Origin of the sequence: Thermoflavifilum thermophilum (assembly GCF_900116565.1) — a bacterium.
GTDB classification, from domain to species: Bacteria; Bacteroidota; Bacteroidia; order Chitinophagales; family Chitinophagaceae; genus Thermoflavifilum; species Thermoflavifilum thermophilum.
This window is the reverse complement of record NZ_FPCJ01000001.1, coordinates 1,918,540-2,033,882: the sequence shown is the minus strand read 5'-3', so window position 1 is coordinate 2,033,882 and position 115,343 is coordinate 1,918,540. Positions and strand designations below refer to the sequence as shown.

At 45.1% G+C, this 115,343-nt stretch carries 107 protein-coding genes, 5 tRNA genes, 2 rRNA genes and 1 pseudogene (2 of these 115 only partly in view); 29 read left to right on the top strand and 86 right to left on the bottom strand.

Annotation, left to right across the window (positions count from 1 at the left end):
- Positions 1–369, top strand: partial view of a YitT family protein gene (locus tag BM367_RS08715; RefSeq protein ID WP_092459857.1) — the end only. It extends 534 nt beyond the left edge of the window; the window shows 369 of its 903 coding nt (coding positions 535–903); its start codon lies beyond the left edge, outside the window; its stop codon occupies positions 367–369.
- A 6-nt stretch (positions 370–375) separates the two neighbouring features.
- Here the strand turns inward: BM367_RS08715 and recN are convergent, their stop codons facing one another.
- The 6 genes from recN to BM367_RS08685 all read right to left on the bottom strand — a co-directional run bounded on the left by recN (position 376) and on the right by BM367_RS08685 (position 7,772).
- Entirely contained in the window at positions 376–2,061 is a 1,686-nt protein-coding gene (gene recN / locus BM367_RS08710) for a DNA repair protein RecN (protein ID WP_092459855.1), read from the bottom strand.
- A 166-nt stretch (positions 2,062–2,227) separates the two neighbouring features.
- Positions 2,228–3,313: an agmatine deiminase family protein gene (locus tag BM367_RS08705; RefSeq protein WP_092459853.1), complete on the bottom strand. Its 1,086-nt coding sequence runs from the start codon at positions 3,311–3,313 to the stop codon at positions 2,228–2,230.
- Positions 3,314–3,341: 28 nt separating this feature from the next.
- Positions 3,342–4,217 carry a carbon-nitrogen hydrolase gene (locus tag BM367_RS08700; RefSeq protein WP_092459851.1) on the bottom strand — a complete coding sequence of 292 codons (876 nt, stop codon included), beginning with the start codon at positions 4,215–4,217 and terminating at the stop codon, positions 3,342–3,344.
- 87 nt (positions 4,218–4,304) lie between these two features.
- Positions 4,305–5,816 carry a tetratricopeptide repeat protein gene (locus BM367_RS08695; RefSeq protein ID WP_092459849.1) on the bottom strand — a complete coding sequence of 504 codons (1,512 nt, stop codon included), beginning with the start codon at positions 5,814–5,816 and terminating at the stop codon, positions 4,305–4,307.
- Between the two features lie 78 nt (positions 5,817–5,894).
- Positions 5,895–6,677 (bottom strand): zinc ribbon domain-containing protein, encoded by a 783-nt coding sequence (locus BM367_RS08690; RefSeq protein ID WP_092459847.1) that lies wholly within the window; start codon positions 6,675–6,677, stop codon positions 5,895–5,897.
- Positions 6,678–7,772: a Nif3-like dinuclear metal center hexameric protein gene (locus BM367_RS08685; protein WP_092459844.1), complete on the bottom strand. Its 1,095-nt coding sequence runs from the start codon at positions 7,770–7,772 to the stop codon at positions 6,678–6,680.
- 54 nt (positions 7,773–7,826) lie between these two features.
- Here BM367_RS08685 and BM367_RS08680 point away from each other — a divergent pair, with 54 nt between their 5' ends.
- Complete coding sequence (locus BM367_RS08680) at positions 7,827–9,332, top strand: carboxypeptidase M32 (RefSeq protein ID WP_092460989.1); 1,506 nt, start codon at positions 7,827–7,829, stop codon at positions 9,330–9,332.
- A 167-nt stretch (positions 9,333–9,499) separates the two neighbouring features.
- Here BM367_RS08680 and araA read toward each other — a convergent pair whose 3' ends face one another.
- From araA to BM367_RS08660, 4 genes are read right to left on the bottom strand one after another with little or no spacing between them, the layout of a single operon-like run.
- Positions 9,500–11,014, bottom strand: a complete 1,515-nt coding sequence (gene araA, locus BM367_RS08675) for an L-arabinose isomerase (RefSeq protein WP_092459842.1) — start codon at positions 11,012–11,014, stop codon at positions 9,500–9,502.
- Positions 11,015–11,048: 34 nt separating this feature from the next.
- On the bottom strand, positions 11,049–12,503 hold the full coding sequence (locus tag BM367_RS08670; RefSeq protein ID WP_222842604.1) for a glycoside hydrolase family 27 protein: 1,455 nt from the start codon (positions 12,501–12,503) through the stop codon (positions 11,049–11,051).
- Complete coding sequence (gene araD / locus BM367_RS08665; protein WP_222842603.1) at positions 12,463–13,194, bottom strand: L-ribulose-5-phosphate 4-epimerase AraD; 732 nt, start codon at positions 13,192–13,194, stop codon at positions 12,463–12,465. The genes BM367_RS08670 and araD overlap by 41 nt, the downstream gene beginning before the upstream one ends.
- A complete protein-coding gene (locus BM367_RS08660; RefSeq protein WP_092459840.1) occupies positions 13,191–14,894 on the bottom strand; it encodes a ribulokinase in 1,704 nt (567 codons plus the stop codon). Before BM367_RS08660 ends, araD begins: the two co-directional genes overlap by 4 nt.
- Before the next feature lie 185 nt (positions 14,895–15,079).
- Here BM367_RS08660 and gatC point away from each other — a divergent pair, with 185 nt between their 5' ends.
- The 3 genes from gatC to BM367_RS08645 are packed head-to-tail and all read left to right on the top strand — an operon-like array spanning position 15,080 to position 16,673.
- Positions 15,080–15,370 carry an Asp-tRNA(Asn)/Glu-tRNA(Gln) amidotransferase subunit GatC gene (gatC, locus tag BM367_RS08655; protein ID WP_092459838.1) on the top strand — a complete coding sequence of 97 codons (291 nt, stop codon included), beginning with the start codon at positions 15,080–15,082 and terminating at the stop codon, positions 15,368–15,370.
- A gap of 10 nt (positions 15,371–15,380) precedes the next feature.
- Positions 15,381–16,088 (top strand): ABC transporter ATP-binding protein, encoded by a 708-nt coding sequence (locus BM367_RS08650; protein ID WP_092459836.1) that lies wholly within the window; start codon positions 15,381–15,383, stop codon positions 16,086–16,088.
- 33 nt (positions 16,089–16,121) lie between these two features.
- Positions 16,122–16,673: a cob(I)yrinic acid a,c-diamide adenosyltransferase gene (locus BM367_RS08645; RefSeq protein ID WP_092459834.1), complete on the top strand. Its 552-nt coding sequence runs from the start codon at positions 16,122–16,124 to the stop codon at positions 16,671–16,673.
- A 3-nt stretch (positions 16,674–16,676) separates the two neighbouring features.
- On the opposite strand, the gene BM367_RS08640 is transcribed toward BM367_RS08645, so the two are convergent.
- Complete coding sequence (locus BM367_RS08640; protein WP_317039284.1) at positions 16,677–17,360, bottom strand: ABC transporter ATP-binding protein; 684 nt, start codon at positions 17,358–17,360, stop codon at positions 16,677–16,679.
- 89 nt (positions 17,361–17,449) lie between these two features.
- Here BM367_RS08640 and BM367_RS08635 point away from each other — a divergent pair, with 89 nt between their 5' ends.
- Positions 17,450–17,671 carry a DUF2795 domain-containing protein gene (locus BM367_RS08635; RefSeq protein WP_092459832.1) on the top strand — a complete coding sequence of 74 codons (222 nt, stop codon included), beginning with the start codon at positions 17,450–17,452 and terminating at the stop codon, positions 17,669–17,671.
- An 89-nt stretch (positions 17,672–17,760) separates the two neighbouring features.
- Here BM367_RS08635 and BM367_RS08630 read toward each other — a convergent pair whose 3' ends face one another.
- Complete coding sequence (locus BM367_RS08630; protein ID WP_092460985.1) at positions 17,761–18,594, bottom strand: enoyl-ACP reductase FabI; 834 nt, start codon at positions 18,592–18,594, stop codon at positions 17,761–17,763.
- A gap of 186 nt (positions 18,595–18,780) precedes the next feature.
- Between BM367_RS08630 and radC the strand changes: the two genes are divergently transcribed.
- The 3 genes from radC to BM367_RS08615 are packed head-to-tail and all read left to right on the top strand — an operon-like array spanning position 18,781 to position 21,502.
- Positions 18,781–19,479 (top strand): RadC family protein, encoded by a 699-nt coding sequence (gene radC, locus BM367_RS08625; RefSeq protein ID WP_092459830.1) that lies wholly within the window; start codon positions 18,781–18,783, stop codon positions 19,477–19,479.
- A 56-nt stretch (positions 19,480–19,535) separates the two neighbouring features.
- On the top strand, positions 19,536–20,537 hold the full coding sequence (locus tag BM367_RS08620; RefSeq protein ID WP_092459828.1) for a Gfo/Idh/MocA family protein: 1,002 nt from the start codon (positions 19,536–19,538) through the stop codon (positions 20,535–20,537).
- Positions 20,538–20,584: 47 nt separating this feature from the next.
- Positions 20,585–21,502 (top strand): hypothetical protein, encoded by a 918-nt coding sequence (locus tag BM367_RS08615; protein ID WP_092459826.1) that lies wholly within the window; start codon positions 20,585–20,587, stop codon positions 21,500–21,502.
- Positions 21,503–21,539: 37 nt separating this feature from the next.
- Here BM367_RS08615 and BM367_RS08610 read toward each other — a convergent pair whose 3' ends face one another.
- The 3 genes from BM367_RS08610 to BM367_RS08600 all read right to left on the bottom strand — a co-directional run bounded on the left by BM367_RS08610 (position 21,540) and on the right by BM367_RS08600 (position 24,196).
- Positions 21,540–22,259 carry an IspD/TarI family cytidylyltransferase gene (locus tag BM367_RS08610; RefSeq protein WP_245759948.1) on the bottom strand — a complete coding sequence of 240 codons (720 nt, stop codon included), beginning with the start codon at positions 22,257–22,259 and terminating at the stop codon, positions 21,540–21,542.
- Positions 22,260–22,271: 12 nt separating this feature from the next.
- Positions 22,272–23,321, bottom strand: a complete 1,050-nt coding sequence (queA, locus tag BM367_RS08605; RefSeq protein ID WP_092459824.1) for a tRNA preQ1(34) S-adenosylmethionine ribosyltransferase-isomerase QueA — start codon at positions 23,319–23,321, stop codon at positions 22,272–22,274.
- Between the two features lie 98 nt (positions 23,322–23,419).
- Entirely contained in the window at positions 23,420–24,196 is a 777-nt protein-coding gene (locus tag BM367_RS08600) for an AMP nucleosidase (RefSeq protein WP_245759947.1), read from the bottom strand.
- 96 nt (positions 24,197–24,292) lie between these two features.
- Here BM367_RS08600 and BM367_RS08595 point away from each other — a divergent pair, with 96 nt between their 5' ends.
- Both BM367_RS08595 and BM367_RS08590 read left to right on the top strand, forming a co-directional pair.
- The gene (locus BM367_RS08595) at positions 24,293–24,709 is read left to right on the top strand and encodes a type I restriction enzyme HsdR N-terminal domain-containing protein (protein WP_177224168.1); all 417 of its coding nucleotides are present in this window, start codon (positions 24,293–24,295) and stop codon (positions 24,707–24,709) included.
- 102 nt (positions 24,710–24,811) lie between these two features.
- Positions 24,812–25,822 carry a hypothetical protein gene (locus tag BM367_RS08590; RefSeq protein WP_092459820.1) on the top strand — a complete coding sequence of 337 codons (1,011 nt, stop codon included), beginning with the start codon at positions 24,812–24,814 and terminating at the stop codon, positions 25,820–25,822.
- A gap of 69 nt (positions 25,823–25,891) precedes the next feature.
- On the opposite strand, the gene BM367_RS08585 is transcribed toward BM367_RS08590, so the two are convergent.
- From BM367_RS08585 to BM367_RS08570, 4 genes are all read right to left on the bottom strand, one after another.
- Entirely contained in the window at positions 25,892–27,352 is a 1,461-nt protein-coding gene (locus BM367_RS08585; RefSeq protein WP_092459818.1) for a Glu/Leu/Phe/Val family dehydrogenase, read from the bottom strand.
- Positions 27,353–27,401: 49 nt separating this feature from the next.
- Complete coding sequence (locus BM367_RS08580; protein ID WP_092459816.1) at positions 27,402–27,629, bottom strand: CcmD family protein; 228 nt, start codon at positions 27,627–27,629, stop codon at positions 27,402–27,404.
- 2 nt (positions 27,630–27,631) lie between these two features.
- Complete coding sequence (gene ccsA / locus BM367_RS08575; RefSeq protein WP_092459814.1) at positions 27,632–28,294, bottom strand: cytochrome c biogenesis protein CcsA; 663 nt, start codon at positions 28,292–28,294, stop codon at positions 27,632–27,634.
- A 172-nt stretch (positions 28,295–28,466) separates the two neighbouring features.
- Positions 28,467–29,126: a heme exporter protein CcmB gene (locus tag BM367_RS08570; protein ID WP_092459813.1), complete on the bottom strand. Its 660-nt coding sequence runs from the start codon at positions 29,124–29,126 to the stop codon at positions 28,467–28,469.
- A 264-nt stretch (positions 29,127–29,390) separates the two neighbouring features.
- Here BM367_RS08570 and BM367_RS08565 point away from each other — a divergent pair, with 264 nt between their 5' ends.
- Positions 29,391–29,882 carry a GtrA family protein gene (locus BM367_RS08565; protein ID WP_245759946.1) on the top strand — a complete coding sequence of 164 codons (492 nt, stop codon included), beginning with the start codon at positions 29,391–29,393 and terminating at the stop codon, positions 29,880–29,882.
- A gap of 30 nt (positions 29,883–29,912) precedes the next feature.
- Here the strand turns inward: BM367_RS08565 and BM367_RS08560 are convergent, their stop codons facing one another.
- A complete protein-coding gene (locus tag BM367_RS08560) occupies positions 29,913–30,485 on the bottom strand; it encodes a thymidine kinase (protein WP_092459810.1) in 573 nt (190 codons plus the stop codon).
- Between the two features lie 39 nt (positions 30,486–30,524).
- Here BM367_RS08560 and BM367_RS08555 point away from each other — a divergent pair, with 39 nt between their 5' ends.
- On the top strand, positions 30,525–31,154 hold the full coding sequence (locus BM367_RS08555; RefSeq protein ID WP_092459808.1) for a hypothetical protein: 630 nt from the start codon (positions 30,525–30,527) through the stop codon (positions 31,152–31,154).
- On the opposite strand, the gene BM367_RS08550 is transcribed toward BM367_RS08555, so the two are convergent.
- The gene (locus BM367_RS08550; RefSeq protein WP_394333026.1) at positions 31,118–32,308 is read right to left on the bottom strand and encodes a 3-deoxy-D-manno-octulosonic acid transferase; all 1,191 of its coding nucleotides are present in this window, start codon (positions 32,306–32,308) and stop codon (positions 31,118–31,120) included. The two genes, BM367_RS08555 and BM367_RS08550, sit on opposite strands and share 37 nt — an antisense overlap.
- Before the next feature lie 183 nt (positions 32,309–32,491).
- On the opposite strand from BM367_RS08550, the gene BM367_RS08545 reads away from it, so the two are divergent.
- The 5 genes from BM367_RS08545 to rfbC all read left to right on the top strand — a co-directional run bounded on the left by BM367_RS08545 (position 32,492) and on the right by rfbC (position 37,868).
- Complete coding sequence (locus tag BM367_RS08545; RefSeq protein ID WP_245759945.1) at positions 32,492–33,622, top strand: DegT/DnrJ/EryC1/StrS family aminotransferase; 1,131 nt, start codon at positions 32,492–32,494, stop codon at positions 33,620–33,622.
- A 300-nt stretch (positions 33,623–33,922) separates the two neighbouring features.
- Positions 33,923–35,233, top strand: coding sequence for a UDP-glucose dehydrogenase family protein (locus BM367_RS08540; RefSeq protein WP_092459804.1), 1,311 nt, complete (start codon positions 33,923–33,925; stop codon positions 35,231–35,233).
- A 20-nt stretch (positions 35,234–35,253) separates the two neighbouring features.
- On the top strand, positions 35,254–36,219 hold the full coding sequence (locus tag BM367_RS08535; RefSeq protein ID WP_092459802.1) for a UDP-glucuronic acid decarboxylase family protein: 966 nt from the start codon (positions 35,254–35,256) through the stop codon (positions 36,217–36,219).
- A 6-nt stretch (positions 36,220–36,225) separates the two neighbouring features.
- The gene (gene rfbB / locus BM367_RS08530) at positions 36,226–37,296 is read left to right on the top strand and encodes a dTDP-glucose 4,6-dehydratase (RefSeq protein WP_092459800.1); all 1,071 of its coding nucleotides are present in this window, start codon (positions 36,226–36,228) and stop codon (positions 37,294–37,296) included.
- Between the two features lie 17 nt (positions 37,297–37,313).
- On the top strand, positions 37,314–37,868 hold the full coding sequence (rfbC, locus tag BM367_RS08525) for a dTDP-4-dehydrorhamnose 3,5-epimerase (RefSeq protein WP_092459798.1): 555 nt from the start codon (positions 37,314–37,316) through the stop codon (positions 37,866–37,868).
- Between the two features lie 143 nt (positions 37,869–38,011).
- Here the strand turns inward: rfbC and rpoC are convergent, their stop codons facing one another.
- The 17 genes from rpoC to rpsU all read right to left on the bottom strand — a co-directional run bounded on the left by rpoC (position 38,012) and on the right by rpsU (position 53,251).
- Positions 38,012–42,307, bottom strand: a complete 4,296-nt coding sequence (gene rpoC / locus BM367_RS08520; protein WP_092459796.1) for a DNA-directed RNA polymerase subunit beta' — start codon at positions 42,305–42,307, stop codon at positions 38,012–38,014.
- A 32-nt stretch (positions 42,308–42,339) separates the two neighbouring features.
- On the bottom strand, positions 42,340–46,182 hold the full coding sequence (gene rpoB, locus BM367_RS08515; protein WP_092459794.1) for a DNA-directed RNA polymerase subunit beta: 3,843 nt from the start codon (positions 46,180–46,182) through the stop codon (positions 42,340–42,342).
- A gap of 170 nt (positions 46,183–46,352) precedes the next feature.
- The gene (gene rplL, locus BM367_RS08510) at positions 46,353–46,742 is read right to left on the bottom strand and encodes a 50S ribosomal protein L7/L12 (protein ID WP_092459792.1); all 390 of its coding nucleotides are present in this window, start codon (positions 46,740–46,742) and stop codon (positions 46,353–46,355) included.
- A gap of 78 nt (positions 46,743–46,820) precedes the next feature.
- Positions 46,821–47,354 (bottom strand): 50S ribosomal protein L10, encoded by a 534-nt coding sequence (rplJ, locus tag BM367_RS08505; RefSeq protein ID WP_092459791.1) that lies wholly within the window; start codon positions 47,352–47,354, stop codon positions 46,821–46,823.
- 16 nt (positions 47,355–47,370) lie between these two features.
- Positions 47,371–48,060: a 50S ribosomal protein L1 gene (gene rplA, locus BM367_RS08500; protein ID WP_092459789.1), complete on the bottom strand. Its 690-nt coding sequence runs from the start codon at positions 48,058–48,060 to the stop codon at positions 47,371–47,373.
- Between the two features lie 21 nt (positions 48,061–48,081).
- A complete protein-coding gene (gene rplK, locus BM367_RS08495) occupies positions 48,082–48,525 on the bottom strand; it encodes a 50S ribosomal protein L11 (protein WP_092459787.1) in 444 nt (147 codons plus the stop codon).
- A 97-nt stretch (positions 48,526–48,622) separates the two neighbouring features.
- Positions 48,623–49,189 (bottom strand): transcription termination/antitermination protein NusG, encoded by a 567-nt coding sequence (nusG, locus tag BM367_RS08490; RefSeq protein WP_092459785.1) that lies wholly within the window; start codon positions 49,187–49,189, stop codon positions 48,623–48,625.
- Positions 49,189–49,383: a preprotein translocase subunit SecE gene (gene secE, locus BM367_RS08485; protein ID WP_092459783.1), complete on the bottom strand. Its 195-nt coding sequence runs from the start codon at positions 49,381–49,383 to the stop codon at positions 49,189–49,191. Before secE ends, nusG begins: the two co-directional genes overlap by 1 nt.
- 17 nt (positions 49,384–49,400) lie before the next feature.
- Positions 49,401–49,476: transfer RNA gene (locus tag BM367_RS08480), tRNA-Trp, on the bottom strand.
- An 84-nt stretch (positions 49,477–49,560) separates the two neighbouring features.
- A complete protein-coding gene (gene tuf / locus BM367_RS08475; protein ID WP_092459781.1) occupies positions 49,561–50,748 on the bottom strand; it encodes an elongation factor Tu in 1,188 nt (395 codons plus the stop codon).
- A gap of 142 nt (positions 50,749–50,890) precedes the next feature.
- Positions 50,891–50,963 (bottom strand) — tRNA-Thr (locus BM367_RS08470).
- 6 nt (positions 50,964–50,969) lie between these two features.
- Positions 50,970–51,042, bottom strand: a tRNA-Gly gene (locus BM367_RS08465).
- Between the two features lie 67 nt (positions 51,043–51,109).
- Positions 51,110–51,192 (bottom strand) — tRNA-Tyr (locus tag BM367_RS08460).
- Positions 51,193–51,296: 104 nt separating this feature from the next.
- Positions 51,297–51,370 (bottom strand) — tRNA-Thr (locus tag BM367_RS08455).
- A gap of 263 nt (positions 51,371–51,633) precedes the next feature.
- Positions 51,634–51,936: an HPF/RaiA family ribosome-associated protein gene (locus BM367_RS08450; RefSeq protein WP_092459778.1), complete on the bottom strand. Its 303-nt coding sequence runs from the start codon at positions 51,934–51,936 to the stop codon at positions 51,634–51,636.
- A gap of 134 nt (positions 51,937–52,070) precedes the next feature.
- Positions 52,071–52,979, bottom strand: coding sequence for a tyrosine-type recombinase/integrase (locus BM367_RS08445; RefSeq protein ID WP_092459776.1), 909 nt, complete (start codon positions 52,977–52,979; stop codon positions 52,071–52,073).
- Between the two features lie 71 nt (positions 52,980–53,050).
- Positions 53,051–53,251 carry a 30S ribosomal protein S21 gene (gene rpsU, locus BM367_RS08440; RefSeq protein ID WP_092459774.1) on the bottom strand — a complete coding sequence of 67 codons (201 nt, stop codon included), beginning with the start codon at positions 53,249–53,251 and terminating at the stop codon, positions 53,051–53,053.
- Between the two features lie 79 nt (positions 53,252–53,330).
- On the opposite strand from rpsU, the gene BM367_RS08435 reads away from it, so the two are divergent.
- Together BM367_RS08435 and BM367_RS08430 are read left to right on the top strand one after the other, a co-directional pair.
- Positions 53,331–53,936: a riboflavin synthase gene (locus BM367_RS08435; RefSeq protein WP_092459772.1), complete on the top strand. Its 606-nt coding sequence runs from the start codon at positions 53,331–53,333 to the stop codon at positions 53,934–53,936.
- A complete protein-coding gene (locus BM367_RS08430) occupies positions 53,933–54,853 on the top strand; it encodes a glycosyltransferase family 2 protein (protein WP_092459770.1) in 921 nt (306 codons plus the stop codon). The genes BM367_RS08435 and BM367_RS08430 overlap by 4 nt, the downstream gene beginning before the upstream one ends.
- A 12-nt stretch (positions 54,854–54,865) precedes the next feature.
- Here the strand turns inward: BM367_RS08430 and BM367_RS08425 are convergent, their stop codons facing one another.
- Positions 54,866–55,576, bottom strand: a complete 711-nt coding sequence (locus BM367_RS08425) for a class I SAM-dependent methyltransferase (RefSeq protein ID WP_092459768.1) — start codon at positions 55,574–55,576, stop codon at positions 54,866–54,868.
- A 26-nt stretch (positions 55,577–55,602) separates the two neighbouring features.
- Between BM367_RS08425 and BM367_RS08420 the strand changes: the two genes are divergently transcribed.
- Positions 55,603–57,780: a glycosyltransferase family protein gene (locus BM367_RS08420; RefSeq protein WP_092459766.1), complete on the top strand. Its 2,178-nt coding sequence runs from the start codon at positions 55,603–55,605 to the stop codon at positions 57,778–57,780.
- On the opposite strand, the gene porU2 is transcribed toward BM367_RS08420, so the two are convergent.
- Positions 57,769–62,832: a putative type IX secretion system sortase PorU2 gene (gene porU2, locus BM367_RS08415; RefSeq protein ID WP_092459764.1), complete on the bottom strand. Its 5,064-nt coding sequence runs from the start codon at positions 62,830–62,832 to the stop codon at positions 57,769–57,771. The two genes, BM367_RS08420 and porU2, sit on opposite strands and share 12 nt — an antisense overlap.
- 6 nt (positions 62,833–62,838) lie before the next feature.
- The gene (locus BM367_RS08410) at positions 62,839–63,963 is read right to left on the bottom strand and encodes a putative type IX sorting system protein PorV2 (protein ID WP_092459763.1); all 1,125 of its coding nucleotides are present in this window, start codon (positions 63,961–63,963) and stop codon (positions 62,839–62,841) included.
- Positions 63,964–64,153: 190 nt separating this feature from the next.
- Here BM367_RS08410 and tyrS point away from each other — a divergent pair, with 190 nt between their 5' ends.
- Positions 64,154–65,410 carry a tyrosine--tRNA ligase gene (tyrS, locus tag BM367_RS08405; RefSeq protein WP_092460980.1) on the top strand — a complete coding sequence of 419 codons (1,257 nt, stop codon included), beginning with the start codon at positions 64,154–64,156 and terminating at the stop codon, positions 65,408–65,410.
- Here tyrS and truA read toward each other — a convergent pair.
- The 6 genes from truA to BM367_RS08375 form a co-directional block, all read right to left on the bottom strand.
- Complete coding sequence (gene truA / locus BM367_RS08400) at positions 65,403–66,149, bottom strand: tRNA pseudouridine(38-40) synthase TruA (RefSeq protein ID WP_092459761.1); 747 nt, start codon at positions 66,147–66,149, stop codon at positions 65,403–65,405. The genes tyrS and truA overlap by 8 nt on opposite strands.
- Positions 66,150–66,203: 54 nt before the next feature.
- Positions 66,204–67,493, bottom strand: coding sequence for a proline and serine-rich protein 1 family protein (locus BM367_RS08395; RefSeq protein WP_222842601.1), 1,290 nt, complete (start codon positions 67,491–67,493; stop codon positions 66,204–66,206).
- 121 nt (positions 67,494–67,614) lie between these two features.
- Positions 67,615–68,256: a TPM domain-containing protein gene (locus BM367_RS08390; RefSeq protein WP_177224167.1), complete on the bottom strand. Its 642-nt coding sequence runs from the start codon at positions 68,254–68,256 to the stop codon at positions 67,615–67,617.
- Between the two features lie 23 nt (positions 68,257–68,279).
- Entirely contained in the window at positions 68,280–69,068 is a 789-nt protein-coding gene (locus BM367_RS08385; protein ID WP_245759944.1) for a TPM domain-containing protein, read from the bottom strand.
- A gap of 10 nt (positions 69,069–69,078) precedes the next feature.
- On the bottom strand, positions 69,079–69,528 hold the full coding sequence (locus tag BM367_RS08380; RefSeq protein WP_092459756.1) for a TPM domain-containing protein: 450 nt from the start codon (positions 69,526–69,528) through the stop codon (positions 69,079–69,081).
- A 12-nt stretch (positions 69,529–69,540) separates the two neighbouring features.
- Complete coding sequence (locus BM367_RS08375; protein WP_092459754.1) at positions 69,541–70,137, bottom strand: LemA family protein; 597 nt, start codon at positions 70,135–70,137, stop codon at positions 69,541–69,543.
- Between the two features lie 127 nt (positions 70,138–70,264).
- On the opposite strand from BM367_RS08375, the gene BM367_RS08370 reads away from it, so the two are divergent.
- Positions 70,265–72,184, top strand: a complete 1,920-nt coding sequence (locus BM367_RS08370) for an OmpA family protein (RefSeq protein WP_092459752.1) — start codon at positions 70,265–70,267, stop codon at positions 72,182–72,184.
- A gap of 1 nt (position 72,185) precedes the next feature.
- On the opposite strand, the gene BM367_RS08365 is transcribed toward BM367_RS08370, so the two are convergent.
- A complete protein-coding gene (locus BM367_RS08365) occupies positions 72,186–73,010 on the bottom strand; it encodes a 5'-nucleotidase, lipoprotein e(P4) family (RefSeq protein WP_177224166.1) in 825 nt (274 codons plus the stop codon).
- A 151-nt stretch (positions 73,011–73,161) separates the two neighbouring features.
- On the opposite strand from BM367_RS08365, the gene BM367_RS08360 reads away from it, so the two are divergent.
- The gene (locus BM367_RS08360; protein ID WP_092459748.1) at positions 73,162–73,914 is read left to right on the top strand and encodes a polysaccharide deacetylase family protein; all 753 of its coding nucleotides are present in this window, start codon (positions 73,162–73,164) and stop codon (positions 73,912–73,914) included.
- Positions 73,915–73,942: 28 nt separating this feature from the next.
- Here the strand turns inward: BM367_RS08360 and BM367_RS08355 are convergent, their stop codons facing one another.
- Together BM367_RS08355 and BM367_RS12175 are read right to left on the bottom strand one after the other, a co-directional pair.
- Positions 73,943–75,811, bottom strand: a complete 1,869-nt coding sequence (locus BM367_RS08355) for a CocE/NonD family hydrolase (protein WP_177224165.1) — start codon at positions 75,809–75,811, stop codon at positions 73,943–73,945.
- Between the two features lie 77 nt (positions 75,812–75,888).
- On the bottom strand, positions 75,889–76,251 hold the full coding sequence (locus BM367_RS12175; protein ID WP_177224164.1) for a hypothetical protein: 363 nt from the start codon (positions 76,249–76,251) through the stop codon (positions 75,889–75,891).
- 223 nt (positions 76,252–76,474) lie between these two features.
- Between BM367_RS12175 and BM367_RS08350 the strand changes: the two genes are divergently transcribed.
- The gene (locus tag BM367_RS08350) at positions 76,475–76,654 is read left to right on the top strand and encodes a hypothetical protein (protein ID WP_092459744.1); all 180 of its coding nucleotides are present in this window, start codon (positions 76,475–76,477) and stop codon (positions 76,652–76,654) included.
- A gap of 379 nt (positions 76,655–77,033) precedes the next feature.
- Here the strand turns inward: BM367_RS08350 and BM367_RS08345 are convergent, their stop codons facing one another.
- The 14 genes from BM367_RS08345 to BM367_RS08270 all read right to left on the bottom strand — a co-directional run bounded on the left by BM367_RS08345 (position 77,034) and on the right by BM367_RS08270 (position 89,583).
- The gene (locus BM367_RS08345) at positions 77,034–78,557 is read right to left on the bottom strand and encodes an argonaute/piwi family protein (protein ID WP_092459742.1); all 1,524 of its coding nucleotides are present in this window, start codon (positions 78,555–78,557) and stop codon (positions 77,034–77,036) included.
- Positions 78,554–79,906: a toll/interleukin-1 receptor domain-containing protein gene (locus BM367_RS08340; RefSeq protein WP_092459739.1), complete on the bottom strand. Its 1,353-nt coding sequence runs from the start codon at positions 79,904–79,906 to the stop codon at positions 78,554–78,556. Before BM367_RS08340 ends, BM367_RS08345 begins: the two co-directional genes overlap by 4 nt.
- Positions 79,907–81,060: 1,154 nt before the next feature.
- Positions 81,061–81,309 (bottom strand): hypothetical protein, encoded by a 249-nt coding sequence (locus BM367_RS08330; RefSeq protein ID WP_092459737.1) that lies wholly within the window; start codon positions 81,307–81,309, stop codon positions 81,061–81,063.
- A gap of 44 nt (positions 81,310–81,353) precedes the next feature.
- Positions 81,354–82,028: a hypothetical protein gene (locus BM367_RS08325; RefSeq protein ID WP_143103990.1), complete on the bottom strand. Its 675-nt coding sequence runs from the start codon at positions 82,026–82,028 to the stop codon at positions 81,354–81,356.
- Between the two features lie 237 nt (positions 82,029–82,265).
- Positions 82,266–82,700, bottom strand: coding sequence for an SRPBCC family protein (locus BM367_RS08320; protein WP_092459733.1), 435 nt, complete (start codon positions 82,698–82,700; stop codon positions 82,266–82,268).
- 86 nt (positions 82,701–82,786) lie between these two features.
- The gene (locus BM367_RS08315) at positions 82,787–83,155 is read right to left on the bottom strand and encodes an SRPBCC family protein (RefSeq protein WP_092459731.1); all 369 of its coding nucleotides are present in this window, start codon (positions 83,153–83,155) and stop codon (positions 82,787–82,789) included.
- A 378-nt stretch (positions 83,156–83,533) separates the two neighbouring features.
- Positions 83,534–83,914 (bottom strand): VOC family protein, encoded by a 381-nt coding sequence (locus BM367_RS08310; RefSeq protein WP_245759942.1) that lies wholly within the window; start codon positions 83,912–83,914, stop codon positions 83,534–83,536.
- Entirely contained in the window at positions 83,911–84,123 is a 213-nt protein-coding gene (locus tag BM367_RS08305) for an ArsR family transcriptional regulator (protein ID WP_092459729.1), read from the bottom strand. Before BM367_RS08305 ends, BM367_RS08310 begins: the two co-directional genes overlap by 4 nt.
- A gap of 227 nt (positions 84,124–84,350) precedes the next feature.
- A complete protein-coding gene (locus BM367_RS08300; RefSeq protein ID WP_092459727.1) occupies positions 84,351–84,929 on the bottom strand; it encodes a Swt1 family HEPN domain-containing protein in 579 nt (192 codons plus the stop codon).
- Positions 84,926–85,567 (bottom strand): DUF5343 domain-containing protein, encoded by a 642-nt coding sequence (locus BM367_RS08295; protein WP_092459725.1) that lies wholly within the window; start codon positions 85,565–85,567, stop codon positions 84,926–84,928. The genes BM367_RS08300 and BM367_RS08295 overlap by 4 nt, the downstream gene beginning before the upstream one ends.
- Before the next feature lie 188 nt (positions 85,568–85,755).
- Positions 85,756–87,303 carry a hypothetical protein gene (locus BM367_RS08285; RefSeq protein ID WP_092459721.1) on the bottom strand — a complete coding sequence of 516 codons (1,548 nt, stop codon included), beginning with the start codon at positions 87,301–87,303 and terminating at the stop codon, positions 85,756–85,758.
- Positions 87,304–87,546: 243 nt separating this feature from the next.
- Positions 87,547–88,086 carry a VOC family protein gene (locus tag BM367_RS08280; protein WP_092459719.1) on the bottom strand — a complete coding sequence of 180 codons (540 nt, stop codon included), beginning with the start codon at positions 88,084–88,086 and terminating at the stop codon, positions 87,547–87,549.
- 306 nt (positions 88,087–88,392) lie between these two features.
- Positions 88,393–88,869, bottom strand: coding sequence for a Dps family protein (locus BM367_RS08275; RefSeq protein ID WP_092459717.1), 477 nt, complete (start codon positions 88,867–88,869; stop codon positions 88,393–88,395).
- A 219-nt stretch (positions 88,870–89,088) separates the two neighbouring features.
- Entirely contained in the window at positions 89,089–89,583 is a 495-nt protein-coding gene (locus BM367_RS08270; RefSeq protein ID WP_092459715.1) for an anthrone oxygenase family protein, read from the bottom strand.
- 264 nt (positions 89,584–89,847) lie between these two features.
- On the opposite strand from BM367_RS08270, the gene BM367_RS12325 reads away from it, so the two are divergent.
- The 3 genes from BM367_RS12325 to BM367_RS08260 all read left to right on the top strand — a co-directional run bounded on the left by BM367_RS12325 (position 89,848) and on the right by BM367_RS08260 (position 91,304).
- Positions 89,848–90,066, top strand: coding sequence for a phage integrase N-terminal SAM-like domain-containing protein (locus tag BM367_RS12325; RefSeq protein WP_394333024.1), 219 nt, complete (start codon positions 89,848–89,850; stop codon positions 90,064–90,066).
- Positions 89,960–90,655, top strand: coding sequence for a tyrosine-type recombinase/integrase (locus BM367_RS08265; protein ID WP_245759941.1), 696 nt, complete (start codon positions 89,960–89,962; stop codon positions 90,653–90,655). The genes BM367_RS12325 and BM367_RS08265 overlap by 107 nt, the downstream gene beginning before the upstream one ends.
- Positions 90,656–90,974: 319 nt before the next feature.
- Complete coding sequence (locus BM367_RS08260) at positions 90,975–91,304, top strand: winged helix-turn-helix transcriptional regulator (protein ID WP_092459713.1); 330 nt, start codon at positions 90,975–90,977, stop codon at positions 91,302–91,304.
- Between the two features lie 273 nt (positions 91,305–91,577).
- Here BM367_RS08260 and BM367_RS12320 read toward each other — a convergent pair.
- The 20 genes and pseudogenes from BM367_RS12320 to BM367_RS08150 form a co-directional block, all read right to left on the bottom strand.
- Positions 91,578–91,805 (bottom strand): annotated as a pseudogene (locus BM367_RS12320) (methyltransferase family protein); the annotation flags it as partial.
- 744 nt (positions 91,806–92,549) lie between these two features.
- Positions 92,550–94,160, bottom strand: a complete 1,611-nt coding sequence (locus BM367_RS08245) for a type I restriction-modification system subunit M (RefSeq protein ID WP_092459708.1) — start codon at positions 94,158–94,160, stop codon at positions 92,550–92,552.
- A complete protein-coding gene (locus tag BM367_RS08240; protein WP_092459706.1) occupies positions 94,157–95,302 on the bottom strand; it encodes an AAA family ATPase in 1,146 nt (381 codons plus the stop codon). The genes BM367_RS08245 and BM367_RS08240 overlap by 4 nt, the downstream gene beginning before the upstream one ends.
- Positions 95,299–96,576, bottom strand: a complete 1,278-nt coding sequence (locus BM367_RS08235) for a restriction endonuclease subunit S (protein ID WP_092459704.1) — start codon at positions 96,574–96,576, stop codon at positions 95,299–95,301. Before BM367_RS08235 ends, BM367_RS08240 begins: the two co-directional genes overlap by 4 nt.
- 9 nt (positions 96,577–96,585) lie before the next feature.
- Entirely contained in the window at positions 96,586–97,056 is a 471-nt protein-coding gene (locus BM367_RS08230) for a GIY-YIG nuclease family protein (RefSeq protein WP_222842598.1), read from the bottom strand.
- Positions 97,049–100,006 (bottom strand): type I restriction endonuclease subunit R, encoded by a 2,958-nt coding sequence (locus BM367_RS08225; protein WP_092459700.1) that lies wholly within the window; start codon positions 100,004–100,006, stop codon positions 97,049–97,051. The genes BM367_RS08230 and BM367_RS08225 overlap by 8 nt, the downstream gene beginning before the upstream one ends.
- Before the next feature lie 391 nt (positions 100,007–100,397).
- Positions 100,398–100,994 (bottom strand): hypothetical protein, encoded by a 597-nt coding sequence (locus BM367_RS08220; RefSeq protein WP_143103989.1) that lies wholly within the window; start codon positions 100,992–100,994, stop codon positions 100,398–100,400.
- A gap of 333 nt (positions 100,995–101,327) precedes the next feature.
- Positions 101,328–101,759, bottom strand: a complete 432-nt coding sequence (locus tag BM367_RS08215; protein ID WP_092459696.1) for a hypothetical protein — start codon at positions 101,757–101,759, stop codon at positions 101,328–101,330.
- Between the two features lie 29 nt (positions 101,760–101,788).
- Entirely contained in the window at positions 101,789–102,133 is a 345-nt protein-coding gene (locus tag BM367_RS08210; RefSeq protein WP_092459694.1) for a hypothetical protein, read from the bottom strand.
- A gap of 595 nt (positions 102,134–102,728) precedes the next feature.
- The gene (locus tag BM367_RS08205; protein WP_262509437.1) at positions 102,729–103,391 is read right to left on the bottom strand and encodes a pyridoxal phosphate-dependent decarboxylase family protein; all 663 of its coding nucleotides are present in this window, start codon (positions 103,389–103,391) and stop codon (positions 102,729–102,731) included.
- A gap of 186 nt (positions 103,392–103,577) precedes the next feature.
- Positions 103,578–103,898, bottom strand: a complete 321-nt coding sequence (locus BM367_RS08200) for a hypothetical protein (protein WP_092459690.1) — start codon at positions 103,896–103,898, stop codon at positions 103,578–103,580.
- Between the two features lie 131 nt (positions 103,899–104,029).
- Complete coding sequence (locus tag BM367_RS08195; protein WP_092459687.1) at positions 104,030–104,503, bottom strand: hypothetical protein; 474 nt, start codon at positions 104,501–104,503, stop codon at positions 104,030–104,032.
- Between the two features lie 191 nt (positions 104,504–104,694).
- Positions 104,695–105,258 (bottom strand): methyltransferase family protein, encoded by a 564-nt coding sequence (locus tag BM367_RS08190; protein WP_177224163.1) that lies wholly within the window; start codon positions 105,256–105,258, stop codon positions 104,695–104,697.
- A 212-nt stretch (positions 105,259–105,470) separates the two neighbouring features.
- A complete protein-coding gene (gene mnmE, locus BM367_RS08180) occupies positions 105,471–106,841 on the bottom strand; it encodes a tRNA uridine-5-carboxymethylaminomethyl(34) synthesis GTPase MnmE (protein WP_092459681.1) in 1,371 nt (456 codons plus the stop codon).
- 87 nt (positions 106,842–106,928) lie between these two features.
- Positions 106,929–107,774 (bottom strand): energy transducer TonB, encoded by an 846-nt coding sequence (locus BM367_RS08175; protein ID WP_092459679.1) that lies wholly within the window; start codon positions 107,772–107,774, stop codon positions 106,929–106,931.
- 42 nt (positions 107,775–107,816) lie between these two features.
- Positions 107,817–108,398 carry an ExbD/TolR family protein gene (locus BM367_RS08170; protein ID WP_092459677.1) on the bottom strand — a complete coding sequence of 194 codons (582 nt, stop codon included), beginning with the start codon at positions 108,396–108,398 and terminating at the stop codon, positions 107,817–107,819.
- Between the two features lie 42 nt (positions 108,399–108,440).
- Complete coding sequence (locus BM367_RS08165) at positions 108,441–109,112, bottom strand: ExbD/TolR family protein (RefSeq protein ID WP_092459675.1); 672 nt, start codon at positions 109,110–109,112, stop codon at positions 108,441–108,443.
- A gap of 95 nt (positions 109,113–109,207) precedes the next feature.
- On the bottom strand, positions 109,208–110,071 hold the full coding sequence (locus BM367_RS08160) for a MotA/TolQ/ExbB proton channel family protein (RefSeq protein ID WP_092459674.1): 864 nt from the start codon (positions 110,069–110,071) through the stop codon (positions 109,208–109,210).
- 291 nt (positions 110,072–110,362) lie between these two features.
- Complete coding sequence (gene purE / locus BM367_RS08155) at positions 110,363–110,881, bottom strand: 5-(carboxyamino)imidazole ribonucleotide mutase (protein WP_092459672.1); 519 nt, start codon at positions 110,879–110,881, stop codon at positions 110,363–110,365.
- Complete coding sequence (locus BM367_RS08150) at positions 110,878–112,029, bottom strand: 5-(carboxyamino)imidazole ribonucleotide synthase (protein WP_092459670.1); 1,152 nt, start codon at positions 112,027–112,029, stop codon at positions 110,878–110,880. Before BM367_RS08150 ends, purE begins: the two co-directional genes overlap by 4 nt.
- Positions 112,030–112,649: 620 nt before the next feature.
- On the opposite strand from BM367_RS08150, the gene BM367_RS08145 reads away from it, so the two are divergent.
- Positions 112,650–112,892 carry a hypothetical protein gene (locus BM367_RS08145; RefSeq protein ID WP_092459668.1) on the top strand — a complete coding sequence of 81 codons (243 nt, stop codon included), beginning with the start codon at positions 112,650–112,652 and terminating at the stop codon, positions 112,890–112,892.
- A 39-nt stretch (positions 112,893–112,931) separates the two neighbouring features.
- Here the strand turns inward: BM367_RS08145 and rrf are convergent.
- Positions 112,932–113,046 (bottom strand): 5S ribosomal RNA (gene rrf, locus BM367_RS08140).
- Positions 113,047–113,091: 45 nt separating this feature from the next.
- Positions 113,092–115,343, bottom strand: a 23S ribosomal RNA gene (locus BM367_RS08135) (it continues 661 nt past the right edge of the window).

Sequence of the window (115,343 nt, the reverse complement as noted above, 5' to 3'; positions counted from 1 at the left end):
GTCATCAATGTGGAAACAGCGCTGTATGCCATGCTCACCTATCTGAGCGCATCCAAAACTGTAGATTATCTGGTAAATGGCATCGAAGAATATGTGGGTGTCATGATTATTTCAGATCATAGTGAAATTATCCGAAGAGTATTGATTCATAAATTGGGCAAAGGTATCACCATTTACAAAGGCCGAAAGGGCATGACCCGCTCCGGGCAAAGCACGCAGGAACTGGATATTATTTACACCGTTGTTACCCGGTTGGAGGTACAGCGGTTGAACAATGAGATCCTGCAGATTGATGACAAGGCCTTCATTGTGCAGACACCTGTGATTGATACCAAAGGGGGTATGATTCGCCGCAGGCCATTGCATTAGTTTTTCTTAATCCGGCCGGGCAATGAGTTCGCGTGCATTTTCCAATGCTGCTCTGGTGGGATGATCGCCGCTGAGCATGCGGGCAATGGCTTCCACACGGGCTTCTCCTTCCAGCGATTGGACGCGCGTGGTGATTTTATGTTTTACTTTTTCCTTGTACACCATCAGATGGGTATCGGCGCGGCCGGCAATCTGAGGCTGATGTGTGATACAAATGATCTGATGATGCCTGGCCAGCTCGGCCAGCAGCAGCCCTACCTGCCGGGCGGCTTCTCCGGAAATACCCTGATCAATTTCATCAAAAATCAGCGTGGGCAGCTGCATATGGGATGCTACCAGGGATTTGATGCACAACATCAAGCGGCTCAATTCCCCACCCGAAGCCACCTGCCGGATGGATACAAACTGCCCCGTCTGATTAGCATCCCAGAGGAACTGGATATCATCATGCCCCCATTCGCCGAGGGGTGCGGGCTGCACAACCACCTGAAGCCGCGCATTGGGCATACCTACCTGCCTGAGCAGCTGATTGACCTGCTCTGCAAAAGGCCCTGCCGCTGCCTGCCGGTGCCGGGAGAGTTCATCGGCCTGCTGTTGTATGACCACCTGCAGTTGAGCGATCTGATCCTGCAGCTGGCGGATTTGTTCATCGTTCAGGGAAATCCGGCGGACTTTCTCCTCCAGCTCGTGTTGTTTTTGTAACAGACCAGCAGTATCCTGTACCTGATGCTTTTTCAAAAGCTTATAGGCAAGCGAAAGGCGCTCCTGAACCTGCATAAGCCGGTCAGGTTGATCGGTAATCGTATCCATCAGCCGGGCAAGCTCATCGGCAATATCCTGCAACTCAATGTAGGCCGACTGTAACCTATCGGCAACCGGCTGCAAAAGGCGATACTGCGCAGCAGCCGACTCCAGCTGATGCCTGGCCTGATGCAGCTGGGTTATAGCGGAGGGCTGTTCTGCATCATATCCCCCCTGCAACAATTGATAAGCTTGCTCTACAGATTGACGGACGGAGCCAATATGCTCCAGCAACTGCTGTTCTTCTTCCAGTTGCTCAATTTCCAGCTCCTGAAAACGAGCCTCCTGCAGCTCCTGCAATAAAAACTGATCATAATCCAGTTCCCGCAATGCCTGCTGATAGCTTGTCTGCAAACGCTCCAGTTCCTGCTGCTGCTCTACAAGTGTACGATAATGCCGCCGGTAATGCTGAAGTAATTCTTCATGATGGCAAAGCGCATCTATCACTTCGCGCTGAAAACCGCTTTGCAAAAGCTGCAAGGTATCAAACTGCTGATGTAAATCTACCAGATAGCGGGTTAGTTGTTGCAATTGCTGCAGGTTGGCAGGCGTATCATTCACAAAGGCACGGGATTTACCTGATGCTTTTGAAGCCGGCAACAATTCGCGCCGGATGATGACCTGCGTATCCCAATCCCAGTCGAAACTCTCAAAAAGCTGCCGAATATCCGGATCATCCGGTAAAAAAAACACCCCCTCCACTATGCCCTTTTGTGAAGGATCGGCCAGCACACCCGTGTCGGCCCGCTCACCCAGCAACAACGACAAAGCCTCTATGAGAATGGATTTCCCGGCACCGGTTTCACCGGTTATGCAAGTGAAATGCGGTGAAAACTGAACTTCCAGCTCATCAATGATAGCGTAATTTTTCACATATAGCCGCTGCAACATGGGGATGCTGATTGGTAAATACCCATAAATGGATGCACGCTAAAATACAAGAGTCCTGGGAAAATAAGGTAATATGCCGGAGGAACTGAGCCCCAAACCTGAGTTTTTTCCGGATCGGGATATCAGGCAGATGAATACAGGCTGCCCCAACACCCGCCATCAGGGCTCAAGATGTTGATGGCACTTCGGGTTCCTGCTGACTCAGGCAATGAAAGCTGCCCAATCCCCAGATAATATCCACCGAATCAATGCCTACTACTTCCCGATCGGGAAAACATTGCGAGAGAATTTGCAATGCCCGTTCATCGTGTTCGGAATCCCGGAACGTGGGCACGATCACCACTTTATTGCCAATGTAAAAATTGGCATAAGATGCGGGCAGGCGCCTGCCTTCATAGTATATGGGTTGGGGCATGGGCAATTCCACGATATCTATTTGTTTGCCATCCAGCAGGCGCATACTTTTTAGCAATTTCAGGTTTTGCTGCAAGGGCTCATAATTTTCATCCTCACGGTTGGGCTCTACAACGGCCACTACAGTATGGGGATTCACGAATCGCACGATATCGTCAATGTGCCCATCCGTATCATCACCTGCAATTCCATCTTCCAGCCACAACACCTGTTTTACTCCATAATAAGCCTGCAGATAGGCCTCAATTTCCTGTTGCGATAGATGGGGATTCCGATTAGGGTTCAGCAGGCACGCGCGAGTAGTGAGCACTGTACCCTCCCCGTTAAAATCCACGGATCCACCTTCCATGACAATGTTGGGATGATAAACCGGCAATCCCAATGCCTGTGCAATTTTTTCCGGCAACTGATCATCGAGCTCATAAGGTGTATATTTTCCTCCCCATGCATTAAAACGCCAGTCCACAATCACTTTGGGTTGCTTAGCAGCCGGATTGATCAAAAAAGCGGGCCCGCAGTCGCGGCACCAGGCATCGTTGGTGGGGTGACGATAAAATTCAATCTGTTCCATATCGGTCTGCTCCCGCTCCAGGCTGCGTCTCACCATGATTTCCATCACCTCATCATTCACATTTAGGCATACTTTTTCACCTTTTGTGAGCTCTTTGATGAAACGGATAAACTCTGGATAAATGCTTTGGATTTTTCCCGGCCAGGAATCTTCATTGTGCGGCCAGCTCAGCCAGGTAGCCCGATGGGGATGCCATTCAGCCGGGAAATAATAGCCCAATTCAGCAGGTACAGGTTGATCCGGAAATTGCAATTTATCGGATGCCATGATGCAAATAAGGTTTTTCTATGCTTGATCAGGAGGCAGATTGATCAATGAATCGTTTGATAATGGGCTGGTAGGAATCGATGCGGCGATCGCGCAGGAACGGCCAGTGTATGCGATAGTAGCCAACCTGATCCAGGTCCACCGGTTGCACGATGGTTTCTTCTTGATCGTGGGAAGCCTGGTAAAGCAGGCTGCCAAATGGATTGGTAATAAACGAACCTCCCCAGAAGCGCATGCCATTTTCCACGCCCACGCGGTTGATAGCAGCCACAGGCAAGCCATTGGCCACAGCATGTGCTCGCTGTATAATTTGCCAGGCTTCGTATTGTTCGCGGTTGGTAGCTTCATCCTGCGTCAGCGCCCAGCCGATGGCTGTGGGATATACAATCAGATCAGCCCCCATCAAACTCACGATGCGCGCTGCTTCCGGATACCACTGATCCCAGCAGATCAATACCCCCACATTGCCATACTTTGTGTGAAATACGCGATAACCCAGGTCTCCCGGCGTGAAATAAAACTTTTCATAATACCCCGGGTCATCCGGAATATGCATTTTCCGATATTTTCCCAGATAGCGCCCATCGGCATCAATCACCATAGCTGTATTATGAAAGACGCCGGAGGCTCTCTTTTCAAACAGCGAAGCCACCACCACCACCTGCCGTTTCCGGGCAAAAGCCATCAATGCTTCGGTGGTGGGCCCGGGCACAGGCTCGGCCAGCTCAAAATTTCGATAGTCTTCCTCGTCACAGAAATAAAGGGAAGTGAAAAGCTCCTGTGTACAGATGATCTGAGCGCCCTGATCTGCTGCCTGCTCCATGCGTTGCAAGGCTTTCTGCAGATTGGCCGCCGGATCGGCTGTACAGCTCATCTGAATCAGACCCAGGTTGACGATGCGCATCTGTAGCGTTTTTCGTGAAGCTGCAAAGTTAAGACTTCCTCGCCATCCTATCGGCCATCAGCGAAGAAGCCCTGTATGAACAAGCTTTCATTTCCCCTTGATGCGCTCAATGCCGGTTTTGGCCCATTGATCCAATGAATTTTTGTATTCTTTTTCCGGCATCTGCAAACACAGGTTGTAATAATACAACGCTTTTTCAGGCTGGTTGCGTTTTTCGTATATCATGCCCATTTGCCAGGCTGCCCGAGCAGCATAATATTCAGGCAGATTGCGGCCCGCTTCTATCGTGGCTTGATAATAAGGAATGGCTTTGTCATCTTCTCCCATTTCATCGTAAATCCTGGCCATAAAATAAGCATACATGAGCTTATTCAAATAATCGGGCAATGCAGCAGCCGAGATGCTGTTCAGTTCATCCAGTGCCTGCCGGAAATAGCCACCATCGCTAAGCAGGCGTGCCCGAAAAATATGAATATCTACCGGGGTGTTTTTTTTGGCTTCCAGCAAAGCTGTTTTATCGGCATCCACAACAGCAGTTCCTTCCTTCAGGATTCGCTGCCTGCACTGGTTGGCCATACCAGTATTGCCTTTCAGGGTATAGGCCCAGCTCAACCTCAGCAAGGCATCTTTTTTAAAATAATCTGTCTGCGTTCGTTGCAAAAAAGCCTGCAGATAACGGATAGCTGAGTCGGCCTGCAGGCTGTTTAGATAAATGGCCCCCAGTTCAAAATCCAGGGAAGGCATATCCAGATAATCCAACTCCCGGTTGAGGTTTTGCAATATTTCCAGGGCATAGGCACTGCGATGATGATTGAGTGCCAGATTAGCCACCATAAAAGCATACAGCTGGTTGTGCCGGGTATCCAGATTTTTTTCCCGGATGAAACGAAACACAGCATTGGGATTGCGTTCGATATAAAACAACAGGTAGCAATAATACACATAGGCTTCCTGTCCGAACAGCAGCTGATCATCGTCACCCATGGCTATCACCTGCTTCAGCATCTGCATACCCTGTTGAATGCTGCCTTTCATGCCCAGGATATCCGTAATCCAGCGATACCCATCAGGCACTGTACCAATGGCTGTTTTCATGGCTCCCAGAAAAATATCATTCGGATAAAACCTGGGATATCGTTTTTGATTATCGCTCAACATCAGATAGGCCCGCCGAAACTCCCATGCGGCAGATATGCGATCGCCAAATTTTACTTTAATCAAACTCCACTGAAAATGCACAATAGCCTGCGAAAGCAGATAGTAAGGCGAATCCCGGCTGCCCTGAGCCAGCAGAGACAAATACTTGTTTCGATTTGCAAGCTTCTGTTGATAGTCGGCTGATCCACCATCGAAAAACAATTGCATGAAATCAATATAGTTCTGCAGCAACACGGGGATGAGATTCTCCGGATGGGTTTTTTGTTCCAGGTTTATTTGCTGCTGCGCCTCCTGTACGCGCATGGCCATGATAAGCTGATAAGCCATCCGGCAGCGGGCATTAAAATCATACGTGGGGGCGGATGATGCAATCACGGGTAGGCTGCATGCCAACACAAGCACACATAAGAAATTCGATTTCATGAAGATACGCAACCACATGCGGCTGCGAAAATAACGGAAATTCCCATGCCACCGGGCATGAGAGAGGGGCTAAGCTCTTACAAAAAATCTTAAAAATCAGGATTTGACTTTTGCCACTTTTTGTCCGGGCAATTGCACGGATTCGTGCAACTCGGCATCCACGAGGATCCGGCCACAGTTTTCGCAGACAATAATTTTTTTGCGTTGCCGAATTTCAGCCTGGCGCTGCGGGGGAATAGCATTGTAGCAACCACCGCAGGCATCGCGTTCAATAGGCACTACAGCCAAACCATTGCGGTATGTTTTGCGGATTTTTTCATAGGCTGCCAGTAACCGGGGATCCACCTTGCTGCGGGCATCTTCGGCAAGCTTCTGAAACTGGGCTTCTTCTTTTTCCGTTTCTACAATGATTTTTTCCAGTTCAGATTTTTTGATTTTCAGATTGGCTTCTTTGTCCTGAATGGCCTGCCGGGCAAGTTCCAGAATGCGATTCTTTTCCTTTATTTCCTCGTTGGCTTCTTTAATGTGCTTCTCAGCCAGACTGATTTCAAGGGTTTGCATTTCGATTTCCTTCTGGAGGGCATTGAATTCCCGGTCGTTCTTCACATTGTCTTTCTGCTTCTCATATTTTTTGATCAGGGCTTCCGCTTCCTTGATGATATTTTTCTTGTTAGCGATGAATTTCTGGATACCGGCAATCTCATCTTCAATGTGGGTAAGACGTGTTTGCAACCCGGCAATCTCGTCTTCCAGGTCGTTTACTTCCATAGGAAGCTCGCCCCGCAGGGTTCTGATTTCATCTAACTTGGAATCAATCTTCTGTAACGTAAGCAGGGAAACAAGCTTTTCTTCGACGGAATATTCTTTTGCGGTAGCCATTTATGAAAAATAATTTATGGGATTGGTACAGATCTCGGATTTAAGAGGCGCAAAGTTAGGAAATTTTTTTCGGATTAATCTTTCGAGCAAGTCAACCGTAAACTGCTCGCTTTCGTAATGGCCCACATCCATCAGCAAGAGGCGTCCTTCAGCCTGAAAAAATTCATGATACTTGATATCGGCTGTCACAAAAGCCTGTGCTCCGGCTTTGATGGCTTCCGGCAAGAGAAAGATACCCGCCCCTCCGCATACAGCCACCCGTTGAATCATACCGGTATAATGGGTATAACGGATGCAGCCAGTATGCAAAGCTTCTTTCACAAGATGAAGAAAAGCCTCCACTGACACAGGCTCCGGCAACTCCCCTACCATGCCGGGCCCCACTTCGGGATATAGATTGTCGAGCGGATAAATATCATAAGCCACTTCTTCGTAGGGATGATGTTGAAGCAAGGCTTCGGTGACTACTTTTTCAAGATGAGCCGGGAAAATGGTTTCAACCCTTGTTTCCGGCTCCTGATGCTGCTTCCCTATAGTGCCTACGTAAGGATTGGCTCCTTCCCTGGCCCGGAATGTGCCAAAGCCTTCCACATTGTAACTGCACTCATCGTATTTACCGATAACTCCAGCTCCGGCGTGAAACAAAGCTGCCCGCAAAGCTGCTGCATGGGCATGAGGTACGAAGGTGACCAGTTTTTTCAGCTTGCCCCGCATAGGTGCCAGGACCTGCGTGTGAAGCAATCCCAGCCTTTCGGCAATCATGGCATTTACTCCCTGGGCTACCTGATCCAGATTGGTGTGAATTGCATACAATACTACATTTGATTGAATAGCCAGCATAATGGCCCTTTCCGCATCTGTGGCACCGGTAATGCGCTTCAAAGGACGAAACATAATCGGGTGATGGGCTACAATCAAATTGCAATGCTTTTGAATGGCTTCTTTCACCACCGTTTCGGTAATATCGAGCGTGAGTAAGATGCCTTGCAATGGCTGGCCCGGATTGCCAACCTGCAAGCCCGCATTATCGTATGATTCCTGATAGGAAAGCGGGGCTATTTCTTCCAGATACTGAATGATTTCATTTATTTGCATATCGGTAAAGCTGTTGAAACGAAAGCAATTTCCGTGAATAAAATTAAATCGCCCATGCCAAAGTCAGATACCCTTGCCTTATATAAGCGTTTTACAGACCGGATGCGGGCACTGGCTGATGTGAAAAACACCATGGCTCTTTTGCAGTGGGATCAGGAAACCTACATGCCTGCTGGCGGTGCCCGGTTTCGCGGTCAGCAACTGGCTACACTGGCGGAAATGGCCCATGGCATGGAAACCAGCAAAGCCCTTGGCCGACTCCTGGAAAAACTGCTCGACCGCACCGACCTTCCCGAACGGGAAAGAAAAAATGTAGCGCTTACATACGAAAATTATCAGAAAGCCAGCAAATACCCTCCATCCCTGGTAAAAGCCCTTACACTGGCTGCCAACCATTGCTTCATGGCATGGATACAGGCCCGCAGGGAAAACCGGTTTGCCATCTTCGCACCGGAACTGGAAAAGATGATTGCCCTGAAAAAACAGGAAGCCGAAATCCTGGGCTATGTGGCCCAGCCTTATGACGCCCTGCTCGACCAACACGAACGGGGACTCACTACCGAAACTTTAGAGCAAATTTTTCCCGAACTCAAAAAGCATCTCACATTGCTGCTGTCGGAAATCCGCCAAAAACCTCAGCCATCCGATGCTTTTCTGCACACGTTTGCAGATAGACAGCAGCAGTGGGATTTTGGTATTTATCTGCTTCAATCCATCGGCTTTGATTTTCAGAAAGGCAGGCAGGATCTTTCCGAACATCCGTTTACCACCAGCTTTAGTCCACACGATGTACGCGTAACCACCCGGATACACGAAACTGAGCCGGCAACCATGATCTGGAGTTGCATCCATGAGGGCGGACATGCCTTGTACGAACAGGGACTGCCGGCCGACCAGTACGGACTGCCAGCCGGACAAGCAGCTTCTTTGGTGATCCACGAATCCCAGTCCCGCCTCTGGGAAAATTGTATCGGGCGGGGCCTGTCGTTCTGGACTTATCATTACCCGGAATTACAGAAACGCTTTCCTGCTTCATTCCAAAACATAACCCTGGAAGATTTTTACAAGGCCATTAACCTGGTAAAACCCTCCCTGATCCGCACAGAGGCCGACGAACTCACCTACCACCTGCATATCCTCATCCGTTATGAAATTGAAAAGAAACTGATTAATGAAAACCTTTCTGTAAAAGAACTTCCTGAACTCTGGAACGCCTTGTACGCCGAGATGCTGGGTGTAAATGTGCCCGACGATGTGCATGGCATCCTTCAGGATGTGCACTGGAGCCACGGAAGCCTGGGATATTTTCCAACTTATACATTGGGAAGCCTGCTTGCCGCCCAATGGTGGCAACAATTGCTACAGGATATCCCTTATCTGGAAGAGGCTCTTTCCCGCGGTCAGACAGCTATTGTGCTGGATTGGCTGAGAAAAAATATCCATAGCCAGGGAAGCCTGTACACAGCCCAGGAGCTTTGCCAGCAGATTACCGGGAAGCCACTACATGTTGAAGCTTTTGCGAGCTATGCCCGGGATAAGTTTACCCGTTTGTATGCATGAAACCCCTTAAAACACACAGAAATAAAAATCGTTTTTTTAACACTTATTTAATGATTTTCTCAACGCATACAGGCTATCTTTGTGCATACCATTAGCAGATAATGGTTTATGGGTAAAGGGAGTCCCGCTTCCGCATGGAGGCGGGGCTTTTTGTTTGGGGAGATGGATCAGTGTTTCCTGAATATTCCCTGCCAGGCATAATAAAGCTCGCTCATGCGGAGGTCCTGTTCAAATCGGGTTAGGTTGGTCTGACGGTCAATGACCAGGCATTCCATGCCTGCCATGCGCGCAAAATCCCTGAGATGGTCAATCTGCAGGTTCTGGCTGAAACAGGTATGATGGGCTCCGCCAGCCATCAGCCAGGCGGCACAAGCTGTCCGGAAATCAGGATAAGGCTTCCATACCGCCCGTGCCACGGGTAGCCTGGGCAAAGGCTGAGGCGGCTCAATGGCTTCTACTTCATTAACCAGCAAACGGAAATGATTACCCATATCTACCAGAGATGCATTCAATGCCGGGCCTGGAGCCGCATCAAACACCAGCCTGACCGGATCGTCCTTCCCCCCAATGCTCAGCGGATGAATCTCACAAGATGGTTTCCGGTGTGTAATGGATGGGCAAATCTCGAGCATGTGAGCTCCCAGCACCATTTCATTTCCCGGTTCCAGGTGATAGGTATAATCTTCCATAAAACTATTGCCACCAGGCAGTCCGGTTGCCATGACCTTCATGGCACGCACCAGCGCTGCCGTTTTCCAGTCGCCTTCCGCACCGAAGCCGTATCCCTCCTGCATCAGCCGCTGCACAGCTATTCCAGGCAACTGTTTCAATCCATGTAAGTCTTCAAAAGTATCTGTAAATCCCTTGTAGCCTCCCTGTTGCAAAAATTTTCTCAATCCAATCTCAATGCGGGCAGCATCTAATAGCGAAGCCCTGCGCTGGCCGCCTTTTTTCAGATCTGGTTGCAGTTCATACAACGATTCATAAAGCGCACAGAGCTCCTCCGCTTCCTTATCTTTTACAGCAGCAATTTCAGCTATCAGATCCCCTACTCCGTGGGTATTGACCGAAAAACCCAGCCGATACTCTGCTTCGACCTTATCGCCTTCGGTCACGGCCACCTGGCGCATGTTATCCCCGAAACGCACAAACCGGGCACCCTGCCAGTCATGCCAGGCCATTGCTGCCCGGCACCAGTTATCTATCTGTTGCTGGGCTTCTGCCTGCTGCCAGTGCCCCACCACTACCTTGCGCGTTTTCCCCATCCGCGCCAGGATATGACCAAATTCCCGATCGCCATGCGCGCTTTGGTTGAGATTCATGAAATCCATGTCGATCGTGCTCCAGGGAATATCCCGGTTGAATTGTGTGTGAAAATGCAGCAGGGGCTTTTGCAGTGCCTTTAATCCCTGTATCCACATTTTAGCCGGAGAAAAAGTATGCATCCAGCAAATAACTCCCGCACAATCCCGAGCGGCATTCGCTTCCAGGCAAAGCCGCAAGATGTCTTCGGGTGTGGTGGCTACACCCCTGAAGCAAACGGGCAAACAAATGTTTCCTGAAGCGTTAAGCCCGCCTGCCATTTCACGGGCATGTTGTTCCACTTCCTGTATGACCTGTGGCCCGTAAAGATGCTGACTTCCCACAATCAGCCAGACGCTAAGTGATCCTGATTCGTTCATGCCTGAAGAGATTTTAAAATCATATAAATTGGGTTTACGAATGATTTTTATGGGTTTTGCAAAGACTTATCCTGTACAGCATGCACCCATGCGGTGATAGCTGAACAGACAAAGGTTGATGGATGCTCACCTGGCTGGATTCTTTTTTCCACACATCCCGGAGAAAGAAACACGCAGGGCGATGACCGGCCTTAATCCATCCTGCCATCCCAGCCAGGCTGTCTAACCTGAATACCGTGTTTATGGGATGATCGCTAAGATTGAAAAATGCCAGGAACAAGTGTTCGTGGCTAAGGGTATCTGCGGATTGCCAAATGACAAGCGTATCGGATTGCTTCAGCAACTCAGGCTGATAAGGTCCCTGATCTGCTTCAATAGCTTCGGCATTGGTTTCAAGCTGCCAATCCATAGGGCGGTTATCGGGTAAATGACCTCCCACCATCAAGGGCATGCGGGTGATGCACCAAAGCGTCATCATGGTTTGCAATTCATCTTTGCTGAATTTTGCATAGCGCGGAGGGCCTACGGGACCTCTAAGGGAAAGCCGCCCTATGGGAAGCATATCAATATCGGGCCAATGACCGGGCCGGGCATAAGCTACCCAGGCTGCAGCCAGGTCAAAAGCATGGCGCAGCTGATTCCAATTATCCCATAAATCGCCGCTCAGCCGCCACATATTGGCCAGCTGGCTGACCTCTGCAGCCCGGCTCAGAGGCGTTTCGCCGGGAGAAAGACTCAACACAATGGATCGTCCACATTGATCGATGGCCTTACGATAGCCGGCAATCTCAGCTGCATGATAAGGCTGGCTGATATCATCTACCTTAATGAAATCAACACCCCATGAAGCATATAGATCCAGCAAACTGTTCAAATACGCCTGCGCACCGGGCTTTGACATATCCAGCCCATACATCGTATTCAGCCAGCTGCAGGTGTCGTGTATGTTGGCTATCTGGTCAGCCGTAACATCGGGCATACCCTTTACCGGAGTTTTGGCCCAGACGGCCTGCCGCGGAATGCCCCGCATCACATGGATGCCAAACTTCAACCCCAGGCTATGCACATAATCAGCCAACGGTTTGAATCCCTGCCCGCCAGCTGCTGAAGGAAATTTGCGCACATCCGGCAAAAGCCTGCCCCATTCATCCATGGGCAACCAGGGCACATAACTTCCGTCGGGCAGCCGAAATTGCGGAGGTGGACTGGCATTGCTGCCCGGCGGGTGCGGATAAAACCAACAAAAATCAACTACTACATACTGCCATCCATAAGGTTTCAGTGAATCAGCTACCAGGCGGGCGTTTTCCTTTACCTCCTCTTCGGTAACCGTAGCCCCGAAACAATCATAACTGTTCCATCCCATCGGCGGAGTGGACTGGGCCCGAAGCAAATACGGGAATACCATGGAGACGATCAGGGTTCCCAGGCAGGCTATGCCAAGTTTGTTAATCATTTGTATCCTGTCCATAATAAGCCTGGCTGCCATGTTTGCGTTCGTAATGTTTCTCAATCAGGGCCGATTTCAGACGGGGTGGCAGAGCGGATGGATTTACCCGGCAATGGATTTGTTCGGTAAGATAGGCCATGAAAGCCATTTCTTCCAGAATTGCGCTGTGGTAAACTGCTTTTTCCACTGTTGTGCCCCAGGTAAACGGTGCATGGCCACCTACCAGAATCATGGGAATTTGATGATAATCCAGCCCATGTTCCTGAAAATATTGAATAATCTGCATGCCGGTCTGGTATTCATAATTTCCCTGAATCATGTCATCGGCCATGGGTGGTGCACAGGGCACATCCACCGGCAGATGATCCGCATGGGTTGTTCCATAAATGGGTATATCGCGCAAGGCCTGCGCCCAGGCCGTGGCGTAGGTGGAATGGGTATGCACAATGCCGCCGATATCAGGCCAATGGCTGTAAAGCACAGCATGCGTAAGGGTATCGGATGATGGCCGGAGATGACCGCTCACCACCTGACCCTCAAAGTTTACCACCACCATCTTGTCGGGTGAAAGTTTTTCGTACGAAACCCCGCTGGGTTTGATGGCAAACACCCGTTGGGTATGGTCAGCTGCGCTGGCATTGCCAAAGGTAAATTTCACCAGGCCCAGGCCCGGCAGTTGCCGGTTGGCCTCATAGGCTTCTTCTCGAATGCGTTGAAAAGGATCCATCATAAATCTGATGCATGTGTATGGGTGAATGATTCGACAAAATTTCCAAGCTCTTTGAACTGCTGATAACGCTTTTGCAATTTCTGAACCCGCGCAGGCACAGGTTTGTATTCCTGGTCAAAGCCCTGTCCCATGGCTTGCATGGCATGTTCTACCGTGGGATAAATACCGGCTGCTGTTGCGGCAAACATGGCCGCTCCGCTGGCACAGGTATGTTCAGCCCGATGGATGCGTAAAGGCATGTTCAACACGTCGGCCATCAACTGCATGATGTAAGGCGATTTTCTGGCCACCCCGCCCAATCCGATCACACCTTTCACGGGCACGCCCTGAGAAGTAAAGCATTCCACGATGCTTTTGGCACCAAAGCAAGTGGCCTCAGCCCAGGCCCTGAAGACATCCACCGCATCCACACCCAGATCCAGGCCCAGGATAGCCGCTTTCAACTCCTGATCTGCATACGGCGTCCGGCGGCCATTCAGCCAGTCTACAGCCAATGGAACAGCCCGGTCAGGATAGGTTTCTTCCCGGCGACGGGCTTCCTCACTTAAAGTAGCAATCAACCGCCCATGCATGCCTTCCATCAGCGACTGAAGCGCCGGTTGATCACTCCCCCACATAGCAGGAAGCAGATGCCTGACAGGCCACAGCAACACATCCCGCCACCAGGCATAGGTATCCCCGAAAGCCGACTGGCCGGCTTCCATGCCCACCATGCCCGGAACCACAGAACCATTTACCTGACCACATATTCCGCGGATTACCTTTCCCTGCATATCGGACATCGGTGCAACGAGAATATCGCAGGTGGAAGTGCCCATAACCTTGCTCAGAAAATAGGGCTCAATCTGCCCGCCAACTGCACCAATATGGGCATCAAATGCGCCAACAGCTACCACAACGTCATCTTGCAGCCCCAATCTTTCCGCCCATTCTTTACAGAGCCGCCCCGCTGGTTGATCGGCAGTGAGCACATCCCCCGTAATCCGATCGCGAAAACCAGCAAGCAGCGGATCCAGGCCCGCAAAAAATGATTCGGGAGGCAACCCGCCAAAAACCTCTGCCCACAAAGCCTTGTGTCCGGCCGCACATACACTTCGTTTCATAGTCCGCACATCCCGGCCTCCGGTAAGCAAAAACGGCATCCAGTCGCAATGCTCAACCCATGAGCAGATGTGCTGCCTTACCTGTTCGTCTGTCCGCAACGTATGCAGTAACTTGGCCCAAAACCACTCAGAAGAATACACACCCCCCACATACTGCAGATAATCCACCGGCTGACGACGGGCATAGGCATTGATTTCAGCAGCTTCTTTCACGGCCGTATGGTCTTTCCACAATACGAACATCGCATTCGGATTATTTTCCAAACCCGGCAACAAAGCTAACGGCCTACCCTGTGCATCAACCGCCACCGGCGTGGAACCCGTGGTATCAATGGCTATGCCCCTCACCCGATGTTTAGCCTGCTCAGCCCCTACCTGCTGCAGGCATTGTTTCACCACAGCTTCGAGTCCCTCCACATAATCCAGCGGATGTTGCCTGTACTGATGCAAAGCCGGATCACAGAAAAGCTGATCGCGCCAGCGTGGATAATGAAATACAGCCGTGGCTAACTCTTCGCCCGTAGCGGCATCTACCAGCACGCCGCGCACAGAATCAGTGCCGTAATCCAGGCCGATGACCCATTGATCGTTTTTCACCTCTCAGGAATTTAAAACAGAACAAAGATATAAAATGGGTGTAAAGTCAACACTTAATTTTATTTTTCATTTTGATTGCCGGGTTATGCCTGCATAGCCACAGAAATAGGAAATCAACCATTTGTCCTATTTTTACATAAACTTCTGGTTTCAGCCCCGTAGTTTTACATCAACATCAGCAAATTATGGAGATATCCGATGATCTGATCCGGAGGCTTTGTGATCTGGCCAGGTTGAATTATGATGAAGCAGAAGCAGCCTCGCTCAAAAAAGACCTGCAACGGATGATTGCTTTTATTGAAAAACTGAATGAAGTGGACACTACCGGTGTGGAACCCCTGATTTTTCTGACCGATCATCTGCATCCGCTCAGGGAAGATAGCGTTTCCTCAGACTTACCCCGTGAACAGGCACTGGAGCTTGCTCCCGATCGCAATGGATCGTTTTTTCAAGTGCCTCCACTGAAAACAGCCTAAAATACATCACATGGAACCGCTGATTCAACTGGAAAACATCAAAAAGAATTATTACCTCGGGAAAAACGTGCTGCAGGTACTGAAAGGCATTTATCTTTCCGTATATCCCAACGAATATGTGGCGCTGATGGGCCCCTCGGGCTCCGGGAAAAGCACCCTGATGAATATCCTGGGCTGCCTGGATACACCTACGGAAGGGCGTTATTTTCTGAATGGCCAGGATGTGAGCCATATGGATGATGATGAACTGGCAGCCGTGCGAAACAAGCAAATTGGCTTCGTATTTCAGCAGTTTAACCTGCTGCCCCGACTAAATGCCCTGGAAAATGTAGCTATGCCTTTGATTTATAGTGGTGTTCCCAAAAAAGAGCGGGAAGAAAAAGCCAGGGCTATGCTGGAAAAAGTAGGACTGGGTGAACGATGGAACCATCGGCCGAATGAGCTTTCAGGCGGCCAATGCCAACGGGTGGCTATTGCCCGTGCCCTGGTGAATGATCCGGCCATTATCCTGGCCGATGAGCCTACCGGTAATCTCGACTCCAAGACCTCCATCGAAATCATGGATATCTTTGCGCAGATCCATGCCAGCGGCAATACCGTGATATTGGTTACACATGAGGAAGATATTGCCGAACATGCCCACCGCATCATCCGCCTGCGCGATGGCATCATTGAAAGCGACCGACAAAATGAAAAAATCCGCCAGCTGGCAACCTGATGAAAACGTTGTTGGTAATCAAAAATCCAATCCATGGCCTTTCGCATCTATACCCGTACCGGAGACCAGGGGAAAACCTCTTTGCTGGGTGGAACCCGCGTCTGGAAAAGTGATCTTCGAATTGAAGCTTATGGTACCATCGATGAACTGAATGCCTACATCGGCTGGCTGGCCGACGAACAACCTGAAAATATCCGAAATGAATTACGGGAAGTACAGGACCGGCTGTTTCGAATTGGTGCCGTACTGGCCTATGACGGTTCTTCTTCTCTGCGCCTGGATTTACCTGAAGTAAGCGAAGCTGATATTACCACGCTGGAAAAAGCCATTGACCGGATGGAAGCTGATCTGCCACCACTGAAACAGTTTATTTTGCCTGGCGGACATCCTGCTGTTTCTCTTTGCCATGTGGCACGCTGTGTGTGCCGTAGAGCTGAAAGAGCCTGTGTGCGCCTAAGCCAGGAGACCCCGCTTCCCGAACATTTTATTCCCTACCTGAACCGGCTGAGCGACTATCTGTTCGTATTGGCACGTTATACTGCCCAGCAAAAAGGAGTGGCTGAAATTACCTGGCAACCGCACTGAGCTTTATGTCATCAGGTGCTGGTCGTGATGCTGCAGAAGCTGACCATCCTTAATCAACAACTGCCGGTCAGAAAGCCGTGCAAGGGCTTCATTATGGGTAACTATGACAAAAGTTTGGTTAAACTGTTTCTGCAGCTCCTGAAAAAGCTGATGCAATTCCAGTGCATGGGCTGAATCCAGGTTCCCCGTTGGCTCATCAGCAAACACAATATCCGGATGGTTGATCAAAGCCCGGGCAACAGCTACCCGCTGCTGTTCGCCTCCTGAAAGCATAGCTGGCTTGTGATGCAGCCTGTCGCGTAATCCCATTGTTTCCAGCAACATCCGGGCTCTTTCTTCAACAACGGATTTCTTTTCACCGGCAATCCAACCAGGCATACACACATTTTCCAACGCAGTAAACTCGGGAAGCAAGTAATGAAACTGAAACACAAAACCGATATGCCTGTTGCGAAAAGCTGCCAGCGCTGAGGAAGACAACTGAAATACATCCTGCCCGTGAAGCCATACCCGGCCGGACGATGGGCTATCGAGCGTACCCAGGATATGCAACAGCGTACTTTTCCCGGCTCCAGAAGAACCCAGGATGGATACAATCTCCCCCCGTTGCACGGTAAGGCTAATTCCCTTCAACACATGCAGGGAGCCATAGGATTTATGCAAATTTTCTGCTTTCAACATCATCATAAAGAAAAACAAATTTCACCATTGCCGCATCAAACAGAATATGAATTTATATTATACTTTTGCGAAAATTTTTAAAAATACCTTTAACCATGTTCTGGACGCTTGAATTGGCTTCGTATCTGGAAGATGCCCCATGGCCGGCAACCAAAGATGAATTGATTGATTATGCGATCCGTTCGGGGGCACCTATTGAAGTCATCGAAAACCTCCAGGAATTGGAGGACGAGGGCGAAGTATATGAAGGTATTGAGGACATCTGGCCGGATTATCCCTCGCAGGAAGATTTCTTTTTCAATGAGGATGAGTATTGAGTAGCACTGAGCCACGGCTCAGTTGCACAAACAAGCGAACAATAACAAAGAGGCTACCTGTCGGGGTAGCCTCTTGCTTTTTATGCAAATTATTTCTGTTCCTGCAATGCCTGTTTCATCAGCATTTCCATGATGGCATGCGATACGCCTGTAAAGGAAAATCCGCCGTCGTGATACAGGTTTTGCATGGTAACCATCCGCGTAAGATCGGAGAATAAGGTTACACAATAATCGGCGCATTGCCTGGCCGTTGCATTTCCAAGCGGGCTCATCTTTTCAGCATATTCAATAAAACCATCGAAACCCTTCACACCGCTGCCGGCCGTCGTGCGTGTGGGCGATTGCGATACGGTATTGATGCGTACTTTCTTTTTAATTCCATAGTGATAACCAAAACTCCGGGCGATGGATTCCAGCAGGGCCTTGGCATCGGCCATATCATTGTAATCCGGGAATACACGCTGGGCAGCAATATAGGTAAGCGCCACCACCGAGCCCCATTCGTTGATGGCATCCAGCCGGTAAGCAGTTTGCAAAACCCGGTGCAGAGAAATAGCCGAAATGTCGAACCCTTTGTGCATGTAATCATAGTTGGCTTCCGTGTAGGGAATATTTTTCCGCACATTCAGGCTCATGCCCACAGAATGCAGGATAAAATCCACTCCACCCTGGAAATGATCCATTGCCTGTTTGAAAAGGTTTTCCAGATCCTCCATATTGGTAACATCCGCGGGAATAACAGGTGCCTGGCAGATTTCAGATAACCGTTTGATTTCACCCATCCGCAAGGCCACCGGAGCATTGGTCAATACCAGCTGTGCGCCCTCTTCATGACAGCGAAGTGCTACCTGCCATGCAATGGATCGCTCGTCCAAAGCGCCAAATATGATTCCTTTTTTTCCCTGAAGCAATTGATAAGCCATAAACACATGTAGTTTGATGATGAAAGAAATGCGGCATAAAAATAACAAATCCCCATCGTTGGCCAAGAAAGAACCCGCATTTCCCTATCCCGGATGCTGACAATGGAAAATGATAATGCCCATGGATGATGCATATTTTTTTTAAAAAGCCGTATTTTACCCGAACCATCAAATGTTGCGTGATCCATGTCTGCCTCCAGAAAACCCTCAGGCATTAAATCATGGGCAATAGACGATCGCCCGCGTGAAAAGCTGATGCTGAAAGGGCCGGCAGCGCTGAGTGATGCCGAGCTGCTGGCTATTCTGATCCAACATGGGCATAAGGAGAAAACAGCCATTGATCTGGCCAAAGAAGTGCTGGATCAGTCGGGGCGTGACTGGAACCAGCTGGGGCGGCTAACCATAGCTGAGCTGACCCGCATCAAAGGCATCGGTCAGGCCAAAGCCATTGCCATAGCGGCTGCCCTGGAAATAGGACGGCGCCGACAAGCAGCTCAACCGCAGCCACGCCCCATCATCCGCTGCGGACAGGATGCCGCCAATATCCTGCAACCGTTGCTGGCCGACGAACGTGCCGAAGTGTTCTGTATCATGTTGCTCAACCAGGGACATCGGGTGCTTTCCCACGAAATCATCAGCCGGGGAGGCATCAGCGGCACGGTAGTAGATGTCAGGCTCATCATCAAGCGCGCCCTGGAAACTGAAAGCAGCGCATTGATCCTTTGCCATAACCATCCCTCCGGACAACTGCAACCAAGTGAGGCCGACCGCGCCATTACCCGGAAAATCACAGCAGCTGCCCAGATGTTCGACATCCGCGTGCTCGATCATCTCATTGTTTCTGCTGAAGGATATTTCAGCATGGCCGAGCATGGACTTCTATGATTTCATTCAAATCCACGAAACTTGGCTAACTTCGTCGGTTGTTAGAATCTCCGAAGATGGTTAAAATTGGTTTACTGGGTGTCGGAAAACTCGGTAAAATACATCTCACCCAGCTCCTGGCTATTCCACAGGCTGAAGTGGTTGGCTTTTACGATCCGAATGAAAAAGTCGCTGAAGAAGTCAGCCAGCAATTCCAGGTTAAACGATTTCCCGATGTTGAATCGCTTCTGCAGGCCTGCGATGCCGTGGATATTGTGACGCCCACACCCTCGCATTTTCCGCTGGCCGAACAGGCCATCCGCAGCGGCAAACATGTGTTTGTGGAAAAGCCCATGTGTAGCAACCTTTCAGAAGCCGAAGCTTTGGTAAAACTGGTCAGCGAGGCCCATCTCTGTTTTCAGGTGGGCCATGTAGAAAGATTTAATCCGGCTTTTCTGGCCTTGCAGGATTACGTGCTGCAGCCCATGTTCATTGAAGTGCACCGCCTGGCGCAGTTTCAGCCCCGCAACACGGAAACCAGTGTGATCCTGGACCTGATGATCCACGATATCGATATCCTGCTGCATCTCGTGAAATCTGAAGTGCACCGCATATCCGCCAGCGGCGTGGCTGTGCTGAGCGAATCAACCGATATTGCAAACGCCCGTATTGAATTTGAGAATGGATGCGTGGCTAATTTAACCTCCAGCCGCATTTCCATGAAAAAAATGCGCAAAATGCGCCTGTTCCAGAAGGATGCCTACATCGGGATTGACTTTCTGAACAAAAAAACGGAAATCATTCACCTGCTACCTGCAGACGATACCACCCCAGCTATCGATAACCAGGCAGCCATGCTGAGCTTTGATCTGGATACCCCGCAGGGCAAACGCCGGGTAGCCGTACATTATCCCTCGATTCCGGAAGTGAATGCCATCCGCATGGAACTACAACTGTTCTGCGATAGCATCCTGCAGCAAAAACCCGTGGCCGTCAATGCTTTTGAAGCTTTTCAGGCGTTGAAAATCGCCTACCAGATTCTGGACAAGATTCAGAAAAATACACCCATCATGCTGTAAGGATAAAAGCTTACGCGTAAATTCCCGCTTTTCGGTAATTTTCCTTCATGCCAAACCTGCGGCTGCTCGACGCTGCCGAGATCAATCCCCGGTTATGGGATGCTTGCATTTCCCGGGCGTCCAACAGCCGTCCCTATGCTTATTTTCATTACCTGAATGCCATGACCGATCGCTGGAAAGCCCTGGTGATGGACGATTACCGGCTGGTGATGCCTTTACCTTTCAAACAAAAATGGGGCATTCAATACGTGTATCGGCCACCTTTTACCCAGCAGCTGGGCATTTTTGCTGATAACAAGTTCTGCAATGAATCCATCAGGAAAGAATGTTATGAAAAAGCCCTGCAGTTGTTCCCCTACCTGCATTACAGCATTGATGCCGAAAGCCTGATCAGCCTTCCCAGGCTGCAGGCTACCGCCCAGCCTAATTATGTGCTGGACTTATCCCAACCTTACGAAACCATCTGCAGCCAATACCATCCTTCTTTAATTCGTTCACTGAAAAAAGCCCGCCATGCCGGGTTACAGCTACAGGAAGCCAGCCTGGAGCAAGCCATCGGGTGGTACCAGACCTGGTATCGGGGGCGGATTCCCGGATTGAAAAAGAAAGACTACCACCGCATCCTGCATGCCAGCTCACATACAGAGTATTACCAGATCCATGCTCACCAGGTAATGGATCAGAGCGGGAAAGCGCTGGCCATAGCCGTGTGGCTCTGTACATCCAGGCGGAGAATAGCTATCCTGAATGGGTGCAATGACGGGGGCAGAAAACTGAATGCCATGCATTTTTTATTTGATGAAGTCATCCGGCAATATTGCAACAGTGCGTGTGTACTTGATTTTGAAGGGTCTTCCCTTCCCGGTGTTGCCCGGTTTATTCACAGTTTTGGCGCTTCAACGGAAACCTATTTTACCCTACATGCAAACCGATTGCCCCTGCCGTTCAGGTGGATGAAAAAATGAAGCACACCATGAAATAATCCCCGCTGACGGGTAAACTTTATTTGCTCGCGGCAGATGCAGAACGATTGCGGAGTAAAATTTCTGCTATGGCAAAATCCTGCGGATAGGTCAGTTTGATATTGGCAGGCTCACCTTCCACGAGCTGCACGGGATAACCGGCTTTCTCCACAACCGTAGCCTCATCTGTAAAAGATGGATCAAAAGATTGATGAAAAGCTTCCAGCAAAAGGGATGCCCGGAATGTCTGCGGTGTCTGGATGTATTTCACTGCATGGCGATCGAGCGGATAATTGCGGCCCTGTGCATCCACCATCCTGAGGCTTTCCACAGCAGGCACACAGGGAATGGCCGTGCCATGCATAAGAGCGGCTTCATAGCAACGCCGAATCAAGGCAGCAGAAAGCACCGGCCTGGCTGCATCGTGTACAAACACCACAGCATCAGGCTTTTGCACGTGGCTTAAACCATTTTTTACCGAATGAAAACGGGTTTCACCCCCTATAGCAAAAGCAAATGGGTGTTTGGTAAAAATTTCCGGAAAACGCCCGACAAAATCGGGATACACGGCAGGTAAAACCAAAATAAACTGGATATCGGGAAATGCACTTGCAAAGGCCTCTATGCTGTATTGCAGCACAGGCTTACCCCCCAATAGCCTGAACTGCTTGGGCGTTTGAGCTTCGGTATCCGAAACCTGCGCCCGGGTTCCCTGGCCGGCCGCCACAATCAAGGCGTATTTGACCATATCAGATGCCATGACGTGCCCAGATCAAAGAATGAGCATCGCGTCTCCGTAGCTGTAGAAACGATATTTTTCCTTGATGGCCACCTGATAGGCTTCCATAATCAGATCATAACCCGCAAAAGCGCAAACCATAATAATCAGGCTGGTTTTGGGCAAATGAAAATTGGTGACCATGGCATCGGGAATGGAGAAATGATAGGGTGGATGGATGAACAGGTTGGTCCAACCCTCCCCCGGTCGCAGCAAACCCTGTGAAGTGACCGACGATTCCACAGCCCGTACGGAAGTAGTACCCACAGCGCATACCTTGTGGCCGCTAAGTTTGGCTTCATTGACCAGCTTGGCCGCATATTCATCAATGCGGTAATATTCCGCATCCATCTTATGCTTGCTCAGGTCTTCCACTTCAATAGGCTTGAAGGTGCCCAGGCCGGTGTGCAGGGTAATTTCAGCAAAACGGATGCCTTTGATTTCCATCCGCTTGATGAGTTCTTTTGTAAAATGCAAACCCGCAGTTGGAGCCGCCACAGCACCTTCGTACTTGGCATAAACGGTCTGATAACGCTCCTTATCTTCTTCTGTAGGTTTGCGTTTGATGTATTTGGGAAGGGGTGTTTCACCCAGCTTTTCCAGCAGTTGCCTGAATTCTTCATCTGTTCCATCAAACAGAAAGCGAATGGTACGACCGCGGGAGGTGGTGTTGTCAATCACTTCGGCTACCAATTCATCATCTTCCCCGAAATACAACTTGTTGCCCACGCGGATCTTGCGTGCCGGATCCACAACCACGTCCCAGAGCCGATTGGCTTTATTGAGCTCCCGAAGCAGAAAAACTTCGATCTTGGCACCCGTTTTTTCCTTGCGGCCATACAGCCTGGCCGGGAATACCTTGGTATTGTTCACAATGAACACATCCTTATCGTCGAAATATTCAATGATATCTTTGAAAATGCGATGTTCGATTTTGCCGGTATCCCGGTGCACCACCATCAGCCTGGATTCATCACGATTTTTAGCCGGATTTTGTGCAATTAAATTCAGGGGTAAATCGAACTTAAACTGAGAGAGCTTCATCGTAGTAACCAGATTTTAAACGTGCAAAGGTAAAACGATTTCCGCAAGCTTGCTGCAAGGATAATGGAAAGAATTTGTGAAAACACGCCAGGGGAAAATTAAAACCGCAAATGCTTGACAGTGAGCCCCTTGTTGATAAGCTGTTTCAGGGAATCAATCCCGATGCGCACGTGCAATTCGGCAAAATTATCGGTTACCTTTTTATCGCTTTCTGCGGTCTTCACGCCTTCGGGCACCATAGGCTGATCGCTTACCAGCAGCAGGGCTCCGGTGGGAATGTGGTTGTAAAAGCCCACGCTGAAGATGGTGGCCGTTTCCATGTCAATGGCCATGGCCCGGATGCGTTGCAGATATTTTTTGAACTCCGTATCATGTTCCCATACCCGGCGGTTGGTGGTATAGCAGGTACCCGTCCAGTAATCTTTTCCATAATCCCGGATGGTGGTGGATACGGCTTTCTGAAGGGCAAATGCCGGCAGGGCGGGCACTTCGGGCGGAAAATAGTCGGACGAAGTACCTTCGCCCCGGATAGCGGCGATAGGCAATATCAAGTCGCCCACTTTATTTTTTCGCTTCAACCCTCCGCACTTACCCAGAAACAAGACGGCTTTGGGGGCGATAGCACTGAGCAAATCCATCACCGTGGCCGCATTGGCACTGCCCATACCAAAGTTGATCATCGTGATGCCTTCAGCTGTAGCGCAGGGCATGGGCTTGCCCTGTCCTACAATCTTTACTCCGTGCAGATTGGCAAACATCTGCAGGTAATCACTGAAATTGGTGAGCAAAATGTACTTCCCAAAATTCGACAATCGTTCGCCTGTGTAGCGCGGTAGCCAGTCTTTAACGATATCCTCCTTGGTTTTCAGAGCCATACACTTGTTTTCGGATAAAATTAAGATATTTATGCCTGACCAGCCCTATGCATCTGTATGTTTTCCCTGCAGTTCCCAGAGTTTCATTTTCGGATTATGAACCGCGGACAACAACGATATATCTTTGATCGTATTCGCAAGCGCTACGTGGCGCTTACGCCGGAAGAATGGGTCAGGCAACATGTATTGCACTACCTGATTGATGTAGCCGGATATCCTTCCGGACTGATGGCTGTGGAAAAGCGAATTCCCGGCCATTCCCAGTCCAGGCGTGCGGATATTGTAGTGTATGATCCGGATCTGCAACCCTGGATGGTGGTGGAATGCAAAGCTCCGGATGTACCGCTCCAGGAAGATACCCTGATGCAGATTGCCGGATACAATTTTCCGCTCCAAGCCCGCTATCTTTTCATAACCAATGGCCATACCTGCTGGCTTTGCGATGGCCATGCCCACCCTCCCGCATTGCTCAACCAGCTGCCTCCCTGGCCCGGAAGCCAAGCCTCTACCTGACCAACCCCTTTGCAACGTTGGCAGGAAATTTTATATACATCCCGAGAAATATCATATCACAAAAACAAGAATATATATTTTCCTTTCCTAAATCTTTTTCCCATGAGAGGAATCAACATCAACAGCCGGGTAACCGTTCCCGACAACATCTGGAATAAGATATACGGCCGGCTCACCTATTTAACCCCAACGTATGAACGGGTGCCGATTTATCTGGTGGATGAACAGACTATGGACCGCATCAGCCCCCCTAAACGCTGCTTAAACGATGAATGCTTAGCAAGCTCGCTGCGTCGCATTGATGAGCTCCTGGAAGAAAAAAGTGAAAGACTGCAGGAAATGCGTAGAAGCGAAACAGAAACTCCCCGTTGGGTCACAGCTATTGATGAGATATTAAGTGAGTGCTTAACTTCAAAAATGGTGCACTTAGGCGTGTACTTACATGATTCTCAGCCACAACCTGATTTGGCTGCAGAACTGACCAAGCTAATTGAAAATGCTGAATATAAGCATGAATTGCTTTCCCAGCATCCTGATTTTCCAAAAGGGGAGGTTATTTTTATTTGTCCGGAAAGGATTTATGAGCATGACAACCCGGAACTGCTGTTTCAGAAAGTGGTGATTCACGAGCTGGCTCACGCATTTGTGGCGGGTGACAGGCAGACAGATTACCAGAAACTTTACGGCCGGGTGATTGAAGAAAGCCTGGCCAATGCGGTGGCCCTGAGCCATTTTCGAGAAAAAGAAACTCCCCCTCTAAAAGCCTTTATCGCAAAACAACCGCCAGAATACCGGGGATGTTACTATTGGATGTTCTCCGAAAATGAATTCATTGAAAAAGAGTTTGGATCCTCTCCTTATTTGTTTCTACGGGCGTGGAAAGAAGAGCCTGCTACTATTTTATTTCCTTTTTGGCTAATAAATTTATATCCACCACATCGTCTTTTAATTTACCTTCGTTATGTTTATGAATTTTGGCCTTCCCCAAATATTTTCCCTTCCCATACCTCCCTTGAAATCTGGGAAGAGGCAATCGATATATACAGGCAGAAAGATGATTACCGTCCCATTTGCAACTTGATCAGTAAAGCCATTTTGGAATTCGTAGCATGAATGGGACCTTTTCCCCATGGATCAGTTTCTGGACATTGTCTTCTCCTAAGCCAATGGCAGGGCCTAAGCTTATGGGAAAATACCCAATTGGGCATAGGCTTCGCCAATCTTGTTGATGGCGTTCACAAAAGCTGCCGTGCGCATATCGGGAATATCGGGATGCGAATGCCAGATTTCGCGGATTTCCTGCACGGCCTCAATCATGGTTTCTTCCAGGCCGGAGTTGACCAGATCAATTTCATCCGGGCCATGCTCAATGAGGCGGCGATGGGATTCATCTACAGGCTTGCCAGTATTTTTTTCAATTTGTTCCAAAATGAGGTGATTCAAGTTGGCTGTGAATCTTTTTTCAATGCGGCCGTAGCGCACATGCTGCAGATTTTTCAGCCATTCAAAATAGGAAACCGTTACACCACCAGCATTGAGAAACACATCCGGAACTACCAGCACATTTTTTTTGAGCAGGATTTCATCGGCTTCTATGGTCAGCGGGCCATTGGCGGCTTCGCCGATGATTTTGGCCTTGATGCGGGGAGCATTATCGGCATCAATCACATTTTCCAGTGCTGCTGGAATCAGGATATCGCATTCCAGCTCAAGCCCATCGGTATTGCGGCGCAGGGTTTGTGCACCCGGAAAATTCTTAATGGAGCCGGTTTCTTCGCGGAACTTCACCACTTCATCGGGATTCAGACCCTTGGGATTGTAAATGGCCGCATCCCATTCAATCAGGCAAATGATTTTGGCTCCGGCTTCGTAGAAGAATTTCGCGGTATGATAGCCCACATTGCCCAGTCCCTGCACAATCACGGTTTTGCCTTCCACACCAGGTTCCAGGCCGATGCGTTTCATATCTTCCTTATGGCTCAGCACTTCCCGCAAGCCATAGAACACGCCCCTGCCAGTAGCTTCCTTCCGGCCCCGCACACCGCCCTGGGAAACGGGCTTGCCGGTTACGCAACCCAAGCCATCCAGTTCGCCGGGTTTCAGGCTCAGGTACGTGTCCAGGATCCAGCTCATTTCCCTTTCCCCGGTACCGTAGTCGGGCGCCGGTACATCAATGCCCGGACCGATAAAGTTTTTCTTGATCAGTTCAGACGTGTACCGCCGGGTAATTTTTTCCAGCTCATACACGGAATATTTTTTGGGGTTGATGCGGATACCACCCTTAGCTCCGCCAAAAGGCACGTTCACGATGGCACACTTATAGGTCATCAGTGCGGCCAGGGCCATCACCTCATCCTGATTCACTTCTTCGCTGTAGCGAATGCCGCCCTTGCAGGGCAGTTTGTGATGCGAATGCTGCACCCGATAAGCTTCAATAACTTCAATATGATCGCCGATTTTCACCGGAAAACGCATGCGGTAAACGGCATTGCAGGCCTTGATTTGCTCCAGGATGCCTTTTTCCCATTTGGTAAAACGGGCGGCCTTGTCGAACCACATCTCCACATTGTGGAAAAAACTATATGGCTTTTTTACAGGCCCCTGTGCGGGATGATTTGTAGTGACTTGATCTGAAGTTAGCATGGCTTTGAAATTTATTTTTCGGGAATCAGAAATAATCCGTTTTGCAGGGTCAAACCACGGAAGTCGGAGTTTGGCGTGTGCGATTTTTTTCCTTCTCGGCCTTTTCCAGCTGTGAAAGCTTGCGGTCAATACTGATGAGATACAACAATACTCCCAACCATATCACGACAATCACAGCCACCACCACATAAATTTTTCCATTGCTGCGCATCAGAGTGGCCATTTCCGGACCCTTGTCCGGTACCTGGAGGACGACCGATGCAACGTATGACAACATATTCATGAAAGAAAGGATTTCAGGTTCAGCAGGCGCATGCGAATCCGGATCTGTGCAATCCAGATACCCAGCAAAATCCATCCTACCACTGCCGGATAAAACACTTTTCTGAGCTCATTATCCAGATCATACTGGCTGAAAGCCGGATTGCCCCCGTTACCGGGATGCAGGGAATCAGTCAGCCGGGGAATGATGAAAATCAGCGGGAAAAGCATAGCGAAAGCAAACACATTGTATACCGCACTCACCCTTGCCCGCTTGTCAATATCGGTAAACGAACTACGCAATACAAAATAGGCAAAATACATGAGCAAGGCAATGGCCGTGCACAACTGCTTGATATCATCACTCCAGGGCGCCCCCCACGTGTAATTGGCCCAGATAGCACCGGTGATCAGTCCCATGATACCAAACAACAATCCCACATTGGCGGTTTCAACAGCCACAATATCTTTTTGCAAAGAGCCTTTTCGCAGATATTGAATGGAACTGACACAGGAAATGCCAAACAACACAATCATGGTAAACCACATGGGCACGTGGAAATGCAGATTGCGAATGGTTTCGTTGAGAATATCCTTGGCTGGAACAGGCATCAGCAATCCTGCAATCAAAGTGTAAAGCAACAGAACGATACACAATGCCTTCCACCAGTATGTTTTCATGATTTGCTGCTGATTGTTTCAATGCCCAAAGCTACTATAAGTTTCTGTGATTTGATGGCTTTTTAACCTTTTGTTTATCCGATACATAACCATCTCTGCAGATGATTTATCAACAAAACGGAACTGCCATTGGGCAAATATCAAAGAAAGAAAATGTTACCCTACATTTTGTTTAATTTTTCCACAGATAACGAAACAATATCAATGAAAGGGCGATGATAAACACATCCAAACTTCCCAGCATCCACCACATTTTTATAAGGCCTGGCTGATACACTTCCTGAAATGCAATTTCAGAAATACGGGTAAGCAACATCAACAAAGGAATCATGATTGGAAAACCCAGAATGGCCATCAGAGCTGCATTCTGACCGGCTCGAGCAGCTATGGCGGCCAGCAATGTAAAGGCAATACCCAAGCTGCTTCCTCCCATCACACATAATCCCACGAAATATCCCAAACGAATCAACGGATTACCCAAAAACCAGATATACAACAACCAGCACATCAAACTCATGATAGCCATCAGCAATACATGGTACAACATCTTGCCAATCATGAATACTTCGGGCGTGCACATCTGATAGTAAAACAACATTCTTCCAGTTGTTTCCTGAAGAAAGCTCCGTGCAACAGCATTTACGCTGATAAACAATAAAGTTACCCAGAACAACGCGTTCCATACCTTGTCTGCAGGCTGGTGCAGTAGCATATACATGACGAACACGGTGGATGCTACATAAAGCAGTAAGCCATAAAAAGCATATTTCTGACGCCATTCCTGCATCAGATCTTTCTGTACCAATGCCAGGATTTGCTTGATAGTTTGCATAACGGAATCTTCTGCTTGCTGATATAATAATCTTCAAAGTTACATTTCCTGCTAAACGGAAATCGGTTTTTCTGAAGAATGGTTATCATCTGCCCGTATCTGTGCATGATGATATCCGGATCTATGATAGATCGCCATTATTGCATCCTGTGAAATGATTTTATACAGATTAAAACATATCGAAAACAGAATTTTTCATGGGCTTGATGTAAAAAATGCTGTGGATGGGCGGGTTTCTTTATACCTTTGCGGCATTTGCGTCCTATGCAGATGAGGCAGTTTATTCTTCGGATCATTGATTTCTTTTACTGGCCAGTGTTTCGTTCCTGGCTACCGCTGCGTACCTTCCGATATCTGTTTTGTGGCAGCTTCTCCAATGGTGTGGATATTCTGATGTATTTCATCAGTTATCATTTTATCCTGCATGAACAGATGCTGCATGTAGGAAGTCTTACGATCAGTGCCCCTATTGCTGCCTTTCTGATGGCTTTTTGTGTAAGTTTTCCAACAGGATTTTCCTTGTCAAAATTTATCGTGTTTCCGGAATCCGAGTTAAGAGGACGAGTACAGTTGTTTCGTTATCTGCTGCTGGTGGGCGCATGCATCGTGCTGAATTATGTATTTCTGAAATTATTTGTGAATACCTGGCATTGGTATCCCACCCTGGGCAAGATAGCTACTACCGTGCTGGTAGCCACTTTTAGTTTTCTTACACAGAAACATTTTACGTTTCGCATCAAAACCCAGCCAGCCTGATGGGAACAGGCCAAAGCCGGCCATGAAGAGTCATGAGTTGCCTTCCATAAAACATTTGCGGCAGCGGGGTTCGTAAATATCTTTTTCGCCCAGCAGTATGGTTTGGTCATGGCTGGTTTTGCGGTAGGAATAGCTGGCTATATTGCCGCATCGCACACAGATGGCATGCAACTTGGTGATGTATTCTGCTTTTGCAAGCAAAGCCGGCATCGGGCCAAAGGGGCGACCCTGGTAATCCATATCCAGTCCGGCCACAATCACCCGTATGCCTCGGTAGGCAAGCTGGTCACATACCTCCGGCAGACCTTCGTCAAAAAACTGAGCTTCGTCAATACCAATCACCTGGGCATCCCCACACAGCAGCAACAACTGATGCGAGTGATGCACAGGAATGGACGGTATGCTGTTTTCATCATGCGAAACAATGTGTTGCTCATGATATCGCACATCCACAGCCGGTTTGAATATCTGAACTTTCTGCTGGGCTATCTGTACCCGTCGCAGACGCCGGATCAGTTCTTCCGTTTTACCGGAAAACATAGAACCACAAATAACTTCAATCCAGCCAATATTTTCGCCCGGCATCATAGGTTCAATAAACATAATATCCGATTTTTGTATAATGCCTGAATAAAATAAGCTATGTCTGTTCCTTCAGAAATTGAAGCGTTGATTGACCAATTGCAGCAACTAAAACAGCAACAAGCCGAGCTGACAAGCTTGCTGCATTGCACCCATGTCTTGTATCAGCAACTGCTGCAGGCTATTACCAGCCAACATCTGCAGGTTGCAGCCACCCGTTCCCAGCGTATTGCCGTGATTCCACCCAGCCGCCAGCCGGCTGAGCGCACACATGTTCCGGCTTCTGCATCAACACCCGAACCCACTCCCCCGCCGGAGCCCGAAGTTGCAACAAATTCTACCCCGCTGGTGCAGGAAATCAATGAACGAATGGGCATGAAAAATCCTTCTCTCAACGACCGCTTGAAACAGCCGGCCACCGAGCTTGCCGAAAAATTAAGCCATGCACCGGTACCTGATTTGCGTAAAGCCATTGGCATCAACGATCGCTTTTTGTTTATTTCTGAGCTGTTTGCAAATGATTACCAAAGTTATGATCAGGCTATTGAAACCCTTAACAGCTGCACATCCTGGGATGAAGCCCGGCAATGGATTGCTGATCACCTGCAAACGCGCTATCAGTGGAAAGAAAAGGATCCCACTGCAGAAGCATTTTATGCCATTGTCAAAAAACGATTTTCTGCCAGATAGTTTACAATCTTTTCGGTAGCCCCGGCCTGCGTTTTCACATAGTGGCCAGCTATGGCGCCCATGTCCGCCAGATCGGCCCGACTGAGTTGATCCAGCAATTGTGTCATCGAACGTGTGTCGTGTACGGAAAATGCCGCTCCCAACCGCACCAGCTCCCGCGCCTCGCGAAACGACTGGTAACGCGGGCCAAACAACACAGGAATGCCATACACAGCTGCTTCCAGAATATTGTGAATACCGGCACCAAATCCACCACCCACATAAGCCAGCCACCCATAAGCATATATCCTGGCTAATAAACCCATTTTATCTACCACCAGCAAATCAAATGAGTCAATATTTTGTTCCGCTATAGTTGTTAATTCGCTGTATCGAATCCCCTTGCCTGGCCACCTGGATAAAAGTTGTGCGATGTGTTTATCCCGGATTTCATGCGGTACCATAATCATCGGACATTCCAAATCCATCTGCCTTACGCAATCAATCCATAATTGTTCATCTTCCGGCCAGGTGCTTCCGGCCACAATGGCCTTCCTGCCCTGCAGAAAACGTTCAACCACCTGATCGGGCTGCCATTGGGCTGCGATCTGCAAAACCCTGTCAAACCGGGTATCTCCACTCACTTCAACCTGGCTAACGCCCTGCTTCAGTAACCATTGCGCCGACGATGTATCCTGAACGAAAATATGGGTAAAGGATTTTAACAACCGAATGAAAAACGGCTGGTATAACCTGAAAAAAAATGATCTGTGTTCAAACCGGGCTGAAATCAGGATGCAGGGAATTTTTTGCTCTTGCAGGGCATGAATATATCCATACCAGAATTCATATTTCACAAATAAAGCCAGGTGTGGACGGAATTTGTTTAAAAATACCTCAGCCTTGCCCGGCAAATCAGCAGGCAAATATACCTTCAGATCCGGCAGGGTATCTGATTTACGGGCTTCATATCCGGAGGGAGAAAAAAAACTGACGATCAAAAAAGCATCCGGGCAGAGCTTGCGGATAGCTTCCAGCACAGGTCTTCCCTGTTCATACTCTCCGGCTGAAGCACAATGCATCCAGATACGGCGACGATTTTGTGGTAGCTGCCAGTCATCCATCAACCGCTGCTGTAGCCTGCGGCCCCGGATCCAAAGCCTTGCTTTGGGCATCCACAGGGCTGCAAGCCTGATACCCCACACATACAGCCTGATTCCCAGATAATAAAGCCAGCGCATCGTCCGGCAAAAATAATCCCTTCAACCGGAATAGATTTTTGAGACGCTGCCATCTTCCCGGTACAGCCCTCTCCATGTATTTTAGTAAGTTTGCCACCAATCAATAACCAACTTACCATGCATTCACCTATTCAGATGGTTGACCTGAAAAGGCAATATCAGAAAATCAAATCCGAAATTGATAAAGCCATATCCGAAGTATTGGAAAGTTGCGCATTCATTCAAGGACCGCAGGTACATGCATTTGCAGCACATCTCCAGGCATATTTGGATGTAAAACATGTCATTCCCTGTGCCAATGGTACAGATGCATTGCAAATAGCCATGATGGCGCTGGATTTGCAACCCGGCGATGAAGTTATCACGCCTTCATTTACTTACATTGCCACAGCAGAAGTGATTGCCCTGCTGAAACTTAAGCCAGTGTTTGTGGATGTGGACCCCCATACCTTTTGCATGGATGTGGAAGCTGTGCGCCAGGCTATTACTCCACGCACAAAAGCCATTGTTCCCGTGCACCTGTTTGGCCAGAGCGTGGATATGCAACCTTTGCTGGAACTGGCCAAGGCCCATCATCTGGCTGTTATCGAAGACAATGCACAGGCCATTGGCTGCTGCTATCGTTTCAAAGACGGTTCATCTCGAAAAACAGGTACTATGGGGCATATCGGCTGTACTTCCTTTTTTCCCTCCAAAAACCTGGGAGCTTACGGCGATGCGGGAGCTATATGCACCCACGATGATGCATTGGCTGAAAAAATTCGCATGATTGCCAATCACGGCCAAAGCCAGCGATATTATCACGATCTGGTGGGCTGCAATTCGCGATTGGACAGTATTCAGGCTGCCATCCTGGATGTGAAACTGCGTTATCTGGACCAATACATTGCTGCTCGTCAGCAAGCTGCAAACCGCTATGATGCAGGCTTTGCCAATATTCCGCAAATCACAATACCTCATCGAGCCGATTACTGCACTCATGTGTTTCACCAATATACCATTCTGGTGCCCCCAGATCAAAGAAGTGCCCTCCAACAATATCTGGCCCAGCAAGGCATTCCTACCATGATTTATTATCCAGTGCCCTGCCACCAGCAAAAAATGTTTAGTTCACTGCCCTATATTGCACATTCCCTGAAAACAACCGAGTGGCTTTCGGAGCGGGTATTATCTTTACCCATGCATACAGAACTTGATGATGAACAGCAAGATTTTATTATTGAAAAAATACGTCGTTTTTTTAGTTAATCACTTATCATATTGAACATGATGCAACCATATAGATGCAATACATTTGCTCGTCCATCAAAGAAAAGATTGGAAGAAAATCAGCACCCACACGGGTTTTTGAATATGCGCAATTTTATATGCCACAACAAAATATTTCGATTTATCGCATAAAAATATGATTCAACAAATCATGTTACACACAAAAAAAGCATGGATGCTGCCGTTATCATTTCAACACAGTGTGTATAATATCACAAATTGGTTTTCTCTGGATGCATCGTACGCGTTTGATTATTTCACTCATAAAATGTTAGCCCCATGAAGATTACAATTGTTGGAACAGGCTATGTAGGCCTGGTCACCGGAACCTGTTTTGCCGAAAGCGGTAATCACGTTACCTGTGTGGATGTGGATGAAGAAAAAGTCAACAAGCTCCGCAACGGCATTATTACTATTTATGAGCCTGGCCTGGAAAAGCTCTTCCAGCGCAACCTGCGCGATGGACGGCTGCAGTTTACCACCTCCCTGGCCGATGGTATTGACGACTCAGAAGTGGTATTCCTGGCCCTGCCCACCCCGCCGGGAGCCAATGGCGAAGCCGATTTGTCGTATGTATTGCAGGTAGCAGAACAGCTGGGCAGGCTTTTAAAAAAATACACGGTGGTGGTGGCCAAAAGTACCGTACCGGTGGGCACCTGTGCGAAAGTGAAGGAAACAATAGCACGCCAAACAAACGTTGAATTTGATGTGGTATCCAATCCTGAATTTTTGCGTGAAGGTGTAGCGGTGGAAGATTTCATGAAGCCCGATCGCGTGGTCATTGGCACCGATTCAGAACGGGCCCGTAAAATCATGCATGAACTGTATGCGCCTTTTGTGCGGCAGGGCAATCCGATTTTATTTATGGATATTCCTTCGGCCGAGCTGACCAAATATGCAGCCAATGCCTTTCTGGCCATGAAGATTTCATTCATGAATGAAATTGCTATTCTTTGTGAAAAATTGGGCGCCAATGTAGATATGGTGCGAAGAGGCATCGGCAGTGACTCCCGGATTGGCAAACGTTTTCTGTTCCCAGGCATTGGCTATGGTGGCAGCTGCTTCCCAAAAGATGTGCAGGCGCTGGTACAATCTGCACGGGGTGTAGGCTATGATTTCAAAATTCTGCAGGCTGTCATGGACGTCAATGAAAGACAAAAAACCTACCTGATTCCATCCATCCTGAAATACTTCAACGGAGATATCCGGGGAAAACGTTTTGCCCTCTGGGGGCTGGCCTTCAAACCCAATACCGATGATATTCGCGAAGCACCCAGCCTGTACCTGATCCGGGAATTGCTTGCTCAGGGTGCCACCATCCGTGCCTTTGATCCCGAAGCCATGCACAACGTGAAAAAACAATTAGGCGATCAGATTGAATATGCCCATGATCAATATCATTGCCTGGAAAACGCCGATGCACTGATCATTGCCACGGAATGGAATGAATTCCGCCTGCCCGATTTTGAGCGCATGCGTTCATTGCTCAGACAAAAGGTTATTTTTGACGGCCGGAATTTGTTTGAATTGGAAAAAATGCAGGAAGAAGGATTTCATTATATCAGCATTGGTCGTAAACCCATTTTATAAAGCTTTTTAACCCCACACTCATGGAAAGAAAACGCATTCTGATTACCGGTGCGGCCGGTTTTCTGGGTTCACACCTCTGCGATCGTTTTGTGCAGGAAGGCTTTCATGTCATTGGCATGGACAATCTGCTGACCGGTAGCCTGCGCAATATTGAACATTTGTTCCCGCTGGAAAATTTTGAATTTTATTTTCACGATGTCACCAAGTTTGTTCACGTGCCGGGCAAATTGGATTACATTCTGCATTTTGCATCTCCTGCCAGTCCGATAGATTATTTGCAGAAGCCCATTCAAACCTTAAAAGTAGGTTCACTAGGCACGCATAATCTGCTGGGGCTGGCCAAAGAGAAAAAAGCTCGTATCCTGGTGGCTTCCACTTCTGAAGTGTATGGAGATCCGGAAGTACACCCGCAACCCGAAGAATACTGGGGGCATGTAAACCCGGTGGGCCCACGCGGCGTGTACGATGAAGCCAAGCGTTTTATGGAGTCCATTACCATGGCTTATCACAATTTTCACGGTGTGGAGACCCGCATTGTGCGTATTTTCAACACCTATGGCCCCCGCATGCGCCTCAACGATGGGCGCGCCTTACCGGCTTTCATGACCCAGGCCCTTACAGGGCAAGACCTAACCGTATTTGGTGATGGCTCCCAAACACGTTCATTCTGCTACGTGTCCGATCTGGTAGAAGGCATTTATCGTTTGTTGTTCAGCGACTATCATCTGCCCATGAACATTGGCAATCCGGATGAAATTTCTTTGCTTGATTTCGCAAAAGAAATCCTGGAACTTACTGGCAGCAAACAAAAAATTGTTTTCAAACCTTTGCCTACCGACGATCCCAAACAACGCCGGCCCGATATCACCAAAGCTCGCACCATCCTGGGCTGGGAACCCAAAGTGAGCCGGCGGGAAGGCTTGCGCCTGACGTTGGAATATTTCAAAAAGCACATAGATGAGCTTCATTCACCGCAAAACACCTGAATACCAATGGGAAAAACCATTCTGATTACGGGAGGTGCCGGATTTATCGGCTCGCATGTGGTGCGCTGGTTTGTTAACCATTATCCGCAATACCAGATTCTCAACCTGGATCTGCTGACCTATGCCGGCAATCTGGAAAATCTTACAGATGTTGAACATCTGCCCAATTACCGCTTTATCAAAGGCGATATTACCGATGAACATCTGATTGAATCATTGTTTGCAGAATATTCGATTGATGCCGTGATTCACCTGGCAGCCGAAAGCCATGTGGATCGTTCCATTATGGATCCATTGGCTTTTGTGCGCACCAATGTGCTGGGTACAGCTGTATTGCTTAACGCCTGTCGCCAGCACTGGAACGCGGACCCGGAAAAACATTTGTTTTATCAGGTATCAACCGATGAAGTGTATGGCTCACTGGGGCCTACGGGATACTTCTCAGAACACTCCAAATATGATCCCCGCTCGCCCTACGCTGCTTCCAAAGCAGGTGCCGATCATCTGGTAAGAGCTTATTTTCATACCTATCAGCTGCCTGTAGTAATCTCCAATTGCTCAAACAATTACGGACCTTATCAGTTTCCCGAAAAGCTGATTCCTCTGGTCATCCGCAATATTCAGCAAAACAAGCCTATACCCGTATATGGCAAAGGAGAGAATGTGCGCGACTGGCTGTGGGTGGAAGATCATGTGCGCGCTATTGATCTGATTTTTCATCATGGCAAACGAGGCGAAACCTACACCATCGGTGGAAACAATGAATGGAAAAATATTGATCTGGTAAAATTCATCTGCAGGCTAATGGATGAAAAATTAGGTCGAGCTCCGGGTAGTAGCGAACGGTTGATAACCTTTGTGAAAGACCGCGCCGGACATGACCAGCGTTATGCCATTGATGCATCGCGCATCCGGCGGGAGCTGGGCTGGGAGCCTTCCGTGAGTTTTGAAGAAGGTATCAGCCGAACAATCGACTGGTATCTTTCGCATCAGCAATGGCTGGAACACGTGACCAGCGGCACATATCAACAATACTATGAGCAGCAATATGTGATTCGTGAACACACCCGATCCTGAACACAATCTTCCCAACCATGCCTTTTGAAAGCACTGCATTTGAAGGCTTATTCATTTTTACACCTAATATATTTTTCGACGAAAGGGGATATTTTTTTGAAAGCTACAACCAGCAGGTGTTTGCAGAAGCCGGATATCCGGTGCAATTTGTACAGGATAATCAAGCTTTTTCCCGATATGGCGTGATCCGTGGATTGCATTATCAACGGCCCCCGCATGCCCAATCCAAATTAATCCGCGTCTTAAAGGGTAAAATTCTGGATGTGGTCGTTGATCTTCGCCCTGCTTCTGCTACCTATCGCCAGGTATTTGCCATTGAGCTAAGTGAAGAAAACAAAAAACAGTTGTTTATTCCCAGGGGCTTTGCTCATGGGTATGCCGTACTTTCTGAAACGGCTGAAGTGCTGTATAAATGCGATGCATTTTACCATCCCGCAAGCGAAGAGGGATTGCGGTACAATGATCCGGAGCTGGGAATTGATTGGCAAATACCGGCTGACAAACAAATTGTAAGCCTGAAGGATCAACGGCTTCCGCTGCTGCACAACCTGCCTGTGTACGATACCTGGTAGGGTGATGGAGCTTGGGGCTCGGTTTCAATATTCGATGCTATATCACTTTGCCTCGCTGCGTCCATATTTTTCTTCTGACTGAAAACAAAAAACCTCCCGTTGCGCGCAACAGGAGGTTTGTATGATTGACGGGAATCCGGTTGCTATTCTTCGTCGTCATACTGATAAGCCTGCCGGCTGGATTGCAGGATGTCGTATTCTTCCTTGGAGCCGACAATCAGGTTTTCAAATTCCCGCAAGCCTGTACCAGCGGGGATAAGATGACCGGTAATCACATTTTCTTTCAATCCCAGCATTTCATCGGTCTTGCCGTTAATGGCTGCTTGCGAGAGCACCTTAGTCGTTTCCTGGAACGATGCAGCCGAGATCCAGCTGTTGGTGCCCAGGGATGCCCGGGTAATACCCAATAGCGACGGACTGGAAGTAGCCGGCCGTGCATCACGATATTCCACCAGCTTTTTATCGGCCCGGCGCAACATGGAGTTTTCATCCCGGATCTGCCGCAGGGTTACGATCTGACCTGCTTTCAGGTTGGTAGAATCTCCCGGATCCGTAATTACCTTCTTATCGAAGAGTGCATCATTGGCTTCCAGGAATTCAAACTTGTCAACCAGATCGCCCTCAAGGAAATGGGTATCTCCGGGATCCTCGATTGTTACTTTGCGCATCATTTGCCGGACGATCACTTCAATATGCTTATCATTTAGCTTCACACCCTGCAAGCGATATACTTCCTGAATTTCGTTAACCAAGTATTCCTGTACGGCATACGGGCCTTTGATGGCCAGGATATCGCTGGGGCTAATGGCACCATCGGAAAGAGGTGTACCGGCTTTTACAAAATCACCATCCTGTACCAGGATATGCCGGGTTAACGGCACCAGGTATTTCTTCACCTGGCCTTCTTTGGATTCAATGATGATTTCCCTGTTACCGCGTTTTACACTGCCAAAGCTTACCACACCATCAATTTCAGCTACAATGGCCGGGTTGGATGGGTTACGGGCTTCAAACAATTCGGTAACACGCGGCAAACCACCGGTAATGTCGCGGAGCTTGCCAATGACGCGTGGGATTTTAACCAACACCTGACCGGCTTTCACCTGATCGCCCTCGTTCACATTGATATGCGAGCCCACCGGCAGGTTATAGGTCTTGCTTTCCTTACCCTTTTCAATGATAAGGCTGGGGATTTTGTTTTTATCCCGGCTTTCAATGACAACCTTTTCGCGGTGGCCGGTTTGTTCATCGGCTTCTTCGCGATAGGTAACACCTTCGATAATGTTTTCAAACCGTACTTTCCCGCCGATTTCAGAAATAATCACGGCGTTGAACGGATCCCAGGTGCAGATGACATCACCTTTTTTGATGGTTTGCCCTTCTTTTACCAGCAGGGTAGATCCGTAAGGAATATTGTGGGTTGTCAGCAGACGATCGGCCTTGGGATCCACGATCCTAACTTCACCCATCCGGCCGATGACTACCTGCACTTTTTCGCCTTCATTGTTTTCATAGCTTACCGTACGCAAACCATCGAAGTGTACGACTCCATCGAAATGGGAAGTGAGCTTGGATTCCACAGTTGCCGAACCGGCTACACCCCCAACGTGGAATGTACGCAAGGTAAGCTGGGTACCGGGTTCACCGATGGATTGAGCCGCAATGATGCCCACCACATCACCTTTTTGCGCGAGCTGCCCGGTAGCGAGGTTCTGGCCATAACATTTTACACAAACACCCCGCCGACTTTCACAGGTAAGCACCGAACGGATTTCAACCGATTCGATACCGCTTTCTTCAATTTTGCGTGCGATATCTTCGGTAATCATTTCACCTGCAGGCACAATCAGCTCATCGGTCTGCGGATGGTAGATATCGTGCAAAGAAACCCTACCCAGGATTCTATCGAAGAGTGATTCAACGATTTCTTCATTTTCTTTAATGGCCGAGATAGAAATGCCCCGCAGGGTACCACAATCTTCCTCTGTGATCACCACATCGTGTGCCACATCCACCAGACGGCGGGTCAGATAGCCGGCATCGGCTGTTTTCAGAGCCGTGTCGGCCAGACCTTTACGGGCACCGTGGGTAGAAATGAAGTATTCCAACACGCTTAATCCATCCTTGAAGTTGGAGAGGATGGGGTTTTCCACGATTTCTGATCCGGTGGAACCACTTTTTCTGGGCTTGGCCATCAAGCCACGGATACCGGCCAGCTGCTTGATCTGCTGCTTGGAACCCCGCGCACCGGAATCAAGCATCATAAATACCGAATTAAATCCTTTCTGATCAGCTGCCAGTTCCTGAATCAGGGATTCGGTAATCTTTGTATCTACACGCGACCAGATATCCACAATCTGATTGTACCGTTCATTGTTGGTAATCAACCCCATGTTGTAATTTTCCCAAACTTCTTCTACTTCGGCCATCGCATTTTCAATCAGGGTTTCCTTGATCTGGGGCACAATCAGGTCGTTGATGCTGAATGAAAGCCCGCCTTTATAGGCCATCCGATAGCCCAGTTCCTTGATATCATCGAGGAATTTGGCCGTTGTGGGCACATCGGTGAGCTTGATAATATCGCCAATGATTTCGCGAAGTGATTTTTTGGTCAGCAATGCGTTGATGAAACCCACTTCTTTGGGCACGGTTTGATTGAAAATCACCCGACCAACTGTAGTTTCAATCAGCTGTTTTTCAAGCTTGCCTTCTGCATTCCGCACCATGGCCCTGACTTTGATCCAGGCGTGCAGGTCAATTTTGCCTTCGTTATAGGCGATGATTACTTCTTCGGGTGAGTAAAAGATTTTCCCTTCGCCCCGTACCGGGTCATCGGGCGTGGAGCGCTTGCCCTTGGTGATATAGTACAGCCCAAGCACCATATCCTGCGAGGGCAGGGTGATGGGCGTTCCGTTTTGGGGGTTAAGGATGTTGTGGGAAGAAAGCATGAGCAGCTGAGCTTCGAGGATGGCGGCATTGCTCAGGGGCACATGCACAGCCATCTGGTCACCGTCGAAGTCGGCATTGAAAGCCGTACAGGTCAACGGATGCAGCTGAATGGCTTTTCCTTCGATGAGTTTCGGCTGGAAGGCCTGAATGGAAAGGCGGTGCAGGGTCGGGGCGCGGTTCAGCAGCACCGGATGGCCTTTGAGGATATTTTCCAGGATATCCCAAATGACGGCATCCTTACGTTCCACCAGCTTTTTGGCCGATTTCACCGTTTTCACAATGCCCCGTTCGATAAGTTTTCGGATAATGAAGGGTTTGAACAATTCGGCTGCCATGTCTTTGGGCAGGCCGCATTCATGCAGTTTCAGCTCAGGGCCTACCACAATTACGGAACGACCGGAATAGTCCACCCGCTTACCCAGCAGGTTCTGGCGGAAGCGCCCCTGCTTACCTTTCAGCACATCACTCAAGGATTTCAGGGCACGGCCACCTTCGGCCTTAACAGCGTTGGACTTGCGGCTGTTGTCGAACAGCGAGTCAACAGCTTCCTGAAGCATGCGTTTTTCATTGCGCAGAATCACTTCAGGAGCCTTGATTTCAATCAATCTTTTCAGCCTGTTGTTCCGGATGATCACCCGCCGGTACAGGTCGTTGAGGTCGGATGATGCAAAGCGCCCCCCATCGAGCGGCACCAGCGGCCTCAATTCGGGAGGTATCACCGGGATGTATTGCATCACCATCCATTCGGGACGGTTTTCAATATGCTGATTGGCTTCCCGGAAGGCTTCCACCACACTCAGCCGTTTCAGGGCTTCGGCCTTGCGTTGTTGGGAAGTTTCATTGGCTGCCTGATTGCGCAGGGAATAGGAAAGCTCATCCAGGTTGATGCGAGCCAGCAACATCTGAATGGCTTCGGCGCCCATTTTGGCGATGAACTTTTTGGGATCATCGTCAGGCAGCAGCTGGTTGTCTTTCGGCAGGGAGTCAATAATTTCCAGATATTCTTCTTCCGTCAACAGATCCATCACATTCAAACCCTTATCCTCCCGGATGCCGGGCTGAATCACCACATATCGTTCGTAATAGATGATGGATTCCAGCTTTTTGGAAGATAGTCCCAATAAATAACCAATTTTATTCGGCAGGGACTTGAAATACCAGATATGAACCACCGGGACAACCAGCTTGATATGTCCCATCCGTTCGCGGCGCACCTTTTTCTCGGTTACTTCCACACCGCAGCGATCGCACACGATACCCTTGTAACGGATGCGCTTGTATTTGCCGCAATAACATTCATAATCCTTGACCGGACCAAAAATACGCTCACAAAAAAGCCCGTCACGCTCCGGTTTGTACGTGCGGTAATTGATGGTTTCCGGTTTCAGCACTTCGCCGTAGGAGCGCTCCAGGATAGAATCCGGAGAGGCAAGGCTGATGGTTACCTTGCTAAAATTTGGCTTGGGACGATTTTCTTTTTTCAAAGCCATGATATGGATGGTTTAAATGAAATCAATGCGAATTATTCAAATGTAAGTTCCAGACCCAACCCTCTCAATTCATGCACCAGCACATTAAACGATTCGGGCACACCGGGTTTGGGAATGTTATCGCCCTTCACAATGGCTTCATAAGCCTTTGCCCTTCCGACGATATCATCAGATTTGATGGTGAGCATTTCCTGGAGGGTATGGGCAGCACCATAGGCTTCCAGAGCCCATACTTCCATTTCACCGAAACGCTGGCCACCAAACTGCGCCTTACCACCCAGAGGTTGCTGGGTAATGAGGCTGTACGGACCAATGGAACGGGCGTGCATTTTATCGTCGACCAGATGGTGGAGTTTCATCATATAGATCACCCCCACCGTAGCTTTCTGGTGGAAGCGTTCGCCGGTTTCCCCGTCGTAAAGGTAAGTATGCCCGAAGGTAGGCAATCCGGCTTCTTCAATTTCCCGGGCAATTTCTTCCGGTGTAGCACCGTCAAAGATCGGCGTGGCGTATTTCTTTCCAAGTTTCCATCCTGCCCATCCCAGGACGGTTTCGTAAATCTGTCCGATATTCATTCGGGAGGGCACACCCAGCGGATTCAATACAATATCCACAGGGGTACCATCTTCGAGGAAGGGCATATCTTCCACCCGCACAATCTTGGCCACAATACCCTTGTTACCATGACGGCCAGCCATTTTATCGCCCACTTTCAGCTTGCGTTTGGAAGCCAGGTATACCTTGGCCAGCCTGAGCACACCGGGTGGAAGTTCATCACCGATCGAGATATTGAATTTTTCTCTCTTGTACCGGCCAAGCTCTTCATTGTACTTGATATTGTAGTTGTGCAAAAGGGTGTTTACCAGCTCATTCACTTCTTCATTTTGTGTCCAGCCCAGCGGATTCACATTCTGATAATCAATAGCTGCCAGATTTTTCTGGGTGAATTTGGCGCCTTTGGGAATCAGCACTTCCCCGAAGTTGTTGGTAACACCGGCTGAAATTTGATCTTTCAGCAGTTGTTGCAATTTGTCCAGCAGTACTTCGTTGAGCTCTTCTACATTTTTCTGGTGCATTTTCTCCAGCTTCTCCAGGGCTGCTTTTTCACGCAGCTTGGAATTTTTATCTTTTTTGGCTCTGGAGAACAGTTTTTTATTGATCACCACACCTTCTATGGAAGGAGGTACTTTCAGGGATGCATCTTTGGCATCGCCGGCCTTATCGCCGAAAATGGCGCGCAGCAGTCGCTCTTCCGGTGTAGGATCGGACTCCCCTTTGGGAGTGATTTTACCAATCAGGATATCGCCTTCCTTCACCCAGGCTCCCACGCGGATAATGCCGTTTTCATCCAGGTCTTTGGTAGCTTCTTCGCTCACATTGGGGATATCGGCCGTGAGCTCTTCAGGTCCCAGCTTGGTATCACGCACTTCCAGCTCGAACTCTTCGATGTGAATGGAAGTAAACAGATCTTCCCGCACCACACGTTCGGATATTACGATGGCGTCTTCAAAGTTGTAGCCTTTCCAGGGCATGAAAGCCACCATCAGGTTCCGGCCCAGAGCCAGTTCACCGCCCTGTGTAGCATAACCTTCCGTGAGGAAATCGCCTGCTTTTACGGCCTGACCTTTTTTCACACAGGGTTTCAGGTTGATGCAGGTAGATTGATTGGTTTTGGTGAACTTAGTGAGCTTGTACACTTTCAAATCGTCCTCGAAGCTCACCAGCCGCTGGATATCGCTTCGTTTGTACCGTACGTGGATTTCGTTGGCATCCACATATTCCACCACTCCATCGCCTTCGGCAGTGATCTGGGTTCTGGAGTCGCGGGCAGCCACGGCTTCCAGCCCGGTACCCACAATGGGTACTTCCGGACGCAGCAAGGGTACGGCCTGGCGTTGCATGTTTGAGCCCATCAATGCACGGTTGGCATCATCGTGTTCGAGGAAGGGAATCAATGATGCACTCAACCCCACAATCTGATTGGGAGCGATATCCATGTATTGCACTTCATGTTTGTCCAGCACTGGGAAATCACCCATTTCACGGGCTTTTACCCGATCATTGAGTAAGTTACCCTCTTTATCAAGCGGGGCATTGGCCTGTGCAATCTTTACCTGATCTTCTTCCTCTGCGCTCAAGTATTTCACCTTATGCAAGTCCACCTTACCGTTTTTCACTTCGCGATAAGGTGTTTCAATAAAGCCCATTTCATTCACCTTGGCGTGTACGCAGAGGGTGGAAATCAAACCGATATTTGGACCTTCCGGTGTCTCAATGGTACACAGCCGGCCATAATGGGAATAATGTACGTCGCGCACTTCAAATCCAGCGCGTTCGCGGCTCAATCCACCTGGACCCAAAGCTGAAATGCGGCGCTTGTGGGTGATTTCACTGAGCGGGTTGGTCTGATCGAGGAACTGCGAGAGCTGGGAAGTGCCAAAGAAGGAATTGATAACCGAACTTAGTGTACGGGCATTGATCAGGTCAATAGGTGTAAACACCTCGTTGTCGCGTACGTTCATCCTTTCACGGATGGTACGTGCCATACGCGCCAGCCCTACACCAAATTGGGCATATAATTGCTCACCTACCGTGCGAACCCGGCGGTTGCTCAGGTGATCAATATCATCAATTTCGGCCTTGCCATTGGTAAGTTTTACCAGATATTTGATGATGGCAATGATATCTTCCTTGGTCAGCACCCGTACTTCCAGCGGAGTATCCAGGCCAAGTTTACGATTGATTTTGTACCGCCCCACATCCCCGAGGTCGTAACGCTTGTCAGAGAAAAAGAGTTTGTCAATAATGCCACGGGCGGTTTCGTCATCCGGTGCATCGGCACCCCTGAGTTGCCGGTAAATATGTTGAACGGCTTCCAGCTCGGAATTGGAAGTATCCTTATTCAGGGTATTGTAAATGATGGAATAATCTTCCGAAAGTTCTTCCTTCTGCAGGAAAATAGTCTTCACACCGAGATCAATGATTTGCTGGATATTCTCTTCATTCAGCACACTATCGCGATCCAGAATGATTTCATTGCGCTCGATGGAAACCACCTCACCGGTATCTTCATCCACAAAATCTTCCACCCAGGTACGCAGCACGCGGGCAGCCAGCTTGCGGCCGATATATTTGCTCAGCGTTTTCTTATCGGCTTTCACTTCATCGGCCATGTCAAACAACTGCAGGATGTCTTTATCAGTTTCATAGCCGATGGCCCGCAGCAGCATGGTAACGGGGAACTTTTTCTTCCGGTCAATGTAGGCATACATGACATTGTTGATGTCAGTAGCAAATTCCATCCAGGCACCTTTGAAAGGAATGACCCTTGCGGAATAAATCTTGGTACCATTCGGATGGATAGACTGACCAAAGAACACGCCTGGTGAACGATGCAGCTGGGATACCACCACCCGTTCGGCACCGTTGATGATGAAGGTGCCACGGGGAGTCATATAAGGAATATTACCCAGAAACACATCCTGTACGATGGTCTGGAAATCCACATGTTCTTCATCGTTACAGCTGAGGCGCAGCTTGGCCTTCAGTGGTACGGAATAGGTCAGCCCCCGCTCAATACATTCTTCGATGGTATATCTGGGAGGATCCACGTAGTAGTCGAGGAATTCCAGATTGAAAATATTCCGGGTGTCGGTGATGGGAAAATTTTCCTTGAATACCTTGAACAACCCTTCGTTGTTGCGCTTATCGGGCGTAGTTTCGAGTTGCAGAAAATCTTTAAACGACTGCAGCTGGATAGCCAGCAGATCAGGAATTTCGGCAGGCTGCTGGACTTTTCCGAAGTTTACTCGCCCGTTTGCCTGATGGGCAGGTTGCCGGGAAGAATGATTGGCTGGAAGTTTTGCTGTTGACATCGTTGCAGAAGATAAAATCAAATAATTAGTAAAAATTTCAAGGAAGCTTTGAAGGCTTCATGTAATTCAGCACGGTGCATCATCTTCAAAGGGAAACAGGTCAAAAGTACAGGACTTTTGACCTGGTAGTTTAATCAGTACCCTTTTGTTGCAGGGCAATGAAAAATGGTTTACTGGATTTCTACTTCAGCACCAGCTTCTTTCAGCTTGGCAGCCAGTTGATCGGCTTCAGCCTTGGCAATTCCCTCTTTCACGGGCTTGGGAGCTCCGTCAACCAATTCTTTGGCTTCCTTGAGGCCAAGACCGGTTAATTCCTTCACCACCTTCACCACGTTCAGTTTATTGGCGCCGGCGGCTTTCAGAATCACGTTGAAAGAGGTTTTTTCTTCAGCTGCAGGAGCAGCGGCAGCACCGGCTGCAGCACCACCTCCGGCAACCATTACCGGAGCAGCTGCTGCTGGTTCAATCCCGTATTCTTCTTTCAGAATTTTAGCCAATTCGTTCACTTCCTTAACGGTGAGATTTACGAGCTGTTCGGCAAATGCTTTTAAGTCAGCCATGTTGTGTGTGTTTTTGAAATCAATAAATCAATAAAAAATATATGTTGGACTTGGAAGCCAAATGCAATGATAAACCCATCAGTCAGCACTTCTGGATTCAAGAGTCTTCAGCACACCAGCAATGGTTTGTCCACCCGATTGCAAGGCGCCAATGACCCGATGTGCAGGGGACTGCAACAGGCTGATGAGTTCACCAATCAAATCAGCCTTGGATTTCAACCGGGTTAGGGTTTCCAGCTGACTATCCCCCTCATAAATTTCCGAATCCACAAAAGCCAGTTTCAGAATGGGCTTTTCACTCCCCTGTTCCTTGCGGAATCGGGAAATAATCAGGGCCGGTTCCTTGGGGTTTTCGGTAAAAAAGATGGCTGTCTGTCCTTTCAGTGCAGGATAAACGCCTTCATACCGGGATGCTTCAATAGATTCCAATGCCTTGCGGATGAGCGTATTTTTGGCTACCTTCATTTCTACCTTGCCTTCAAAGCAGGCCCTGCGCAGTTTGTTAACCTGTTCAACCGTCAGGGCCGAGGAATCGGCGAGATAAAAATGCGGATAGCGGCTGAATCGTTCCCTGAGCTTATTAATAATTTCGGTTTTCTGTGCTTTATTCATACACTCTATGCATTAATCAGTTTAATACTGAACGCGGATCAATCTTGATTCCCGGACTCATGGTGGTAGCCATCGAGATGCTTTTGAGATAGGTTCCTTTCGCAGTAGGTGGCTTTAACCGAAGAATGGTCTGGATAAATTCATGTGCATTCTCCACTATTTTTTCCGGTGGAAAGGAAACCCTGCCGATGGATGCATGAATAATGCCGGCTTTATCTACCTTAAAGGTAATTTTGCCGCTTTTCACTTCTTTCACGGCTGCAGCTACATCCTGAGTTACCGTACCCGTTTTGGGATTGGGCATCAGGTTCCGGGGGCCAAGGATTTTACCCAGCTTCCCGATTTTGGGCATTACTGAGGGTGTGGCAATGATCACATCCACATCCGTCCAGCCGTTTTCAATCTTTTGGATATATTCATCCAGACCCACATAATCCGCACCGGCTTGTTTGGCTTCTTCTTCCTTATCGGGCGTACACAAAACCAACACTTTGCGGGTTTTGCCTGTGCCATGTGGCAGGGTTACCGATCCCCTGATAGCCTGGTCGGCCTTCTTAGGATCTACACCCAGCCGGACATGCATATCTACGGAACTATCAAAGCGCGTGGTATTGATATCTTTCAACAAAGATGCAGCTTCTGCGAGTGAGTATAATTTCGCACGATCAATTTTAGCTTCAGCAGCTTTACGTTTCTTGGTCAGCATGCGTAAGAAAGATTTAAGCTGTTAACGTTCCCAGGGGGCGGTTCCTTCAATCGTGATGCCCATGCTCCGCGCAGTGCCAGCAATCATTTTCATGGCACTTTCCAGGGTAAAGCAGTTCAGGTCGGGCATCTTATCCTGAGCAATGGCTTTTACCTGATCCCAGGTAACCTTGCCCACTTTTACCCGATTGGGTTCTTTTGAACCTGACTGTACCTTGGCTGCTTCCATAAGCTGTACTGCTGCCGGCGCAGTTTTGATGACAAAATCAAAAGATTTGTCTGCATAAACCGTGAGGACTACCGGAAGCAGTTTGCCCATTTTGTCCTGCGTACGCGCATTGAACTGCTTGCAGAACTCCATGATGTTGACCCCTTTGGAGCCCAGGGCCGGTCCGATGGGAGGGGCCGGATTTGCCTGACCACCTTTTACCTGAAGCTTTACGTAACCAATGATTTCTTTTGCCATACCGGAAGGTTTGCTTGGTGTTGCGAACAGCTAAGCCGTTCTTCCAAATTTTCAAGGGAGCGCAAAGATATGATAATTCCCGGAAATCTAAAAAAAATCAGCTGATTTTTTCTACCTGCATAAAATTCAGTTCCACCGGGGTTGCACGGCCAAAAATTTTAACGATGACCTTCAGCTTTTTCTTTTCTTCATTGATTTCTTCAATGACACCGTTGAAATCATTGAATGGTCCATCAATAATGCGCACCGTTTCTCCCACAATAAAGGGCTCACTCATGGTCACGCCCTGATCGGCGAGTTCATCAGCCTTACCCAGCATTTTGTTTACTTCTGACTTGCGCAGGGGAATAGGTTTATCTTTCCCCAGAAAATGGATGACATTCGTCATGTTGTTGATGGCACTGATGATCTCGTCGGTAAGTTTCCCTTCCACCACTTCAATCATCACATATCCGGGATAAAAATTTCTTTCCCGCATCACTTTCTTGCCCGACTGAATTTTATATACTTTTTCTACGGGTACAAATACTTGTTTGATAATATCACCCCATCCGGAGCGGCGGATTTCCAGGTCAAGATATTCCTTGACTTTTTTTTCTTTTCCGCTGATAACCCTAAGCACATACCAGCGTGTTTCTTGTGTGGGGCTGGTTACAGCATCCATTATGAGAACAGTTTATAATAGTATTGCAATACAGTACTGGATAGCAGATCCATGAGCCAGACAATCACGGTAGCCAGAATGGTTGTAGCCAGTACCACCATGGTGGAGGATTGCAATTGCTCCCACGAAGGCCAGGAGACTTTATGAACCAGCTCATGGTAGCTTTCCTGAATATAATTGGCTATCTTATTCATTGCTGAGATTTGGAAAATGGCACAGGAGGAGGGACTCGAACCCCCAGCCTACGGTTTTGGAGACCGTTGCTCTACCAATTGAGCTACACCTGTAAAGCCAAATGCCCCAACCCAATGGCGGGGCTTTTAGGAGTTTACCTGTTTGCTGAAAAAGAAAACAGGTGAGAAAGATTCATGTTACTTCAGGATTTCGGTTACCTGTCCTGCACCCACCGTACGTCCGCCTTCGCGGATAGCGAATTTAAGCCCTTTTTCCATAGCAATAGGAGCGATCAGGTGAACGGTCAGGGAAACATTATCGCCTGGCATCACCATTTCTACGCCCTGTGGCAATTCCACTTCACCGGTAACGTCAGTTGTACGGAAATAGAACTGCGGACGGTAATGGTTGAAGAACGGGGTATGCCGGCCTCCTTCTTCCTTGCTCAGCACATACACTTCACATTTGAAGTCGGTGTGCGGCGTGATGGATCCGGGCTGACAGATTACCATTCCGCGGCGGATATCTTTCTTTTCAATACCACGCAGCAGCAATCCGGCATTATCGCCAGCTTGTCCTTCTTCCAGAATTTTCTTGAACATTTCCACGCCGGTAACGGTGGTTTTCAGGGGTTCGTGGACAAATCCTACAATTTCCACGTTGTCGCCCACCTTCACCTTCCCGCGTTCAATTCTACCGGTAGCTACCGTGCCTCGACCGGTAATGGAGAATACGTCTTCAATGGACATCAGGAAAGGCTGATCGATAGGCCGGGGCGGAAGTGGGATATAATTATCTACAGCATCCATCAGTTCTTCGATGGCTTTCACCCATTTTTCTTCACCAGCCAGGGCACCGGTAGCAGATCCTTTGATAATCGGAGTGTTATCACCATCGAATCCATAGAAGTTCAGCAATTCGCGGACTTCGATCTCCACCAGTTCCAACAATTCCGGATCATCCACCAGATCCACTTTGTTCAGGAATACCACAATACGGGGCACACCCACCTGACGAGCAAGCAGCAGGTGTTCTTTGGTCTGCGGCATCGGGCCATCGGTCGCAGCTACAACCAGAATAGCGCCATCCATCTGAGCAGCACCGGTGATCATGTTCTTCACATAGTCGGCATGCCCGGGGCAATCCACGTGTGCATAGTGGCGATTGGCTGTCTGGTATTCCACATGGGCTGTGTTAATGGTAATACCTCTTTCTTTTTCTTCAGGAGCCGCATCAATTTCATCATAGCTTTTCTTTTCGGCCAGCCCTTTTTGTGATAAAACATAGGTGATGGCTGCCGTTAATGTGGTCTTCCCGTGGTCAATATGACCAATCGTACCAATGTTCACATGGGGCTTATCCCTTTTAAAGACTTCTTTTGCCATTGTGATGTGTTTTTAAAACTGTGGTGTTTGAATATTAAAAAAATAAATTTCCTGATTTCCCTCGGAATTGCAACGTTCTTGCCTATTGGCAACAGGCTTTTTCCGCTTCATCATATCCACACGGCCTATTGCTGCATTCCTGAGCTGTTGAGCAGGTTTGAACTGCCGACCTCTTCCTTACCAAGGAAGTGCTCTACCAGCTGAGCTACAACAGCTTGCTGAGCGGGAGACGAGGCTCGAACCCGCGACCTACAGCTTGGAAGGCTGTCGCTCTACCAACTGAGCTACTCCCGCATACCCCTGTCTGCTCGCAGACAGGAAAGAACTTATGCTGATCACAAGGCTTACTCACCCTCTGTCGTGGGCAGGAGAGGATTCGAACCTCTGAAGTCGTAAGACAGCGGATTTACAGTCCGCCCCATTTGACCGCTCTGGAACCTGCCCTATTCTTTGTAAGACAGCCCCTAAAAATAGCCATAATGCCGGCTTTCATCCCAACCCTCATATCAACAAACCTGTTGCCACGAGCCGACTCAGCCAGGGCTGCGAGCCAGCAGAGGGATTCGAACCCCCGACCAGCTGATTACAAATCAGCTGCTCTGGCCAACTGAGCTATGCTGGCAAATTTATTTTTTGCCTCTCAACAGACCGGCTGCCTGCCAATAGGCAGGCGTGACGCTTGGCCACAATCAGCAATAAAAAGAACAATACCCCAACTCCCTTCAAATTTGGGAATGCAAAAGTAATTGAAAAGTTTTAATTCTGAAATTTCTTGAGCAAACTTTTATCCTCTTCTTTCCCTGCAAACGAATCCGGGAGTTTTATAGCTTTCGGAATTCCGCAAAAAATAAAAAAAATCCCGCCACAAGGGCGGGAAAGTATATTTCAGGATTGATAAAGCTTCTCTTTCTGTCGTTTTATCTGCGTGAGAACCGCATCCAACGCAAGATCAAAAGATTCTTCAAATGACTTGGAGCTTTGTTTTACGAAAAATTGATGCCGGGGAATGGACACCTTAATTTCCACTACCTTATCCTTGATCTGATGCACCACATTGTCCAGTTTCAAAAAGACTTCTACATCCACAATGCGGTCATGTACATTTTCCAGCTTCGATAATTTTTTGTGTACATGATCCAGCAATTTTCTGTCGGGCTCGAAATGCACGGCCTGAATGTGTAGGTTCATAGCTTACAAGGTTTAAAAGATGAGAAAATAGAGCACCAGATACCTGTGCCGTTATCAATCTGGAAGATAAAACAATTTCCCTAAATGATCAATATGATTTTGATCAACTTGATTTTAGATTGTTGTTGACCGCTTTACCCACGGGGATGAGCCTGTTTGTGGATTTCCTTTAATTGTGCAATAGAGTTGTGCACGTACACCTGGGTGGCGGCCAGGCTGCTATGCCCAAGCAGTTCCCGGATAGCTTGCAAATCTGCCCCGGCATTGAGCAAATGCGTGGCGAAGGTGTGCCGCAAGACGTGGGGGCTGGCCTTGCTGAGCGTGCTCACCTGAGTAAGATAGCGATGGACAATCCGATAAAGATATTTGACATAAAGAGGTTTACCTTTTTCCGTCAACACCAGCCAATCTTCATATTGATCTCCAAATGCAGATTGGCGTTGTTGCTGATAGTTGAGCAGCAGTTGTTCCAATCCCGGTCCCAACGGAATAAACCGATACTTGCTCCCTTTCCCCAAAACCCGCATCCAGTGCTGCTGCCTGTCCCAATCGCTCTGTTTCAACCCCGCCAGTTCCGAAAGTCGCATGCCTGTCTGATAAAATAAGGCTAAAATGAGCCTGTGGGTAATGCCTGCAATGCCTTCCGGAAAAGCACCGGTATGAAAAAGCCTGTCAACCTCTTCCCGCTTTAAAAATGCCGGCAGGCGTTTCTGCTTTCTGGGAAGCACCACCCGCCCAAAAGGATCGTGGTCCGTCCACCCCTGCTGATGTGCATACCTGAGCCAACACCTCACTGCCGAAAGCTTTCGCCTGATGGTAGCAGCACTGGACGACCGTTCGGCCAGCTCAGCTACCCAGGAACGAACATGCATGGCACTCAACTCCCTGACTTCATGAAATGTTCCATATATGGTGAGGAAGCTGAGAAAATCTTCAATATCATGCCTGTAAGCCGTCAGGGTATGGCGAGAGTAACGCTTTTCAAAAGCCAGATGCTGCAAAAAGCGCTGTAACTGTTCTTGAATAGAAGTTTCGGGTTGCATTTCCCGAAATTACAAATTCCCGGAAGGAAATATCACGAAAAGAAGGAAGAAAAAAGATGACAAGCTGATGGCTACTTTTTTTCTATCTTGCCGGCAGCGATTTTAGCGCGGTAGATGGCACGTTGGATTTCATTTCTACGCTTTACCGACGGTTTTACGTATGCCTGCCGCTCGCGAAGTTGCTGAAGAATACGGGCCTTTTCAAATTTTTTCTTGTATTTTTTCAGGGCTTTATCAATATTTTCGCATTCTTTGGCATCGATAATCAGCATAAGGTCTCCTTTATTTTTTGGAGCTGCAAAGTTATAGTTTTCTCTGAAAATTCAATCACAACACAATACATTTTTCCTTATGTTCACAGGATTGATCCAAACAACAGGTACAGTAGCAGATGTAAAGCAGGATGGCCAGAATGCTGTTTTCGTGATTGAATCATCTATTTCCGGGGAGTTGCATCCGGATGAAAGTGTTTCCCATGATGGCGTTTGCCTAACCATTACCGAATGCACGGCCAACCAGCACATAGTGGTAGCTGTGCAGGAAACCCTGAAAAAAACCAACCTCAGACAACGCAAACCCGGCGACCTCATCAATCTGGAAAGGGCTCTCAGCCTGCAGGATCGGCTCGGTGGACATTTTGTCCAGGGACATGTGGATACGGTGGCTGTTTGTACAGAAAAAAAGGAAACAGACGGAAGCTGGGAATACTGCTTTTCCTATCCGCACAGCTTTGCAGATTATGTGATTGAAAAAGGTTCCGTGTGCATCAACGGTATCAGCCTTACCTGTTTCGATGTGAAGCCCGGGCAGTTTCGCGTGGCCATCATTCCTTACACCTATGCCCATACCAACATCCGCCTGGTTGAACCCGGCCATCAGGTAAATCTGGAGTTTGACATGCTGGGTAAATATGTGGTTGCTCTCGCCAAACAATATTTTTCTGCCTCCCATCCATGAACTCCATCTGCATCATAGTGCCCGTGTATAATGAAGCGGGAAACATCCGCCCGCTGTATGAAAGCGTCCGGCAACACTTGAGCACCCTGCCTGTCAGTACCTGGGCTTTGCTGTTTATAGACGATGGAAGCACCGACGACACATTTGAACGCATCCGGAAACTGGCCGCAAAAGACAACCGGGTGCAAGCCATTTCCTTTTCCCGGCACTTCGGCCACCAGGCTGCCCTGATGGCCGGCATCCAGGCTGCTGATGCCGACTGGCTGGTGACCATGGATGGCGATCTGCAACATCCACCCCACCTGATTGGCTCCATGATGGAACTTCTGGAGAGTGGTTACGACATTGTACATGCGCAGCAAATTGCCAGAGAAAAAGGACTGAAATCATGGTTAAGTACATGCTTTTACAAGTGCTATAATTTTTTGTCAGAAACCCCTGTTACACCTGCTGCTGCTGATTTTAAAATGTTTAACCGGAAAGTCAGGGAGGCTTTGCTTCAGTTTCATGAGAATGCCCTGTTCGTCCGCGGATTGATGCACTGGGTGGGTTTCAGAAGTACAGTGATCCCCTACGAAAAACCGCCCAGAAATAGTGGTACTACGAAATATCCTCTACACAAACAACTCCGACTAGCCTGGGATGCGCTGATTTCATTTAGCTTCCGGCCATTGCGAGTGGTATTTTTCTCAGGTTTTCTGATCGGAAGCCTGGCTTTCCTGTTTGCCATCATAGCCATTGTAAGTTATCTGTTCGGTAAAACGGTTCCCGGATGGACGTCTCTATTGCTGTGCATCCTGTTTCTGGGCAGCCTGCAGCTCATAGCCATTGGCCTGCTGGGTGAATACCTGGGAAAAGTGTATGAAGAAACGAAGAAACGGCCGCTCTACCTGATCCGGGAAACCATTAACCGGTAAACATTTCAGCTTTCAGCATGCACAGGCGCGGATCATGTATTGACCTCCCAGGGGCAACCAGGACAGCCTGGATTCTGCTTTGCACAAGGGCCTAAAAATGCGGTGCCGGGGAAAGAAAATATAGTATCGGCAGCTTTCCGCCTTCCAGCCTGCTTCACACAACAGCCGTTTTGCTTCTGAAGCCATGAGCAGCTTTACACCACGATCAAATGCACAGGTACTTACAAAATATCGGGTAAGCAGGTTGAAAGGATTGTGTTCAAAAATATAAATCCGCCCCTGTGGGCGGGCAACCCTGCGTGCCTCCTGCAAAACAGCCAGACGTTGGTCATGCCCGACATGATGCAATACGCCGGCCATAAAAATCACATCAAAACCTGCCGGATCAAAAGGCAGGTGCCGTCCATCATAATGAATGAAGGCCACACCCGGCAGCCGGCGTTCCTGTGCTACGGCAATGCTTTCTGCCGACACATCCACACCTGTTAGTTGCCAGGAAGGAAAAGATTGCTGCATGTATGCCGTACAGAGTCCGTCTCCACAACCCAGATCCAGCACGTGTTGTCCGTCATCGGATTCATAAAGGGCAAGGATTTGTATTTTTAGTCGGGCAAAATAGGCTGAATTGGCACCAGACAACCGGATATTGGCATCATGAAGATCCCTGTAATGCCTGGCAAAAGTATCGAAATCCCGCTTATCGGCTGGCAAAGGATGCTTCATGCATACAATGATAACATTTTTCTGATATGAACAAACGCTTTGCCGGCTGGTTTCCGTATGCTTTCCTGCTGATCATCGGTGCATGCATGTATGTGCCTGTGATAACCGGATTGTTTTTCCTGAAAAACGATGCAGCTGTTGCCTATTTTCCCGTGCGCCTGCAAATGAGCCAAGCTGTGCATCATGGCATCATCCCCTTCTGGTCGCCTTATTTCAATTATGGTTATCCCCTGCACGCCGATTTTACCAGCGGATTCTGGAATCCTTTGGTGTGGCTGTTTATATCCCTATTTCATTACAGCTTTTATACCCTGCATCTGGAATGGATGGGTTATGTCTGGATAGCCGCCTGGGGCATGTTCCGGCTTGGCAGGTTGTTTGGTTTTTCCCGTCTCACGGCATGTACTGTAGCCATAGCTTACGTGGGCAGCGGTTACTGGCTGGGAAGTGCCCAATGGATGAACTGGCTTTCACCCGTAGCCTGGCTGCCTTATTTGATTGCACAGGCGATACTGCTTTTTAAAACCAGACATATCTCACATGCTTTATGGCTGGCTGTTGTGTTATGGTGCTTTGTGAGCAATGCGCATCCGGACCAAATCATCTGGCTGATTTATTTCACCGTTATTTCACTGATCGGTAGCGCAATGTTTTATTCCAAAAGATGGCAGGATGATTTTTTGAATGAAGCAAAAGGTTTGCAGTTCGTCAAACTGCTGCTGGTTACAGGCGTTTGTGCAGGCTTGCTGCTTGCGGGCTTGATCCTGTCTATTTACACCGCTATTCCCTACATGTATCGGAGCAAGGCTCTTAGCATGAGTCAAATAGGCCACCCATTTTCCGTGAGCTGTTGGGTTTCATTTTTGTTTCCGCTGGTCACCACCTCACCAGATATAGGCTGGGATCAAACCGATATGGTTTTGCGAAATGCATATATCGGTAGCATTTTGTTTATTTGTGCCATTGGTTTTTTCCTGTCCATGCGCAAATTGCCTGCAGCACGTTTCTGGTTTATGCAGGGAATTTGTTTTCTGATTCTTTCTGCAGGCTGGTTGCAACATGTACCTATGCATCTTCCCCTGCTGGCTTATGTGCGGCTGCAAAGTGCATGGCGGCTGGGCGCAGTGCTTGCTTTTTGCATCAGCGGTGGATATTTTTTACATCTGATTGAACAAAATATTTCCTACCAGAAAATATTTCTTCGTGTATCCGTTGTTTTATTTGTTATTTACCTGATTGTAGCGATCGCTTGCTTCCCATCGGTAATCCATTTGCTATCCGGAATCCGTGATTTATGGAAGGGATTTCATCGGGTTGCTTTCAAACAATGGATGGAAGATATCAATCTGAAAGATAAATTCTTCATAGAAAGCATAACAGGTGTTTTCATTACTGGAATATTGCTCATCGTTTTGCGTAAAACAAAATCACCCCAAAAATGGATACGGACAATTTGCATGTTTATCATTCTGGATATTTTTATACACGTGCAATGGATGATGCCATACACGGTAGTCGGAAAATCCAGCGTAAAACAGGTGGAGCAGATTACAAAAGTTTTTCCTGATGATTATCCCATACCTCCTTTGATACCTGTACGGCAGTACGATACTTTCCCTGCATCCATCAGCCGGATGATTGGAAGCAAAAGCTATTATGATAAACGAATTGGCAGTCCCGATTATCCAAATTTTTATCCCAATCTGCTTACCAGTGTGCGATTGTTTTATCAATCAGGATATGCATCCTGTGCCGATCGTACGCCTTATGTTTTTTTGTCTCAAAAAATTTATCCGCCTGCCGATTTATCAAAAGCCTGCAGGGAGCTTGACAGCTCAGCCATTTTTTTATCCCAATCTGTTGGTAAATTTTCTTTACCGGATTCTTCGCATTTACCTGCACATCTAAAGGTAGATACTTTCCTGCCCGGGTTGATGCGCCTGTCAGTTTTCAATTCGTCAAATGTGATGCTATTGTGTAAACAAAATGATTATCCATACTGGAAAGTTTATGACAACGGTAAAAACATGTCGGTTTATCGTGCCAATATCAGTTTCATGGCTGTTTATCTGCCTGCAGGAAATCATGCAATTGAATTCCGCTATGATCCGGGTATTATCCGAATTTGCTTTTGGCTGATGTGGTGCACATGGATAATCATAAGTACAATTGCTTGGCTGAGCAGAAAAATTTCAACGCATTAAATACATTTTTCCATATCCCCTCGTAATGTAAGCATCGGCTCCTGTATGAAAAATATCCATTGTTTTGCCATGCAAAGATGCTACAACCCTGTACAGATACACGCCGTTTCCCAGTTTATTGCCATACTGATCCGTTCCATCCCATCTGAAGGTGGTTATGTTGCGGCCTACATGCAAAGGGCCGAGCTCTTCCTTGTTGATAATGCGCACAATATGTCCGGTAATGGTCATAATCTCAATTTTCAGCTGAGAAGGCACTTCCGATCCGGTAATGGTAAATACAAAAGCAGTGGAAGTAGTAAATGGATTGGGATAGTTTAATAAATGAGAAATCATCGGTTTGTTTATTACCTGAAAGGACACGCGATAAGGAGCAGTACCGCTGGCAATATCGAGGCTGTTTCGGGCTTGCACAATCAATTCATAGCTTCCATCCTGTGTAAACGATGGTGTAAACAACAATTGTACAGATGATGTTGCGGAACCGGAAATAAACCGCAACGTGTCTTGATCGAAGTGATAATCATGCAAACTTCCATCCGGAAAACGCACCTGCACCTGAAACAACGAAGTATCGTTGAGCTTCAGATAGGGATTGGCATCCTGCATGCTAATTAGAATGCGAGGTTTAGCCGATACAATGTCATTGTTCAAAATATGCACACCATCAAAGGTAACATCAAGCAAAGGATTGAAATTACCGGTTCTGACATAAAAAGGATGATAAAGAAAATTGTTGAAATGATATTGTTCGGGCTGATCCTGATCGGGATTTACGTCCAGGTATAAAACATTATTTCCCGCAAAATTGCGCGTGTCAATCTGAGTTTGTATAAGCAATGTGTCCTGTGGTGGCAGCATGCGCATACGTGGCAGGGAAATGCTATGTATATTTTTCTGCTGATCGGTAATGGTCATTTTGATTTTCATGCTATCAGCAAATGTGGTAAAGCTTACATTCTTAAATGCTAACTTCATTTGCAACGGGTCTCCTGCAATCAGGCTATCCTGCGATTGATAAAATAAATTGGGTGCAATAGCGCCTTCCGGACATTCATCGTAGTACACCCGCCAATAATCCAATTGTGCCGGTGTCGCATAGGTAGTGTCTGTATCATGCAACTCCAGCTGAAGATAAGGATAAGTATGAGCAGAAACAAAAGATATGCTGGTATCCGTAGGAGCATGCGGAATCAACAATACACGATTATCCGCTGTGTCAATACCCCAAACCTGAAGATCAGTTTGATCGGCCTTCGTGGGATCTATATCATGCACTTTCCAATGCAAACTCTTCCAGCTCAGTGCAGGCCCGATAAGTGGAGAAACAATGCTGCCGGATGTAGCACGCACATGCACGGGAATAGATGCCGTCAGATGTTCACTGGCTGAAGTTCCTACCCATTGCATGACAGAGGAAGGATCTCCCTTCCGGAAAAAGAAAATAAAAGGAATGTTGCGGTAAAATGAATCAATATCTGTCATACCAAGTACACGTAGTTTATGATAGAGTGACTGACCGGATCCCAATATGGTTGTATCTTTCATCCAGTCCTGAATAAAACTGTTGTTGGCTATCCACCCCAGATTGGTAATTGATACCCACATACCATCAGGAATGCTGTCAATAAAATGCATCGCATTGATACGGTAAGCCGATTGTGCGTAAGGAAATTCAAAAAAGTTGCGTGTAGGAAAATCACAGATGGCATAACTCCCGAATCTCCCGCCAGATCCAACATTGTAATTCACCCAGGGTTGAAAAGTAAGGGAATCATACACCATAAACTGCAGGGAACTATATTTACATCCATAGTGTTCAAGCCTGTCCTGATCCAGAAAAACATCAATTTGATCCTGCACATAGTAGGGATACAATCCTGTTTGAATCGTAAGTGTTTTAGGTGTATCCAGAAATGCAAACATGCGGTTGTTATTCAAGTTGATTCCCTGATAGGCATTGTTCAGGTATTGAAAATAATGCGACTGATTCCATCCTTTTCCGCTACCAGGCATGTAAATAAAGGAATGCATACTCCAGATAGGCTGTCCGCCATTTTGCTGATTGGGTTGTGTGGCCACCCTCCAGTAATATACTTTACCCGGCATCAATGATATACCGGGATCAAATGTCAGCAATCCACCTTTACTTATCAGCTGCATTTGCTTCAGCAAAGGGCTGTTAAACAATGCTGTGGTATCAATCTCAAACAAATAGGTACTCACAGGCGCCATGGGATCATCGGTAGATGCATAAAAATGAAATACAGATGTATCTAGTATGGCAAAATCATACGGATATACGGCATGTACCTGATTGCTGAAGATATACACATCTTTCTCGGCTGTATTATTTGTTTCCGAAATTTCTGATATGTGTTGATCATCATCAATAGACACAATAAAACGATTTAATCCCGCATCGGTTAATGGCCGAATGGGTATCTGAAGCTGAATGGAATCCGCATAATATGGTGCCGGACGTTTTCTGCGATACATCACGCTATCCACACCCGATGGATAAATTCTTCTGATGCTAACCCAAATAGAATCTTTAACAGCCCGTCCGAGATTCACATATTGCACATGTAGTGAAAATGAATGATCGGCGAGGGAAATAATATCAGGGCTAAAATTGATTTGATTGGGTTCTATATCATAATCCGGAAGTGCAGGGCCAAACATGTGCAGGGCCGGATCGCCATCCAGATTCATTTGCTCAGCATTGCAGGCATAGAGAAAATTACCAGGAAATGTCTGTTCAACAGATTGCACCACCTGTTGCATCATATGGCCCAATGATGCACCATATAAGTTTTTTGATACATTCAGATAAAAACGACGGTTATAATCATTCAACATATCCGTAATTCCTACATAGGTATTGGCAATAAAAGCAATGGCACCTGCATTGGGTGCAAGCAAATATTCTTCGCTCAGCATCATCTGATTCTGCAGGCGCAGGGTGTCCACCACGAATATGTTGCCTGCACTGCATCCACTGGCTATAAACACCGGATATTTCCCCTGGTTTTGAAGAGACGACGGATCATCCAGGTTGTAACCAAGCGTATTGGCTGAAGAATGGCCAAAAAAGTTGACAAGCGATAAACCTCTTGCAAACATCGTATCCACAATTTTTCCGCTTTTCACTACCGGATCCGTACTGAATTTGGATACCGTTACGACATTCGCACCAAAATTTGTATCCTGAATAATCTGATTATATCCTTGAAAATAAGCTGACAACAACTGATACAACGATGCATCATCAGCACCCATGATATTCATCACATTCTTATGCCAGGCTGATTGCGCATAACTTGCATTGGAAGGTGTTATGGTTAAATTCGATTCGTATGTTTTCACCTTATCCAAATAATTCATCAACTCCTGATTATTGATTACGGATATTCGGCCAATGGGAATGCGAGGAGCTATGCTATTACCCCAGGCTGCCAGCAACATATCTGATCCCGGAAAGCCAAAGGTGGGGATCAGAGCGATATGTTGTACTGATGTCAGCTGCTGAAGATTCCTGTATGCATCATACGTAATTCCTTTACCAATCAATAACACATAAGCTGGCTGAATTGCAAAATGATCATACGCATATTGCAGAAAAGAACGAATACTTAATGGTGAATAGGAAATACCATAGGCAAACTGATCTTCCAACTGATCAATAGAAATAATTTCCACCCGATAATTTCCGCCGGCAGGTGAGGAACGATAAGTAGCATATTGTTGTACTGCATTGCCATTGTCAAGAATATAAGGATGGGTGATAATCAAATAATTACCCTGCATGGCAGGATCTGCATAATTGATAAATACCCTTTTTTGCAGGGAATGGATGTATTGAATATTGGCTGGCAGGCTTTCATTCACCAGTATCAGATCACGTGGATTGCTCGCAGGAGGAAGCAAATAACGAATCACTCCACTCATAGCTGTATCAGCTATCCATCGCTGACCATTGGCTGCGTCATACAACACCGGTGCCATACCTGAACGATTAAACTGACTGATGACCAGATACTGAGGCTGATTGCTCGCCGGAAGCTGAAAATGAAAATAGCTTGCATTCTGAAACGAAAAACTATGCGGATAACTGAATGTAATATCGCCAGTTACAATCCGGTCGGTACCAACAGTACTTTCATTTACCACACTGATTGCCACATTATTGCCCAGTGTGGAAGAATTAATATGGCTGATTTGAAGATGTGCAACCTGAAAATGATTTATCACCGTGTCAGTCAATGCTATTCCCTGGAGCTTTATCTGCACACGTCTGCTGTTGGGAGCTGCCCCAGCCAGATTTACATATAGCTGAGCAGGCGGACCACCTGCATACACATTCAGATTATTCAGGTTGATGGAAAACGTAGTGGATGGGTAAATATATCCACTGGAAAAACCTTCACCAGCATCAAAACTGCTGGCATAAATATATTCGCCAGATACAACCTGAGCATAACCGGGATTGATCTGTGTACGGGGATAATAGCCAGTGGTGTACCAGAAATAAGACAAAGGTGGCGGCGGAAATAAACCAATGGTATTGCTTAATGTAACATATCGGGCGTTTACGGCATTTCTGTCGAAAGTTAAATAATAGGCCGATGAATCTGTAAACAAACTATAATGCGTGGATAACTGATCAGAAGCCTGCCGGTAAAGCAGGCTATCCGCTGTTCCGTCATTGGGTGTTCCGATAAATTCCAGATAATCGCCAGGTTGCAGTGTATCCGTTTTTGATGCAATGAACAAAGGAATCTGCCGGCCCTGATGCCACAACTGAAAAGCATGAGCCGGAACTGTATCCAATCCCACCTGAGCAAGCACCGCATAAGGAATGCGATAAATGCCTTCCTGTGCAACTTTAAACTTGTAATATGTTTTCCGGTAATCAATCCATTCGTTTCCGTAAAGCTGTGCTTTTACCGGCAATACAATTCCCATACATCCGCAAATAAACATGAGATAGCTGCTGATCTTCAGCATCACGATACGCAGAAAACCGGAGTTGTAACGGATTGCTCTCATGCAAAATCAGTATGCAGCCAATTTTTTCTTATGCGGAATATCTATATCAAGTGAAAAAATATGCGAATACAAAGGTTGTGATTGGTTGGCCAGGTTGGTAAATGCATAGGAAAGCTGAAACCCTTTTACCTGAAAACCCGCACCAACTGCCGGCTGGCTGATCCATATCTGATGCCGGCCTGTGGTATCGGCATCATCCTGCGTGCGTTGCAGATGGGAAATACCGGCTCTGACAAAAACCATGTGCCGGTAACTCAGCTCCAATCCCATACGCGGATCCAGACTTATTCTTTTGCCGCTGATAAGTGTATTTCGTTTCCCATCGGTAGTAACTGCAATGTCGGTTTCTATGAGCACATGCCATTTCTCACGGATCTGCATATCCCAGGCGACGGCCGGAATCAGCTGGGGCATGGTGATTTCTGTTGATTTAACAGGAATATCATTTTCGGTAAGAAATAAAATTTGTTTTTCTGCATCGGTAAAATGGAAAGTCCATGCGTTAAAAGTAGTTGTGATATCTTTCAGCATCAGACCAAAGATCCAGTGGGGAAGCCTGTATTGCAAACCCGCATCCAGCCCGAATCCCCATGAGCTGGCAAACGTTCCCACCACACGATGAATGATTTTCACATTTCCACCCACCTGCAAGGTGCGCGCATCATCGCCGGATTGTTCCAGCGGAATATTGCGGGCATAGCTGCACAACAAAGCATAATCGGCGGCCGAAAAAGTAGTTACCTGATCATAATTTACAGATCCATCGGGATTGACCAGATACAAGGTATTGGGAATATCATCCACTGCAAAGCGCAGCAACGTGAAGCCGAGCACGTCGTGCTGAGAGGAAAGAGGCAATGCAGCCGACGCAAAATCATAATTGCCAATGCCAGAAAAATAAGCCGCATGCATCAGCGAAAGTTGCGGCGCATCAAGCCGGGTAAGTCCTGCAGGATTCCAATAGCCCGATGTCGCATTATCCGTAACAGCCACCTGTGCAGTTCCCATGGCAAGTCCGCGCGCACCGGCCCCCAGATTGAGAAACTCATTCACATAAGTTCGCGCCTGCCCGATGCCTTGATAATACGCCAGCACCAGACAACAGCCCATCCACAAGAAACTTCGTTGCATACGCGCCGTTTGGTGGAATGAATCTTCAAACCATAGCTAAAATAAAATTTTGGGTGCACAACAACGGGTTTAAATTCAGGAACGAAGCATTTGCGCAGGTTAAATATGAATTTCCCTTCGTTAAAATTAAATAAGTTTGCAGCGATTTTTCGGCTACTGTAATGAATTCATAGCAAAACGCTTAATTTATATGCATCTGATTGAAGAGCTTTCCTGGCGCGGACTGATTCAGGACATATCGACTGGCACTACCGAATTGCTGCAAAAAGAAGTAGTGAAAGGATATATTGGTTTTGATCCCACTGCCGATTCGCTGCATATCGGAAGTTTGCTTCCCCTTCTGTTGCTGGTTCACCTGCAACGCTCAGGGCATCATCCCGTTGCCGTAGTAGGTGGCGCAACCGGAAGAATTGGTGATCCATCCGGAAAATCGGCCGAAAGAACTTTGCTGGATGAAACAAGCCTGCAACACAACCTGTCCTCTATCCGTCAACAGATAGAGCATATCCTGAAACAATCAGGCAAACCTTACACCATTGTGAACAATGATGAGTGGTTTCGGGAAATGAAATTCATTGATTTTGCACGTGATATCGGCAAGCATATTACCGTCAACTACATGATGGCAAAAGAATCAGTAAAAAAGCGCATGGAAGCCGGTTTATCGTTTACTGAGTTCTCTTATCAGCTTATGCAGGCTTATGATTTTTATTATCTCTTCACGCACTACGATTGTAAGTTGCAGATGGGAGGTGCTGATCAATGGGGAAATATCACCACGGGTATTGAATTAATCCGCAAGCTCACCGGCAAAGAAGCATACGCTTTTACTTGCCCGCTGCTCACGCGTTCCGATGGCAGTAAATTCGGCAAGAGTGAAAGCGGAGAAAATATCTGGCTGGATCCACAAAAAACATCTCCCTATCAGTTTTATCAGTTCTGGATAAATCTTGCTGATGCCGATGCAGAAAAAATGATCAAAATTTTCACCTTCCTATCTCAACAAGAAATCAATGAACTCATTCAAAAACATCGTGCACATCCTGAGGAGCGTGTACTTCAAAAAAGACTTGCAGAAGAAATCACACGTTTTTTGCATGGAGAGGAAGGCTATGAGCAGGCGATTCAAACAACACAAAAACTTTTTGGCAAAAAGGATTTTTCCATACCCGATGAATCGGAACTGAAAACCATGGAAGGCGTGGAAAGAATTTCAATTCCGTTTCCTGATCAGGATGTGGAACTCATAACTTTACTGGCTGAAAAAACAAGCATATTTCCCAGTCGGGGAGAGGTAAGGCGAATGATCCAAAATGGCGGATTATATTTGAACAAACAAAAGGTTTCAGATGTTACTAAAATCATTCATCGGGAAGATTTGCTTTATGGTAAATATCTGTTAATTCAAAAAGGGAAAAAACATCATTACCTGATTGAATTTAAGTAGGGAAAATATCTTCTCCGTATTGCACTTCACACAGATACAATCCATCAGGCGGTACAGCAAATGAAGCAAGCCTATGATCCTGGCTTTCGATAATATGCCTGAAATCATCAATCGTTATTTTACCTCTTCCTACTTTTAGCTGCGTAGCCACCAGTCCTCTTACCATACCTCTGAGAAAACGATTGGCCCGGATATGAAAAATCAAACGATCCTCTTGTTTTTCCCAGCGGGCTTCCTGTATGTGGCAGATAAAGGTTTTAACCTGCGTTCTCTTTTTGGAAAATGATCTGAAATCTTTGTACGCAGTAATCATTTTTGCGCAGGCCTGCAATGCATCCATATCCAACGGATAAGGAAAATAATATCCAAAGTCTTTGAGAAAAGGATCTTTGCGGAAATAAATCATATATTCATATCTGCGACTCAATGCACTGAAGCGCGCATGGGCTTTTTCCCGAACCTTATAAATCGTATGTACCGCAATATCATGAGGCAAAACAGCATTTAACTGATAAGGCAAATGATCCGGCAATGAATCTTCAACATCAAAATGTACTACGTTCTTTCTGGCATGCACACCCGTATCCGTTCTGCTGGAACCCATGATATGCACAGGTTGTTTAAGCAATACAGAGAGTGCATCTTCAATCACCTGCTGCACGGTGAGTACATTTTTTTGTTTCTGAAATCCCGCATAACGTGTGCCTTTATAGGCTATTTCCATAAAATATCTACTCATATTGCAAAAATAAAACAGGCAACCTTGTATCTGATATAAAACCGGAATGGTAAGCTATTGCCTGATTAATGAACGGAAACGTGCCTGGTATGCATCGTCGGGAAAGATGCGAATGAGTTGCTTGAACTGTTCAGAATCTGCCACATGTGGATATACCCATTCAACAAACCGATAGCGGTATGATTCAGTGGTAAACAGATACACCAGTATTTCAACCTGATGTGTGGTAAAGCATCTGTTTTTCAGGTTTCGCTGTACAACTTTCAACATAGCCGCATCACTGCGCTGGGCAGCTACTTTGTTTCTTAATTCCTCAAATTGTTTTTCGTCGAGCACCTGTGCACAATCAGAATTTATCATGGCTATATGCTGCCTGGGAGCTTGTTTTCGGGATGTGGTATCGAATTGGATAAACTGAAGTGGAGGTTGATTGCCAGCCTGTGGTGCTGAAGATGTTGCGGATGTAACCTGCATGGGATTGTCTGGTGACGCAACGTTTTGCTCAGCTGATGTTACCTGCGTCGAAGAAGATAATGAATCCTTATTAGACGATGGAATCTCATCGGCTAACCGACGTAACTTTTGCAAAATACTTTCCATGCTGGTATCACCTGCATTGGTTTCAGCAGGAATCGCAGCGTAAACAGATGTATCAGGTGTGAAAACGGGCTTAGCGGCCTGCAGGGTATCGGTTTGTGGTGTGTGGGTGAGTTGATAAATCGCTTTGGGTTTCTCCTGAGCTGCCTGTCGGCTGGCTGTATCCGGAGCAGGTTCAGATCCGGGTGCAGGGTTATGCTCATTTGAAATAGGCTTTTGTATATGTGCTATAGAAATGGATTCTTCCGGCTGTCCTGCAGTAGCAGCAGCCATCAGCAGTTGTCTGAACCGGATTTGATCAGCATTGGGAGTAGTATCTTTTATGGGGCCAGGTGATTTTGCCTGTAATTTTTTGCTTGGATTGATTTGTGTGTCAGCTCTTGAAGCAAGTGGATAATCAAAGCCCTGTCCCTGTGCTATAGCCACAGGTTTCAGTTCGGTATATTGATGCAAATCATATAAAGCAAACTCCTGATCATTGATACGCTTGAGCAAATAACCTTTATCTTGATGAGGCGGTAAATTGAGCTGATAACGTTGTTCGGGATATTCATTTCTTGGAAAACCAATCACAATATCCAGCTTACCGGGGGGAACCGGCGACAATACCACATAACCGGGCGGATTGGCACTGATAATCTGATTGTTCAGCTTCACATAAAAAAGCTGATGCTGATCACTTTGTATGTACACAAAATGTTTTTCTTCCTGTGCATACCCCACCATACACCCGGTTATCATCCACATCACCAAACCATATATGATCCTCCGCAGAGATGGCCCTTTGCACATAACTGGTTGCATATTATTTATGGTTATGCGAATGTAAAGGATTTAGCCGGGAACTGTTGTGACCGAAACGTGAAAATTAAGTCTTTGGACGATTGGAAGTGGATTTCCAATAAAGCAGAATCAGCAACAATGCTCCTGCAGCAATCAGGAGAATCCACCATGGATTGCGGGTTGATGGGGTTTGAGCTAATGTCCGGTTTATTTCACCGGGGGGAATGAGAATAGTATTAATGGCAGCCAGGCAATCACGCAATCCCTCGTAGTAGGCTCCCCGCTGAAAGGCTGGCAATACATAATGATGCATCAACATGAAATTGGTTTGCGCTGTGATGGTGCCTTTCAATCCGTCACCTACTTTCAGAATTACCCGATGCAGACCGAAATCAACGAACATCAACATGCTTCGCTGCCCGTTGTCTTCGCCCAGATGCCAGAAATGATAAAGTGAATCTGCAAAGGTTTCGGGCGGAAGGATGCCGGCATCGGGCATGGTTACCAGCACAATATCAGCATTGTGCTGATGGTTGCATTGAATCAACAACTGTTCCAGGCTATCCTGCTGGGCCTGGGTAAGCTGGCGGGCAAAATCATTGACATGATGCCGGGGCATGGGTCGGGCAGGCAGCTGAAAAACCTGTGAAACCTGAGAAAAACCAGATATCCACATCAGACAACAGATGCTGATGCCCAAATGCACGATGGGTAAAGGTATTCGCATATGTGAACTTTTTGCTTGGACAATTACCAGCTGCCACCGGCTCCGCCGCCACCGCCGCTTCCGCCACCAAATCCACCGAAGCCTCCTCCCCCGCCAAATCCGCCACCAGAGCCTCCTCCCCATCCACCAAGACCTCCACCAATGATGGGCCCCATCCAATAGCCGCCCCTGCTGATCATACCACCTCCTCCACGCCCCCCACGTATCCAGGCCAGAATAAACAAAATGATCAACACCCCTACAATCAAACCAATCAGATTGCCAGCCCGCTGCCCCTGGTCGTCCTGGCGAGGCTGTGCCTGATATTCACCGGCTGCCGCCTGCATGATGGCTTTTATGCTGGCTTGAATGCCTTCAAAATACTGCCCCTCCTTGAAACGGGGCACCAGCTGCTGATCAATGATTTCCTTGCAGGTAGCATCGGGCAACACACCTTCCATGCCATAGCCTGTAGCTATAAATGCTTTGTGATCCTGAACGGCGATGAGCAACACCACACCATTATTATGTTGCTTAGTACCCACTCCCCATTGTCGCAAAATGGCCAGCGCATATTCCATCATGTCATAAGGGCCTACGGTGGGCACAATTACTACTGCAATCTGGGTGGAAGTGGTATCATTGTAAGCATCCAGCTCTTGTTCCAGCATCTGTTGCTGCTCCGGATTCAACAGGCCTGCCAGGTCGTTGACCAGCCGGGGTGGATTGGGCCGGGGAGGAATATGCTGGAGAACACTGCCCGTTTGCGCCCACACAGTTACACTGCAGACACAAAAACACACCATTCCAAGCCAATATAATACCTTGTTCATGGGCCATCGTTTATTGCCCTTCCAGAATTTCATCGGATAATTCATTGGGGTTTTCACCCTGGGAAGGGAAATGTTGTTTCAAAGCCTGGCCAATCCAGTGAATACTGGCCTCCAGACCCTTGACGAGATCTTTTTGTTTGAAATGTTGCAACATGGCTTCGGCAGCCTGCTGCCAGAAGGAATCCCCAACTTTCTGATGAATCCCTTCGTCTCCGAAAAGAGCATATTTGCGGTCTTTGGTGGCCACATAAATGAGTACTGCATTGCGATGCGCGGTGCGAAACATTTCATGCGCTTCAAATATCCCTCTGGCCCGTTGCATGGGATCCGGGGAGGGACAACGATGCTCAATATACACCCTGATTTCTCCCGTAGTGCCTTGTTCGGCCTGCTGAATAGCTTCTACCAAACGCTGTTTTTGTGCCCTGGTGAAAAAATCCCGTTTCAGCAAACCCGGCATGATAAATTGTATTTAAAACTGCACCTGTGGAGCTTTTTCTGCTCCCTGCTGTGCCTGGAAATAGCCCTTTTCTTTAAACCCAAAAGAAGCGGCAAACAAGTTCATGGGAAAACTTTTGATCAGGGTATTGTATTGCTGTACCGCATTGTTAAAATCCATCCTGGCCACGGCAATGCGATTTTCCGTTCCCTCCAGCTGGGCTTGCAGATCCCGAAAATTCTGGGTGGCAGTGAGTTGCGGATATCGTTCGGCTACGACCATCAGCCGGCCAAGCGCCTGGGTAAGCTGTCCCTGCGCCTGCTCAAACTGCCGGATTTTTTCCGGACTCAAATCATTGACATCTACCTTGATCTGCGATGCCGATGCCCGAGCCTGAATCACCTGTGTAAGCGTCTGTTGTTCAAAATTAGCTGCACCTTTTACGGTGTTCACCAGATTGGGAATCAGATCCATCCGCCGCTGATATTGATTTTCCACCTGTCCCCATTTTGCTTTGACATCCTGATCAAGGGCTACGATTTTGTTGTATGTGTTTTTTAAACTGCAACCACCGATAAGTATAATCAGCAGAATGATGATCAGAACAATCCATCCGGTTTTGAGTTTCATATAACAGGCATTTCAGGCTAAAGTACAAAAAGAATTTTTCCTGCTCAAAACCATTTATTGGCTTAAGCAAAATACGAATGGATGATTTGCCGTTTATGTGATATACCTTTCCTAAAATCATGTTTTCATGACCATATACCTGAAACCCTGCATGCTCTCTGGACTTCTCTTATGCTGTTTGCATTTGCAAGTGTTTGCACAATACAATCCCCAAAAAATCAACAAAAAAGCACGGGCATATTATCTGAATGCACAATCTGCTCTGGATATGCAAAATTTTATACAGGCGGTGGGTTATCTGAAACTGGCCGTGAAAGAAGACTCTAACTTTCTGGATGCCTGGGCACAGCTGGGTTCGATTGCTTTACAGCAAAAACAATATGAAGAGGCTGCCGGTGATTTTCGGCAGGTGATGCGCATTGACAGCCTCTACGACCCCCGGCTTTATTTTTCCTATGCCAAATCGCTGGCAGGTCTGGGAAATTTTGCTGAAGCCATAACCTATATCCATCGGTATTTGCAAATTCCCAATCTGGGCAGTGGTGAAACAGAATCGGGTAACAGATGGCTGCAACACTTTGAGATAGGCTTGCAAACAGAGTTGCAACATCACCCTTTTGACCCCCACAACCTGGGCGATAGCATCAATACGCCGGATCCGGAATATTTTCCTTCGCTCACTGTAGATGGTCGTATCCTGGTTTTCACCCGAAATGTGCACAACCAGAATGAAGATTTTTATATCAGCACCTGGGATGCGGCCGACAGCCAATGGCACAAAGCCGTAAACCTGGGTCCTCCGGTCAATACCCCGGAAAACGAAGGTACCGCCCATATTTCACAGGACGGGCGCATCTTAATTTATGCTGCCTGCAATCAGCCCGGCGGGTTCGGAAGTTGTGATATCGTATATTCGGTGAAAACCGCTCATGGCTGGAGCGATCCCATCAATCTGGGTCCGAACGTAAACAGCCGGTTTTGGGACTCGCAGCCCTGCCTTTCACCAGATAATCATGATCTGTATTTCGTGAGCAACAGGCCAGGCGGCTATGGTGGCAGCGATATCTACGTGTGTCATCTTCAGCCCGATGGTACCTGGAGCAAACCCGAAAACCTGGGGCCCAACATCAACACGCCCGGCGATGAAACCAGTCCTTTTATCCATGCCGATAATCAAACCCTCTACTTTGCATCGAATGGCTGGCCTGGCATCGGTGATATGGACTTGTTCTACTCCCGCCGCCAGCCCGACGGCAGCTGGAGCAAACCGGTGAACTTAGGATATCCCATCAACACCATCGATCACGACGGTACCCTGTTTGTAGCCGCCGATGGCAAAACGGCTTATTTTGCTTCGGATCGGTTCAATGGGTTTGGTCAACTGGATATTTATTCATTTATCCTCTACCCGGAAGCCCGCCCCATTCAAACGCTCTACGTGAAAGGAGAAGTGTATGATTCGCTGACGCATCAACCTTTAAGTGCATTTATTGACCTGATCGATGTGGCTACCGACAGCCTCATTACCCGCATTCGGTCTGACATCAACGGGCATTATCTGGTTACTCTTCCGGTAGGGAAAATCTATGCTTTTCATGTCTCCCATCCGGGATATTTGTTTTATTCCGATCAGTTTTCCCTGGTCAATCAACAAGCCTATCGTCCTTACGAAATCAATATTCCTCTGCAACCCATCCAGCTGCATGCGCGCATGGTTTTGAAAAACATCTTTTTTGATTTCAACAAATACGATTTGAAACCTGAATCAAAGCCCGAGCTGGATAAACTGGTGCAATTTCTCAAAGACAATCCTACGTTGCATATTGCCATCAAAGGATATACAGACAGCGTGGGGTCTGCTTCTTTTAACTTAACTCTTTCCCAGCATCGGGCGGAGGCTGTCATGCAGTATTTGATTGCACATGGCATACAGGCCAACCGCTTAAAAGCCGTGGGTTATGGCGAAGCTCAGCCCGTGGCCAGCAATGAAACCGAGGAAGGCCGTGCCCTAAACCGCAGAGTGGAATTTGAGGTTACCGAAAAATAGCCTATTCCGTTTGCAGCAGTGCCTGATATACACTATCGGCCTGTGCGGGTGAAAGTTGTTGATAATTCAGATAAGCTCGTTGCCATTCGCCATACATATCGTTGGGAATGATGATCCACTTCTTCCCAAACAAACCTGCATGTGCATACACCAGGCTGTCGCGCACAGCCATCGGTTGGTGATCAAATGCATGGCTGAAATCGCCTAAATTATCGCCTAACAGCAAAATCACCCGATAATCCTTTTCCACCGCAGCCCGACGGCTCGACTTATCTTCGCCTCCATCGGGCGAAAGCAATACATGCGCCTGGTCGGCATCGGGAAATCCATATCGTTGAAGATTGCGGATGGTGGCTGTTAATTGATCAACCCTGCGATTGGAAATATAAAAAACCTGCACACCCCGACTGGCAGCATATCTGAAAAAATTCAATGCCCCCGGAATGGTATCGGCCTCGGCTTTCATGACCCAATCATTCCAAGATTGCGAATCAAATGATTTCCCCTGCAAAGCCATGGTGGCTTCATAGCGGGCGTTGCTCAGCAGGGTTTCATCAATATCGGTGATCACGGCATAGCGGGCATAACGATTAGCCGTGTCTAAATAAGCATCTAATTGATGCCGCGCAACCTGGTAGGCCTGCACGCAAAGGGCTTTGTACTCTGCCGCGCGTTGATGCCAGAGCGTGGCATACACCAATGCAGCATTCACAGGCATTTGCCGGTGGGCTGTGTGTGCAACCTGCCGCGAACTGCTGCAGGAGCTGATCCATGCAAGCATGACCAGCCCGGCAATTGGCATCACATGAATCGTTTGGATACGCATACAGCGAAATTCAAAAAAATTGCCGGAAAAATCATCTTTTGCACCATCCTTTTTCATATCCTTTCAGCTGTAACCAGAAATAATTTTTTATCAGCTCACTAATCAAGCGGGAATTTCCCTGAACTTTGTACACCCAAAAAATTTGTTTGATATGTTGTTCCATTACTTGTGGTTTATATTGCTGCCGTTTTTTGGCTTTTACACACCAATCACTCCCACACAAAATCATCTTCCCAAAGAGGTTCCGGTGCTTTGCTTTCATCATATCCGGCCCGATACCATGCATCATTTGAGTCCTTATTCGGTAACGGTATCTGTCTTTAAGGCCGACATGAAAATCTTGCACGACAGTGGCTATCATACCATCTTGCCCGACCAGCTGTATGATTATCTCACCAAAGGTACTCCCCTGCCACCCAAGCCCGTGATGATCACATTTGACGATAATGATGGTGAACAATTTACCATTGCAAAACCAACTCTTGACCAGTATGGCTTTAAAGGTGTGTTTTTTATCATGACGGTTACCATGGGCAAGCCACATTACATGAACAAAGAACAAATCAAACAATTGGCTGTAGAAGGCCATCAAATCGGACTGCACACCTGGGATCATCACATGGTAACCCGATACACCGAACAAGATTGGGTGAAACAATTAGACGAACCCAAGAAAATGCTGGAACAACTCATCGGCAAGCCTATTCCCTATTTTGCTTATCCTTATGGTGTGTGGAATGAAGAGGCAATTGCGGAACTGAAGAAAAGAAATATCAAAATGGCTTTTCAGCTCAGCAGCAAAATAGATCCCCGCTATCCGCTGTTTACCGTGCGCCGCATCATCGTACCCAATTCAAATTCACCACAAACTTTATTAAACATCATGCGCCGCGATTTTCATTAAATCTGTCATTCGCATCCAAACATCAGTATCATTCTTTCATCACAGGCAAATCTACATAAGTAGCATAGCGTGCATTGCGATAAATGCGCTGGGTAGCTGTTTGAAAATCGTTTTCTTTTGCTTCAAATATATTCGGCACATACCGCTGCGGGTTGCGATCAATAACAGGGAACCATGTGCTTTGTATTTGTACCATCAGGCGATGCCCTTTGCGAAATACATGATTGATTTGATGCAAATCAACCACGTATGCTTCCACTTTTCCCGGCTGAATGGGTTCGGGTTGCGTGAAACTTTTGCGAAACCTGCCTCTGAACACTTCTGATGCTACCATGAGCTCATAGCCACTCATGGTGGGATGCAGGCTATCCAGATCCGGATACACATCAATGAGTTTCACTACCCAATCGGCATCTGTACCCGTGGTGCTGGCAAAGAGGTGAGCTACAATATCACCGGTTACGGTGAGGTTGCTGTCGAGCGGTGGGGTTTCCCATGTCGCCACATCGGGCCGATGATCCACAAATCGCTGATCTTCCGTAAGCCAGGTGCGCCAGCGGGAGTGCGGACTGTAGGTTTTTTCAATCGGACGACTCCGATAAGGCACCGGATGGCGTGGATCGCTGATATAGGCATCAAAAGCAAGGCTATCCTGGGTTTGAGGTTTATGAAATGACAGCTGCCCATTTGCCTGTATAAACAATTGCCGGTGTATGGCATTGCGCGGTGGCCAGGTGTCGTATGTTTTCCATTGATTGCTTCCAGTTTGAAAAACAATGGCTTCTGGAAAATGCCCATTGCCCTTGCCTTTCAGCCAGTAATCAAACCACGCCTTTTGAATCTGTTGCTGAAAATAAGCTGCTGTATTGCTTCCCATGTGATAGTTTCCAATCTGCTCCACATCCTCATTCACCCATTGACCGTGATACCAGGGCCCCAGGCAAATGAAGTTGTCATGATGCACATCGTACTTTTCCATGTGGCTATACATCAGTTGCGGACCATTGATATCTTCCTGATCCCAAAAGCCGCCTACATGCAGGGTGGGAATGCGCGGCGTGTCGATGTAACTCAGCGGTGACTGATGCTGCCAGAAACTGTCGTAATCGGGATGTTGCACAAATGCATCCCAGGTGGGTATGCGATGATGAAAATATTGTTCATTTACATTCGACAACGGCCCCAGCCGCAAATACCAGTCATACAAATCATATTGCGGAAAGGGAAACGAAGTATCGCCTTTGGCTGCTTCTTCTTCAAAACTGTACTCAAATCCATACGAAAGTCGGAAAGCACCATTGTGATGAAAATCATCACCCAAAAACAAATCGCCCATCTCGGCCTGCGGGGATACGGCTTTCAGCGCCGGATGCGGATAGCCACTGCTCACCAATGCCAGCCAGCCCGGATAGGAAATGCCCAGCTGACCCACCTTTCCGTTGTTGTTTTTGACATGTTTCAATAACCACTCAATGGTATCATAGGTATCGGTGCTTTCATCCACAGTATCGGCCACGCGGTTAGCGATTACCGGACGTTGCATCACAAACTTTCCTTCACTGCGTTGTTTGCCTCTGATGTTTTGATATACAAAAATGTACCCTTCTTTTGCCATGTCGCGCACATAAGGATCCTCGTCGGGAGGCACCGTTCCCATATTCCAGCTGCTATAAGGCGAGCGCATCAGCAAAATCGGAACAGGCTCTTTTACGTTTTGGGGAATATATATCCGCGTGAAAAGCTTCACACCATCACGCATGGGTATCATCACTTCTTCTTTTACATAAGTGATGGTCTGTGACCTTGACTGGCAGCTGGCCAGCAGAGCTATCATAGTTGCCAGACAGAGCGAAGTAAACTTATGCAACAAAAAATGAGAAATGACAGTTTGTTTCATGATGAAAAGTTGAGGGTGTGATTTCATGCTATTTGTCGCCTTAATATGGCTACTCTCCTGCATTGGATATGGCTTTTTCAACATCCCCATTCCTGTATTATCATCATGATAATGGGCTTGGGCACCATACCCTCCATGGTATAAGCGATGCTTCCGCCGTATCCGCTCCGGATATAGGCTCCATCCAGGGTGGCCATAACAGTTCCACCCATGCCACGGCGTATATATCCCCCATCTTCGCTGCATAAAATGGGACCGCCAAATCCATCTCTCAGATAAGGCCAATCCCAGGTAAATATGATTTTACCTCCATAACCATCGCGGATATAATCGCCATCAAGCGTGCATACTACGGTTCCTCCATATCCTTGTTTCAGATAAGGCCAATCCCAGGTAAAGAGGACGCCAAACCTCATACCCTGATAAATGTAGGCCGACATATAAATGAAATTTTCAACAAATTAAAAAATCACATACATACATGCAAGCATTTTTCTGCAGGCAAATCACATGGCTATAAACTTCTTCTGGAACTTCTACTGGTTACCTCATCGTGGATAACATGAAAGATAGGCCCCTACAGATATTCTCGAAACCATGATGGCTACACAATCAGACAGGATTTAAAAAGCTTTTGTTTCAACAAAAATGATACGGTAATGCATGATCACCATCCACAATGATCCCATTCATCAACAAAAACATCCCGACAAATACCTCTCGTATGCCATCATGCATCATGGACAACTGGAGGTTGCTTTGTATCTTTTGTTAGCTAACGGATTTCACTGCATGGGCATTCTTGTAAAGGTTGGAGTGGCCACAATCTTTATCAATGTGTAAAATAACCAGATTGTTCTACAACTTGTCTGATGTAAAAACATCAGCTATTCCGGTAACAACTGCGGGTTGGGGTATGAACATGTGGATTTTTAGATATGCCTAATCTAAACTCTCCCCATTGCTCATGCATACTCGTTTCATGCTTTGTACTTAACACCCCACTGCCTATTCACGATTTTATACGGCTCCATTTATTTAACCGCATATAAATGACGATCCAAGCTTGCTTCGGCTACGCTCAGCCAGCGGGGATGTAATTTCTGAGGGGAGCCAAAGGGAGCAGTTGACTCACATCCCCATACCTTACAGCACACAATAATAAATTAAGGTTTTGCATAAATGTCTATTATCTGCAAGTATTCTTACAATTGTTTGTTGATTATATGTAGTATTTAAATGCAAGTGGTGGTGTTTTTATTTCTGTACTGGCCGTAAGTATTTCTCCGATTTTATTCGCAAAACGAAGTGTCACTGGTTCTCCGTCTGCATAAATACAAGCATTGTAATTCAATTTTGTTAATGCAAGTATGTCCTTCAATACTTGTTGAATTTCGGCTTCTCCTTTATTTATTTCAATGAAAATAGGATTCGGAACTTCCATTGAAAGAGTAGATTGCAGTTTAGGAACAAAACCTAATGTCCATAAAAACGCTTTTTTTTCATCCACTATATATGCATTCCCTCTCATTATTGGAAAAGCTCCTTCTGTCTTGTATAATTTTAATGGTTTTGATTTAGTAATTGTCACCCCAACAAGGTTTGTATTTTTTGGGGTTACTTCATTAAATGCATTCCACTCCTCATCATTAAAGCGAGTTCTGGCATGTATGAATACTTCTTTCGGGTAGCTTTTGTTTTGTTCCTTGTACGATTCTAATGCTTGAGTCAAAAGAGCTTTAGCCTCCTTGGGCTTCAAATGATATTCGCCCTTTTCAGGGTTGTACCAAGGGCCAACTTCACCTTTAAAGACAGTGCCATCACCGTTATCCAAGAACATTTGAGCTGCGCAACACGCATTTTGGGGATTTTTACTTTTCTCTATTTTTTTGTAAACTAATCCTAAATAGCATACTCCGGGTCGGATGTCACCAAGTTTCCATGGTTTGCCACCGGCTTTGTAGTACGCAGCAGTTGAAATTGTCCAGGCCAGATGACCTTCAATCTTACTAAAATCCCTTATTGGAGCACCAAAGGTGTTCTTAAAATCCCTCCATGCTAATGTGCTTTCTCTCAGTATTTGAGTTGGAATCGTATGTTCCAGTAATCGAGCTTTTAGCTGATCGTGAAACTGTGCATCGTAGTTATAGGTTTTTGCTTCTTTCTCTACCTCTTTCAGTTTCTTGTTGAACTCTTCGAATAGCGTTGGTGTATATCGAAACGACTTTGCTTTCGATTTCGAGATTAGAGATTTCGTCTGGACCAACTCATTTGGAAGAACTGAATTGGGCCGGCAATACTTGTAAATTTCTTCAGGAACAATGACAAACCAAACATCAACTCGTTCTTCATCATTTTTATTGGCGGTAATAATTTTGTCATTAAAAAGCGTTACCAAATCATACGTCCGTTTATGTGTGCTGGCATTAAACAAATATCTTCTAATTTCTTCGTCAGTTATTTCTTTGAATACAATGTTTTGAGATTCCCACTTGCAGCCAAAAACTGCTTCAAAACCCGGGAACATGGGTCTTGTAATATTGTTATGGTTGTATATTGGTTTCTGAATTTTATCCAGATAGGATTTGAAAATCTGCAAACCTTTTTGTGTTCCAACGACTCCACTTTTAATACCATATATCTGATTCAGAGGTCCGAATAATGCCAATCCATCTCTAGGATCAGTACATTTCTGACCATGAGCAAAGAGGATAGAGGGTTCTTCTATGTAGATCAATTCCTTCATTCAATATCTTCTAATTCGTCTAAATCTTCCGTATCTTCTTCAAAGTTGTTTATATCTGCTAATACTGATTCTTCTTCCAAAGTTACTTCAGAAGGCGTTACATAACTCATTTTCCCAAAAAATTTCAGAGGTTTATTTGAAATCAGGATTTTCTCTTCGCTTCCTACATTTAGGTAAATAGCGTTTTGATCATCTGAAAGAAATCGGATAAAGGCAAGTAATTTTTCCCGCCATTTGTCATTCCACCAATTCTTACCCTGTTTTCTTCGAGATGAATGCTGAATGCTTTTAGATTTGATAAGATTAATACCATCCATGGTAAAGATAATATGACTCGAAACCATTAAAACGGGAGAGGGATAGAGCTTACCGGCTGCCGAAATCCCAAAGTGCCAGTATTTATTTTTCTGTTTGCCGACTAACTTAATCTTTTCAAATTTGTCTTTTTCCAGTTTGCCTTTTTCAATCCAATAAGCAAAGGTTTTCGACATTTGATATTCCCTTACATTCTTATCTTTCATTCTAAGCTCAAATGCCTTGTTGATAAGCTGGACAATCAGTCTTTGACATTCGTAGTTTCTGATAAAATCAGTGTCATACCTACCTGATAGAATATCACTTGTAGAAATTCTAATTGATTCCTGGCCATTGTATGTTTCGGTTTTTGGTAATTGGTGTATGAAATCATACTCCCATGCAAACGTGCACAGATACTCTTTGTAGCGAATAGCTGGAAATGCGAGGGTTCTTACATCAAATTGTTTTGGCAAACGCCAATCGTATCTATGAAACCTTAGTTCATTAGGAAATGAAATAATAGGGAACCAGTTAGAATCATAGGTTTCTTCCTTCTCAATCGCTTGCTTGTCATGAAGGAAAATTTGTTGGTAAAGCAAATTGCTTTTTGAATGGTCAGGAGGTTTTTTTGGAACATTCTGCTTTTCGAATGCGTCCAGCAAGTCCTGCAATCCTTTTGCCCAGGATTTTTTAAAGTCGATGGCGTTTAAACGGACAATTTCGATATTGATGTCATCATAAGACAGATTTTCATCAATAGCAAGCGGTATGATGAACATATCATCTTGAAGGTGCTTTTTAACTTTCGTTGCTACCGCCAGTTCTTTCAAGACACCTTCCCGCTTATTTCCTGCTGTGGAAGAAACAATTAGGAATTTACAGGTGTTTTCCCGTATCTCTTTTTCAATGGTGCTCCAAAAGTCAACTCCCTTGTCCAAGAAAAGGATATCACACCAAACTTCATAACCCAGACCAATGAGTTTTAGCGATAACCACCTGGTAAAATCATCATCCTCTGGTGTGGCGTGGCTTATGAAAATTTTATTTCTCATTTTTAATGATCTTATCGATCTGTTTGTAATCTTTCTGCTTTTTGAATTGATTTAAACATTCTTTGGTAAATATAGGTATAATTCAGAAATCAAAAAAATGCAGGTAATTTCAGTTGCCGACATAATTTGAAATCTTGTAAAATAGGTTTATGAAATCCCTTTTCATCCCCCCAAATTTACACCACAACTTCCTATTTAACAAACCCATTTAAAACAACCATATTCCGGCATCTTATTCACTCCCCCCACACCTTATCAATCACTCTTTTAATTTTTTCCTCATAAATTTTAATCAACTCTCTGCAACCATCAACGACCTTGCGCTCAGATTCGATGCAATCAACGATGCGTTACTGCACTCCAAGCGGGGAACGGGGAAGAGAAAGTCTTTAAAATCTTGGGATTCTACAGCAAGTTGTATCAACAAACGCCAAGTTGTTTGTTCTATTTTGTGATAGAAAACATTTTTTATGCGATTGGAGGTAGAACTTTTTTCTTTGCGTGAAGTACAAAGGGATCGGCTATGCGTTTAGAGGTGTTTAGGAGCAAAAAATTTCAATTTATTACTAAAGCTCATTAGGGGAACAAAGCTCCAAGTTTGCACGTCAGCCCGCCTGACGGAAAAACCCATGCTACCAGGCGTTTTCTATATTTTCATACCCATTTCAATCCGCCATCTGATTTTCCTATTTGTTGTTGAGTCAATACCCTAATCGCGTTTGCATTACCTTCAAAGTTTATTAAATCTGCCCATTCTTCCTTTGAAAATTTACTTTTTAGTTCTCTTTCATTTTTTACGAAATAACTTGCAATGGCATCTTCGCCTGAATGTCCAAAAGCAGGATTACCTATATCGTGGCAAAGGCAAGCAGAAGCAATTACATTATATAAATTGTGCTTTTAAAAGTCTATGCTTTTATCCGTTAAATCACCTTTATATTTTTCAGCAATAACCTGTCCTATCAAGCTACCCAAAGAACGTCCAACAGAAGCAACTTCTAAAGAATGTGTTAGTCTGTTATGAACAAAAATACTCCCTGGAAGCGGAAATACTTGAGTTTTGTTTTGAAGTCTGCGAAATGCCGATGAAAAGATAATTCTGTGAAAATCTCTTTGAAATTCTGTCCTTGAGTCACCAGAACTTGTGGGGTGATTTACTCCAGTCCTTTTGTCGCTGTATTATTTAAGTCTATTTTCATCGAATTTCTTTTTTTGAAGTGTCGTTTTAAAATGGCTGCTAACGGCTCGGTATCGGGGAAGGCGGTATAATAGCGCCATATCAGCCGAAACTGAAGCTGATATTTTTTCGATTGCCGAAGATAACATTTGTCGCTGATCAGAATTACGTCGTCCCGATAACTGAAGCTGATTAGCGAAACAACTGCTGAAGTTAACAACGTCATGCACCGGCCTTGACAAAACATTTGTTGGTGCCAAGCATTTTATTTTATTGAACAATGTTTTCTTTTCTTGAGTTTGCAATTTTCTTGGAACGAGCTATCAGCACAATAGCGGCAGCAAACCACCATAACGCTTGAATAGCTGCAAGTGATGTATCTAACGATGATAGAATAAGACGATATAAAGAAGAAATTCCAACAGCAAAAAAAGCTATTCCAAGAATAATTGCAAGGTATCCAAATACTCGTGGAAGTATGTTTGAAGAAAGAATAACAAACGCTAAAGGTAAAAACAAAGAAGGAGCAGCTACTATAAAATACAAATGCTGAACGGCGTGTCCAATGTTGTTTCCAATAGCACCCATTGTCTCTGGAACTGTAAACAATGCCATTATATAACAAACAACTTCCGTCAAGCTTACCATAACAAGTGTTGCGGAACCTAATAAAGTCATCCAGCCAGAAAAAGTATTGTTCGCCTCAGCTAAATGTACAATGGCAATTGCAAAAACGATAATAAGGAAAGTACCAACTGCTTGCAGCCATGCACCTTTTAAGACTTCTTGATAATTTTGTTTGGCAAATAAAATTAATTGCTCATTGGTGGCATTAAGTGGAGGTCCTGTATTAATACTAAACGAATTGCCAATCATAAGAACACCTAAAATTCCTACAATTGCGCTCAGAATACAAAATGTCCGTATTAAAATTTGACGTTTCATAAAAACATAATGTTATTAAATTTTCAAGTACTTTCCTTTATGCTTGTCACAAACAATTTGGGTATTGCCGAAGGGGGCATTTCAGCACTACTGTTGATTTGAAATACTAAAGCTCGGTTAAGCACAAAAGTGTCGTTGAAGCCCGTCACCCTTGCTTTTGGCAATACCTTGTTACCGGCTGCGCTTCTGTCAAAATGAAGGTCGAATAGTGGTATTGTCTGTCGGCTGTTTACAAGATTACTGTGGTTTTCCCTTGCCTTTTTCAATGAATTTTACCAAACTATCTGTAATGTGTTCTGTCCAACCAATTTTGCAATCTTCGTAACATTCAGCGGCAGGGGTTAAGCCAATGTGAGTGAAGTCAATTTTTGTTTTGCCTTTCACTGAAGATATTTCAAAAACCACTTCAGTATTGTTCCATTCCTTTTTGTTATTTATCCAATGCAGATTACAGTCCGTGACTAACCATACTACTTTTTTGTTTGGAACAAACTCTGTGATTTGAAAGTCAACAAATGTTTCGCCAAAAACAACCGTAAATTTATCATTTAGTTTAACCGATTTACCTTTAACTTTTTTTGCCCACCATTTGCTAACCTGACTTATTTTTTTTATTGCTTCATTTGCCGAAGCATTAACACTTATTGATAAGCTAAGATTTTTCTTTGTCATGGATTATTTTGATTGGATGTTATCAGCAATCATTTGTTTTCTCATTTCGGCTACTTTGTTCATTTCAGGCGATTGAATCCCATGAGTTATGAAGTAAGGCAACCATCCGTATGATTGAGAATATCTTCAATTACTTCAAGCCCGTTGTGCAGTAAATGAAGTTCTGTTCCACCATCTTTCGGAGTAATTGTCCATACAACAGTTGAGTTGAAGTTTCTGCTTTTGTCATGCGTCCTGCCATTCCATGAATAAGACAATTTGGTAAATGGCTTTACCTCTAATACTTCACACTGAACAATACCTTCGTATTTACTACCTGGTTTCGGTGCAAAAGTGAAGGTGAACTTTTGACCTTTAACTGGTTTAAAATCTGATTTCATCAGCCACAATTCTATGAGTTCGGGCTTGGTAAGGCATTTCCAGACTTCACCTGGCTGTTGTGTCTGAAAAACCACTTTTGTATAATTTCCTTTTGGATAATGAGTAACTTAAAAGTTACATAAATATATGTAAGTTTAAGTTACCAAACAAATATTTCTGAAAATATTTTTCAGTGAGCCATTATTTAGGTTAGGAAAAGCAGAACGAGGTTAACCGTCTATTTGGATGATTGTCCAGTTTTGGTTTGTCGGGGCTTGTCGGTTGATTTTAGCACTGTCTACATAGGATTGCCGGTAACGCACCCACGCCTTGCGTTCGTGCGGGTTTCGGAGCACATAGTTTCAATTTATTACTTATGTTTAATAGAAGCACAAAGCTCCAAGTTTACACGTCAGCCCCCATAACGCAAAACCGCTGTTAGCGGTAGTTGTTCTGTCTTTCGTCATTGTCTTTCACGTTTTAGTTTGTCCACGAAGATGAGGCATTTTTGAATAGTCTGTCAGTCCGAATTTGTTACCAAATGGGTCGGTAAATTCAACAGAAAGTCCAGTCATAATTTCAAATGGCTCACTTAAAAACTCAACACCTTTTTGTTTTAGTTCCTCGTATGCTTGTCGCACATTGTCAACTGTGAATAAAATTGCAGGTTTAGCGTTGTCTGCTTTACGCAGAATAATCGCAGGTTCATTGTCGTCAACCTTGAAAGCAACCATTCCTCTTTCGGAAAAATCAAATTTAATGTCAAGTCCGAGAGTGTTTTTATAAAAGTCTTTTGCGGTGTCTAAATTGTCGGCAGGCAAAAAGAAATTATCGTAGTCTTTTATTGGTGTCATAATTCTTCTGATTTTATTTGTGAGAGGTCTAATCCAAGTTTTGTAAATTCCTTTTGTCCCTTGTCAGTAATGAAAAAATGCTTGTCGGTCGGGTTATCTTTCTCTATCCAACCCTTGTCAACAAATGTTTCCATAAGCATTTTTCCAAGTTTTCCACCGATGTGTCCGAAGCACATTTTCGCTGGTTTTTTATTTGATGATTTTGTCATTGTCGTGTCGTTTTAAAATTACCGCTAACGAACAGGGCTTTGTGCAGGAGCGGTATTCCGTGTTCCGTCAAGCCCCAAAATGAAGTTGAAAATAGTTGTTTTTGTTGATGTTTACTACTGTAGTTCATCTACATTCGGTCAGCCGAAGCCGAAGATGATTAGTGAACCAAAAGTTGATGCTGCATTCCGTCTCCCCACTATTACACAAAACCCAATGTTGGCTGCAGTTATCCGACCTGATTTACCCAATCTCTAATATACATGCCAATTCTTTCTATGTCCTGATTTACCAACTCACCGCTGTGCATAATAACGTTCCTGCTCCGTTCTAAAGTCTTTATGATGTTTTCCGCCCACTCAATTGAAATTATATGAGGCTCAAATTCTGTCCAGTTTTGTCGTATGATGGAAATTAAATCTCCAAACTCTGTATAGTTAATGATTGTGTCACCACGAGGAGTGTGCCATCTAATTTTGTTTTCCTCATCACGTCTACTTTCCGCTTTGGTTCGTATTTTGTCTGAGACACCGACTGTCCACCAAGTTTCTCCTTTTACTTCCAATAACTTTTTAGAGATAAATTTCCTAACGGTATTTTCAAAAGCACAGATTGCGGTGTAAACAATAGCCATTTTTTGAGCCTGAATCACTAACTCATCATCAAGCTCATCAATGCTTAATGAGTCATGTATTTTCTTGAATTGCTCGTTAGTTACTTTTGATTTCTTTATACGGTCTGTTTTGTCAAGGGCTTCTTCTGTTAATAACCCTTTGAAAACAAAAGAATATAGCTTGTCACTGTTCATAATAGATGCTCTTTTAAACTTTTGAAAATTGCATCGTAAACTGTAATATCTCTGGTTTCTGGAAAATGGATTTGAATATTATAGTGCATTTCTGTCGTAATCTTTTTGCTAATCAACTCATGTGTCATCTTTTCTGATGCTTGACCATCTTTCATTTCTTCAACCTGTGGCTCGTCATTTTTAATAGTGAGGATTTCTCTTGATTGTGAAGTTTGAGAAAAATCAGCATAGTTACACAAAGCATGAAAGGTATTAGCCATCCATGTAAGAACATTGTCAGTTTTTGCTCCCTGAAATAGAGTCCTTAATTTGTTCTTCACTTCTGCGGCAATCATTTCATTTGCTTTCTTATTCACAGCAAATAGGTCAGAGTATGCATCTTTTATCGCTTCTGCTAATACTTGCTTAGATTGTGTCTGGTCTATAAATCTAAAATATCTTTCTTGCGGTACTCCGTTTGCGTCAACAAATTTCAAAGCTTTCAAGACTCCAATGTAGAGTCGGTCGTTTGTGCTCTTGAATTCCAGTTGCTCCAAAAATTTATTTGTGAATTTTGCAGGAGGTTGTGCATTAACTAAAGAATTGAAAAAAGCGCTGAGGTTTTTTGTAGTTACAAGGTATTGTTCTGGTAGTGCCATAGTTTTAGTTTAAAAATTGCAGCCAACGGTTTGCGGCTACCCGAAGGTGGCGATTTCGGAGCACTTCACTGTCAACCTGCACAAAAGTTTTATAGGAGCACAAAGCTTGATTTAACCACTGAACCGCCACTTTTGGGTAGGTGCTGTTGTATGCTACCCTTCTATTTAATTGATTGGTTGTCATTAAATTATTCGTTTAGCCCAAGAGGTGTTAATACTGTCGTTACGAAATGTTGAATAGAACCATTGTCCTCATAGTATTGATATGGAACTTTGTCAAATTCATCCCAAGCGTCTTGTAAAGCAAATAAGTACTCTGTCGTTATAATTGGCGTTCCGAAGTCAACGCCTTTTGGATTTAAAAACATTCTCTCTAACCATTGCCGTGCTGTTGTTGCAGCAATGTTGTCAGGATAATGAGAAAATTCAAAATAGGTAGAAAGCAATAAGTCAAGTAGTCTCCTTCTAAATCGTACAGAAATTTTTGAGTTGTCAGCCTGACAGATAGAATGTACACACCAACCCAAACATCTGATAGTATCAATGACACGATTGTCTGTCTCTTGTTCTTTTGCCAAATCAAGCCAGTCAGTCATTATAGAGAATTGTTCGTAAATCATTTTGTGAGCAAACGATGGGTATTCTGAATCTCCGTCATAATCATTTGGTGTTGGAATGATTTCAATTAGAAGATCAGTAAAGTGTCTGAAATAAAATAACCACATGTGACACTCGCTATTACGGTAAATAGTTTCTCTTACCATATAGTTGAAGTAAACAATAGCGATGTATATTTTTTGACTCCAAAGTTCAGATTCTAAATCGTGGTCATACTTCCTTATTAAAAATTCCTTTTGTTCTGTGTCATGTTTCAGTGACTTAACTGCTCCCTCGCCAACAGGATACCAAACATAATTGTCTGCTGCCGCTTTCGTATGTGCAAATAGTGAAAACAAAATTGGGATGTCATAATTCACGTTCATTTCTAAAACCGATGAATTCGTCCCATTCATGATTTTTAATTCTTGAATGAACAATTGGTTCTTGTTTTCAAATAAGCATTCAATAAAAAGTTTAACAAGGTCTTCGTTTGAAGATTCTTTGGTTTCCATTCCACTAAAAGGAGTTGCAAAAAGTTCAAGGTATTTGTTTGCTGACTTGCGAATAAAATTTTCGTTTTGAATTATATGCCTATAAACCCAAGAAGCAAATAAAATTCTCTGAGGCTTTACTAATTTTTCGTATGCTTTGTCTTTATCGGTTCTTCTTCTCAATATTATGTCAATGCTTTCTTTTTGTGGAAGGTGTGAAATCCCTTGAAGATATTTTTTGATGTCATCAATGTGGTACTTGCTTATGTAGTTCACTAAAAGGTCAATCTCATTTTCTTTCAAATAAGTTTCATAAAGTAAAATCGTGTTTTTTAAACGGCTCGGAGAAAAGTAACCGAAACTAACTTTGATGATAGGATAGAAAATAATAGTTAGAGATAGAATGTAAGCCCAGGTTGGACTTGGTAGCCCTTTGTCAATTGTAAAAATAGACAGGCACGGAAACCAGTTAGCCATTAGCCAGTCAAATGACATCAAGTAATGAATTAGGAAAAGAGATGCTATCAAAATACCGAGTTCAAACCTTGAAAAGAAAAGTAAAATGAATCGTCTTTCTTTACTGGGAATTATTGCCCAAACAGGAATAGCTAAACCTAATATTGTAAGAAAGTCCGATGTCTGCATTTGTCGTTATAGTTGCTTTTCTGTTTGTTCAAATCTCTTAAGTCTAATGATTAAGCTGTCTCAATAGGGTTGCACACAACGTTTCGGAGATTTGCGATGGCGGGGAGTTTTAGCACTAAACTTCATTCGGAGATCTGAATTTCCACCTTGCACAAAAGTGTCTGCGAAGCACGTCGCCCCGCCTGACGCAAAACTCGTGTTATGCGGTCGGCTTTCTTGTCCTTCGGTCATAGTTCGTGCATTTTACAAATGGTCAATTGGTTTGTGGTCAGTTGCGTTTTTGTCTTTGTCAAGCGTAATAAATGGGTTTTGAGCAACTTCAATTATGTTTCCTTCAATGTCAGCGAAGTAAAAGAAAAGTCCGCCAAATGGTGGCTCTGTCGGCTCTTTCAAAATTTTTACTTTGTCTTTCAGTTGATTGTAAAGTTCTAATACTTCTTCTTTGCTGTCAACATTGTAGCCAATTGTCACGGAGCGAAAACCTTGTCCGTTGTGGTCAACCCCGATAAAGTCAGCAAGCATTTTTCTGTCGCAGATACTCAATAAAAACCCATTGAGTTTATAAAATGCTATGTCTTTGTTCTCGGCTACTGTCGTCCAACCTAAAACTTGTCCATAGAAGTTTTTCATTGCGTTTAAGTCGTCCGCTCCAATTGTCAATACGCTAATTCTTTGTTCCATTTTCTTTTCCTGATTTTGCTGGTAATCTGATTTGTCAGCACTGCTATTACACGCTAAAAATGTCCAAATTGCCAATACTAAAAGTCCATATACTTTTTTCATTTGTCGTTGTTAGGTGTCGTCTTTTAAGTTGCCGCATAATGCGTAAATATACGGAATATATTTCTTTTTTGTATATATATGGCGGGCAAACTCCTAAAATACAACATGACGCAATTTGGCGGAAAATGGTTTCCGGCTTCGCGTTCGGGCGGGTTTCGGAGCACAAAGTTCCAATTTATTAATAAAGTTCATTAGAAGCACAAATCTTCAAGTTTACACGTCACCCCGCCTGACGCAAAACCCGTGTTATGCCCAGGCGTTTTGTCCTTCTATCAGTCCGCATCTTTGTCGGTTGATAACAAAGAATTATTTGTTAAGAAATGCTGAATACATCCAAACCAATTTTTCTTGTGCTCGGATATAGTCACTCATTAGTGCATTAGTTCCTTCGTCCCCAGCGTCTGCGGATAGAGCAAGTAATTCTCTTTGTAAACTAATAACTGTCTGTAATGAGTTAAGAATGTCAGCTACAGCTTTCAGTCCGTCCAAAACCTGATTACTTTCAGCAATTTTGGAAACTTTCTTGTAGTCAGAATATTTATGATTGGGAGAGTGTCCCAAGGTCAATATTCTTTCCGCAATCTCGTCAATTTTTAAAAGCAGGTCATTATACAGCTCCTCAAACTTTAAATGAAGTTCAAAAAACTTTTCTCCCTTGATATTCCAATGATAGCCTCTGGTGTTTTGGTAAAAAATGGAATAGTTTGCCAAAAGGTCATTCAACTTGTCTGCTAAATGTTTGGACTTGGTGCTGTCCAGTCCAATTGCGTTTATTTTTTTCATAATTTTTTATTTTTTGTCAAAGCTATTATTTCATAAGTGTCGCTATATGATTTCGGTCATATCGTCCTACGCTTGGGCATAGCGGTTTACGTATTGGCGATGGTGGGGCTTTTGAAAAACGTCAGCCCAACATTTGCACAAATGTCCGATAGAATTACAAATGTTGAGTTTAAAACTGTCAGCCCCACTATTGCCAATACGATGTTGGCGGTTCGTTGTTTATTGGTTTGTAAAAATTGTTTGATACCCTTTTAAAAAACAGATTAGAGTTAAAGTCATAATTGCAATTCTTATTAAGTTCCCCTTTCCCCACTTCGTTACCAATGCTGCCAATTCGGAAACATTTGTTTCAGCTATTTCGTCTGAAAATAGTTTGGTATGTTTTGGTACAAAGTAATAGTTTGTAAAACTTGCTGTCAAGATAAGCCCTGTCATAGCACCAAGTGTCCACTTATTGGCTTCTGTTGGTTTATTCCAAAGCAAAAAGATAGCAATGAGCAAGCAAGCAGATGATATTGGCATAAATATTTTAAAAAAGTTACCAAAGTTTGAATATTTGAAGAATGTCCTGTAGGAGCGTAGTGAGTTGGAAATATCTTTTTTCCAATTAGGAAATTCGACTATATGTTGATATAGTATTCCACCCAATGAAATTGCAAAAGCAATCAGTGAAATCGTAAAAAGTAAAAGTCCAATTTTAGAAAGGATATTCATTGTTGATTGTCTGTAAATTTATTGCTTATAATGTTGGTATTTCGAATTTTGCCATTTTGTTAATTCCTTAGACTGTCCGCCATTTTTCATTGTCTTTGTGTCATTGGTTAATGCCGTTTGGACTGTCCATTACAATGACCGACAACGTGCAAATATACGCAATATATTTCTTTTTTGTATATTTATGGCGGGAAAACTCCTAAAATAATACAACATGACGCAATTTGGCGGAAAACAGAAATTTTAGAAGATTTTACGAAACTTATGGAAATTAAACGGTATGCTGTTTCTTCTATTCGCTCTTACAAAAATGCGCTATCTGTTTTCTTAAATGCTTTTCCCGACAAACACCCGGAAAATATCTCAATCCACGAAATTGAAAGCTTTATGCATATTAAAATTAATCAAAAAAAATATCTCCGCATCTTATCAAAAAACTTTGGTGGCTGCCATTCAGTTCTTGTACAACGAAATGTATCGTAAAAATTATCAACTGAAGTATTTATATCCCGGTCGCAGGGAACACAGATTGCCTGTTGTTTTATCCAAAGAAGAAGTACAGAAAATCATTCAATCCTGTAATAATGTAAAACACAAAGCCATAATGGCAACGATTTACAGTGCGGGATTAAGGTTATCCGAATGCTTAAATCCTACTATAAAGGATATTGACTCGCAGCGAATGCTCATAAAAATATCGCAATCAAAGGGGAATAAAGACCGATACGTATCTATATCAAAAAATTTATTGCAACTGCTCAGAGAATATTGGAAGACTTATAGAACAAAACATTATTTGTTTGAAGGACAAAAAGGAGGAACGTATTCTTCACGAAGCGTTCAGAATATTTTTAAAGATGCTTTGAAAAAAGCAGGTGTTCAAAAAGACGCCACCGTGCATTCGTTGCGGCATTCGTATGCCACTCATTTGTTGAAAAGCGGTACGGATATTCGCATTATTCAGGTATTATTGGGTCATAACCATATAAAAACCACACAGATTTATACACAGGTCAGTAAATCTGCTGTCGAAAAACTTCATAATCCACTGGATGATTTGCCTATTTGCTGAATTGAGGTATTGGATAATTTAAAATTTTACTGGAATAAGAGGAGTAAAAAAATCGTTGCGGCCTAATAAGAATACACTAATGTTTTTTGAGATTGCTGCTCAATGAAAGAATGAAATACAGGTCATTGCGCCCCCCAAAGTATTCGGCGGGGGAAGCAATCTCTTACGAATATTTTTCAACATATACACTATGAGATTGCTTCGCTCTTTTCATTCTATCATAATGACAGGCTATCCTTTTTCGTTATGCTGAGGACGACAAGCATATCAAGGTATTGGGGGTTAACGTTTAGCAGTTACCCAAAGGTAAGCATATAACATTTCAACATGGCAAAAAAGTGACTTAGAATGCACATCCAAAATACTCCTTGTCAAGAATGCGTTATATGTAATTAACGGAAAATGGAAATTGATAATTTCAATTTCCATTTCTTCAGACAACCGTAGGTTTAGGAAAATTGTAAGAAGAATATCGAAGATTACATCAAAAGTTCATGCAAAAGAATTGAAAGATTTAGAATATAATCATCTTATAAAGCGAACTGTGTATGATGGAAGACCTGTGGTAATAAAATATCAAGTTACTCCCTACGCTAAAACACTTCAACCAGTCATTAAGGCGTTAAACGATTGGAAAAAATCATCATAAAAAATAATCGAGAAATAATCTAACCTCATTTTTTGAAGTCGAAGAGTTATTTTTGTTTCCAGATAACGGGCACGGCTTGCTGATATGCTAGCATTTTATAACTATCTGTGGGAAACTGAAACAGAATGATAAATCTGATGTTGAAGTTAATAACAAATGCTAAAAAGAATTTCTTCAGCCGGATATGAATTGATGGTTCTACAATTGTCGATTATTATTCTGTATCGCCATCATATCATTACACCTAACACTAGCTTGACACGGATTTCGTCACTACAGGAAAGAGATAAACTTCCATGAATGTTTCATATAATTTAAATATTGTTCGCCAAAAGTGAATTGAAGCATTTTCTCCCCATTATCAATTCTGTAATAATATGCAAGTAAAGTTAGAATCGTCGCAACAATAAAAACTATCTTATTTGTCATACCCAAACCTGTCGAGCACCAAATTAAAATCGACCCAAGACACCCTGGGTGTCTTATCACGTTGTATAAACCTTTTTTACAATTTGCTGCTAGTCAAAAGTAATTAAATATCGTGTATAATATTTTCCAATTTTCAGCATAGAAGTAATACGTATCAATAGTCCTAAAATCATTACTCCCAAGACAAATCGTTCTGCAAAGGAATTTTTAAATGTTCCGATTTTAAAAATATTTAGAGGGATAGATAAGAGAATAACAACAAGAATAGTTAACACAATGAATAAAGTACTCTTGTTATTATCTTTGTTTTTTTCAATACTTTTAACAATGTTGACTTTACGAATAATAAAACCTATCGCGAAGAAGCAGGCTAATAAAATATAAGTCCACATCCTTTCTGACATGTCAATACATTTATGTCACTGTTATTGGTTGCATCCAACAGTCTCGTGTATGAGAAACAGCATAACTTAAACACTTTTCTGATTATATAGCACCACAAACTTTTGTTTAAATACTTCACCCGCTATTGCCACATGCACGCATGTTGCCGGCTGATATTCTAGCCTACCTGCCCGTTAGGCGAGTCTAAGCTTGCAAACTATTGTGAATATTGAGTTTCCGTGTCATTGTCTGTCGGGTTGTGCGTGCATTATTATTTTTTGAAAAATAGAAATTTTTTTTAAAACATTTTTGTCCTGCTTGGCTTGTAGGATTTGGGCTCGAAAACTTTCGGGATGCTTCCAAATTCAAAGCGTTCACAAACCCCAGAGAAATTTAACTTTCCGTGAGTAAATAGCGAAGCATTTGGACTTGTTATATGGGTGGAAGCCCCAGTTCCTTTAAAAATGTATTATGTGTCTCTCTGGCTTTGGTTATCTCTTTCTCAAGTTCAACGAGTTTTTTATTTACTTCTTTCAGGTCAATTATTTCTTCTTCCTCCGCTGTGCTGACATATCTGGAAATATTCAGGTTGTATTCGTTTTTCTCAATTTCGTCCATCGACACCCTGCGGGCATAACGGGGTTCTTCTTTTCTGAATTTGTAGGTGTCAATGATTTTCTGAATGTGTTCGGGTAGTAAGGTGTTTTGCCGTTTGCCTTTTTCAAAGTGTTCAGCGGCATTGATAAACAACACGTCATCAAACTTTTTGCATTTCTTTAACACCAAAATACAAACGGGAATACCCGTAGAGAAAAACAGGTTGGCAGGGAGTCCGATAACGGTATCTATGTTACCGTCTTCCAACAGTTTTTTCCGGATTTTTTCTTCTGCTCCGCCTCTGAACAAAACACCGTGCGGCAGAATGATTGCCATGGTGCCCTCTTTGCTCAGGAAATGAAAACCGTGCAACAGAAAAGCAAAGTCGGCTGCTGATTTAGGGGCAAGTCCGTAACTCTTAAATCGAAAATCTTCGGACATTGCTTCTGTGGGTACCCAGCGATAGCTAAATGGCGGATTGGCAACAACCGCATCAAATTCCATTTTCTCTGATGGGTTCATTTCATTGAGGATTTTCCAATCATTTAGCAAGGTGTCACCGTGGTGAATTTCAAACTCCGTGTCTTTCACACCATGCAAAAGCATATTCATGCGGGCAAGGTTGTAGGTAGTGATGTTTTTTTCCTGCCCGAAAATCTTACCAATGGTTCCACCCACGTCCATCATTTTCTTACGAACATTAAGCAATAAAGAACCCGATCCGCAGGCAAAATCAAGTACTCGTTCAATTTTCTTCTTTACTCCTTTGGATGGGTCCTGGCTGTCGAGCGTAACGATTCCGGAGAGAATGTCGGAAATTCTTTGTGGCGTATAAAACTCACCTGCTTTTTTTCCTGAACCAGCAGCAAATTGTCCGATTAGGTATTCGTAAGCATCGCCCAGAATATCAGCATCGGTAGAAAAATGGTTTATGCCTTCTGCAATTCTCTGAATGATGTTGCAGAGTTTTTTATTGCGTTCCTCATAGTTTTTGCCAAGTTTTTCCGAATCGAGATTGATTTCGGAAAACAGACCTTGAAAGGTACTTCCGAACGATTCGTTTTCAATATGTTTAAAACCCTCCTGCAAAGTGCTGAGCAATTCTTTGCTTTGTGTTTTGGCAAGGTGTAAAATGTAGTTCCATAAATATTTCGGTTTAACTACATAATGAACCTTCCTGTGCATTTGTTTTTCAAACTCTGGTACATCTTCAGGGTTTTGTTCGTACCACACTGACAGTGGTGTTTTGCCCCCGCTGCCTGTTAATGTGGGATAATCCTTCCCTAATTCTTTTTTTGCTGCTGCCTCGTAATTATCACTTAAATAACGCAAGAACAAAAACGAGAGCATATAATCGCGAAAATCGTCTGCGTTCATGGCGCCACGCAATTCGTTTGCGATTTTCCAAAGGGATTTGCCTAATTGTGTATGGTTATTTTCGGTCATATTGTTGCTGCATTAGTTGGTTCATTAAATATTTCTGGAAAATGGAATTCATATTTAGCAATGAATCCATTAAAAATTCTTTTAAATAGATCTTTGTTATCTCCAATCATTTCTTGCGGATCAAAAATGGAATATTTTCCATGACTGAACAATTGTAAAGCTCTTTCAAAAAGAACTTCATCTTCCAAGCCATGTATACATTTATCTATTTTATCATAACCGAAAAAACTGGCAGTTTTTTCCAGAATACTACGCAGAGCATTGAAATGATAGGTGAATATTTTATCTGATTCTACTACCTTTTTAAGTTCACTTATGATTGCAATATGGTGGAAAAACGGAGTATCGCCTGTGTCCTGTAAAGTATAAATGTCCGGCTCTTTAAAATGCAAGAAATAACGTTTGCTTTTAACTTTTCTGCCAAATTCATTGAATAGTACATTAAAAAACAATGAATGATGAGTTGAAATAACTGTTTTTATTTCGATACCTCCAGTGGTCAGTAGATTAGCTAAATCGCAAGCTATTGAAATAGCATTATTTTCGTCTAATGACGAAATCGGGTCATCAATGTAGATGTATTTAACCCAGCTGTATGCAGGATCTTGGTCGATTGCTAACTGACAAATAGCTAAAAAGAAGCACCAAATAAAAAGCGTTTCTTCTCCTCTTGAAATTTTGATGTTGTCAATTGTTTGTTCTGCACCTTCTACTATATCGCTTCTTGAAAATATAACTGATGCGTTTTCATAGTCAATGTTGAATTTCAAGTCAACATAATTATGAAAAAATGATTCAATTTTGGTTTCCAACTGTAATTCACGAAGGCCATTAAAAAATGTTGAATCAGTGTTTAGTTTAAAATAACGGTCAGTATCATTTTCAAGGTCGTTATGCCAGGAAAATAAATCTTCCGTAAAGGCATTAAAGTATAAAGTATCTCTTGAAGTAACATTACCATCATCATCATACGCCTTCCCCATCTCTTTAAATTCCATTGAAAGGCGTGTTTTTCCTGCTCCATTATGCCCGAACAGCAGCACCAAATCTTTTTCAAGCGATGGCTTTGCATCGTTTTTTAAGACCTCACGCAAGTGTTTGGCAATATCTGTAAGGGTCGTAAATTTTAGAACTTCACTCATACCGTTACCTCATTTAGATTAGGAAACAGCCCCTGCAACAGGCCTTTTTTTTGTTGTTTGAGCAGTTCTATTTTTTGCGTTTGGGCAGTGATTAAATCATCTAAAGAAGAAAGGCAGGCAGCGATTTTTTGTTGTTCCTTTTTATATTTATCAACATTCGGTGGAACAAGTATTACAAAATTTGAAATACTCTCCTGTGATAATGTTGGTATTGCACCACCCACAACAGTTTCGTTTATTTGTTTTTGGATTGTTGAATTGCAAATTAATAAAAACAAAAATTTATCAAGGATTTTTTTGGGTTTCAAAACAACTAATTGAGGATTTATAGTTGACTTTTCAGGAAGGTTTTTTATAAATGCAGCTTTACCAAACGATGAACCTGTTTTGACTAAAACGGTATAACCTTCCTGCAACATAATCTCAGGTGATTCATAATATTTTTCCCAACTGATGTATGTAACTTTATCAAATTTAAGTTGGTTGTTGTCGTCAATATTGCTTGGACTAAGAGTGATTGCGCCTTGGTCTTTTTCAACTATGTCGTTTGTCGTATAACCTCTATAACCGATTCTTCCCTTTATTTCAGTTAAGCAACCTAATCTAACAATTTGCCAATTTCCTTTAAACTCCGGGAACCTCAGTTTAGGGACGGTTTCGCCTTCCTGAGGGAACAGGTTTTGCAGCAAGCCCTTTTTGTGTTCTTTCAGCACTTCCAGCTTTTGGCTCTCGGCGGTGATTAGTTCATCCAAAGAAGAAAGAAATGCAGCGATTTTTTGTTGCTCTTGGTGATTTTGTGGAATTGGAACTGGAATAGATTTTAATTTCCCGAGTGTTAGTTTTGGCGGTGCAGCACCAGTGATAAATGGACTTATATCCAATTTAATCAAATAGTTTTCAAGCAGTGTGTCAACAATTCCTATTGGTTTCAATACATGAGCATGATTATTGACCCAATACTTACCTTCGGCTATAAAAGCAGTTTTCTCATAAGCTTCCCATTTTGCACCATCTTCACCAATTAGAAGTAACCTTTCATTGAATATAAAATCCTTTACATAGTCAATGACTCCACTTGCTCCGTAATAAGGATATACGCCCTTTTCTCGAAGATTACTTGATAATGGTTTGCGTAGGTTGTTTAGAACTTCACAAATTTCATCAATTGTCTTCATTTCCCACTCCCCGCTATCCTTAAACTCCGGAAATCTCAGTTTAGGCACTAATCTTGCACCGGGCTTAGTAGAAGTGCTATTTTTCTTTTTGTTACTCATTTGTCAGAATTAGAATTTTTGGGGATTGGTGGTTTTTGGGGTGGTGGCGGTGTCTTCGACTTCGCTCAGACACCGCTGTGCTTCGCTGCCTGAGCGTAGCCGAAGGCAGCGTGTATTTTCTGTGGGTGGTTGAGCGGAGCCATCATACGGTGGTTGAGCGGAGCCGAAACCACCGTTGTAATATTTATGACTTGTTTCATTCAAACACGCAGCCAATTGGTGTAATTCCTGTGGCATTCCGTTTATCAGGGCTTGTTTTTTCTTCCTGCTCCAGCCCTGCACCTGTTTTTCACGATAAAACGCTTCATCTATTCGTTGAAACTCTTCAAAATACACCAACTTTACGGGCAGTCTTTTTTTGGTATAGTTCGCCCCTTCACCTGCCTGATGTTGTAACAGCCGTAGTTCCAAATTACTCGTGCTGCCGGTGTAATAGCTTCCATCGGCACATTCCAGTATATACATCCATCCTTTACTCATATACTTTTAATCCGCTTATTTCCCTGCCTTCTGCTTTTTTCTTAAGTAACGGAATCAAATCTTCCATCAATGCCAGTTCCCGCTTGGTGCGTTCTTTCCAACCTAAGTCAAAAGGTTCAAAGAGTTCACGCAGCTTGTCAGCATCAAAAATCATACGACTAATAATGGCATTGATAAATTGCTGCAATGCAGAAACCTCCAGCCCATTTTTGGCGGCAATTTCCGTTAATTGTTTAGCCATTTTTTCTTCCTTAAATTTCTGATAACCCTCTTTTATTTCCTTTTCATTGAGGCCCTTTCCCACCTGTAATGTGTTGATGTAGTCAATCATATCATCGCGTTCTTCCATCAGGTTGGCGCTACTGCTTAGCACACCAATGAGTTGCTCACGGGTCATTTTCTGCTTTTTGGGTGTGCTCTGTGTGTATTTGGCAATCAAATTCATGATGTAATCATAATCTACAAGGGCAGAGGCAAACAGCACAAATTCAAAATCGAGTTGCTGAATGTTTTCGGGGGCTTTTTCGCCTTCTTTTTGCTGAATTTCTTTGAGCTGCCTGGCAATTTCCAGATACGAACTGCGGAACGAACGCAATTGCTCTTCGGGCATGAGTTGTTCAATCTTTGCTTTTTGCTCTTCTGTCAAATCGGTGTATTGGTCAAGCTGTGTTTTCAGACGTTGCACTTCTTTAAAGCGATTGATAAACTCCACGCGGGCAGCATCGCCCTTGATGTTGTACACTTCTTGCGGCTCTGCCACCATATTTTTGTCATGCATCCATTTTTCCATTGCCTTAACAGCGGCCTCAAATTTTTCAATCACCTTCGGGGCAGGGTCAACCAGCCAGATTTCTTTGGCTCGTCCTGTATCTTCACCGCTGAACAGAGCAATAGCATTGTCCACTTCGGCTTGTTGCTTACGGAAATCCAAAATGTTTCCGTAAGGTTTAGTATCGTTCAAAATACGGTTGGTTCGGCTAAAGGCCTGAATTAAACCGTGGTATTTCAAATTCTTGTCCACATACAAGGTATTCAGATACTGGCTGTCGAAGCCGGTAAGCAGCATATCCACCACAATGGTGATGTCGATTTTATTCTTGTGCGGATAGTCGGCATTGCTGAACTTCTGAAATTTGATTCTTTGTTGCACATCCTGGTAATACAAATCAAACTCAGTAATGCGGTGGTTGGTGCCATATTGTTTGTTATAATCGCGAATGATGGCTTGCAATGCCTTTTTCTTCTTTTCGGGCTCAACTTTGTTGTCGGCTTTTTCCTGGAGCAGATCTTCCTGTAGCTGCTGTACATCTTTATTGCCTTCGGCAGGAGGAGAAAATACACAGGCAATGTTCAGGGGAATAAAATTTTCGTCCTCTTTGGCTTTTTTTGCCTGTATCTCTTTGAAAAGTTCGTAGTATTCTATGGCATCGTTGATAGAAGCTGTTGCCAGCAAAGCGTTAAAGCGCCTGCTTTGCGTGGCGGCATCGTGTTTTTTAAGTATAGAATGAATGACTGCTTTTTTATGTTCGGTGCTGCCAATGGTTACATTTCTTTCGGGCTTGAAATAGTCAATATGAAAACGCAACACATTCCTGTCGTCAATGGCATGGGTAATGGTATAGGCGTGCAGCTGCTTTTGAAAAATGTCTTTCGTGGTAACATACGAGCCAACTGTTCCGTCTATTTGCTTGTAAGTTGCATTGTCTTCAAAAATGGGTGTTCCTGTAAATCCGAATAGCTGAGCGTTTGGAAAAAACTCCCGGATGGCTTTATGATTTTCGCCAAACTGGGAACGGTGGCACTCGTCAAAAATGAAAACGATGCGTTTGTCCCTTAACGGTTGTAAACGTTCTCTGTAATCTTTATTGGAAGGATCCAAAGCCAATCCCAGCTTTTGAATGGTTGTAACAATAACTTTGTTGGCGTAATCATCGGATAGCATACGCCTTACCAGCGTTTCGGTATTGGTGTTTTCTTCCACGCAACCTTCCTGAAATTTGTTGAACTCCTCCCGGGTTTGTCTGTCAAGATCTTTACGGTCAACCACAAACAGGCATTTTTCAATGTCAGGATTGTCTTTCAGTAAAGTTGCTGCTTTGAACGAAGTTAATGTTTTTCCGCTGCCGGTAGTGTGCCAGATATAACCGTTGCCTCTGTTTTGATGAATGCAATCTACAATGGCCTTCACCGCATAAATCTGGTAAGGCCGCATCATTACCAGTTTTTGTTCGCTGGCCACCAATACCATGTATTTGCTTATCGTCTCGCCTAAAGTGCACTTGCTTAAAAACTTTTCTGAAAAGTCGTCTAAGTGTGTAATCTTTTTATTGTCCTCAGTGGCAAACTGATAAATCGGTAAAAATTGTTCGTCAGCATTAAAACGGAAATGGGCAGCGTTGTTATTGGCAAAATAATAGGTATTTGTGCGGTTGCTCACAATGAATAATTGCATGAAACAAAGCAATGAATTGGTGTAACCGTTGCCCGGATCACTTTTGTAATCCACAATCTGCTGCATGGCTTTTCGTGGGCTAACCTCCAAGCTTTTCAGTTCAATCTGCACAACGGGGATTCCGTTTATCAGCAAAATCACATCGTATCGGTGATAGCTGTTGCTGGTATTAATGCGTAATTGGTTGATGACTTCAAATTCGTTTTTGCACCAGTCCTTGATGTTTACCAACGTGTAATGCAATGGCGTTCCGTCCTCACGAATAAGAGTGTTTATTTCTCTCAATCTTTTTGAAGATGCAAAAACATCAGGACTGACAATTTCCCTATAAAGCCTTTCAAACTCTGCATCCGTCAGGTTTACGCGGTTCAATGCCTGGAACTTTTCACGGAAATTATTTACAAGCGAAGCCCTGTCTCTTAAGTCTGTCCTGTACGTGTATTTCAGGTCAGTTAGTTTGGCTATTAAACTGTTTTCTATTTGCTGCTCTTTAGTCATATAAAATTTGTATCAGTCAAAGTTATATGTTTAAGCATGTTAATCGTCTGTGTGTTGGCATAAAGTAGCTCCATGGCTATACTCTTGACACTTTAGCTTTTAATGGTAATCATGAATACATTGCAATTACTGAAGGTTTGGTTTACTCGTTGTCCACTTGTTATATGTTCTGTATGTTTTTGGTCACCTATCAAAATTTGTATTTATTTAGTGCCAATGTCTATTGTGTCATGCCTTATTATGCTTGCCGCCAGGAGTTAGAGTATTGGGGATCGTGAGGAAACTGAAAAACTTCAAAAAAATTACACAAATCTCTGATAGAATTACAAATGATGAATTTAAAGTTTTCAGTGCCTCTACTGCCAATACGATGTTAGTTACTGTAATTTCTTCAATATCCATAGTTTGCTCTCATTTCTTCCTCATACATAGTTTCAATTTCGTCTGCAAAATCGGTGTATTTTGCAAATACGTCCGCTGTATGTGTTAATAGCAACATGCTTTTTTCAAACAAGTCCTTTACATCAAGTAAATTTATCGTTTCCTTGTCGTCAATTAAGATGTTATTTTTTTTGACAAATGGGTATCTAAAACCATAAGAGTTTTTGTCAAGTAAGTAAAATGTATTTATTAGTTTATTTACTTCATCAAAATATTTGTTTAATTCCTCAATGTCAGTCTTTTCAACTTCAATTCTATATTTGTCTTTAAGGTTTTTTATTGTATCCAAAATATGCTGCTTAAATGCAACATAAAGTTTTTCTAAATTGTGAGTCCGTGCTTCTTTGAAGTCGTTTTTTTCAGAATATTTAATAAAGTAGCGAATATTGGCCTTAAAACCTAATTCCATACAGTGCCTTACAATAAACAAAATAGGAATAGCAAGAGTATCAACGTGAAACCCTGATTGATATACTTTATCCATTAGTACTTCAAAAGCACTTTTATAACTTTCTAAATAGCTCCAAAAGCTCGAGCAGTTTGCCATGCAAGCATTAAATTGGTTTCGGATATTTTTTTTGTCTGGTATTAGATTCATTGGATGTATTAATTTCGAATTATAGCATTTAAAGGTTTGCAGCTAGCCGAAGGTGTGGCATTTTTAGCACAAGAGTTCAATCAAATCATGAAAGTTAAACTCTGCAAAAATGTCCAATTGAAACTCTCCAGTCCCGCTTTTAGCAACATCTTGTTAGTAGTCGTTTTTATTGTTCGTTCCATTTTTTAGGAAATTAATCACAAAAAGAATTATATCTTTTATTTGAATTTAGAATTATTACATTTTCTCTTGTCCTTGTAAATGCTGTATAAACATTAGCATCTAATTTTTATTGCTTTCAGGAGCTCGTCCAGGATTGAATAATACAATGTTCAAGAGTTCCCACTCTTTAAAGCCATGAATAGTTGACATTTTCAATCGGGTGTCACCCATCCAAAATGCTTTTTTATGTGGGTGGTACTGTGTTTCTATATCTTCTTCAAAAACGTGATTCACATCAATATTCTTGTCAAGGGACATTTGATCTACCTCTTTTCCTAGCTTGTGACTTGGCAATAAAATTACCTTATCAGAAGGACTGTAACCTTCTTTTTTTAGCCCTAAAAAGGAATTAGAAACATAGAATTCCCAGTCTTCTTCAACAATGTTCAACCATCCAATATGATCTGAATGGAATAAAACTGTATTATCTTTAAACTTACCCACTTTCAGTTCTTGATTAAGTTCAAAAATTTCACTAAATTCATTAGACATACTAGCTACCTTTTTCGGAAGTCTGAATGTTACTGTAAGGTAAATATAGTTTCACGAAATTTTTCAAGACCAGTTAGAGTTACACGCTTTTCTAACCAGTCAAGTTCCCTATCAAAAATGTTTTGTCTTTTATCACAAACTATTAATACTTCATCATGATCTGTCAGAAAATACTTATCAAGCATCCAATACCATTCGTAATAATAATCTGGACCGTCATCAATAGGTATCGCGTCATATTTCTGATACTCTTTGCCTTGAATAGCTCGAATAACTGCCTTTGGAATAGTTGACCTTTTGTATTCTTTAAGGTTTTTTAATACTGGTTTCCAATTTGGGTCTTTCGGTAAGTGGTCATCAAAATACTTTACCAATGACCTTCCTCCAACAGTTAATGGATTTTTCTGCTCTTACAATTGTTGCCAAGTTGGGAATAATCTGTTTTTCATTGATGTCGTGTCTTGTCAAAAAATAGCAACTAACTCGTTTTTATTTGTAAAAATCGTAGACCCGCTTATCAATATACACACATCGAGATAAATATATGCCTGCCAAGTTACCCAAGGTTGTTTTTGAAAAACCTAACTAAAAAACTTCCGTAACTTAAAATTTAATTCTTAAACTTCCAATTACTTTACTTTAAAAAAAATTTACGATTTTGACTCGAACCATTTTTCTCTTACTTCATAGAGTCTTTTAACCCAATAGCTTCCTGCTGAATTTCACACCCTGGATAAAGGGAAAAAACAGCCCCCTCAGGGTCACAAAGTGATTTTCCTGGTTGTAAATTTAAAAATAAAACAAAAAAAGAATCCCCTCTGCCCCGTTATTGAATTATTTTTGGTTTTTCATACCCTTTTCGTATGAGTATTCTCCTTTGTCTATAGCCAGCTTGCTTACATTTCTTTTGAAAAAGTGATGCTTTATCTCTGATTACCCCGTCCGGACACCGGTTTATACAGTTCAACCTTAAGGCTTGCATCTCGCTGCTTTTAAATACTTTTCGGAAACTTCTGGCAAACATGCGGCTGGGGCGCCGTAGGCGCCGTTCACGTGGAACCACAGGCCATATTGTTTGCAGAGCGCTGCGATCTCGGGTAGCGGATCCACCGCACCCACACCTACCGTCCCTGCCGTGCCAACGATCATGAAAGGTAGGACCCCCTTGTCGCGATCAGCAAGGATTTGCCTTTCCAGCGCGTCAATGTTTATCTGTTGGTTCGCGTCGGTCTCGATCCAACGCACCGAGTCCGCGCCCATGCCAAACAATTCTGATGCCTTGTTAATCCAGGTGTGGGTTGCCTGTGATACATACACCGTCAAGCGTGGGCGATTAGCCGAAAGCCCTTCGTGCTTGATATCCCAGTTTGCCTTTGCCTGTCGTGCAGCAAGAAAACAGACAAAGTTTGCCACGTTACCGCCACTCACCAACAGTCCGCCGCACGTGCGAGGAAAACCGATCAGTTCAGCAAGCCCGCGAATCGTCTGTGCCTCGATCTCTGTTGCCAATGGTGAGAGAATAAATGCGCCCGTATTTTGGTTGATCGCGCTCGCCAAAAAATCTGCGAGCGCGCCAATGGGCGTGGCAGAGGAAGTGATGTAGCCCCAAAACCTTGGATGACCGTTGAACAGCGGATGATTGGAGAGAAGCTCCGCCGTTTTTTCCTCCAGACCTTAACTGGCTGTGCCGATTCAGTTGGGATTACAGGTCGCATGGTGAGGCCATCGAGGAATTCGACAATCTGGTCAACAAGACGGTGACCAATGAGGCAAAATTCGTCGCTGTCCATTTCAACTGCAACGCCCTGATGATACAGGTTAGATGGCATAGGCCTCAACCTCCAGGCGAATCATTTGTACGTGTGTATAACCAAAAGTGTCAATCGGATGAGCCGCTATATAAGCAGAGACAACCTCCGTAAGAAAAGCATCGCGCAGCTCAACTGGCAGACAGTCTGTATAGGGGAACGCAGTTGTCCGAAGAAAACCCAATAAGCCCTCCAATCCCTGAGGCTGCATATCTTTTGGAATGAGCTCAACGCACACGACACGAAAACCGCTCACACGGAGCCACTCCTGATATTCCTCCGGTCCATGAAAATAATACGGTGGATAAAATCCCTGTAATTCAGTGCCCATCAAGGGACTGGATCATCCTCTCGAGGATACCCAAGATGTCGGCAGCATTTCCACGACCGCCCATTTGCAGCAACACTTTGCCGCCGGAGCGCCCGCGAAGGCGGTTCGGCTAACGGGCGTGTTGGGTGCATCTACGTTCCATGAATGAGTATGGTGAAGAGCATTGCCGCTATGAAATATGCAACAACAGCTGAAATAGACACTGCGGCAGAAACAACATACTTCAAAACGCTGTCCATTTCTGTCCTGAAAACTTTAGCATTGATGGCAAATCCAGTTATGCCTGCTATTGCCCCAAGCGCCCCGCCAACAAAAACAAGAGCTATGGGCAGACCACCCCATACCCATTGGTACCACTTCAGCGGTTCTACAAGGTTTATCACTTTGTCACCCACGACAAGTTGGGGAATATCTATCCCCATAATTTGCGGTTTCCATCTGGCAACGAACTGCTTGCCAACGTTGGACTGTAACAGCATTTCACCGCGTTTACTTCCTTTGGGCGCAAGTTGACCGTTGATAAGAAGTTTGGGCCCTGACCAAAAACTCGTTTTGACCTCAATATCTTGTCCTTCAAAACCCTCTATGTTTACTTCGTAATTCATTGTTTGTTCCTCTTTTTTGTTGTGAGAAATTTAGGACGTATGTTGGTATGCGCATAACGGTTTGCGCTAGCTGCAGGGCGAACGGGCAAGACTCCATCGACAACCAGAACCATTGTCAGCAAGCCCGCCCCATACCCGCAGGGCAAAGCCCTATCCCTGTCCGATGCACGCTTTGTTAGGCGCTTTGGGTCTTAATAGACAAATGGCACTAATCTCCATGTCCGCTTACGATACTCCTGATATTCATTTCCGAACTTATCAATTAGCATGAATTCTTCCGAACGAATTCGATACCCATAGACACCGAATAGCAGAATCGTTACAAGGATTGTGGCAATCCAATTTCCAACCGCTAAGGAAAAACCTATCCATACGAAAATGGTTCCTAAATAACCTGGGTGGCGAATTACTCGATACGGGCCTTGTGTGACAATTGCTTGTTTTTCTGTGACCCGAAGTGTTCGCGTGTAATATTCACCGAGAACTCGCATGGACCAGATCCGCAGCCCTAGACCCATCAACATCATCATTATGCCGAGCCATGAAACAAATGATAATGGAATTAGCCCCCTGTGCAAGAAGTTGAGAAGCAGTGGAAGGATAATAACAATCCAAAATACAACCACAATAAGAGCCAAACTGCCTTTATCTGAGGCAGTGGTCTCTAGACTTTTGGAAGTCGTTCCCTTGCGCATAAAGGGTTCAACGATAAAAAAACTTGCAGCCAGCACTAAAGCAAAAATAGTTTGTATCATCATTACTTAATTCTAATCGAATCTAAACGCCTAACTAATGATTATACGGTTCCTGCCTAACATGCATTTACTACTAACTGCCGGCATAATACGTATCGGCGGCTGAACTCTCAAATTCTTCGTCTCATCATATTTCATTACTTCAAGAAGGAAGAATTTATCAGATTTCATCATCAACGTTTTAAAATGAAACAGGCTTAAACTTATTCCATTCATTTCCCAATACAGAAATGCGAAAAGATATAGTCCAGCATATCTTCTGTGGTGACTTCGCCGGTAATTTCGCCTAAATCATGCAAACACTTGCGAATGTCATTGGCAAGCAAATCATTGGATATATTTTTCTCCAGTCCCGCATACACATCCTGTATGCCTTGTTTGACTTTTTGCAGTGCCGCATAATGCCGCGCATTGGTAATAATACTGCCTTCACCATGCGTTCGACCTTGCTGGGCTATTTCCACAAGTTTTTCTTTCAGTTCATTTAAATGCACCTGCTTTTGTGCAGATATCATCATGGTTTGGGGTGTATTGTGCACAAATTCAGGAAGCTCAGATTGCAGATCAATTTTATTGATTAAAATCAAATAAGGTTTCTTCAACCCCTGCAACCATGCGAATGCCTGCTCCCATTCTGATGCTTCGATTTGGGTAACATCAAACAAATATAAGATCATATCGGCTTGCAAAATTTTTTCATGCGTTCGCGCCACGCCGATTTGTTCTATTACATCTTCACTGACACGCAGGCCGGCCGTGTCAATCAGCCGAAACAGCAAGCCATTTAATTGAATGAATTCTTCCACCGTATCGCGTGTAGTGCCGGGGATATCGCTCACAATGGCCCTGTTCTCATTCAGCAAAGCATTCAGCAAGGTACTTTTCCCCACATTGGGCTTACCGGCAATGACCACCTGAAAGCCATGTTTCACCACGTTGCCCCAGGCATACGATTGCAAGAGTTTTTGCACGTGTTCATCAATATGATCCAGCAATTGTTTCAATGCATGTCTATCTGCAAATTCCACATCTTCCTCAGAGAAGTCGAGTTCTAATTCAATGAGTGCAGCAAACTGTAAAAGTTGATTTCTGAGCTGTTGCAGCTCGGCCGAAAAACCTCCCCGGATGTGGCGGAGCGCATTTTGCACAGCAGCCTCCGATTCAGCTGCAATCAGATCGGCCACCGCTTCAGCCTGCGTGAGATCCATTTTGCCGTGCAGATATGCCCGGAGTGTAAACTCACCCGGCAGGGCCATACGAGCACCAGCTTCCGTGAGGGCCTGCAGGATGCGTTGCACAATCAGGGGCGATCCGTGTGAGGATATTTCGATCACATCTTCTCCTGTATAGGAGCGGGGCGCTTTGAACACACTCACCACCACTTCATCTAACCATTGACTTTTCCAGATGAGTTTGCCGACATGCAGGGTATGCGAGGGTACCTGTGTGAGATCTTTGGCGGGAAACAACCGGTTCACAATGCTTAGCGCTTGCGGACCGCTGACGCGAATAACTGCTATGGCACCCATGCCTTGCGGTGTAGCGGGAGCAGCAATGGTGTCTTCTGCATGCTGGTAATACATACAGCAATGATAGGGATTTTCAGGTGTTTGAAAATAAAAATCCCGACATGTACATCATGCCGGGATTTTTTATGACGATGAGTTGCCTTACTGCAATACAAACCGAACGGGGATGGTGAACTGCACATTCACAGCCCGGCCGTTTTGCCGACCCGGAATCCATCGGGGCATGGATTTTATCACCCGGATGGCTTCCTCTTCCAAGCCTCCGCCCAGGTGGGGACCAACGGTATGCACATCACGAATGGTACCATCAGACCATACCACAAACATCACCGTTACCGTTCCCTGAATGCCATTATCACGAGCCACAGGAGGATACTGGATATGATTTCTCAGATATTCCATGATCTTCTGCTGGCTATCATCATCGTTGATAGAGCCAGGGAAGCGGGGCATTTGTTCCACAAACTGAAACACCCGATTGTCTTCTTTCGGTGCTGCCGTTACGCCGGTACCCGAACTGGACTGCACAAGGTTCGGATCTATCCCGTTAGGATCACCTTTGATGTTACGAGTACTGATCACCTTGTTCTGAATCTGAGAAATATCGGGCGGTAATTCTTCCGGCTTCACGTCCTCATCTTTCACCACCTTAGGCGGCGTGAATTTAACAGCCGACTTAAACTTTATTTCCTGTGGCGGTGGAGGAGGCGGAGGAGGAGGGGGTGGCTCGTTCTTATTGGGTAGCTTCACTTCCGTGAGCTTCACATCCGCAATTTTAGGTTTGGGATGCAGACTTTCCTGTTTTTGCATGTATAGTTCGAAACCATACAATAGAAGGGAAAGAAGAATGAAAATAATCATCCCTATCAGCGCATTACGAACCCGTTTCGGATACGTAACCCGTAAATCATATGCGCCATAGGCCTTATTCCTCCCTTCAAACAGGATGTCCAGAAAATCAGCTGTCAATAATTCTTTCGGATTCATAATAAAATCTTTTATGATGATTCACAGACTAATCGCTTCCCTTTACTGACCGTTTAAAGTAGGATCGGCCACCGGGTGATCATCTGCTTCTTTCATCAGATTTTTCTCAAAATCATAAATACTGTCAACCAAAGCATACTTTTGGACACCGTTGATGTTCATCTCGTCCAGAATATTCACCACATCTTCATAATCTGCATCATTCATAGGTTTTATGATAGCTACCAGGCTATCACGACCTCCTGAGTTCTTAATTACATTATCCCATTTGTTGATGATCACATCCCGGATCCCACCTTTGTTGGCAAAAGTGGTTTTGTACATTCTTTCATTGGGTTCCTGACCCGTGCCGTAGTAATAATACACCTGATGATCTTTGCCCAAAATAATGGTCAACGCTTGACTTTCCTTCACTTTATTTTGTTCTTCCGGATTTTTTACATCTTCCGGGAGGTACAGATTCATGGTTTTGGGCTTCTGGAGCGTAGTGGTGAGCATGAAAAAGGTAATCAGGAGGAAAGCTACGTCCACCATAGGTGTCATATCAATACGGGTAGATAGCTTTTTACTTTTCGTCCCCTGATGTCGCCCCCCACCAGGCTCTTTCATTTCTACATCAGCCATAGCAACATGATTTTAGATACACATCAAACTAATAAAATTGAATTATGGTTGCTTTTTGGATGCATTTGCACCACCTGCAGCCTGTTGTTCACGCCAGGCAGCCGTGCCGGGCGGAATCGGCTTTAGATTCGTCACCAGATGCAATTTATTCAAATGATTCGCCTTCAAGGTTTTTAATACCTGCTTCACCACTTCATACTTGGTATTATCATCGGCTTTGATGACGAATTGAAGATCGGGGTTGCCATTATTTACATTCAGCGTGTATTTGATCCATTGATCCAGTTCATTATTAGCTGAATCAATCGGAATACCCGGTTGCGGAAATGCATTTCGCTGATCAGCAGGAACGTTTAACAATTGCGGTAACATTTTAAATGGCACACCCACAGGACCGCCTATTGCATAGGAGTTAATCTGATCTTTTGTTAGGCCCAGATGGTACTGGCTGTTGAAATCACTCATCAACTGCTGCTTTTTAAACTTATTGTCCAGATCAAAAAACACCCGGCCATCTTTACCGATCAAAATCATAACAATGTTTGATTCAGGCAACAGTTTAGTGGAGATAGATGAGGGTGTAACCACCGTCACCGGATCATTAGGCTTGAATTTGGTGGTTAACATGAAGAAGGTGAGCAGCAGAAATGCCACATCCACCATCGGTGTCATATCAATTGCTGTACTCTTTCTGGGCAGCTTTACTTTAGGCATTGTTCGAAATTTTATCGTCCTCTAAAAAGATGAGCAATCAGATAATTTCCATAAAAATGAATCCGGAAAAAATCCAATTGCTCTGTGCAAATGCCTTATTTGTAGTAGGCAGCAAAGCTCCTGGTCAGGGTATAACCGGTTTCATCGATGCCGTAGGTGATACCATCAATATTGGTCGTGAAGTAGTTATACATGATAACGGCCAAAACCGAAGTAGATATTCCCAAAGCTGTATTGACCAGAGCTTCTGAAATACCCAAAGCCAATTGGGTGGAGTCGGTTCCTCCGGAAGCACTCAATGCCCGGAATGCACGAATCATTCCCAACACTGTACCCAACAGCCCGAATAGCACCGCTACAGGTGCGATAGTTGCGAAAAATACCAGATTCTTTTCCAGCATCGGCAATTCCAGTGTGGTACTTTCTTCGATTTCATTCTGAATAGCCAACACCTTTTGTTCTGTAGTCAATTCGGTATTTTCGGTCATTTCTTTGTATTTCAGCAACCCGGCACGCATAACATTGCCTACAGAACCTTTCTGCTTATCGCATTCAGCCAGGGCAGCATCAATGTTTCTGTTAGCAAGATGGTATTGTACACGCCGAACAAATTCGGTTGGTTTAATTTTTCCTTTGGCTTTGGAAATGGTAAGCAGTCGTTCAATGGTAAAGGTTATCACCATCAAAAACAGGGAAACCAGCACAGGCACAATCGGACCTCCGGTATACATCACCCCGAAATAATTGATGGCCTTGGCTTCGGAGCCAATACCACCCCGCACACCACCCGCAAAGTTGGCCGGATTACCCAGCACAAAAATGTAAAACAGGATGGCCACAATCAGACAAATCGGAACGGCCAGCGCTGCAAAAAGATTTCCGCCTCTTTTTGATTTCGTCGCATGTCCAGCAGTAGCAGGTTTCTGAGAAGCGCTCACAGTGGATTTTGTTTCAGCCATGTTGTTCGTGTTTTTTTGTTATTGAATAAATGTTGAATTTACAGAAAGGTTACAAAGATATTAGCATCTGTTTAATAAACAAATGTTTTCATAAAAATTTCTCTTGTTTTTGCCTGCAATCCTGTATTCGAACATTGCCACCCCCATACACCCAATTGCTGATTTAAATTGAATTCCAATAAAATATGTGATTTTATCCTGGGAGAAATGCTTTTTTAAGTGCCCCAAGTTAGGAAATTTTCAATTTTCCAAATCACAAAATTTCACTTTCCGCATGAGCCACAACTTTTCTTAGAGCTGCTGAGATGGCGAATGGAGCCTTGTTTGCAGCTGGATGGATTTTTGTTCGACCTCTTGCTGAAGGCGGATTTTGTATTCCTGAATTTTCCGAAGCATTTCCCCGTCGTGACAGGCCAGAATTTGTGCAGCCAGAATTCCTGCATTGCGTGCATTGTTCAGGGCTACCGTAGCAACCGGTACGCCTGCCGGCATTTGTAGAATGGATAGCACGGAATCCCACCCGTCGAGCGAAAGAGCTGATTTTACTGGCACTCCAATCACCGGCAAAGGAGAAATGGCGGCCACCATACCAGGTAAATGAGCCGCACCGCCCGCACCGGCAATTATCACGCGAATGCCTCTTTCATGCGCTGTTCGGGCAAATGCAAACATTTTCTCGGGCGTACGGTGGGCTGAGACAATATCGGCTTCATACGCAATTCCAAAATGCTGCAGCATCTCGGCTGCCTGCTGCATAATGGCCCAGTCAGAGTCCGATCCCATAATAATACTTACCAGGGGCTTGTTCATGCTTTTACTTTCAGCTTTTGTTTCACAAGTTCGACTTTTTCCGTGAGTTCTTCAATATCTTTTCCCAAAAGGGTCACATGTCCCATTTTCCGAAACGGACGGGTTTGCTGCTTGCCATAAATATGCACATATACTTCGGGTAGTTTCAACACTTCCTCAAAACCCTCATATCGGGGAATTCCGGAATAACCCGGTTCGCCTAACAGATTGACCATGGCCGCGGGCTTAATGAGCCCCGTATTGCCCAAAGGTAATCCCAGCAAACATCTCAGCTGCTGTTCATATTGGGAAGTTGCACAGGCTTCTATGGTATGATGCCCGCTGTTGTGAGGCCGCGGTGCCACTTCATTGACCCAGCATTTACCCTGTTTGTCCAGAAACATTTCCACAGCCAACAACCCGCCGGGATTAAAAGCATGATAGGTTTCTATGGCAATGTGGTTGGCTTCTTCGGCCTGAGATGCTGTCAGACGGGCAGGGCAAAGCAAGTAAGATACGAGATTGGCTTCCGGATGGAAAACCATCTCTACCGGCGGATATACACAGGTTTCACCTTGCGGATTCCCAGCCACAATCAGGCTGATTTCTTTTTCAATATCACACAACTGTTCGATTACAGAAGGGCCGGCAAGCAGGTCTGACAGATCAGCCATGCTGTTGACTCGTTTCACGCCTCTTCCATCATAACCCAGCTTTCGCGTTTTTTGTACAAAAGGCAGCTGAATGCGCCCCTGCTGCACAGCTTCCACGATCTCGTGTTCATGATCCAGCAATACAAAAGGCATGGTAGGAATGCCTTTTTCTGCCAGCCGTTTTTTCTGCAATCCTTTGTCCTGGATGAGTTCAAGCGATTCAGGATTGGGTATAATGCGTATGCCCTCGCTTTGCAGATCACGCAACCCTTCAATGGATACATGTTCGATTTCGAGAGCCAGCAAGTTGATTTCCTTTCTGAGCTTTAATAAATCTTCCCTGAAACGGGGATTGCCTTTCAGAAATTTCATTCCCAGCTGACGGGCAGCACAGGCCGGATCAGGGTCCATCACTACCACAGGAATATCCCAGGCAATGGCAGCCTGTGCAAGCATTTTACCCAGTTGACCTCCGGCCGTAATGCCTAATCGATACTGCGATGGTACAAACGACATGGATTTATGATTTTTCAGCAAAGAAAATCAATCTCGAAGCATTGCAGAAATAAAAAATGAAAGTTCCAATTTCTAAAGAGCTCTTAATTTATATTCATCCTTAATTAATTCATCAAAAAATCCCTCAATCCACTACAAATAAAATTGCATGCTATTCTAAAAAGTTAATCATCATGATAAATGAAAATGTTCATAAAAATTTCTTCAATCAAGGATGTACTTCATTTATACACGAGAGCTAGAGTGAAATATATATGTGCAAAAGTAGATATTTTCAATATTTGTAGATATCCTTTACAAAGAATGAATTAGATCATTTGCATATAATTTTTTATTGTTTTTGAAACATCTTTTTATTGAGGAAGTATTTATCTCTACTGCGTTTTATACATTTAATCTTATTGTTGATTTGATTTATAATTGATCAATTCAACACAATATGTTCAATTTTTTAAATGTTCATTTTAATAAATTGACTTAAACAAAAGCTTCCAAATTTTAAACATAATTATGAGCAAGCAAAAGTTGCGGAATAGTTGAAAACTATTCGAACTATCAAAATGGAACATGCAGCATCCAAGCAACTTCGGCAAATGATATTTTCTTTAGGTGTATAGCGTATGCAATGGTTTGTGGATGCGGATCATCCTGACCCGTTGATCTTTCAGGCTGTCATAGCAGCAGATCTTTTGATATCTGAAAAGTTAATGCGGCTGAAGCAGTGCCTGGGAAAAGATTGCGGGCAGTTTTTTCTGGAAAGCAAAAATCAGAAACGCATATTGGGTGTGGCAGGAAAGATTGCGGCAATCTGGCAAAACTGTGCAGATTTTGCTACAGGCATATTGCCTGATAAAGGGGATTAAAATAAAAAGCCCCATCTTGGGTAAGATGGGGCTGAAGAAATTCGGCGGCTACCTACTCTCCCACCCCACTCGGGGGTAGTACCATCGGCCATGAGGGGCTTAACTTCTCTGTTCGGAATGGGAAGAGGTGGACACCCTCGGCATAGCCACCATAAGAAGGTAACATATTGGGCTGTTATATTCACCTGCTTTAAAAATAAATTTAAAGCTTACGGGCAATTAGTACTACTCGGCTCAACCCCTTTCAGGGCTTACACCTGTAGCCTATCAACCTCGTCGTCTACGAGGGCCCTTAAAAGAGAACTCATCTTGGGGTAGGTTTCACGCTTAGATGCTTTCAGCGTTTATCCTGACCGGACATAGCTACCCAGCGCTGCACCTGGCGGCACAACTGGTACACCAGCGGTCCGTACGACCCGGTCCTCTCGTACTAGGGTCATATCCCCTCAATTCTCTAACGACCGCCACAGATAGGGACCGAACTGTCTTGCGACGTTCTGAACCCAGTTCACGTGCCACTTTAATGGGCGAACAGCCCAACCCTTGGGACCTTCTCCAGCCCCAGGATGTGACGAACCGACATCGAGGTGCCAAACCTCCCCGTCGATGTGAGCTCTTGGGGGAGATCAGCCTGTTATCCCCGGAGTACCTTTTATCCTTTGAGCGATGGCCCTTCCATGCAGAACCACCGGATCACTTTAGCCTGCTTTCGCACCTGCTCGGCTGGTCAGCCTCACAGTCAAGCACCCTTATGCTAATGCACTCTACGTACGATTACCAACCGTACTGAGGGTACCTTTGCGAGCCTCCGTTACTTTTTAGGAGGCGACCACCCCAGTCAAACTACCCACCATGCACTGTCTCCCCCGGTTTACGGGGGATTAGATTCCAAGCAAATGAAGGTTGGTATTTCAACGGCGACTCCACCACCCCTGGCGAGGTGGCTTCATAGTCTCCCAACTATCCTACACATCACTTACTCGGGACCAATGCAAAGTTGTAGTGAAGGTTCACGGGGTCTTTCCGTCCCGTGGCGGTTAACCGGCATCTTCACCGATACTACAATTTCACCGGGCTCGTGGAGGAGACAGTGTCCAACTCGTTAGACCATTCGTGCAGGTCGGAACTTACCCGACAAGGAATTTCGCTACCTTAGGACCGTTATAGTTACGGCCGCCGTTTACCGGGGCTTCAGTCGGGAGCTTCTCCGCCTTGCGGCGAATGACCCCCTTCCTTAACCTTCCGGCACCGGGCAGGTATCAGGCCCTATACGTCATCTTTCGATTTTGCAGAGCCCTGTGTTTTTGTTAAACAGTCGGTTGGACCCTTTCACTGCGACCTTTCCTCCGGCAGGGCCGAAGGAGGAGGCACCCCTTTTTCCGAAGTTACGGGGCTAATTTGCCTAGTTCCTTCTCCACGGCTCACCCGAGCACCTGAGGATGTTCTCCTCGACTACCTGTGTCGGTTTCCGGTACGGGCTGCCCTGGCCACGCCTTAGAGGTTTTTCTCGGGAGCGCTTAGGGCCACTATCCGCGCGGCCGAAGCTTTGCGGTACTATCACGTTCGACACCCGCTGTGGATTTGCCTGCAGCAGGTATATCTACACGCTTTAACCTCGTATTCCGTCACGAGGCGGGCCTTTCATCACTCCGTCACCCCATCGAAACCAGAGCAGGTGCTGGAATATTAACCAGCTTCCCATCAGCTACGCCTTTCGGCTTCGCCTAAGGACCCGACTAACCCTGATCCGATTAACGTTGATCAGGAAACCTTAGTCTTACGGTGATCCCGTTTTTCACGGAATTTATCGTTACTTATGCCTACATTTTCTTTTCCAAACGCTCCAGCAATCCTCGCGGATCACCTTCAACGCAGTTTGGAATGCTCCCCTACCGCTTGTTCCGGCTGAGCCGGAGCAAACCTATGGCTTCGGTAGCATGTTTGATGCCCGATTATTTTCCGTGCTCCAACCCTCGACTAGTGAGCTGTTACGCACTCTTTAAATGAATGGCTGCTTCCAAGCCAACATCCTAGCTGTCACTGGGTTGAAACTTCGTTTGCTCAACTTAACATGCATTTAGGGACCTTAGCCGATAGTCTGGGTTGTTCCCCTCTCGGCCATGGACCTTAGCGCCCACAGCCTCACTCCCGGATTCATATCACAGCATTCGGAGTTTGTCAGGGTTTGGCAGGCTGTGACACCCCCTAGCCCAATCAGTAGCTCTACCTCTGTGATACACAAGTCCGAGGCTGTTCCTAAAAACATTTCGGGGAGAACGAGCTATCTCTCAGTTTGATTGGCCTTTCACCCCTATCCACAAGTCATCCGATAGCTTTTCAACGCTAACCGGTTCGGACCTCCATCCCGTGTTACCGGGATTTCATCCTGCTCATGGATAGATCACTAAGTTTCGCGTCTACCCCCACTGACTATGGCGCCCTGTTAGGACT

Bases quoted from the DNA above. Each gene is read 5' to 3' on its own strand.
- recN (WP_092459855.1), bottom strand. From the start codon at position 2,061: ATGTTGCAGCGGCTATATGTGAAAAATTACGCTATCATTGATGAGCTG.
- BM367_RS08705 (WP_092459853.1), bottom strand. From the start codon at position 3,313: ATGGCATCCGATAAATTGCAATTTCCGGATCAACCTGTACCTGCTGAA.
- BM367_RS08700 (WP_092459851.1), bottom strand. From the start codon at position 4,217: ATGCGCATCGTCAACCTGGGTCTGATTCAGATGAGCTGTACAGCCGAT.
- BM367_RS08695 (WP_092459849.1), bottom strand. From the start codon at position 5,816: ATGTGGTTGCGTATCTTCATGAAATCGAATTTCTTATGTGTGCTTGTG.
- BM367_RS08690 (WP_092459847.1), bottom strand. From the start codon at position 6,677: ATGGCTACCGCAAAAGAATATTCCGTCGAAGAAAAGCTTGTTTCCCTG.
- BM367_RS08685 (WP_092459844.1), bottom strand. From the start codon at position 7,772: ATGCAAATAAATGAAATCATTCAGTATCTGGAAGAAATAGCCCCGCTT.
- BM367_RS08680 (WP_092460989.1), top strand. From the start codon at position 7,827: ATGCCAAAGTCAGATACCCTTGCCTTATATAAGCGTTTTACAGACCGG.
- araA (WP_092459842.1), bottom strand. From the start codon at position 11,014: ATGAACGAATCAGGATCACTTAGCGTCTGGCTGATTGTGGGAAGTCAG.
- BM367_RS08670 (WP_222842604.1), bottom strand. From the start codon at position 12,503: ATGGCAGCCAGGCTTATTATGGACAGGATACAAATGATTAACAAACTT.
- araD (WP_222842603.1), bottom strand. From the start codon at position 13,194: ATGATGGATCCTTTTCAACGCATTCGAGAAGAAGCCTATGAGGCCAAC.
- gatC (WP_092459838.1), top strand. From the start codon at position 15,080: ATGGAGATATCCGATGATCTGATCCGGAGGCTTTGTGATCTGGCCAGG.
- BM367_RS08650 (WP_092459836.1), top strand. From the start codon at position 15,381: ATGGAACCGCTGATTCAACTGGAAAACATCAAAAAGAATTATTACCTC.
- BM367_RS08645 (WP_092459834.1), top strand. From the start codon at position 16,122: ATGGCCTTTCGCATCTATACCCGTACCGGAGACCAGGGGAAAACCTCT.
- BM367_RS08640 (WP_317039284.1), bottom strand. From the start codon at position 17,360: ATGATGATGTTGAAAGCAGAAAATTTGCATAAATCCTATGGCTCCCTG.
- BM367_RS08635 (WP_092459832.1), top strand. From the start codon at position 17,450: ATGTTCTGGACGCTTGAATTGGCTTCGTATCTGGAAGATGCCCCATGG.
- BM367_RS08630 (WP_092460985.1), bottom strand. From the start codon at position 18,594: ATGGCTTATCAATTGCTTCAGGGAAAAAAAGGAATCATATTTGGCGCT.
- radC (WP_092459830.1), top strand. From the start codon at position 18,781: ATGTCTGCCTCCAGAAAACCCTCAGGCATTAAATCATGGGCAATAGAC.
- BM367_RS08620 (WP_092459828.1), top strand. From the start codon at position 19,536: ATGGTTAAAATTGGTTTACTGGGTGTCGGAAAACTCGGTAAAATACAT.
- BM367_RS08615 (WP_092459826.1), top strand. From the start codon at position 20,585: ATGCCAAACCTGCGGCTGCTCGACGCTGCCGAGATCAATCCCCGGTTA.
- BM367_RS08610 (WP_245759948.1), bottom strand. From the start codon at position 22,259: ATGGCATCTGATATGGTCAAATACGCCTTGATTGTGGCGGCCGGCCAG.
- queA (WP_092459824.1), bottom strand. From the start codon at position 23,321: ATGAAGCTCTCTCAGTTTAAGTTCGATTTACCCCTGAATTTAATTGCA.
- BM367_RS08600 (WP_245759947.1), bottom strand. From the start codon at position 24,196: ATGGCTCTGAAAACCAAGGAGGATATCGTTAAAGACTGGCTACCGCGC.
- BM367_RS08595 (WP_177224168.1), top strand. From the start codon at position 24,293: ATGAACCGCGGACAACAACGATATATCTTTGATCGTATTCGCAAGCGC.
- BM367_RS08590 (WP_092459820.1), top strand. From the start codon at position 24,812: ATGAGAGGAATCAACATCAACAGCCGGGTAACCGTTCCCGACAACATC.
- BM367_RS08585 (WP_092459818.1), bottom strand. From the start codon at position 27,352: ATGCTAACTTCAGATCAAGTCACTACAAATCATCCCGCACAGGGGCCT.
- BM367_RS08580 (WP_092459816.1), bottom strand. From the start codon at position 27,629: ATGTTGTCATACGTTGCATCGGTCGTCCTCCAGGTACCGGACAAGGGT.
- ccsA (WP_092459814.1), bottom strand. From the start codon at position 28,294: ATGAAAACATACTGGTGGAAGGCATTGTGTATCGTTCTGTTGCTTTAC.
- BM367_RS08570 (WP_092459813.1), bottom strand. From the start codon at position 29,126: ATGCAAACTATCAAGCAAATCCTGGCATTGGTACAGAAAGATCTGATG.
- BM367_RS08565 (WP_245759946.1), top strand. From the start codon at position 29,391: ATGCAGATGAGGCAGTTTATTCTTCGGATCATTGATTTCTTTTACTGG.
- BM367_RS08560 (WP_092459810.1), bottom strand. From the start codon at position 30,485: ATGTTTATTGAACCTATGATGCCGGGCGAAAATATTGGCTGGATTGAA.
- BM367_RS08555 (WP_092459808.1), top strand. From the start codon at position 30,525: ATGTCTGTTCCTTCAGAAATTGAAGCGTTGATTGACCAATTGCAGCAA.
- BM367_RS08550 (WP_394333026.1), bottom strand. From the start codon at position 32,308: ATGCCCAAAGCAAGGCTTTGGATCCGGGGCCGCAGGCTACAGCAGCGG.
- BM367_RS08545 (WP_245759945.1), top strand. From the start codon at position 32,492: ATGCATTCACCTATTCAGATGGTTGACCTGAAAAGGCAATATCAGAAA.
- BM367_RS08540 (WP_092459804.1), top strand. From the start codon at position 33,923: ATGAAGATTACAATTGTTGGAACAGGCTATGTAGGCCTGGTCACCGGA.
- BM367_RS08535 (WP_092459802.1), top strand. From the start codon at position 35,254: ATGGAAAGAAAACGCATTCTGATTACCGGTGCGGCCGGTTTTCTGGGT.
- rfbB (WP_092459800.1), top strand. From the start codon at position 36,226: ATGGGAAAAACCATTCTGATTACGGGAGGTGCCGGATTTATCGGCTCG.
- rfbC (WP_092459798.1), top strand. From the start codon at position 37,314: ATGCCTTTTGAAAGCACTGCATTTGAAGGCTTATTCATTTTTACACCT.
- rpoC (WP_092459796.1), bottom strand. From the start codon at position 42,307: ATGGCTTTGAAAAAAGAAAATCGTCCCAAGCCAAATTTTAGCAAGGTA.
- rpoB (WP_092459794.1), bottom strand. From the start codon at position 46,182: ATGTCAACAGCAAAACTTCCAGCCAATCATTCTTCCCGGCAACCTGCC.
- rplL (WP_092459792.1), bottom strand. From the start codon at position 46,742: ATGGCTGACTTAAAAGCATTTGCCGAACAGCTCGTAAATCTCACCGTT.
- rplJ (WP_092459791.1), bottom strand. From the start codon at position 47,354: ATGAATAAAGCACAGAAAACCGAAATTATTAATAAGCTCAGGGAACGA.
- rplA (WP_092459789.1), bottom strand. From the start codon at position 48,060: ATGCTGACCAAGAAACGTAAAGCTGCTGAAGCTAAAATTGATCGTGCG.
- rplK (WP_092459787.1), bottom strand. From the start codon at position 48,525: ATGGCAAAAGAAATCATTGGTTACGTAAAGCTTCAGGTAAAAGGTGGT.
- nusG (WP_092459785.1), bottom strand. From the start codon at position 49,189: ATGGATGCTGTAACCAGCCCCACACAAGAAACACGCTGGTATGTGCTT.
- secE (WP_092459783.1), bottom strand. From the start codon at position 49,383: ATGAATAAGATAGCCAATTATATTCAGGAAAGCTACCATGAGCTGGTT.
- tuf (WP_092459781.1), bottom strand. From the start codon at position 50,748: ATGGCAAAAGAAGTCTTTAAAAGGGATAAGCCCCATGTGAACATTGGT.
- BM367_RS08450 (WP_092459778.1), bottom strand. From the start codon at position 51,936: ATGAACCTACACATTCAGGCCGTGCATTTCGAGCCCGACAGAAAATTG.
- BM367_RS08445 (WP_092459776.1), bottom strand. From the start codon at position 52,979: ATGCAACCCGAAACTTCTATTCAAGAACAGTTACAGCGCTTTTTGCAG.
- rpsU (WP_092459774.1), bottom strand. From the start codon at position 53,251: ATGCTGATTATCGATGCCAAAGAATGCGAAAATATTGATAAAGCCCTG.
- BM367_RS08435 (WP_092459772.1), top strand. From the start codon at position 53,331: ATGTTCACAGGATTGATCCAAACAACAGGTACAGTAGCAGATGTAAAG.
- BM367_RS08430 (WP_092459770.1), top strand. From the start codon at position 53,933: ATGAACTCCATCTGCATCATAGTGCCCGTGTATAATGAAGCGGGAAAC.
- BM367_RS08425 (WP_092459768.1), bottom strand. From the start codon at position 55,576: ATGAAGCATCCTTTGCCAGCCGATAAGCGGGATTTCGATACTTTTGCC.
- BM367_RS08420 (WP_092459766.1), top strand. From the start codon at position 55,603: ATGAACAAACGCTTTGCCGGCTGGTTTCCGTATGCTTTCCTGCTGATC.
- porU2 (WP_092459764.1), bottom strand. From the start codon at position 62,832: ATGAGAGCAATCCGTTACAACTCCGGTTTTCTGCGTATCGTGATGCTG.
- BM367_RS08410 (WP_092459763.1), bottom strand. From the start codon at position 63,963: ATGCAACGAAGTTTCTTGTGGATGGGCTGTTGTCTGGTGCTGGCGTAT.
- tyrS (WP_092460980.1), top strand. From the start codon at position 64,154: ATGCATCTGATTGAAGAGCTTTCCTGGCGCGGACTGATTCAGGACATA.
- truA (WP_092459761.1), bottom strand. From the start codon at position 66,149: ATGAGTAGATATTTTATGGAAATAGCCTATAAAGGCACACGTTATGCG.
- BM367_RS08395 (WP_222842601.1), bottom strand. From the start codon at position 67,493: ATGTGGATGATAACCGGGTGTATGGTGGGGTATGCACAGGAAGAAAAA.
- BM367_RS08390 (WP_177224167.1), bottom strand. From the start codon at position 68,256: ATGCGAATACCTTTACCCATCGTGCATTTGGGCATCAGCATCTGTTGT.
- BM367_RS08385 (WP_245759944.1), bottom strand. From the start codon at position 69,068: ATGAACAAGGTATTATATTGGCTTGGAATGGTGTGTTTTTGTGTCTGC.
- BM367_RS08380 (WP_092459756.1), bottom strand. From the start codon at position 69,528: ATGCCGGGTTTGCTGAAACGGGATTTTTTCACCAGGGCACAAAAACAG.
- BM367_RS08375 (WP_092459754.1), bottom strand. From the start codon at position 70,137: ATGAAACTCAAAACCGGATGGATTGTTCTGATCATCATTCTGCTGATT.
- BM367_RS08370 (WP_092459752.1), top strand. From the start codon at position 70,265: ATGACCATATACCTGAAACCCTGCATGCTCTCTGGACTTCTCTTATGC.
- BM367_RS08365 (WP_177224166.1), bottom strand. From the start codon at position 73,010: ATGCGTATCCAAACGATTCATGTGATGCCAATTGCCGGGCTGGTCATG.
- BM367_RS08360 (WP_092459748.1), top strand. From the start codon at position 73,162: ATGTTGTTCCATTACTTGTGGTTTATATTGCTGCCGTTTTTTGGCTTT.
- BM367_RS08355 (WP_177224165.1), bottom strand. From the start codon at position 75,811: ATGAAACAAACTGTCATTTCTCATTTTTTGTTGCATAAGTTTACTTCG.
- BM367_RS12175 (WP_177224164.1), bottom strand. From the start codon at position 76,251: ATGTCGGCCTACATTTATCAGGGTATGAGGTTTGGCGTCCTCTTTACC.
- BM367_RS08350 (WP_092459744.1), top strand. From the start codon at position 76,475: ATGATCACCATCCACAATGATCCCATTCATCAACAAAAACATCCCGAC.
- BM367_RS08345 (WP_092459742.1), bottom strand. From the start codon at position 78,557: ATGAAGGAATTGATCTACATAGAAGAACCCTCTATCCTCTTTGCTCAT.
- BM367_RS08340 (WP_092459739.1), bottom strand. From the start codon at position 79,906: ATGAGAAATAAAATTTTCATAAGCCACGCCACACCAGAGGATGATGAT.
- BM367_RS08330 (WP_092459737.1), bottom strand. From the start codon at position 81,309: ATGACGTTGTTAACTTCAGCAGTTGTTTCGCTAATCAGCTTCAGTTAT.
- BM367_RS08325 (WP_143103990.1), bottom strand. From the start codon at position 82,028: ATGAAACGTCAAATTTTAATACGGACATTTTGTATTCTGAGCGCAATT.
- BM367_RS08320 (WP_092459733.1), bottom strand. From the start codon at position 82,700: ATGACAAAGAAAAATCTTAGCTTATCAATAAGTGTTAATGCTTCGGCA.
- BM367_RS08310 (WP_245759942.1), bottom strand. From the start codon at position 83,914: ATGACACCAATAAAAGACTACGATAATTTCTTTTTGCCTGCCGACAAT.
- BM367_RS08305 (WP_092459729.1), bottom strand. From the start codon at position 84,123: ATGACAAAATCATCAAATAAAAAACCAGCGAAAATGTGCTTCGGACAC.
- BM367_RS08300 (WP_092459727.1), bottom strand. From the start codon at position 84,929: ATGAACAGTGACAAGCTATATTCTTTTGTTTTCAAAGGGTTATTAACA.
- BM367_RS08295 (WP_092459725.1), bottom strand. From the start codon at position 85,567: ATGGCACTACCAGAACAATACCTTGTAACTACAAAAAACCTCAGCGCT.
- BM367_RS08285 (WP_092459721.1), bottom strand. From the start codon at position 87,303: ATGCAGACATCGGACTTTCTTACAATATTAGGTTTAGCTATTCCTGTT.
- BM367_RS08280 (WP_092459719.1), bottom strand. From the start codon at position 88,086: ATGAAAAAAGTATATGGACTTTTAGTATTGGCAATTTGGACATTTTTA.
- BM367_RS08275 (WP_092459717.1), bottom strand. From the start codon at position 88,869: ATGAAAAAAATAAACGCAATTGGACTGGACAGCACCAAGTCCAAACAT.
- BM367_RS08270 (WP_092459715.1), bottom strand. From the start codon at position 89,583: ATGAATATCCTTTCTAAAATTGGACTTTTACTTTTTACGATTTCACTG.
- BM367_RS12325 (WP_394333024.1), top strand. From the start codon at position 89,848: ATGGAAATTAAACGGTATGCTGTTTCTTCTATTCGCTCTTACAAAAAT.
- BM367_RS08245 (WP_092459708.1), bottom strand. From the start codon at position 94,160: ATGACCGAAAATAACCATACACAATTAGGCAAATCCCTTTGGAAAATC.
- BM367_RS08240 (WP_092459706.1), bottom strand. From the start codon at position 95,302: ATGAGTGAAGTTCTAAAATTTACGACCCTTACAGATATTGCCAAACAC.
- BM367_RS08235 (WP_092459704.1), bottom strand. From the start codon at position 96,576: ATGAGTAACAAAAAGAAAAATAGCACTTCTACTAAGCCCGGTGCAAGA.
- BM367_RS08230 (WP_222842598.1), bottom strand. From the start codon at position 97,056: ATGAGTAAAGGATGGATGTATATACTGGAATGTGCCGATGGAAGCTAT.
- BM367_RS08225 (WP_092459700.1), bottom strand. From the start codon at position 100,006: ATGACTAAAGAGCAGCAAATAGAAAACAGTTTAATAGCCAAACTAACT.
- BM367_RS08220 (WP_143103989.1), bottom strand. From the start codon at position 100,994: ATGGCAAACTGCTCGAGCTTTTGGAGCTATTTAGAAAGTTATAAAAGT.
- BM367_RS08215 (WP_092459696.1), bottom strand. From the start codon at position 101,759: ATGTCTAATGAATTTAGTGAAATTTTTGAACTTAATCAAGAACTGAAA.
- BM367_RS08200 (WP_092459690.1), bottom strand. From the start codon at position 103,898: ATGGGCACTGAATTACAGGGATTTTATCCACCGTATTATTTTCATGGA.
- BM367_RS08195 (WP_092459687.1), bottom strand. From the start codon at position 104,503: ATGAATTACGAAGTAAACATAGAGGGTTTTGAAGGACAAGATATTGAG.
- BM367_RS08190 (WP_177224163.1), bottom strand. From the start codon at position 105,258: ATGATACAAACTATTTTTGCTTTAGTGCTGGCTGCAAGTTTTTTTATC.
- mnmE (WP_092459681.1), bottom strand. From the start codon at position 106,841: ATGTATTACCAGCATGCAGAAGACACCATTGCTGCTCCCGCTACACCG.
- BM367_RS08175 (WP_092459679.1), bottom strand. From the start codon at position 107,774: ATGAATCCGAAAGAATTATTGACAGCTGATTTTCTGGACATCCTGTTT.
- BM367_RS08170 (WP_092459677.1), bottom strand. From the start codon at position 108,398: ATGGCTGATGTAGAAATGAAAGAGCCTGGTGGGGGGCGACATCAGGGG.
- BM367_RS08165 (WP_092459675.1), bottom strand. From the start codon at position 109,112: ATGCCTAAAGTAAAGCTGCCCAGAAAGAGTACAGCAATTGATATGACA.
- BM367_RS08160 (WP_092459674.1), bottom strand. From the start codon at position 110,071: ATGGCTGAAACAAAATCCACTGTGAGCGCTTCTCAGAAACCTGCTACT.
- purE (WP_092459672.1), bottom strand. From the start codon at position 110,881: ATGAACAAGCCCCTGGTAAGTATTATTATGGGATCGGACTCTGACTGG.
- BM367_RS08150 (WP_092459670.1), bottom strand. From the start codon at position 112,029: ATGTCGTTTGTACCATCGCAGTATCGATTAGGCATTACGGCCGGAGGT.
- BM367_RS08145 (WP_092459668.1), top strand. From the start codon at position 112,650: ATGCAATGGTTTGTGGATGCGGATCATCCTGACCCGTTGATCTTTCAG.